Source organism: Rubrivivax albus (assembly GCF_004016515.1).
In the GTDB taxonomy this organism is placed as follows: Bacteria; Pseudomonadota; Gammaproteobacteria; order Burkholderiales; family Burkholderiaceae_C; genus Rubrivivax; species Rubrivivax albus.
The window spans coordinates 111,259-223,101 of sequence record NZ_SACT01000006.1 but is presented as its reverse complement, the minus strand read 5'-3'; the positions used below and the strand labels follow the sequence as shown (position 1 = coordinate 223,101).

The following is a 111,843-nucleotide window of genomic DNA, read 5'->3' as shown; positions in this document are numbered from 1 at the left end:
CACAGCAGGCCCAGGACGGCCGCGGCGGCGACGGCCACGAAGATCAGCCGCTGCAGCACGCACCAGGGGCAGGGCTGCATGCCCCAGACATGCTGGGTGAAATAGGCGGCACCCACCGCGGCCAGGGCCGCCAGCGCCGTCAGCACCAGCACCCCGCGCTTGCGCGACGGGGTCACTTGACCTCGGCGATCAGCTCGATCTCGACGCAGGCCCCGGTGGGGATCTGCGCCACGCCGAAGGCGCTGCGCGCATGGGCACCGACTTCCGGCCCGAACACCTCGCCGAGCAGTTCGGAGCAGCCATTGGTCACCAGGTGCTGCTCGGTGAAGGTGGGCGTGCTGTTGACCAGGCTCATCACCTTGACGATGCGGGCCACGTTCTCCAGGTCGCCGACGGCGGCCTGCAGCGTGCCCATCAGGTCGATCGCGATCGCACGTGCCGCGGCCTTGCCCTCGTCGGTGCCCATGGTGAGGCCCAGCTGGCCGACCCAGGGTTTGCCGTCCCGCTTCGCGATGTGGCCGGAGAGGAAGACGAGGTTGCCGGTGCGCACGAAGGGCACGTAGGCGGCGGCAGGCACGGCCACGGGCGGCAGCACGATGCCGAGGGTTTGCAGGCGGGAGGCGATGGACATGGCGGTCGGGGTCAGGGGATCAAAGCAACATGCTAACGCGCGCCCGCCCGGCGCCCAACGAGCCGGGCGTCAGCCCTTGCCCGTGATGCGCGCCGACCGGGCGATGGCCTCGGCGCTGCCCCGATGGCGGTCGAAGAACGAGAGCCTCGGCGCGGCGTAGGTGATGACGTAGAGCCGACCATCGCGCACGGCGCCCCAGCCGATGCCGCGCAGCGTCACCTCGTCGTGCTTGCGGATGCTGCTGAATTCGAACCGGAAGCCGTCGCCGCCGGCGAAGGGCGCCGGGCTCAGGTTGTCCAGCGTGAAGGTGGAGCCGCCACGCGAATAGTAGGTCTCGAACAGGGCCACGATCTGCGCCGGCCGCATGCCGGCCTTGAAGGCCAGCGGCTGCTGCCCCTTGGGCTCCGACGGCGTCGGCGCGATCAGCTCGCCGTCTGCCAGGCCGACGTAGAAGCGCAGCGCGTCGACCGTGAAGCCGTCCTGGGTCCAGGTGGGGACGTTGTCGCCCAGCGCACTCTCGAACTGGTTCCAGGCCTTGTCGACCGTGACCGTGAGGCGGTCGCGCAGCACCACGTCGCCGGTCTGCACATGGCTCACCTGGGCGCAGCCGGCGGCGAGCAGGACGACGAAGGCGGCGGCCAGGCGCCGGATGGAGCGGGGGGTCATCGGAGTTCCTCCAGGTTCTGACGGATCATGGCGGCGTCCGGCGCGTCGGGCGCGGCCGCCAGGTAGCGTTCGAAGGCGGTGCGCGCAGCGGCCTTGTCGCCGGCATCGCGGTGCAGGGTGGCCAGCGCACGGTGGGCCATCGGCGGGGCCTGCGGGCTGGCCGAGGCCGCCTGCAGGTCGGCCAGGGCCAGGGCAGCGTCGCCGTCCACGCCACGGCGGCGGTAGGCTTCGCCGCGACAGTACAGCAGTTCGGCGTCGCCGGGCTCGCGGCTCAGCAGCCGGGTGGTCAGCGCCACCGTCTCATAGGGGCGGCCACGCTTGATCTCGTCGGCCAGCAGCTCGCGGCGCAGCGGCGCGATGCGGGTGCGCCAGGCGGCCTCGCCCTTTTCGCCGCTGGCCCCGATGGACAGGGCATCGAGCGTGTCGCGCCGCTCGGCCGACGGCGGGTGGGTGGCGAACAGGATGCTCTCCTGTGTGGGGTCGGCCCCGGGCGTGGCCTGCAGTTCGGCCAGCAGGTTGCCCCAGACGGTGGCCGCCTCGCGCGGGTCGTGCCCGGTGCGCCGCATCAGGTCCACCCCGATGCGGTCGGCCTCGCGCTCGTGGTCGCGGGAGAAGGCCAGCGCGCCGGCCATGTTGGCGATCGAGCCGATCAGTCCGACGACGCCGAACAGGCCCAGGAACTGGCCGAAGGCACTGCGCGCGCGGATGTCGCGCAGGCGCTCCAGCGTGTGGCGCTGCAGGTAGTGGCCGATCTCGTGGCCGATCACGGCCGCCAGCTGCGCCTCGTTGTCCACGCGCAGCATCAGCCCGGACCAGACCTGCATCATGCCGTTGGGCGCCATGCTGGCGTTGAAGAAGGGCGCGCGCACGGCGTAGACGCGGATGTCCGGGCAATGGTTGCCGCCCAGGCGGCAGGCCAGGTCGGTCAGGTAGTCCTCGAGGCCAGGTTCCCGCATGCGGAACGGGCTGCGCCGCAGGCGGCGTTCCTCGCGGTCCATCATGGCCCACAGGCCGCCTTCGTCGCTGGCCAGGTCGGGGCGGTCGAAGCGGGGCGGCAGGGCGTAGCCGTCGGCCACTGGCGGTGCCGAAGCCGGCGCAGACGCAGCGCTGCCGCCCGCCTGGGCCCAGGCGGGCCGAAGCTGTGTGAGGCCGGCCAGGGCCAGGCAGTGCGCGCAGCCCTGGTGCAGCCAGGTGCGGCGCTTCATCGGACCGGCGGCAGCCCGGTCAGCAGGCTATCGATGGTCTCGCGGGCGGGTTCGTCCTCGCGCAGGTCGCCAGTGCCGCGGGCGAGGCGGTTGAACCAGACGACCTGGCCGGTCTGCAGGTCCACCAGCGAGGCATAGCCGACCTGCGCGCCCCCGGTCAGGCCGATGCCGGCGAAGGCCAGCAGCACCATGGCCGCCTTGCGTTCGGCGCTGGCGTAGCTGTCGCGCACCCAGACGAACAGACCATAGCGCGCGCCGGATTGGCTGCCCAGGCCCTGCATCGCGTCGCCGAACGTCCAGTTCAGGCCCTCGGCCTTGGTCGGCAGGGCCCAGACGCCGCCGACCGAATGGTGCAGCGAGATCGATGCGGCCACGGCCGCATGCAGGCCGACCTGCTCGGCGAACTCGTCGGCCAGGTCGACGCTGCCCTGCTTGACCGGCAGACCCAGGGCCTTGACCCGGTCGCCGAGGGCGGCGGTCATGTGGCTGCGGGCCGATTCGGTCCAGTCGGCGCGGGGTTCCAGCACCCCGCCAGCGCTCATGGAGAACAGTTCCACGTCCACCGGCATCACGACCACCGTGTCGGCCTTCGCCAGCCCGGCGAAACCCGGCGCGATGAGTTTCGAGGCGGCCTGCGCCAGCACCGCCGGCGCTGCTGCCATCGCCGCGGCGAACACCGCCACGCACACCCCCACGCGCCAGCCGCGGCGCGACATCGAACTGCCCATCTCTTCCAACCTCCCTGGTCTGGTGGCGGCGGATTATGGGGTGGCGTCGGCCCCCTGGATTGCGGGCTTGCCCGCATCGTCCGCCGCCTACACTGCACCGATGCACGGTCGGGGAGGGCTGGACATCGGCTGGCGCCTGGCGGCCCTGGGCGGGGCGGTGCTGGCCGGCACGGGCGTGCAGCTGCAGCAGGCGGCGACCTGGTCCGGCGTCGCCATGGTGCTGGCCCTGGCCGCCGCGCTGCCGATGGCCTGGTGCTGCCGGCACCGCTGGCCGCTGATGGCCCTGGCTGTGGCCGTGATCGCCTTCGCCGCCACCGACCTGCGGGCCACGGCGCGCTTGTCGCACACGCTGCCGCCGGCGCTGGAAGGGCAGGACCTGGCCGTCACCGGCCGCATCGTCGGCCTGCCGCAGGAGACGCTGACCGCCACCCGCTTCGTCTTCGTCGTGGAGCAGGCGCCGCCGGGCGTGCCGCCGAGGCTGTCGCTGAGCTGGTTCCGCGGCCCCGACGGCGACGCGCTGCTGCGCGGCCCGCCGCGGACGCTGCAGCCGGGCCAGCGCTGGACCTTCACCGTGCGCCTGAAGCGTCCGCACGGCGCGATGAACCCGCACGGCTTCGACGTCGAGCTGTGGCTGTTCGAGCGCGGCCTGGGGGCCAGTGGCTACGTGCGGGCTTCACCCGCTGCGGTGCCGCAGCTGTTGGCCGAAGGGCAGGGCGCCTGGGTGGACCGTGCGCGGTTCGCGCTGCGCGAGGCCATCCAGGCGCGCGTGGCCGATCCACGCGCCGCCGGGGTGCTGGCGGCGCTGGTGGTGGGCGACCAGGGGGCCATCGACCGCGACGATTGGGCGCTGTTCCGTGACACCGGGGTGGCCCACCTGATGGCCATCAGCGGCCTGCACGTCACAATGTTCGCTTGGCTGGCCGCGGCACTGGTGGGCCGTGCGTGGCGCTGGTCGCCACGCGCGATGCTGGCGGTGCCGGCGCCGGTGGCCGCGCGCTGGGGCGGGCTGGCCCTGGCCTCGGCCTATGCGCTGCTGGCCGGTTGGGGCGTGCCGGCGCAGCGCACGCTGTGCATGCTGGCGGTGGTGGCCACGGTGCAGCAGATCGGGCTGCGCTGGCCGGGGCCCTTCGTGCTGCTGGCCGCCGCCGTGGCCGTGGCGCTGATGGACCCGTGGGCGCTGCTGCAGCCCGGGTTCTGGCTGTCCTTCGGCGCCGTCGGGCTGCTGATGCTGGGGGGTGGCGACGCACCGCGCCCTGGCCCGGCGTGGCCGCGGCTGCGCCAGGCGCTGGTGTCGGGCCTGCGCACGCAGGCGGTGGCCACCGTGGGCCTGGCGCCGCTGACGCTGCTGTTCTTCCAGCAGGTGTCCCTGGTCGGCTTCGTGGCCAACCTGGTGGCCATCCCCGCGGTCACGCTGCTGATCACGCCGCTGGCCATGCTCGGTGCGCTGTGGGCGCCGTTGTGGTCGGCCGCCGCCGCGGTGCTGCAGGCCCTGGTGGCGGTTCTCCAGCCCTTGGGCGCGCTGCCCGTCTGGCAGGCCGCTGCCGCGCCAGCCTGGGCGGCAGTCGCCGGGCTGCTGGGCGGCGCCTTGCTGGTGCTGCCGCTGCCCTGGCGCGTGCGCTGGCTCGGCGTGCCCCTGCTGTTGCCGTTGCTGCTGCCGCTGCCTGAGCGGCCCGATCCGGGACGATTCGAGCTGGTGGCGGTGGATGTCGGGCAGGGCACGGCCGTGCTGCTGCGCACGCAGGGCCACCTGCTGGTCTACGACACGGGCCCGCGCTGGTCGCCGGAGTCCGATGCCGGCGACCGAATCCTGCGCCCGCTGCTGCGCGCCCGCGGCGAGACGCGGCTGGACGCGCTGGTGCTCAGCCATCGCGACACCGACCACACCGGCGGTGCGGCCAGCCTGCTGGGGCTGCCGGTGGCGCAGGTCTGGAGCTCGCTGGAGCCGGGTCACGGGCTGCTGGCCGACATGGCGGCCCGAAGTGTCCCGCACGCGCCCTGCCGCGCCGGGCAGACGTGGTCCTGGGACGGCGTCAAGTTCACCTGGCTGCACCCGGTCGAGCCGGACCCGGCGGCGCGGCCGAACACGCAGTCCTGCGTGCTGCGCATCGACGATGCCGCCGGCCGCCGCGTGCTGCTCACCGGTGACCTCGAATCCGGCCAGGAGGGTGCCTTGTCGATCGCCGACACCACCGGCATCCTGCGCGCCGACGTGCTGATGGTGCCGCACCACGGCAGCCGTACGTCGTCGAGCGCCGTCTTTCTGGACCGCGTGGCCCCCCGCATCGCCTTCGTGCAGGCGGCCTACCGCAGCCGCTTCGGCCACCCGGCGCCGGACGTGCTGGCGCGTTACGCCGAGCGAGGCATCCCCGTCGTGCGCAGCGACACCTGCGGCGCCTGGATCTGGACCGGTGACGGCCCGGGGGTCTGCACGCGTCAGGCGCGCCGGCGTTACTGGCATCATCGGACGACGGACTGACCGGCGCGTGGCGCGCTCCTTGCAAGCCACGGCCGGCCAAGTCGCCCCGGGAGCCCTGCCTTGTCCATCCATGTCGCGCTGAACCACGTCACCCATTACCGCTACGACCGCCCGGTGACGCTGTCGCCCCAGATCGTGCGGCTGCGGCCGGCGCCGCACTGCCGCACGCGCATCCTCAGCTACTCGATGCGGGTGGAACCGGCGCTGCACTTCATCAACTGGCAGCAGGATCCGTTCGCCAACCATCTGGCGCGGCTGGTGTTTCCCGAGCGCACCACCGAGTTCAAGGTCACGGTCGACGTCGTGGCCGAGATGGCGGTCTACAACCCGTTCGACTTCTTCCTCGAGCCGGCCGCCGAGACCTTTCCGTTCGACTACGAGGCCGGCGTCAAGCACGACCTGGCGCCCTACCTGGCCAAGGGCGAGCTCACCCCGCGCTTCCAGGCCCTGCTGGACAGCGTGCCGCGCACGAAGGTGCGCACCATCGACTTCCTGGTCCAGCTCAACCAGCGGCTGCAGCGCGACATCGCCTACCTGATCCGCATGGAGCCCGGTGTGCAGACGCCGGAGGAAACGCTGGAAAAGGCCTGCGGCTCCTGCCGTGACACCGGCTGGCTGCTGGTGCAACTGCTGCGCCACCTGGGGCTGGCGGCGCGCTTCGTCTCCGGCTACCTGATCCAGCTGAAGCCGGACGTCAAGGCCATCGACGGCCCCAGCGGCACCGAGGTCGACTTCACCGACCTGCACGCCTGGTGCGAGGTCTACCTGCCCGGCGCCGGCTGGATCGGGCTGGACCCGACGTCCGGCCTGCTCGCGGGCGAGGGGCACATCCCGGTGGCCTGCACGCCGGAACCCTCCAGTGCCGCCCCGATCACCGGCGCGGTGGACAAGAGCGAGGTGACGTTCTCGCACCACATGGCCGTCACCCGCATCCACGAGTCGCCGCGCGTGACCTTTCCCTACACCGACGACCAGTGGGCCGGCGTGGTGGCCCTGGGCGCGCAGGTGGACGCCGACCTGCAGGCGCAGGACGTGCGCCTGACCATGGGCGGCGAGCCCACCTTCGTCTCCGCGGTGGACCGCGACGGCGCCGAGTGGAACACCGACGCCCTAGGCCCCACCAAGCGCGGCTACGCCACCGAACTGACGCACCGCCTGCTGCAGAAATATGGCCAGGGCGGCTTCCTGCACTTCGGCCAGGGCAAGTGGTACCCGGGCGAGCAGCTGCCGCGCTGGGCGCTGACGATCTGCTGGCGCGCCGACGGCCAGCCCTGCTGGCACGACCCGAGCCTGTTCGCCGACGAGCGCCAGCCGCACCACTACACCGAGGCCGACGCCGAGGCCTTCATCGTCCGGCTTACCGAGAAGCTCGGCCTGCCCACGCAGTACATCCAGCCCGGCTACGAGGACACCTGGTACTACCTGTGGCGCGAACGCCGGCTGCCGGTGAACGTGGACCCGTTCGACGCCAAGCTCGACGACGAGCTCGAGCGGGCCCGCCTGCGCCGCGTCTTCATGCAGGGCCTGGACAAGACCGTGGGCTACCTGCTGCCGCTGCGGCGCGAATGGCTGACCGGCATGACCGGACCGCAGTGGATCACCGGCCCCTGGTTCGTGCGCGACGAGCGCCTGTATCTGATCCCCGGAGATTCGCCGATGGGCTACCGGCTGCCGCTGGACTCGCTGCCCTGGGCCAAGTCGGCCGACCGCCAGGCCCTGTTCGAGGCCGACCCCTTCGCCGAGCGCGGCCCGTTGCCGGCCACCGTTCGGCCGCAGATCGGCGGCCCCGGCTACGACGCGCATGCCGTCGGCCTGGGCTTCGCCGAGGGCGGCCGGGTGGCCGTGCAGGGCCAGCCGGGTGAGGTGGCGGGCGCAGGCACTGTCGGTCCGCTGCCGGGCGACGTCCCGACGAGCTGGACCGGCCCGCATGCGCCGCGCCACGCGGCGGCCGAGGCGCCGGACGCCTACCCGGCGCGCGGCCAGTCCGCGGGTTGGCTCACGCGCACCGCGCTGTGCGTGGAGGTTCGCGACCCGCAGCGCGCCAACGGTCCCAAGGCCGAAGCGCAGCAGGGCGGCAAGAGCGGCGTGCTCTACATCTTCATGCCGCCGCTGGAACACCTGGAGGACTACCTGGAACTGGTGGCCGCCATCGAGGCCACGGCGGCCGAGTTGGGCGTGAAGATCGTGATGGAGGGCTACCCGCCACCGCGCGATCCCCGGCTGAAGACCCTGGCCGTCACGCCCGACCCCGGCGTGGTGGAGGTCAACATCCACCCGGCCTCGAACTGGGATCAACTCGTCGACCACACCGAGTTCCTGTACGAGGCGGCACACCAGTCGCGCATGTCCACCGAGAAGTTCATGCTCGATGGCCGCCACACCGGCACCGGGGGCGGCAACCACTTCGTGCTGGGTGGCGCCACCCCGTCGGACAGCCCCTTCCTGCGCCGGCCCGACCTGCTGTCCAGCCTGCTGACCTGGTGGCACAACCACCCGAGCCTGAGCTACCTGTTCAGCGGCCTGTTCATCGGCCCCACCAGCCAGGCCCCGCGCATCGACGAGGCGCGCGACGACCAGCCCTACGAGGTGGAGATCGCGCTGCGCGAGATCGAGCGGCAGCTCGCCCAGCATGGTCACGGCGGGGAAGGGCCCCCGCCGGAGGGTGCTGTCCCGCCGTGGCTCGTGGACCGCGCGCTGCGCAACCTGCTGATCGACGTCACCGGCAACACCCACCGCAGCGAGTTCTGCATCGACAAGCTGTACTCGCCCGACGGGCCCACCGGCCGCCTGGGCCTGCTGGAGCTGCGTGCCTTCGAGATGCCGCCGCATGCGCGCATGAGCCTGGCGCAGCAGCTGCTGCTGCGCGCCCTCGTGGCCTGGTTCTGGCGCGAGCCCTACGCCGGCCGTGGCACCACGCGGCTCACGCGCTGGGGCACCGGCCTGCATGACCGATTCCTGCTGCCCACCTTCGTGCAGCAGGACTTCGACGACGTGCTGGCCGAGCTGCGCGAGGCCGGCTACGCCTTCGACCCGGCGTGGTTCGCACCGCACTTCGAATTCCGCTTCCCGCTCATCGGCGAGGTGGCCGCGGCCGGCATCGACCTGACGCTGCGCAGTGCGCTCGAGCCCTGGCACGTGATGGGCGAGGAGGGTGCACCCGGCGGCACCGTGCGCTATGTCGACTCGTCGCTGGAGCGGCTGGAGGTCAAGGTCACGGGTCTCAACGGCAACCGCCACGTCGTCAGCGTCAACGGCCAGGCACTGCCGCTGCAGCCCACCGGGCGCGTGGGCGAGTTCGTCTGCGGCCTGCGCTACCGCGCCTGGCAGCCGCCGTCGGCGCTGCACCCCACCATCGCCAGCCATGCGCCGCTGACCTTCGACATCGTCGACACCTGGATGCAGCGCAGCCTGGGCGGCTGCCGCTACCACGTGGCGCACCCGGGCGGTCGCAACTACGACACCTTCCCGGTCAACGCCTACGAAGCCGAGAGCCGGCGCCTGGCGCGCTTCTTCCGGATGGGCCACACACCGGGGCAACTGCAGGTGACGCCAGCGCAGGCCAGCCTGGAGTTCCCGTTCACGCTGGACCTGCGCCGCCGCTGATCCGGCCACCGACCGAACACACGCACCTTGAGCCAGCAGACCTCGCTCCCGTTCGACCCTGCCGGCGAAGGCAGCGCGGCGCTGGACGCGCTGCTGCGCCACGCGCCGCCGGTGGAAGCCGGGGTCTGGGATGAACTGCGCGGCGCCGACGGCCGGTCGCGACCCGCCTGGGAACGCTTCGCCCGCTGCGTGCCCGACGACGCCGAGGCGCTGGACCGGCGCGTCATGCAGGTGGCGCGCCAGCTGCGACAGGACGGGGTCACGCACAACGTGTTCTCCGACGCCGGCGCCGCGGTGCGGCCCTGGAGCCTGGAGCTGCTGCCGCTGCTGATCGACCCGGTGGACTGGGCCACCATCGAGGCCGGCGTGCTGCAGCGTGCCGCGCTGCTGGAAGCCGTGCTGGCCGACTGCTACGGCCCGCGCCGGCTGCTGCACGACGGCCTGCTGCCGCCGTCGCTGCTGCTGCGCCACCCGGGCTACCTGCGGCCGCTGCACGGCGTGGTGCCGGCCGGCGGCCAGCGGCTGCACATCGTGGCCTTCGACATCGCGCGCGGGGCCGACGGCCAGTGGTGGCTGGTGGCGCAGCGCACGCAGGGCCCGTCGGGCCTGGGTTACGTGATGCACAACCGGCTCACGATCTCGCGCCAGTTCCCCGACGCCTTCCGCGAACTGCGCGTGCAGCACATCGCGTCGAGCTACCGGCGCCTGATCGACGCGCTGGACCAGCGGGCGCAGGACGTGGCTGGCGGGCACGCGCCGCGCATCGTGCTGCTGACCCCCGGGCCGTACAGCGAGACCTGGTTCGAGCAGGCCTACCTGGCGCGCTACCTCGGCCTGCCGCTGGTGGAGGGCAGCGACCTGACGGTGCGCGCCGAGCGCCTGTTCCTGAAGACCGTGGATGGCCTGGAGCCGGTGCACGGTGTGCTGCGCCGCGTGGACGACGCCTGGTGCGACCCGCTGGAGCTGCGCCCCGAATCCGCGCTGGGCGTGCCCGGCCTGCTGCAGGCGGCGCGTGCGGGCAACGTCGTGATGGCCAACGCGCTGGGCAGCGGCTTCCTGGAGACGCCGGCGCTGCAGGGTTTCCTGCCCGGGATCGCGCAGCGCCTGCTCGGCCAGAACCTGCTGATGCCGGCGCTGCCCACCTGGTGGTGCGGCGAAGCCGCCGCCTGGGCCGGCGTGCGCCCCGACGTGGTGGCCCGCACGCCCGACAAGCTGGTGCGCAGCACCTTTCCGCGCAGCGGGCGCACCTCGCAGGTGCACGATGCACCACCGGAGATCATCGACGCCGACCCGGACGCCTGGACGGTGCAGGGCCGGCTGCCGTTCTCGCGCACGCCGATCTGGGCGGCAGGCCGGGCCCTGCCGCGACCGGCGCTGCTGCGCGTCTACGCCATCGCCGACGCCCTGGGCCGCTGGCACGTGCTGCCCGGTGGCATGACGCGTGTGGCACAGCGGGCCGACGGCAGCGTGTCGATGCAGCGCGGCGGCTCGAGCCTGGACACCTGGGTCATGACCAGCGGCCGCGTCGACGAGTTCTCGATGCTGCCCAGCCGCCTGCAGGTGGAGGACATCCTCGGCCGCCGCCGGCCCGTCACCAGCCGCACCGCCGAGAACCTGTTCTGGCTGGGCCGCTACACCGAGCGCACCGAGCAGCTGGTGCGCCTGGCGCGTGTGGTGCTGGACCTGATCGACGCCGACAGCGACGCCGGCGAGCCGGTGCTGGCCACGCTGACCGCGCTGGCGGTGCGCAAGGGCCTGGTGCCGGAGGGCGTGCCGTCGCTGCTGCAGTCGCCGGCGGTGTTCGAGCGCGCACTGCTGTCGGCCATCGGCCAGCCGCAGGGGGGCGGTGCCTGGAGCGTGGCCTTCAACCTGCAGGCGCTGGCACAGGCCTCGCAGGCGCTGCGCGAACGGTTGTCGGCCGAGCAGTGGTCGCTGATCCGGCGCATGGGCGAGGACTTCGCCGCGGCCCTGGAGTTGCCTGGCAGCACCGTGCCTGACCGCACGCAGGCCGGCGAGGCCCTGGAGCGGCTGGCGCTGCAGCTCGGCGCCGTCACCGGCGCGCAGACCGACCGCATGACGCGCGACCACGGCTGGCGCTTTCTGACCATCGGCCGCCTGCTCGACCGCCTGATCGGCGTGGCGGTGCGCTTCGAGGCCTTCCTGGCCGGCGGCGCGCTGGCCAGCGTGGCCGGCATCGACCTGCTGCTGGAGCTCTTCGACAGCGCCATCACCTTTCGCGCCCGCTATCAGCGCCACGAGGACCTGCTGGCCGTGGCCGACCTGCTGGTCATGGACGACACCAACCCGCGCGCCTATGCCGGCGTGCTGCGCCGCCTGCGCACCGAGCTGCGCAAGCTGCCGGGCGGGGAGGCGGGGGCCGAGCCGCTGCTGGCCCTGCTGCCGACAGCCGGTGCAGGGCTGACGCCGGACGAGCTGCGTGGCCTGGACGATGCCGCCATCGCCGCACGGCTGCTGACCCTGTCGCGCGACCTGGCGCGTGCCGGCGAACGGCTGGCCGACGCCATCGGCGAACGCTACTTCGCGCTGGCCACCGAGGACCAGCGCATGCAGGCGGTGTGACGATGACGTGGTCCTGGCTGGAGGTCACCCACGAGACCCGGTACGACTACGCCGCGCTGGTCTCGCCGGCGCTTCACCTGGCGCACCTGATGCCGCTGGCCGATGCGGCGCAGCAGGTGGTCTCTAGCGTGCTGACGGTCGACCCCGCGCCCGACGAGCGCCACGACGAGACCGATGTCTTCGGCAACCGGCGCAGCAGCTTCGCCGTCATCGTGCCGCACCGACGGCTCACGGTGCGGGCCACCAGCGTGGTCGGTGTGGCGCCGCGTTTCGCGCGCCTGCAGGCCGACGCCGGCCCGGCGTGGGACTCGGTGGTGCCTCGCCTGCGCTACGTGGCGCGGGCGCCGTTCGAGCCGGCGGTGGAGTTCACGCTGCCGTCGCCGCGGGTGCCGCGGTTGGAGGTGCTGCGAGCCTGGGCCCAGCCTAGCTTCCCGCCTGGCCGCCCCGTGGCCGCCGGCGCGTTGGACCTCATGCACCGCCTGCACGCCGAGTTCCGCTACGACGGCAACGCCACGCTGGTGGACACGCCGCTGGCCGAGTCCTTCGCCCGGCGACGCGGCGTGTGCCAGGATTTCGCCCACCTGCTGGCCGGCGCGCTGCGCATGCTCGGGCTGCCGGCACGCTACGTCAGCGGCTACCTGCTCACCACGCCGGCCGCCGGCCAGCCCGCGCTGGTGGGCGCCGACGCGTCGCACGCCTGGGTGCAGGTGTGGGCGCCGGACACCGCCGGCGTGCCGGCCGACGGCTGGCTCGACCTGGACCCCACCAACGACCTGGTGCCGGCCACCGACCACGTGCGCCTGGCCGTGGGCCGCGACTACGCCGACGTGGCGCCGCTGCGTGGCGTGATCCGCGGCGGCGGCGCGCACGCGCTGGCCGTGGGCGTGCACACGCGCCGCATCGCTGATCCGGCCGCGCCCGCGCTCGTCACGCAGAATGACCCGACCGACGGCACGGGAGTTGCTGTCGCCCTGGCAGGGCAGGAGCCAAGCAGATGAAACCTTTCGACGAGATGCACACGGCCGACGGCCAGGTGCGAGAACACTACGAAACCTACGCCCGCTGGCTGGCCCAGCAGCCGCCCGAGGTGATGCAGGCGCAACGGGCCGAGGCGGAACTGATCTTCCGCCGCGTGGGCATCACCTTCGCCGTCTACGGCGCCAAGGACGAGGACGGCTCGGGTACGGAACGCCTGATCCCGTTCGACCTGATCCCGCGCGTGATCCCTCGACACGAGTGGAACGAGATGCAGGCCGGCCTGCGCCAGCGCGTGACGGCGCTCAACCGCTTCCTGCACGACATCTACCACGACCAGGAGATCCTGAAGGCCGGCATCGTGCCCGCCGAGCAGGTGCTGGGCAACAGCCAGTACCGGCGCGAGATGGCCGGCGTGGACGTGCCGGGTGGCGTGTATTCGCACATCGCCGGCATCGACATCGTGCGCGCCGCCGACGACAGCGGCAAGGGCCTGTACTACGTGCTGGAAGACAACCTGCGCGTGCCCAGCGGCGTGAGCTACATGCTCGAGAACCGCAAGATGACGATGCGGCTGTTCCCCGAGCTGTTCAGCCTGCACCGAATCGCGCCGGTGGCGCGCTACCCCGACCTGCTGCTGGACACGCTGCGCAGCGTGGCGCCGCCCGGCGTGGCCGAGCCCAACGTGGTGGTGCTCACGCCCGGCATGTACAACAGCGCCTACTTCGAGCACGCCTTCCTGGCCCAGCAGATGGGCGTGGAACTGGTCGAGGGGCAGGACCTGTTCGTGCGCGACGGCTTCGTCTACATGCGCACCACCCAGGGCCCGCGCCGCGTGGACGTGATCTACCGGCGGGTCGACGACGACTTCCTCGACCCGATGGCCTTCCGCCCCGACAGCACGCTCGGCTGCGCCGGTCTGCTGGACGTCTACCGCCGCGGCAACATCACGCTGAGCAACGCCATCGGCACCGGCATCGCCGACGACAAGAGCATCTATCCGTACGTGCCGGCGATGATCGAGTTCTACCTCGGCGAGAAGCCCATCCTCAACAACGTGCCCACCTGGATGTGCCGCAAGACCGAGGACCTGGCCTACGTGCTGGCCCACATGTCGGAGCTCGTCATCAAGGAGGTGCATGGCGCCGGTGGCTACGGCATGCTGGTGGGCCCGGCGGCCACCAAGGCCGAGATCGCCGAGTTCCGCGCCGTGCTGGAGGCCAACCCGGCGAACTACATCGCCCAGCCCACGCTGTCGCTGTCCACCTGCCCCACCTACGTGGAGGCGGGCATCGCGCCGCGCCACATCGATCTGCGGCCCTTCGTGCTGTCGGGCACCAGTGTGCGCATGGTGCCGGGCGGGCTCACGCGGGTGGCGCTGAAGGAAGGCTCGTTGGTCGTCAACTCGTCGCAGGGCGGGGGGACCAAGGACACCTGGGTCCTGGAAGCGTGAAGGAGGACTGAACCCATGCTGTCACGCACTGCCGACCATCTCTTCTGGATGGCGCGCTACATGAAGCGGGCCGGTCTGGCGCGCAGCGCCAGAGGCGAAGTCACAACACCGGCGCGCGCGCCAGCGCGCAGCGGTGTTTTCGGCCTGATGGAGGACCGCCATGCTGTCTAGGACCGCAGACCATCTCTTCTGGATGGCGCGCTACATGGAGCGGGCCGAAAACACCGCCCGCATGCTCAACGTCAGTTACGAGACCTCGCTGCTGCCGCAATCGGCCGACATGGCCGAGTCCGGCTGGCGCGGCCTGCTGTCGATCAGCGAGCTCACACCGTACTTCCACGAGAAGCACGACGAGGTCAATGCGCGCAACGTCATGGACTTCATGGTCCGCGACGAGGCCAACCTCAGCAGCATCTGGAACTGCCTGCGCGCGGCGCGCGAGAACGCGCGTGCCGTGCGCGGCGCGCTGACCACCGAGGTCTGGGAAACGCAGAACCAGACCTGGCTGGAGTTCAACCGCCTGCTCAAGAGCGGTGACTTCGAGCGCGATCCGGCCGAACTGTTCGAGTGGGTCAAGTTCCGTTCCCACCTCAGCCGCGGTGTCACCGTGGGCACGATGCTGATGGACGAGTCGCTGCACTTCCTGCGCATCGGCACCTTCCTGGAACGCGCCGACAACACCGCACGGCTGCTGGACGTGAAGTTCCATGCGCTGACGGCGCAGGCGGACTTCTTCGGGCCGGAATCCACCGGCCAGCAGCCGCTGCACGGCCCGGCCACGCCGCTGGAGCTGGACTTCTACCACTGGGCGGCGGTGCTGCGCTCGGTCTCCGGCTTCGAGATCTACCGCAAGGTCTACCGCAACGTGATCCGGCCCGAGCGCGTGGCGGAACTGCTGATCCTGCGCCCGGACATGCCGCGCTCGCTGGCGGCCTGCATCAACGAGGTGCAGGCCAACCTGCGCCAGGTGGCCAACGACCAGAGCGGCGAAACGCTGCGCAAGGCCGGCCGGCTGAGCGCGGACCTGCAGTTCGGCCGCATCGACGAGATCCTGGCCACCGGCCTGCACGCCTACCTGACGCAGTTCCTCGACCGCGTCAACGACCTGGGTGCCGGCATCGGGCGCGACTTCCTGGTGCCCGTGGCCGCGTGAACACCGCCACCGCCGCTGCCATCGACGCCGTGCTGCGGCGGCATGGCGGGCAGCGCGCGGCGCTGGTGCAGATCCTGCGCGAGGTGCAGGCGCTCACGCACTGGCTGCCGCGCGAGGTGCTGGCCGCCGTGGCCGATGGCGTGGGTCTGACGCCGGCCATCGTCGAGGGCGTGGCCGGCTTCTACCGCTTCTTCCACCTGCAGCCGGTGGGCCGCGTGCACCTGCTCTTCAGCGACAACGTCACCGACCGCCACGCTGGCAGCCGGCACTTGGTGGCGCGGCTGTGCGAAAGGCTGGGTGTGGTGCCCGACCAGGTGTCGGCCGATGGCGCGGTGTCGGTCGGGTTAACCTCCTGCACCGGCCTGGGCGACCAGGGGCCGGCGGCGCTGGTGAACCAGCACCAGGTGCTGACGCGGCTGGACGATGCCCGCATCGACGACCTGGCGATGCGCCTGCTCGCGGGAGAGTTGCCCACGGCCTGGCCCTCGGCGTGGCATCAGGTGATGCCTCAGATCCGGCAGGCCGGGCCGCTGCTCGCCGCGCCGCCGTTGCTCGGTGAATCGCTGCACGCCTTGCTGGCGCGCGGCGCGGACGCCACGCTGGCCGAACTGGCCACCTCCGGCCTGCGCGGCCGCGGTGGGGCCGGCTTCGACACCGCGCGCAAGTGGGCCCTGTGCCGTGCAGCGCCGGTGCCCGAGGGCGGCACGCGCGTGGTGGTGTGCAACGCCGACGAAGGTGAACCCGGCACCTTCAAGGACCGTGTACTGCTCAGCGAACAGGCCGACGCCGTGGTCGAGGGCATGACCGTGGCGGCGCACGTGCTGGGCGCCCGCCATGGCTTCGTCTACCTCCGGGGGGAGTACCGCTTCCTGCTGGAGCACCTGGAATCGGTGCTGGCGCGGCGCCGGGCCGCCGGGCTGCTGGGGCCGGGCATCCTCGGCGTGGAAGGCTTCGACTTCGACATCGCCATCCACCTCGGTGCCGGTGCCTACGTGTGTGGCGAGGAAAGTGCGCTGATCGAGTCGCTGGAAGGCAAGCGCGGCGTGCCGCGCATCCGCCCGCCGTTCCCGGTGGAGCAGGGCTACCAGGGGCAGCCCACGGTGGTCAACAACGTGGAGACCTTTGCCGCGGCAGCGCACATCGCGCGCCAGGGCGGGGTCTGGTGGGCCGGCCTGGGCGTGCCGGGCAGCGCGGGCACCAAGATCCATTCGGTCAGCGGCGACTGTGCCCGACCCGGCGTCTACGAATTCCCGTTCGGCGTCACGGTGGCAGAGATCCTGGCCGCCGCGGGCGCGCGCGACACGCAGATGGTGCAGGTGGGCGGCCCGTCCGGTCTGGCCCTGGGCGTGGGCGAGTTCGACCGCCGCATCGCCTTCGACGACGTGCCCAGCGCCGGCGCTTTCATGGTCTTCGACGCCACCCGCGACCCGTTCGAGGTCGCACACGGTTTTGCCGAGTTCTTCGCCCACGAGAGTTGCGGCTTCTGCACGCCGTGCCGCGTGGGCACCGAACTCGTGAAGCGCCGCTTCGACAAGCTGGCCCGCGGCCATGGCTCGGTTTTCGACGAGCGTGAACTGCGTGCGCTGGAATCGCTGCTGCACGGCACCACGCACTGCGGCCTGGGCGCCACCGCCACCAACCCGCTGCGCGACACGCTGCAGCGCTTTCCGACGGCGTATGCGCGCAGGCTGCAGGGCCCGCGCTTCGTGCCGGGTTTCGACCTCGACGCCGAACTCGCACCTGCCCGCCGCGTGACCGGGCGCGACGACGCCGGCGCGCACCTGCCGCAGGAGGGCTGAGCCATGGACGAGCCTTCCCGCTTCATGCTCGACGGCACCGCGCTGCCGTTCGAAGAGGGCGACACCGTGATGGCCGCCGCGGCCCGGGCCGGCCGCGACATCCCGCACCTGTGCTGGCACTCTGCGCTCGGCCCCAGCGGCGCCTGCCGTCTGTGCACCGTGCGCGTGGACGGCCGGCTGGCGTCGGCCTGCACCACCCGCGTGGCGGCCGGGCAGGTGGTGGAGAGCGAGACCGACGATCTGCACGAACGCCGCCGCCTGCTGGTGCAACTGCTGTTCACCGAAGGCAACCACTTCTGCCCGGGCTGCGAGAAAAGCGGCGACTGCCGACTGCAGGACGCCGGCTATGCGCTGGGCGTCACCGGCCCGGGCTTCGAGGAGTTCTTTCCGCGCCACGCCGTGGACGCCAGCCACCCGGACGTGTGGCTGGACTTCAACCGCTGCATCCTGTGCAAGCTGTGCGTGCGCGCGTCGTGGGAGGTGGACGGCAAGGGCGTGTTCCAGATCGGCGGCCACGGCACCGGCACGCACGTGGTGGTCAACAGCGGCAGCGGCCTGCTCGCCGACAGTGCCCTGGCCGCCAACGACATGGCGGCCGGCATCTGCCCGGTGGGCGCCATCGGGCCCAAGCGACGCGGGTATGCCGTGCCCATCGGCCAGCGTGCGGTGGATCGGCGCGAGCCAGCCGACCGTGAAAGGTCGGGGGAGGGCCCGTGACCGCCAAACCCCGCATCGCCACCGTGTCGCTGGCCGGCTGCTTCGGCTGCCACATGTCGTTCCTGGACCTCGACGAAGCGATGCTGCCGCTGTTCGAGCGCATCGAGCTCGACCGCACCCCGCTCAACGACGTGAAGGAACTGGGGCCCTGCGACGTCGGCCTCGTCGAAGGCGGCCTGTGCAATGCAGAGAACGTGGCCGTGTTGCGCGAGTTCCGCGCCCGCTGCAAGGTGCTCGTGGCCGTGGGCGCCTGCGCCATCAACGGCGGCCTGCCGGCCCAGCGCAACGCGCTGGACGTGGGGCAGATGCTGGTGGACGTCTACCGCAGCCGCCCCGGCCTGGCGCCGGGCAGCGACGTGCCCAACGACCCCGAACTGCCGCTGCCGCTGGCCCAGGTGCACCCCATCCACGAGGTGGTGCACGTGGACCACTTCCTGCCCGGCTGCCCGCCCAGTGCCGAGACCATCGGTGCGCTGCTCACGGCCTTGCTGGTCGGCCGCGAACCCTCACTGCCACCGCTGCGCTACGACTGATGAACACACCGACCGCTCCCGAGGGCCTGAGGCGTGTCGCCATCGACCCGCTTTCGCGCGTCGAAGGCCACGGCAAGGTCACGCTGCTGGTGGACGATGCCGGACAGGTGGTGCAGGCGCGGCTGCACATCGTGGAGTTCCGCGGCTTCGAGCGCTTCATCGTCGGCCGGCCGTACTGGGAGGTGCCGGTGATGGTGCAGCGCCTGTGCGGCATCTGCCCCGTGTCGCACCACCTGGCGGCCAGCAAGGCCATCGACGTGGCGCTGGGCGTGGCCGCTGCCGTGCCGCCGTCAGCGCAGGCGTTGCGCCGGCTGATGCACCACGGGCAGATCCTGCAGTCGCACGCGCTACATTTTTTCCACCTCTCGTCGCCGGAACTGCTGCTGGGCTGGGACACGGCGCCCGCCCAACGCAGCATCGCCGCGGTGGCGCAGGCGTACCCCGATATCGCCCGCCAGGGCGTGCTGCTGCGCAAGTTCGGGCAGGAGGTGATCCGCCTGACGGCCGGCAAGCGCGTGCATGGCACCGGATCCATCCCCGGCGGGGTGAACCGGCGGCTGACCGTCGAGGAACGCGAGGCGCTGCGCGCCGATCTGCCGCAGATCCTCGGCTGGTGCGAATCCGCCATCGATCTCGTCGAGCAGATCCGCGCGCAGGACCCGGCCGGATTCGACGGCTTTGCGACGATGCGGTCCAGCTGGTTGGGCCTGGTCGGGCCCGACGGCGCGCTGGACTTGTACGACGGCGCGCTGCGCTGGCGCACGGCCGACGGTGTGCCGATGGGCCCGGACGTGGACGTGCAGGCCTATGCCGACCACATCGAGGAAACCACGGAACCCTGGACCTACCTGAAGTTCCCCTACCTGAAACGCCTGGGCCGGCAGTCCGGCTGGTACCGCGTGGGGCCGCTGGCGCGGCTGCAGGTGTGCGACCGCCTGTCCACTCCGCGGTCCGAGGCGCGACGCCAGGCCTTAATGGCGGGTGGTCCCGTGCATGGCTCGCTGGCCTACCACGCGGCGCGCATGATCGAGATGCTGCATGCGGCCGAAGTCATCGGCGCGCTGCTGGACGACGAGGCCGTGGTGGCCGGCGATCTGGCCGTACCGCTGCCGAAACACGGTGGTCCCCGTGAAGGTGTGGGCATCATCGAAGCCCCGCGCGGCACGCTGATCCACCACTACCGCATCGGCGACGACGACCTCATCACCGACTGCAACCTCATTGTCAGCACCACGCACAACAACGAGGCCATGAACGAGGCCGTGCGCACCGTGGCGCGCGACGAGCTCAGCGGCCACGAGATCACCGAGCCGCTGCTGGCGCGCATCGAGACTGCCGTGCGCGCCTACGACCCCTGCCTGAGCTGCGCCACGCACGCGCTGGGGCAGATGCCGCTGGTGGTGGCGCTGGAGACGCCGGACGGCGCGCTGATCGACCGCGTGGTGCGCGACGGCGATGGGCGCATGCGGCGCGAGTCGAGCGAGGCGCCGTGACGGCACCGCTGCTGGTGATCGCCGTGGGCAACCCGGCGCGTGGCGACGACGGGCTTGGGCCGGCGCTGGTGGAACGGCTGGAGGCCGAGGGCCTGGCCGGTGTCGAGACCCTGGTGGACTTTCAGCTGCAGGTGGAGCATGCGCTGGACCTGGTGGGGCGCGACGCCGTGCTGTTCGTCGATGCGTCGCGGGTGGCCGTGGGCGCTGCACTGCGCCGTGTGGCGCCCGCCGAGGCGCTGCCGGCGCTGAGCCATGCGCTGACGCCTTCGGGCGTGCTGCACGTGGCGCAGCGGCTGGGGCAGTGGCTGCCCGAGGCGTGGCAGCTGGCGATCGAAGGCGAGTCGTTCGCGTTGGGCGAGGGCCTGAGCGCGACAGCCAGCGCGCGGTTGCCGGGCGCGTTGCGGGCGGCGCGGCAATGGGTCGACCTGCAAAGGGCGTCGGTCAAGCGAAGGGATATGGTCTGCGCTCAGGGGTGATGAGCTGCGCGGATCTGTAGCTGGCGGGTGGGTGTCGGTTCCAGACTGGGTCCTGCCGGTCAGGTTCGACGGATGAGCGGCAGCCCTGAGCGGCCCCGTCGTTCAAGCACTCGCCTGGCGGATGACCGCTGCACCTTCTTCAACGGCCACTTGAGCATGACGGGCCGGATGGTGGCTCGCGAATGACTCCTTCCGCCGTCAGCGGCCGGCAGACTCCGACCCAGAGCAGTCAGCTAACGGTCTCCAAAGCAGACGCCAGACGCTCTCCTTCCCTTCAAACAAGCTCACCACGGCATCGTGAAGGTCTTGCCGTTGCAGAACGACTTCATCGCCTCCTGCACGCCCTCCTTGTAGCCCAACCCCGAATCCTTGATGCCGCCGAAGGGCGTTAGCTCGATCCGGTAGCCTGGAACCTGCCACAGGTTGACGGTGCCGACGTTCAGTTCCTTTGCGAAGCGCGTCGCGTCGTCCATGCGGTTCGTGCAAATGCCGGACGACAGGCCGAAGGCCGTACCGTTGGAGATGGCTATGGCCTCGTCTATGTTCTTGAAGGTGATGATCGGCGAGACGGGCCCGAAGGTCTCCTCGCGCACCACGGTCATCTCCGGGCGCACTCGGTCGAGCACGGTCGGCGAGTACATCGCTCCCTCGCGCTTGTTGCCAGCAAGCAGGCGTGCACCCTGCGCTACAGCTTCCTCGACACGCGCCTCGAACAGTTTGGCGGCCGCCGCGTCGATCACCGTGCCCATCTCGTTGGTCGCATCCATCGGGTCGCCATAGCGCCAGGCCCGAGTCTTCGCGACAACGCGCTCGGTGAACTCGTGCGCCACCTTCTCGTGCACCAGCATGCGTTTGACTGCGGTACAGCGCTGCCCCGAATTCTTGTACGAACCCTGCACTGCGAGATCGCTCGCCTTGTCGAGGTCGGCATCATCCATCACGATCAGCGGGTCGTTGCCGCCGAGCTCGAGAACAATGCGTCGATAGCCCGCCTTGTGCGCAATGTACTTGCCGATCGATACGCCACCGGTGAAGGTGATCAGGTCGACGCTTGGGTTTGTCAGCAGTTCGTCGGCGATCTCACGCGGGTCGCCGGTGAGCACCTGCAGCATTCCAGATGGCAGCCCCGCCTCATAGAGCAGGTCGGCGAAGTACAGCGCCGACAACGGCACCTTCTCCGAAGGCTTGAGCACCATGCGGTTGTTCGTCGCCACCGAAGGCACGACCTTGTGCGCGACTTGGTTCATCGGGTGGTTGAACGGCGTGATCGCTGTGATCACCCCGAGAAGCGGCTCGCGCATAGTGATCACCTTGCGGCGCTTTCCATGCGGCGTCAGGTCGCACGAGAACACCTGGCCATCGTCGCGCAGCGCCTCGGTGGCGCCGAAGCCGAGCACATCGGCGACACGGCCAATCTCGTAGACGCTGTCCCTCTTTGACAACCCCGACTCGGCGGTGATGAGGTTCGAGGCTTCCTCGGTGCGTTCGCGCAGCAGGGCCGCAGCGCGGTTGAGGATCGCGGCACGCTCGTAGCGCGACAGCGTGGGAACACAGGCCTGCGCGACCTCGTAGGCGCGGCGGACGTGCTCAATCGTGGCCAAGCCGACCGTGCCGACACGTTCGCCGGTGTAGGGGTTGACCACATCCAGGTGCCTCTCGGTGCGAATCCTTTCGCCGTCGATCCGCAGCGCTTCGGCACGGAAGCCCGCGCTGTCCTTCCGGGCATTCGTCGTTCCGTCTCTTGCGTTCATGCCGTGACCTCGCTGGGCGCACCTATGAAGTTCTTCCCGCGTGTGCCGGTCAGCGCGTGGGCAACCATCGCCTCGGCCTCCGCTTCCCCGACACCGTAGTCGACAAAACGCGTCTTCACGCCCAGGCCTTCGATAAAGGCAGCAAGACGGCGCGGTGCATCGTCCAGAGGGCCGAGTGCGCCTTCGAGTACGGCGTCGCGGTCGTACCGCTGACCAATCGCACGCTCCAGCACCATCGGCAGCGGGAATGAGCACGCGATCCCGTGCGGCAGCCCGTGTCGCAGGGTCATCTCGTACGAGATCGAGTGGGCCAATGCCGTGCGCGTATTCGAGAACGCCATACCGGCTCTCAGCGCGGCGAGCGCCATTCGGCTTCGCAGGTCCAAGTCATCGAGATGCTTCATCAGCTTTGGGAGCGTCTCGAAGATGTCGTGCACCGCGGCCACGGCATAGGTGTCCGACAGCGGGTTGGCGTTGACGTTCCAGATCGATTCGAGCGCATGCGAGAGAGCATCCAGGCCGCTCTGCAAGGTGACGCCGGCCGGCAGCGAGAGCATCAGCTCGGGGTCGATCAGCGCAACGGCGGGCCAGGTCTGTTCCAGGTGCAGTGAGTACTTCTTCTGCGCACCACGGTCCCAAATCGTCGCCCAGGGCGTGACCTCGCTCCCGGTTCCGGCGGTGGTGGGCACTGCGATGAGCGCTTTCGTCATGGCGGGAATGAAGCCATTGCCGCTTGCAAGACCCGCCACCAAGTCGTCGAAACGGCGGCTGCCGCTGCCAACCATCAGCGCTTTGGCGGTGTCGATCGCACTGCCGCCACCGAGCGCGACGATCACATCGGCGTCGTCCGGACTGGACCAGAATGTCTCGTACTGCGCGCGCAGCTCGGCGACATCGGGGTTCGGCTTGACGTTGTCGATCAGACCGGCCAGCTGACCCTTGAGCAGCTTCTCGACCCGGTCCACCAGGCCCAGACCGCGCGCTTCCGGAAAGGTCACCAGGAACGCGCGTCGGCCCGCGAGCAGATTCGGCAGGGATGACAGGGCCCCGGCTCCGAAGACGCTGCGAATGGGGTTGAAGTACTCATGCGGCATTTCGGAGTCCCTGGCGAGGCGAGGCGACGTGGTTCAACGCAAGGTCGAACACATCGAAGTTGCGCAGCCGACGGGTCGGATCCACGCCCTGCAGAGGCCGGTTGAAGAGCAGGGGCACCTTCTGTTCGGAGATGCCCCCGTGCGAGCGAAGCGGCACCGTCAAGCCGGTCAGGTCGTGGCGGCTGGCGCTGGTTCCGAGCACGGTGAGATGGTCGGAGACGACCACCAGGTCGCCGATGCGGTCGCCGGCCAACTCGAAGCGCTCGACCGCCTGCTCGCGCGTCAGCACAACGTCCACGCCGGGCAGATCTTGCAGCACTCGCGTCGCATGTGCGCAGGCTGCCGCGGGCAGATAGACCGTCGCAAACGAGCCGAGCGCACCGTGGTGTACGACATAGGGGTCGGTGATGGGCAAGATCACCCGTGCCGCGCGCTCGCCGAGGTGCTGGTCCAGCACTTCCTGCAGGTAGATCACGCGCGGCCGGCCTGCGGCGTCGGTCTTCGGGCTCATGCCGTGGTCAGCCGTCAGGCCGATCACGGCGCCCAGCGCATCAAGCTGCTCGAGATAGCCGTCCATCATCGCGTAGAAGTCGTTGGCCTCTTGCGTGCCTGGAGCGGCCTTGTGCTGCACGTAGTCGGTGGTCGAGAGGTAGGTGAGGTCGGGCCGGCGCGTCTCGAGCAGCCTTACGCCGGCAGCGAACACGAACTCGCTCAAATCGGCGCTGTAGACCGAGGGCACGGGCATGCCGACCAACTCGAGCAGCCTGTCGATACCGCACTCCGCGATCGTTGCTTTATCCGCCTTCTCGGCCGAGAAGCAGATCCCTTTCATCCCGTGACCCAGCATCGTGCGCAGCTTGTCCTTGGCCGTCACCGCCGCCACCGACACGCCAGCCTGCGCGAACGCTGCCAGCAGCGTCGGCGCACGCAGATAGGCCGGGTCGTTCATCATCACTTCTCGGTCCGCCTCGACGTCGTAGAAGAAGTTGCCGCAGATGCCGTGCACCGACGGAGGCACGCCAGTGACGATGGAGACGTTGTTCGGGTTGGTGAAGCTGGGCACCACGCAGTCGCCAATCAGCGAGCTGCCGCCGGCCGACAACATCCGTTGCAGATAGGGGGCCGCGCCGGCCTGGATAGCCTGCGTGATGTAGTCCGGCTCGCAGCCATCGACGCAGACCACCACGACCGGCGCACCCGGCCTCAGGTAGCGGCGGCCGTTGACCTCTACCGATTCGCGAGCGGCGTCCATCAGCGGGCTCCCTTCTGGATCCAGGCGCGCAGTCGGGTGGAGACGTAGTCGGCCACCATCACCATCGCAATGATCACGAGAATGCAGGTCGCGGTGTCCTGGTACTGGAACAGCTTCATGCTGCCGACCAGCTCGAAGCCGATGCCGCCGGCACCTACCATGCCGAGTACCGTGGCCTGGCGCAGGTTGGTCTCGAAGCGGTAGAGGACGACTGCGATCCAGGCCGTGATCACCTGCGGCAGCACGCCGAAGATGATGATTTGGATCGGCCCGGCGCCCGTCGAACGCAGCGCCTCGATCGGGCCGTGGTCGATCTCCTCTATCGACTCGGAGAAGAACTTGCCGAGCATGCCCGCACCGTGCACCGCGAGCGCCAGTACACCTGGGAACGGGCCGAGGCCGACCGCGGCGACGAAGATCAGCGCGAGGATGATTTCGTTGATGCCGCGCGTGACGTTGAACACTTGGCGCGTGACGTGGAACACCGCCATGTTCGGCGTCAGGTTGCGCGCCGCAAGGAAACATACCGGCACAGCCAGGAAGATCGCCAGCAGGGTGCCCCAGATCGCGATCTGGATGGTCTCGATCGCCGGGACGACCAGCTTGTCGAGGAACGCCCAGTTGGGCGGGAACATCCGACCGAGGAAGTCACCGATCCACGGCAAGCCCTTGCGCAGTTCGCCAAGGCTGACCTGGCTGCCCATGGCTGCCCACCACAGCGCGCCGAGGATCGCGCCGCCGAGCGCGAGGCGAGGCCACCATCCGAGGCTGCCCTTCGGCCGCGCGACCAACAAGGTATAGGAACCAATGTTCATGATGTTCACGCCTCCTCGAGCGCGAACTGGCGCAGTGCCGGCTCGGCTGTTGCGGCAGCCATGGGGCTGCTACTCGACTCGCCATGGTCCAGGCCGGGGTAGATGCGATGCAGCACGTCGTCGGTCAGGGCGTCCGGTCCGCCCTCGAATACCACGCGACCTGCCGACACGCCGACGATGCGCTCGCCGAACTCTCGCGCGTACTCGATCTGGTGCAGGTTGCAGACCACCGAGATGCCCAGTTCGCGGCTGGCCTGCTGAAGGTAGGTCAGCACGGTGCGCGAGGTCTTCGGGTCCAGGCTCGCAACTGGCTCGTCGGCGAGGATGATCTTGGGCTGCTGTGCAAGCGCACGGGCGATGCCCACCCGCTGCTTCTGTCCGCCCGACAGGGTATCGGTCCGCAACTCGGCCTTCTCGTCGAGTTCGACGCGCTTGAGGCACTCGTGGGCTATTGCGATGTCCTTGCGCGGGAAGACCTGCAGCCACGACAGCAGAGACGGCATCGCGCCGAGGCGGCCGGTCAGCACGTTCTTCTGCACGGACAGGCGCGGCACCACGTTGTAGTGCTGGAAGATCATCGCGACCTGCCGGCGCAGCTTGCGCAGGCTGGCCGAGTCGTCGGTGACGAGTTGGCCGTCGACATGGATGTCGCCGCGCGTCGGCTCGCAGAGCCGGTTGATGCAGCGCAGCAGCGTCGACTTGCCGGCTCCCGAGGGGCCGAGCACGACTAGGAACTCGCCGGGGGCTACGTCGAGGTCGATGCCCTTAAGGGCTTCGAACTCGCCATAACGTTTGGTCAGGCCGCGGATCTTGATCACTTCATCTTCCTCAGATCAAGATTGAGCGACTTGGCGGTTTCGCGGATCACGTCGTATGCCGCGTCGCTGGTCGGGTGGAAGCCGTTGAGCTCGCCCTGGTCGGACCATGGGATGTTCTTGACGTCGAGGAAGGCAGCCTGAATCCGCTTCTTCAGCGCCGGGTCGAGATCCTTGCGCCAGACCGTGGGCGACTCGGGTATCGGGTCCGACTTCCACACCACGACCAGGTCCTCGCGCTTGGCCAAGCCCTTGGCAATGGCCGCGTCGAGGATGCGATCGGCGATCGCCACCGCCTCGACCTTCTTGTTCTGGACGGCGACTGCGTTCGAGTCGTGCGAACCCGAGAAGATGACGCGACCGAAGTCTGTTTCGGTGTTGAAGCCAGCTTTCATCAGGCCGGCCTTCGGGAACAGGTGGCCGGACGTGGAACTCGGGTCGACGAAAGCGAAGGTCTTGCCCCTCAGGTCAGCCACCGTCTTGATGCCGCTGTCCTTGTGCGCGACAACGAGCGAGTGGTAGAAGGTTCTGCCGGCCTTCTTGGTTTCGGCGACAGCAAAGGCTTCGATCGGAGCGACCGTGGCGCCCAGCACGTATGAGAAGGGGCCGAGGTAAGCCACGTCCAGACGCTTAGAACGCAGCGCCTCGATCACGCCGTTGTAGTCGGCCGCGACGAACGGCTTGACCGGCATTCCGAGCGACTTGGACAGCATGTCGATCATTGCCTGGCTGTTGGCAATCATGGCGCGCGAGTCCTCGGACGGAATCAGCCCCACCGTCAGCACGTCGGCTGCATGCGCGGTGGTCGTGGTGGCAAGCCACGCAGTGCCCAGCAGGGCCGGGGTGGACGCCAGTAGAGAACGCCGTGTGAGCTTCATGGGGTTTGTCTCCTGTTGGTTGTCGAACGAGCTTGCTTAGTCGTCGCCCGCTGCAAGCTTGACCTCACTTTCCTCCTACTCAATCCATTTGACCAATCCAAGTTTCCGCACCAAGGTATTGATCGAACCTATAGTTGCGTAGGGATAACACGGAGCCGCCAGTCATGCGTCTGACACAGTTGCGATCCTTCCATGCCGTCGCCACGGCGGGCAGCTTCACCCGGGCTGCAGCAAGCCTGCACGTGAGCCAGCCTACGGTGACCACGCAGGTGCGCCAGCTCGAGGATCTCTACAAGGTGGAGCTCTTCCATCGCACTGGCCGGCGTGTGCGCCCCACGGAAATAGGCGAATGCCTACTCCAGTTGTCACGCCAGATCTTCGGGCTGGAATCTGAGGCGGTGCAACTGCTGCGGGACGCCGGCGGGCTGCGCTCGGGCCGGTTGCGCGTCGCAGCGGTGGGGCCCTCGCACGTGACGAAGATGTTGGTCGCTTTCAACCAGCGCTATCCGGGAGTCAAAGTGTCCGTCAACACTGGCAACTCGCAGGACGTGCTCGACCGCTTGCTCGACTACACAGCCGACGTGGGCGTGCTGGCCCAGGTGTTCCGTGACAAGCGCTTCGTTTCGGTGCCTTACAGCGAACACCCGGTCGTTGTCTTCTGCTCCAGCACACACCGGTTCGCGCATCGCCGCAGCATCCGCACGTCGGAGCTTCAGGGCGAGCGGCTGATCCTGCGCGAGTCTGGGTCTACCACGCGCAAGGCAATCGAGTCGGCCCTCAAGGCGGCCCGGGTGGAGCCAGAGGTCGTCATGGAGGTCGCCAGCCGTGAGATCATCCGCGAGGCGGTCGCACAAGGCGTTGGTGTGGCAGCAGTGTCCGAGGTGGAGTACGTGCCGGGGCCAGGTCTTCACGCCGTGCGCATCAGCGACGCGCAGGTCCGCACCTATGCCCACGTGGTGTGTCTCGCGGAGCGTCGCGACACGCGAATGGTGCGCGCGTTCTTCGACGTCATCGGGATGGAGTCGCGATGAAGCTTCGTTGGCACGGCTGCCTTGCGGGCCGATAACGGATGACTGGTCTTGGCCGTCAACGTAAGTTCGGCATCGTCGCTGGAAGCTGGCCTTGGAAGGCCGAGACCCTTGCGCCGATCGACAGCGTCCTGAGGCGGCGGCGAAGTGGCGGTCTCGGCCACAACCGGTCCTTCATGACGCGCGCCCAGTATCAGTCGAGCAGCGCCAACGGATGACAGGTTTCAGTCGGGCAATCTGAGCCCGACGGTGGCTCTACGCGGCCATGAGCTGGCGGTGTCGGCTGGCGGGTTTCGGGCTTGTCGTCCTGTAGGTTTGGTGGCAGGAGCAACCGCAGGGCCGCCGTCAGCGCAGCCTGATCCACTGGCCGTCACCTCGGCAGCGCCGCTCGGGTCGTGCTGGTCGCGTAGAGCTGACGTGGCGCTTACCTTTCGAGCGCAGTGCCTCGTCCAGAGCACCGGCACGCGCGTGACCACGTTCACGCCGTCTGCCATCGATGGCGGGCCTCGGGTTCATTTGCCCCAACGAATCGCCGATTGCCCACTGCGGATCACACGGCGTCATTGGGGCGGTCGCGCTGTCCGCCAATCACCGTAGGGGCGTGTATGAGGATCGAGCGATTCACGAAGGCCACTGCCGTGGCCACCGTGCTGGCCCTGGCTGCCTGTGGCGGCGGCGGCAACGAAACAGCGTCTTCCGGCGGTGGGTCCAGCGGTGGGTCCAGCGGTGTGTCGGGCGGCGGCTCCGCACTCGTCGACCTGGGCCTGTCGCCGCAGGCGAACGCCGACGCCGGGAGCTCGTACACGAACGCTGCGCCCGACATCCGCATCTCGTACTACTTCCTGCCACATCCGCCGGCGGGCGTGGGCAGCCTGCGCGACGCGGTGGCCTACCTGGATGCCGACGGCGACGGCGACACCGATGTCTTCATGGCCACCGGCGACTACCTGCTGATCGGCGAGACCGGCAGTTTCCTGACCTTCAACACCGGAGCCGACATCTTCGCGTGGCAGACCGCCACGCCGCAGGCCTTTGGCGGCGCGCTGCCACCGGCCGAGCATGCGCGCAAGTCGATCACAGCCGACTTCAACAGCGACGGACTCGCCGACATCTTCGTTTTCGACCACGGCTTCGACGCTCCCCCGTTCCCTGGCGCCGCGCCCAAGCTGATCCTACAGACTGCCCCCGGCACATTCAGCTGGACACGCATGCCCGACGTGGGCTTCCATCATGGCGGCGCGGCTGCCGACATCGACCACGACGGCGACATCGACATCTTCGTCGGTGGCTCCGACCCGTTCTTCTACGTGAACGACGGCGCCGCGGGCTTCACCAAAGCCACCAACCGATTCGACGGCAGCATGGGCAAGGTGTTCAGCGCCGAGCTGATCGACGTCGACCAGGACGGCTTCGTCGACCTGCTGCTGGGCGCGCATGAGCGAGACGGCGACCGCACCGCCATCTACTGGGGCAGTTCGACCGGGGCCTACAGCGTGGCCAGTCGCACGTTGATCCCGGCCGCCGCACCCTACGGCGCGGTGCTGGACTTCGACGCCGAAGACCTCGACGGCGACGGCGACCGCGACCTGGTACTCAACCGCACCCGCGACGGCGACGACGGCCCGGGTCTGGGCTTCTACATGGGCCGCACGGTGCAGGTTCTGCTGAACTCGGGTAACCGGCAGTTCAGCGACGTCACCGCGACCCATGTCGACAAGCCCACCGGAGAACCCGGTTTCGGCGGCACCGACTGGTTCCCGTGGCTGCGCGTGCAGGACATCGACGCCGATGGCGACCTGGACCTGTTCCCCGACAACCTGGCCAGCGGTACCAGCGCTGAAGCCACCGGCCTGGTCTACCGCAACGACGGCAGCGGACACTTCACTCTGGAGTGGGTGGACGTCGGCTTGAGGTGAAGGTGGCGTGCCTGATCGCCAGACGATCGGGGTGGCTGCGTCGGCGCATAGCCTCCAACGGATCCGTACCTCTTCGCGCTTCAGTGCGGCCGACGCTTGGGTTCCCGCGGTTCTGAACTTCAGCCGCGGGCAACGCCAGGCATCTCGTCGTCACGACCTGCCCCGGTGCGCGCGCCGTCAGAACCTTGAGCCAAGCCGCAGTCGCCCAAAGAGCCACCTGCAGATGTGTGCCCGCCACTGCGGGACCTCTCTCGGGACCCACGAACAGGGCCGACGACCGCTTTGCGGCGACGAATTCAGGGCCGCGAATCTCAGGTCAGGGTCGACTGGAGCCCGCCACAGGAAGCGGGACCGGTTGTTCACGGCCACGGCCGCTGAGGTGAAGCCGCGGCCGCCTGCTGTCCTGCGTCTTGCCGACGCTCACGGCAGACCTGGTCGTGGCAGTGAAGGTCAGCTTGGTGGCCGTGACCGTGAGTTCGCATGCTGACCGCCAGAGGCTCCAACCGCTGCCAAGCAGCCCCAGGCCTCATCACCGGGGGCGATGAAGCGTAGCCATGAGCCCAGGAACCTGGCGAAGCGCGTGACGCTCGAGGTGATCGGCGACCGCCGTGGCGCTGAAGGACGTCAGCAAAAGCGCCAGCGGTCGCGCGCCGCGCGAGAATCCGCCGTGATGTTGACGCCACCGCCCGCCCAGCCCCGCAACCCGTTGCACGGAAAGACGCTCGAGGCCATCCTGACCGAGCTGGTGGCGCACTACGGCTGGGATGGACTCGCGCAGCGCGTTGCCCTGCGTTGCTTCAGCAGCGAACCGAGCATCGCGTCCAGCCTGAAAGTGCTGCGCAAGACGCCGTGGGCACGGGAGAAGCTGGAGAGCCTGTACCTGTTCATGCTGCGCGACCTGCGGCGCGCCGGCGCGCCCCGTGCCCCGGGATGAACGCTGATCCGACAACGAAGTACCTGGCGGCCTACCCGCTCGAGCTGCGGGCGCAGGTGCGGGCCCTCATCGCCGACGGTCGGCTGGGCAGCAGCCTGGAACGGCGTTATCCCGAGCGCCACGACATCGCCAGCGATGGCGCGCTTTACGACTACGTGAGTGGGCTCAAGAGCCGCCACATGCGCAGCGCCGGGCCGCTGGCCAAGGTGCTCTACGACAGCCGGCTGCACCTGACACACCAGGCCCTGGGCACCCACACGGCCGTCTCGCGGCAGCAGGGTGCCAATCTCAAGGCCAAGCGCGAGATCCGCATCGCAAGCCTCTTCCGCCAGGCGCCCGCCGCGTTCCTGCGGATGATCGCCGTGCACGAGCTGGCGCATCTGAAGGAGCGATGGCACGACAAGGCGTTCTACGCACTGTGCACGCACATGGAGCCGGACTACCATCAGCTCGAATTCGATGTGCGCCTGTGGCTCACGGGGGTGGAGGCGGGGGTGCTGGGGGCGGGTGCATCGCGTGGGCGATGATGTCGACGGGGCCTTCGGCTTCGGTCTGAACTCAATCGTCCGTGTACTTGAAGCGAACGTCCGCACCAGATGAGGCCGGGCACTTCGCAACCAGATGTCAAGGCCTCCAGTTGCGTGCCCACGACGCTGGCCATTGACGCCACTCCGGGCACCGGGCGATCGTGCAAGCGGTCGATCGCACCGTGCCTGTTCCGGAACTGTCCGGCACAGGGCGGTGCGATCGTCGCTTGTTCGGTCGAACCTCGGAGGTCCGCATGATCGCCAATGCCTTGAATGTTCTCCCGCTACTGCCAGCGCCCACGGTCGCGCAGGTGGCGGAACTCGGTGCCCACTGCACCCGAATCGCGCTCGCGCCACTCGACGGTGGCCAAGGGGCCACCTTGGGGGCCGCCCTGCGGCGGGTCCTGCTGTCGTCGCTGCCAGGCTGTGCGCCCACCCAGGTGACCATCGCCCGGACGGCTCACGAGATGACCACGCCGAGTGGTCTTGGCGAGGATGTGGCGCGTCTGGTGCTCGGCCTCAAGGGCGTGGTCGTTCGGATGGACGGTCGTCAGGAGGGCGTGCTGTCATTGCACGCCAAGGGCCCGGCACGCCTGCGCGCGGGCGACTTGCTCGCCCCGTCGGGTGTGACGGTGGTCAACCCGACCCTGGTGATCGCCGAGCTGTCCGCGGGCGCTGCGCTGGACATGACGATCACGGTCGAGTCGGGACGCGGCTATCGCGCGGTGTCCACGCCCGGCCGCACAGGCCCGGCGTTGCCAGGCTCCGTCATCCGGCTGGATGCCTCGTTCTCTCCGGTGCGCCGGGTCACCTACCACGTCGAGCCGGTACGCGTCGGGGCACAGGCGGGCCTGGACCGTCTCGTCCTGGAGATCGAGACGACAGGCGCCTTGACCCCGTTCGAGGCCCTCCAGCAGGCCGCGAGGGTTCTTCGGCACCAACTCGATCCGTTCATGGATCCGGGTGCGTGCACGCCAGCGGCTGCGGCGGGCGATGACGGCGCTGGACGCGCCCCCACACACCAGCTTGACGGGTTGCTCCGCGGCATCGACGAGCTCGGGCTGAGTGTCCGTGCGTCCAACTGCCTGAGGGCGGAGCACATCCATCGGGTCGGCGATCTCATCCAGCGCACCGAAATCGAACTGCTGAGGACTCCCAACCTCGGCCGCAAGTGCCTCAACGAGATCAAGGCGGCCCTGGCCAGCCACGGCCTGCTGCTGGGAACCCGGGTCAGTGGATGGCCGCCCACCGGACGCCTGGCGCACTAAAGGCCCCGGGCCTCGGAGGCGCCACGACTCAGGCCTGTCCCGGTGTCGGACCCGGTCTGGCGCGCGACGAGTCCCGAGCCTGGTTCACCACGGCCAGGGCCTCGAGGTGGCGGCCGAGCACGTAGGCTTCGACGGCGCCGGTGTCAGGCAGCCTCGGGCGTCGGTAGCCACTGGACTCCGCGATGCCGCCACCGACGCATCCGTCGGCGTCGAAGAGATCGAAGCCGGCCTTCTCGAGGGTCATCGCGGGATGCGCACCGTTCGGGCACGGCGTGAAGCAGGGGAAGCGCGCCGGCCTTACGACAAAGTGCTGTCCGCCGACGCAGATGGTGGCTTCCGAGATCAGGGGGCGAGGTGTCGGTGGCGTCCGTGCGGCGGTCGCCTTCCCCTTGCGCCTGAACGCCTCCCATTGGGCGCGCACCTGGAGGACGTGCGGGCACTCGCCTTCCGGACAGGTCAGTCGAAGCAGCACGGCGTGCTCCACGCGAACGCCATCGCACCAGAACTGCTCGCGCCGTAGGCCGTGCGCATCCATGCGTGCCGCGACGGCGACCTCGTGCGCACGGCCAGACCAGCGGACGATCGCACTGGCCTTGAAGCGCGTCCCCAACGCTGCACCGTCAGGCACCTGGCGGCGGACCTGGTCGATCAACTGTGTGACGGTCATGGGTGGCACGGTCGCGGCATGGAGGGATCGCTACGATGTGGAGGCTCCCCGCTTCAGTCAACGGCATGGCCGAGTCACGGGCAGTGGGCATTGCTTGCTGCGCGAAAGCGAAGGTGATAGACGGTCGGGGCGGTGGAAGCGTCATCCGTGAACCGCGGCAGGCTGTCGTTATGGTGCCTGCCGCCTTGGGCGGTGAGGCACGACAAATCGGATGGGCCGCTGGCACCGCGCCTTCGGATGGACAGCCTCAGGGGTGCGCAGCGCTCGACGACGGCCGCTCGGCGTGAGGCCAGCCACCTCATGGGTCGCGATGCGGCGGTCAGCGTGAGCCCGGCTGTCTTCGTCGGGCGACCGGAAACCCTGCACCGCAGACACCCAGCCCATCGCGGATCCAGCCGTCAACCGGTCGGCGCAGTCACGCCCCCTCATCCCCACCCGCATAGCGCCCAAGCGCCCGTAGCATCCGGCGCAGTGCCTCCGGCCCCACCTCGTCGGCCATTTCCTGCTGCGCCTGCGCCACCGCCACGCCGAAGGCGTCCAGCCAGGCCAGGCCGGCCGGGGTGAAACGCACGATCCGAGCCCGTCGATCGCGAGGATCTGCCAGGCGCTCCACCAGGCCGCAGGCGGTGCACTGGTCGATCAGTTCCGTCATCGCGGCGTTGGTCATCGCGGCGCGGCGGGCCAGTTCGGTGATGCGGGTGCCGTCGGTGTCCAGGTGGCGCGTCAGGTTCACCTGCGACCGCCGGAGCTCGGCATGCCCGGCCTCGCGCATCAGGTCCAGCACGCGCGCCTCGAAGCGGTGCAGCGCACGGCTGAGCACGCGGCCCGCGTTGGCACGGCGCCAGGCGTAGCGGGCAGGATCGTTCGGGTTATCCACGGCGGCCTGGGCAACGGAGGGCCGGCTATGCTTAGGTAACCTAAGTATCCCGCGATCTGCGGCACAGTCCAGCGATGCCCGACCCAGGTGCCCCCGTATCCGGCGCGCTTCCGCCCGCCGCGGAGACGGACGTCCTGATCGTGGGCGGCGGACCCTGCGGCCTGATGCTGGCCATCGAGCTCGGCCGGCGCGGCATCCGTTGCCTGCTGGTCGACGCCAAGCCGGACACGGCCTTCAACCCGCAGGCCAACGCCACGCAGGCGCGCACGATGGAGCACTTCCGCCGCCTGGGTTTCGCGCACGAGGTGCGTGCGCTGGGCCTGCCGCCGGACCATCCCACCGACATCGCCTACTTCACCCACTACGCCCGGCACGAACTGGCCCGCATCCGCCTGCCCACGGCGGCGGAGGCGGTGGTCCGGATCAAGTCGATGACCGGGTCCTGGAGCGCGGCCGAACTGCCGCACCGCGTGTCGCAGAAGTTCGTCGAGCCGGTACTGCGCCGCCACGCGCAGCGGCAGGCCTCGGTCGACGTGCGCTACGGCTGGACGCTGGAGTCGTTCGACGACACCGGCGCGGCGGTGCAGGCCACGATCCGGCCCACCGCCGGCGGGCCGGCGCAGCACGTGCGCGCTGCCTTCCTGGTGGGCGCCGACGGCGCACGCAGCGGGGTACGGCGGCAGTTGGGCATCACCTGGGGCGGCGAGACGGGCATCCAGCGCGAGTTCATGGGCGGCAAGATGTTTGCCGTGTACCTGCGCGCGCACGCCTTCGGATCGGTCATGCGCCATCCCCCGGCGTGGATGGTCGTGGCGGTCAATGCCACGCGGCGGGCCTTCATGGCGTCGGTGGACGGTGTCTCGGAGTACGCCTTCCATGCCGCGCTGCGGCCGGGCGAGGACGCCGACAACTGGGCGGAGGCCGACGCGCGCCGTGTGTTCGCCGAGGCGGTGGGCGCCGAGGTGCCCATCGAGATCCTGTCGATGGGCACCTGGCTGGCGGGCCACGCGCTGGTGGCGCAGCGCTTCCGGCAGGGTCGGGTGTTCCTCGCGGGGGATGCCGCCCACCTGTTCACGCCCACCGGCGGGCTGGGCTACAACACGGCGGTGGAGGACGCGGTGAACCTGGCCTGGAAGCTGGCCGCTGCCGTGCGCGGCGCGGCCGGGCCGGCGCTGCTGGACAGCTACGAGGCCGAACGCCTGCCGCTGGCCGAGCGCAACACGCGCCACGCGCGGCACTTCGCCGACTCCGTGGGCCTGTTCGTGGCCCAACCCGAGCTGGACGAGGACAGCGAACGCGGCGTTCAGGCACGCGCCCTCGCGTCAGAGCACCTGGACCGCCACGCCCGGCTGGAGTTCAACATCCCCGGCGTCACCTTCGGTGGGCGCTACGACACCTCGCCCGTCATCGTGCACGACGGCGCCGTGCTGCCGCCCGACGAGCCGAACACCTACACGCCCACCGCCAGCCCCGGCGGCCGGCCACCGCATGCGTGGCTGGACGACGGGCGCTCGCTGTACGACAGCTTCCACGCCGAGTGGACGCTGCTGGCGCTGGGCCCCGACGCGCCGGATGCGGCGCAGACGTCGGCTTTCGAAGACGCCGCACGGCAGCGCAGCCTCGACCTGCGCGTGGTGCGGCATGCCGCACCGTCGCTGGCGGCGCTGTACGAAGCCCCACTGGCCCTGATCCGGCCGGACCAGGTCGTCGCCTGGCGCGGCACCGCGTGCGACGATGCCGGCGCCGTGCTGGCGCGGGTCACCGGCGACGGCCACACCGCCCCCTGAACCGGCCGCTTCGGGCCGCACACGGAGACGACGATGCGAAACCTGGACGCCGACACCCTCACCACCGCCGTGCTGGCGCGCCACGCGCAGGCGCCCGATGCCCGGCTGCGGCAGATCATGGACAGCCTGGTCCACCACCTGCACGACTTCGCGCGCGAGGTGTCGCTGACCGAGGCGGAGTGGGAACAGGCCATCGCCTTCCTCACGGAGTGCGGCCACATCACCAGCGACCAGCGGCAGGAATTCATCCTGCTGTCGGACGTGCTGGGCCTGTCGATGCTGACGGTGGCACTGAACCACCGCAAGCCCGCGGGCTGCACGGAGGCCACGGTATTCGGCCCCTTCCACGTCGACGGCGCCCCGCGGTACCCGCTCGGCGCCGACATCGCCAACGGGGCGCGGGGCGTGCCGTGTCTGGTGCGGGGCACCGTGCGCGGCGTGGGCGGCGAGCCGGTGCCTGGGGCGCAGTTGGACGTCTGGCAGTCCGACGCCGATGGCCTCTACGACGTGCAGCACCCGGGGCTGGACCACGCGCAGGCCCGCGGCATCTTCACGGCCGATGGCGAAGGCCGCTTCCACTTCCGCTCCATCCTGGCCATGCCCTACGCGATCCCGCACGACGGCCCGGTGGGCCGGCTGCTGCAGGCCCTCGGCCGCCACCCCTGGCGCCCGGCGCACCTGCACTTCCTGATCGAGGCGCCGGGCTATGAGACGCTGACCACCCACGTCTTCCGCCGCGACGACCCCTACCTGGACAGCGACGCCGTCTTCGGCGTGCGCCAGTCGCTGATCGCCGACTGGCGGCCACAGCCCGACGGCAGCTACCTCGTCGAGTTCGACTTCGTGCTCAATCCGGTGCCGGCCGGCTGAACCGCGGCATGCGCCTTGTTCACGCCGAAGCCGATGCCGCCTGGTGTGCCCGCTGGCGACGCCTGGCGTTCAACAGCACGCCCAGGCCCAGGGCCATCAGCGCCCAGCGCCCGGGCTCCGGGATCGGCGCGGCGTAGCCCAGCAGCCGGTTGTCCTCCAAGCCCAGGGCCGCGCTGTGGGCGGTGTAGCCCACCGGCAGTGCGAAAAACGCATTGGGGTCGAAGCGCAGACCGTGCTCGCCGGTGAGAAAGTCGCCGTCGAACCCGCCACCGCCGTAGAAGCCGAAGGCCGAGTCGCCGACCCCACGCAGTTCGAGGTAGGCCGCCAGCCTGAAGGGCACGCCGACCTCGACGGTCAGGCTGCCGGCCATCGGCAGGTTGAATACGTCGGCCGGCGTCGGCAGCGGCTGGCCATCGGCGGTGCGGTCCTTCTGCACCGGCTGGTTGACGTGGACGCCCGCGCTCTGCGCACCCTGCGTCAGCGTCCACCCGGCCAGCAGCGTGCCGTTGGCGTTGCCGGAGCCGCGGTAGTCGACGAGGCCTCGGAGCCAGGGGCTGAAGCCCAGTTCGACGGTGGACGCGGCGCCGCCGGTCGATGCGATCACGATGTCGCCGGCGAGCAGCGAGGTTTCGCCGATGGCGACCGTGCCGCCGAAGAGGCTGTAGGACCGCACCTGCAGCCGGTCCGGTGCTGCCAGCGCGTCGGCGATGTAGCCGTGGCCCGAGCCATTGAAGCCTTCGCTGTGGGCCACGGCCTCGTCGGGCCAGAGCGTGTTGTCGACGTCACCAAAGCCGCTGAGCGTGCCGGTGCGGGCCGAAAAGCCGGCAGCGTGGGCCACACCGTTGCCGGCCAGCAGGCCGCAGGCGAACAGGGCAGCGCCCAGGAGGCGCATCGCTGTGCGTCGGGCAGGGGCAGCGCAGGTGCGGGCCATGGTGAAGTTCCTCGTTCGTTGGGTAGTTCGGCCTCGAGGTTGCCTGAGCACGTGGCGGCCGGCCACCCACGGATGACCCACAATGACGCCGTTCCGCGCCCTGTGATGCCACCGCCCGCACGACCGCCCGACGATCCCGGCGCCGCAGCCGCCCGTCGTCTGGTGCGTGCGCACCTTCAGGCCACCGACTACGGCGCCTGCACGGACGCCGCCCTGCGGCTGCGGTGGCCCACCCGCATCGACGACGACGATGGCCTCTGGCTGGCCGCGGCATGGGCCATCGCGGAGGGCTTCGGACTGCCTCTGCCCTCTGGGGCCGCGGGCATCGTGTCCTGGATCGGCGTACTGCTGGCCGGCGAGGCCGACACGGCGCTCGACCGCGCGTCGCCCGAGGCCGTGCTGGCGTGGTGCACGGCCGCCGGTGAATGGTGCGAGCGCCACGGACTGGACGCGCCGTTCGCGCGCCTGAGTGCACGTGCCGCCGCCGCCGACGCACAGGCACCCGCCTGGGCCCGCGTGCACTGGCGCATCGCGTCGGCATGGCACCACGAGGCCTTCGGTCGCTTCGTCCAGGTCGGCGAACTGCTCGACGAGGCCGCCGCACTGGCGGCGACGGCGGGCGATCCGGGCCTAGTCATCGTCGTCTCGCTCAAGCAGGCGCGGTTGGCACTGTCACGGGCGCGGCCCGCCGAGGCGCTGCTGCAGGCGGAGGCCGTCGCCGCGCGCCTGGTGCCGGGTGGCGCCCCGCTGTGGTGGGCGGATCTGGCCGACATCCGTGCCCGCGCCGCGCTGGCCCAGGGCGATCCGGTCTCTGCGCTGCACCAGGCCCGCCTGTGCGACGGGCTGGCCCGGCAGGCCGGGGCGACACCGGCCTACACCGTCACCTATCGCGTCAACGAGGCCTATGCGCTGCTGGGGCAGGGCGCCGTCGACGACGCCGTGGCGCTGGTGTGTGAGCTGGCCGCGGTGCCGATGCCGCCGCGCCTGCAGCAGCGCGTTGCCCTGCTGGCGCGCCTGTTCACGCTGGCCCGGGACGATCGCGCCGGCCGCTGGGACGCCGACCAGGATGCCGCGCTGGAGACCACGGTGCAGCGCCTGCGTGCACTCGACTGGACCGGCGTGCTGGCCCTGCTGCCCGCCGTCGTGGCCCGACTGTGGGCGCGTGCGCTGGAAGCCGGCATCGAACCCGACTGGGTGCACGCGGCCATCACCTCGCGCGCGCTGCCGCCGCCCGAGCCTTGCTGGCCCGACGCCTGGCCCTGGCCATTGCGGCTGCAGGTGCTCGGGGGCTTCACCTGGCAGCGGGCGGGCGACGGCGACGCTGCAACCCAAGGCGGCCGGGCGGCCCTCAAGCCGATCGAACTGCTGAGCCGCCTGGCCGCCGAGGCCGGGCTGGCGCCAATGCCCGCCGAAACGCTGGCGCAGGCCCTGTGGCCCGGCGAAGGTCGTGAAGGCCGCGACAAGGCCCTGGAGACCACACTCGCGCGCCTGCGGCGGCTGATCGGCGATGCGGCCGCGCTTCGCCTGGCCGAACGGCGGCTGCGGCTGGACCCGCAGCACGTCTGGCTGGACCGGGCGGCGCTGGAGCGACGGCTGTCGCTCATCGACGCTGCGGTGTGCGCGGGCTCGTCGGCCAACGGGCCGCCCGTGGCCGTGCAATGGAACGCCGCGCTGGACCTGTGGCGCGGCCCCCTGCTGGCCGATGCCGGCGACGACGATGCGGTGCCGGACTGGCTGCTGCAGGCCCGCACCCGCCTGCGGCAGCGCATGGCCGCCAGCCTGCTGGGCAGCGCCGGTGTCAGCGGTCACCCGGCGCGCTGCCTGCGCGCGGTGGCGGCCGATCCGGGGCTCGGTCGCTGGCTGGGTCCGCTGCTCGCGGCAGCGTCGGCGTGAACACCGCGCCGCCCTCGGGCGGGTTGGCGGCCGGCAGCGTGCCACTATGCTGCTCGACGATGCCGGGGCCGTCGTCCGCGAACTCGGCGCTCACCTGGCCTGCGGCCGGGTCGTCGCGCAGGGTCACGGTGAGCCGGCCGCCACGTTCGGCGGTGGCATCGGCGGCGTTCTGCACCAAGTTCATCGTCACCTGCATCAGCTGGCCGGGGTCGCCCGGTGACCCGGGGTGCACCAACCCGCACAGCACGCTCGACCATGCCGACTCCGTGATGCGCCGCTTCAGGAGGGGCGCCAGCACCACATCAGGCGGCCAGCGCGCCATCACTTCTTCGGCGACGGCGTCGGCGATGTCCAGCTCCACCGAGACCGCGTGGCCGGCGGCACGCAGCTCGACGAACAGGCGCCGTGCGAGGCCGTTGAAGGCGTGGCACCGCAGGAGCACTCGCAACTCAGCGGCGCCCGGCCGCCCGAAGGCGCTGAGCGCACCCTGGGGGGCCGCGAGCGTGAGCGAGCTGGGGGCCTCATGTCAGCAGATCCGCGGCAGCGGCTCGCCGCTGAGCCAGTCGACGATGCGCTTGCCGCCGAAGCGGGTGTGCATCTGCACGAAACGGTGTTCGTCGGCCTGCACGGTGCCGATCTTCACGGCCTGGCCACCCAGGGGATGCGCGCGCATGGCCGCCAGCACCGCGTCGGCAGCTTCCGGCGCCACCACGGCGACCAGCTTGCCTTCGTTGGCGAGGTACAGCACGTCCAGGCCCAGCAGTTCGCAGGCGGCCTCCACGGCCGGCTGCACCGGGATCGACGCCTCGTCCAGCACGATGCCCACGCCGGACTGCCGCGCGATCTCGTTGAGCGTGGTGCCCAGGCCGCCGCGCGTGGGATCGCGCATCACGCGCACGGTGCCCGGCGGCGCGGCGGCAAGCATCGCCGCCACCAGGCCGTGCAGTGCGGCGGTGTCCGACGCCACCGGCGCGTCGAACGCCAGCGATTCGCGCGTGGACAGCACCGCCACGCCGTGCTCGCCGATGGAGCCCGAGAGCAGCAGCACGTCGCCTGGCCGTGCGTTGGCGCCGCCGACGTCCACGCCGCGCGGCACCACGCCGACGCCGGTGGTGGCCACGAAGCAGCCGTCGCCCTTGCCCTGCTCGACGACCTTGGTGTCGCCGGTGACGATGGCCACGCCGGCCTCGCGCGCGGCGGCAGCCATCGAATCCACCAGGCGCTTCAGGTCGGCCAGCGGGAAGCCTTCCTCGAGGATGAAGCTGGCCGACAGCCACAGCGGGCGCGCGCCCATCATCGCCACGTCGTTGACCGTGCCGTGCACCGCCAGGCAGCCCAGGTCGCCGCCGGCGAAGAACAGCGGCGAGACCACGTGCCCGTCGCAGGCCATCACCAGCCGGCCGCCTTCCAGCAGATCCGGCGGCGGCGCCATCACCGCGCCGTCGTTGCCGGGGCGCAGCAGCGGGTTGTCGAAGGCGCGGGCGAAGACCTCGTCGACCAGCTGCGCCGACGCGCGGCCGCCGGCGCCGTGGTTCATGTCGATGCGGCCGTGCTTCAGGTCCAGCGGGCGGACGTAGTCCTTCTTGATCACGTGGCCTCCGCGACGATGGCCACGTCCCGGAACCGGCCGTACGCGTAGTGCGCCGCGCAGGCACCTTCGCTGGACACCATGCACGAGCCCACCGGGTTCTCCGGCGTGCAGACGTTGCCGAAGAGCTTGCAGTCGCGCGGGTGCTTCACGCCGCGCAGGATGGCGCCGCATTCGCAGGCCTTGTGGTCGGGCACCGGCGTGTAGTGCAGGCCGAAACGGCGCTCGGCGTCGAAGGTGGCGAACGCGCTGCGGATCTTCAGCGCCGAGTACGGCACCTCGCCCAGGCCACGCCACTCGAAGCGCTCGCGCAGTTCGAACACCTGCTGCACCGCGGCCTGCGCGGCGCGGTTGCCCTCGCGCGTGACGGCACGGGCGAACTGGTTTTCCACCTCGGCGCGGCCGTCGTTGACCTGGCGCACCAGCATCAGGATGGCCTGCATCACGTCCAGCGGCTCGAAGCCGGCGATCACCACCGGCTTGCGGTATTCGTCGGCAAAGTGCTCGTAGGGGCCGCTGCCGATGACGATGCTCACGTGCGCCGGGCCGACGAAGCCGTCGATGGGCACGGTGCCGAACTTGCGCACCTCCTCGGACTCCAGGATGTGCGTGATGGCGCTGGGCGTCAGCACGTGGCAGCACAGCACGCTGAAGTTGGCGAGCTCTTCCTTCTCGGCCTGCAGGATCACCAGCGCGGTGGGCGGTGTGGTGGTCTCGAAGCCGATGGCGAAGAAGACCACCTCGCGCTGCGGGTTCGCGCGCGCGATCTTCAGCGCGTCGGCGCCGGAATACACCATGCGGATGTCGCCGCCGCGTGCCTTGGCCTTCATCAGGCTCAACTGGCTGGAGGCCGGCACGCGCATCGTGTCGCCGTAGGTGCAGACGATGGCGTTGCGCTCCAGGGCCATGCCAATGGCCTGGTCGATGCGGCCGATGGGCAGCACGCACACCGGGCAGCCTGGGCCGTGGATCATGCGGATGGCCGGCGGCAGCAGTTCGGCGATGCCGTAGCGCGAGATGGCGTGCGTGTGGCCCCCGCAGAACTCCATGAAGGCGTAGCGGCGGTCGGGCCGAACCTCGGCGGCGATGCGCGCGGCCAGGCCGCGCGCCAGGTCGCCGTCACGGAACTCGTCGACGTATTTCATGCTGGCTTGTCCTCCATCGCGGCCAGCTCGGCGAACAGGGCCAGCGTGCGCTGTGCTTCCTCGGGATCGACCACGCCGATGGCGTGGCCCACGTGCACGATCACGTAGTCGCCCACCGCCACGCCAGGCGTGAGGGCGATGCTGACGCCCTTGCGCACGCCGCCCAGGTCCACGGTGGCGTCATCGCCGTCGAGCGCGACGATGCGCGCGGGCAAGGCTAGGCACATGCGGTGGTCTCCATCGGTTCGGTGTCGTGGCCGGTGGCCATGGCGTGGGCGGCCACCCAGGCCTGGCCCAGGGCCAGGCCGGCATCGCCGCGGTCGGCCTGCGGCAGGTGCACCGCCAGCTCCGCTGCCCGCAGCGCGTCCGTGAGCCGCTGTGTCAGCAGCCGGTTGAAGAAGCAGCCGCCGCCCAGCGCGACCACGCTCACGCCATGCGCGCGTGCGGCCACCACCGTGGCGCGGGCCAGCGTGCGCGCCAAGGTCAGGTGGAAGATCGCGGCCCCTTCGGCCGGGTGGCGCACGTCGGCCAGCGCGTGGCCCAGCGCCGTCAGGTCCAGGCCGGTGTCGGGCAGCGCGGGGTCGGCATGTTCGGCCAGCCACTCGGTGGCCGCGCGTTCGAGCGTGATCGCGGCCTCCGCCTCCTGGGCCTGCCGGTCGCTGAAGCCCAGCAGCCCTGCGGCGGCGTCGAACCAGCGCCCGGCGCCGGTGGTGGCCGGGCAATTCAGGCCGCGCGCCAGCATCGCCTGCACGCCGTGCGCCAGCGGCGCGCCCACGCGCGGGGCCAGGCGCGGCACGATCTCGTCGGAGCGGCCCAGCGCGTGCAGCAGCGCCGCGGCCATGCGCCAGGGTTCACGCGCGGCCAGATCGCCGCCCGGCAGCACCAGCGTGCCCAGGTGCCCGAGCCGCTGCCACCGTGCGCCGTGCACCCACAGCAGTTCTCCACCCCAGGCGGTGCCGTCGGTGCCCAGGCCCACGCCGTCCAGCGCCAGGCCGATCAGCGGTTCGTCCGGCGCCACCTCGGCCTGCACCACCGCCAGGTGCGCGTGGTGGTGCTGCACCGGCACCGCGGGCACGCCGAGTTCGGCGGCCAGGGCCTGGGCCAGGCGGGTGCTCTCGAAGTCCGGGTGCAGGTCGTGCGCGATGGCGTCCAGCGGGCCATCGGCGGCCAGGGCGCGCAGCGAGGCCTGCAGGGCCCGGCAGGCCTCGGGCGTGCCCAGGTCGCCGTGCAGCGGCGACCAGCGCACCGCGTGGCCATCGACCCGGCAGGCCGCGTTCTTCAGCCAGGCGCCGGCGGCGAGCACGCGCGCCGGCGCAGGGCGGGGTAGGGTGGTGGTCATCCGTGGACGTGGTCGTGGGGGTGGCCATGACCGTGCGGATGCCCATGCCCATGCCCATGCGGTTGGTCGTGGTCGTGCGCCGTTGCCGCGGCCCGGTCCTCCAGCAGCCAGTCGATCCAGGCGTCCATGCCCTGGCCGCTGCGTGCCGAGACCAGCAGCACCTCGATGCCCGGGTTCACGCGCTGCGCGTAGGCGATGCAGCGTGCCACGTCGAAGTCCAGGTGCGGCAGCAGGTCCACCTTGTTGAGCACCATCAGCGTGGCGGCAGCGAACATGTCGGGGTACTTCAGCGGCTTGTCCTCGCCCTCGGTGACGGAGAGGATGGCCACCTTGGCGCGTTCGCCCAGGTCCCACATCGCGGGGCAGACCAGATTGCCCACGTTCTCGATGAAGAGCAGGCCGCCGCCCGGGGCGTCGTGCAGCGGCAGGCGCGCGAAGGCGGCGGCCACCATCTCGGCGTCGAGGTGGCAGCCCTTGCCGGTGTTGACCTGGACGGCCGGCGCGCCGGTGGCGCGGATGCGGTCGGCGTCGTGCGTGGTCTGCTGGTCGCCTTCGATCACCGCCAGCGCCGGGGCGTCGGCGCGCTGCTTGAGCGCCTCGATCGTCGCGCACAGCAGCGTGGTCTTGCCCGAGCCGGGGCTGGAGACCAGGTTGTAGGCCGTCACGCCATGGGCCGCGAAATGCGCGCGGTTGTGCGTGGCGATGGCGTTGTTGGCGCCCAGCACGTCGGCCTCGAGCTTGATGGCGCGCTCGGCGCCCATGCCAGGCACCGACACGCGTGCGGCGCCAAGTCCGAAGTGCAGGTCGCCCTTCGACGACGGTTCGGCCGTAGCCCCCGAATTCGAACACCCGCAAACGACGCACATGTCAGTTCTCCGCTTCCTCGTGCACGATCAGCTCGCGCACGGTGAGGTCCAGCCCACCGGTGGGCTGGAGCTTGAAACTGCCGCAGGCGGGGCAGGGGTCGACCCGCGACATGATCTCGACCCGCTGGCCGCAGCTCATGCAGAAGGCCTGACCCGGCGGTTCGTGAACGACGATCTCAGCGCCGTCCAACCGCGTGCCGGGGGCGATGGCCTCCAGCGCGAAGCGCAGCGCGTGCACCTCCACACCGGCCAGCGCACCGCAGTCCAGGACCAGGCACTTGACGCGCGTGAACGGGTCGCGCGCGGCGGCGTCGTCCACCAGCTTCAGGATGCCGCCGGCCAGGCTCATCTCATGCATGGATGCGCCCCGGCGCTTTGTCGTCTGCGCACGGTGTGTCCTTCGGTCGGTGCCACGGCGGGTTGCCCACGGCGCCATCCTAGACGCAACCGTCGATGCTGCGGGAGGGCTCGGTCGCCGGTCAGTCGCGCCCAGCCGCCATGGGGGTTGTTCAGTCGGGCGGCAGCGCCCGGGACACAGCCACGCTAGTCTTTGCTGAACGCCGTCTTGCCGGCACCGTCTGCCTTCGCCGGCTGAGGCTCGAACCATGAAGACCCTGTACGCTGCACTGGCCGCCATCACCCTCTTTGCCCTGCACGCCGTGGCCCATGCGATCGAAGAACCCGCGTACGAGGTACTGCAGCGCCACGACACATTCGAGGTGCGCCAGTACGCGCCCACGGTCGTGGCCGAGGTGGTGGTGGCCGGGCCGGCGGAAGAAGCCGGCAACCAGGGCTTCCGGCTGCTGGCCGACTACATCTTCGGCAACAACCGGGGCGCGCGGAAGATCGAGATGACGGCCCCGGTGACCCAGGCGGCCGAGCCGGTGAAGATCGCGATGACCGCGCCGGTGACGCAGGCGCCCGAGGGTTCGGGCCACGCCGTACGCTTCGTCATGCCGCGCGCCTACGACCTGGACAGCCTGCCCGAGCCGGTGGACCCGCGGGTGCGCCTGCGCGAGGTGCCCGGCGAGCGCTACGCCGTCATCCGCTACAGCGGCCGCTGGACCGACGAGAACTACGAGGCTCACCTGGCCCGGCTGCAGCAGGGGGTGCAGGCGGCGGGGCTGGTCACCGCCGGCAGCCCGGTCTACGCCCGCTACGACCCGCCCTGGGTGCCCTGGTTCATGCGTCGCAACGAGATCTGGTTGCGGCTGGTGGTCTGAGCGTCTGCGGCACTCGCCGGCCTGCGGGCGCAGACTCAGATGAACCGGCGAGCGCGGTGGGCTCGACCGCCGCCTTGCCCGCTCAGGCGGTGACCACCGGAATCTTGCCGATCTTCGCCTGCCACTCCGCAGGACCGGTCTTGTGCACGCTGGTCCCGCTGGCGTCCACCGCCACCGTCACCGGCATGTCCTGCACCGTGAACTCGTAGATGGCTTCCATGCCCAGGTCGCCAAAGCCAGCCACGCGCGAGGCCTTGATGGCCTTGGCCACCAGGTAGGCGGCGCCGCCTACGGCCATCAGGTAGGCGCTCTTGTGCTTCTGGATCGCCTCGATGGCCACCGGGCCGCGCTCGGCCTTGCCCACCATCGCGATCAGGCCGGTCTGCGCCAGCATCATCTCGGTGAACTTGTCCATGCGCGTGGCGGTGGTCGGGCCGGCCGGGCCGACGACCTCGTCGCGCACCGGGTCCACCGGGCCGACGTAGTAGATGACGCGGTTGGTGAAGTCCACCGGCAGCGGCTCGCCCTTGGCCAGCATGTCCTGGATGCGCTTGTGCGCGGCATCGCGGCCGGTGAGCATCCTGCCGCTGAGCAGCAGCGTCTGGCCCGGCTTCCAGCTGGCCACCATCTCGGGCGTCAGCGTGTCGAGGTCGACCTTGGTGCTCTTGTTGTAGTCCGGCGCCCAGTGCACGTCGGGCCACAGGTCCAGGCTCGGCGGGTCCAGCAGGGCGGGGCCGCTGCCGTCCATCGTCACGTGCGCGTGGCGGGTGGCGGCGCAGTTGGGGATCATCGCCACCGGCTTGCTCGCGGCGTGGGTGGGGAAGGTGGCGATCTTGACGTCCAGCACCGTGGTCAGGCCGCCCAGGCCCTGAGCGCCGATGCCCAGCGCGTTGACCTTCTCGTAGAGCTCGATGCGCAGTTCCTCGAGCTTGTTCTGCGGGCCGCGCTGCAGCAGTTCGTACATGTCGATGGGGTCCATCAGGGACTCCTTGGCCAGCAGCATGGCCTTCTCGGCCGTGCCGCCCACGCCGATGCCCAGCATGCCCGGCGGGCACCAGCCGGCGCCCATGGTGGGCACGGTCTTGAGCACCCAGTCGACCAGGTTGTCGCTGGGGTTCATCATCACGAACTTGCTCTTGTTCTCGCTGCCGCCGCCCTTGGCCGCCACCGTGATGTCCAGCTTGTCGCCCGGCACCAGGCTCATGTGGATCACGGCCGGCGTGTTGTCCTTGGTGTTCTTGCGCGCGAAGATCGGGTCGTCCAGCACCGAGGCGCGCAGCACGTTGTCCGGGTTCAGGTAGCCCTGGCGCACGCCCTCGTTGATGGCGTCCTCCAGGCTGCCGGGCAGGCCGTCGAAGCGCACGTCCATGCCCACCTTCAGGAACACGTTGACGATGCCGGTGTCCTGGCAGATGGGCCGCCGGCCCTCGGCGCTCATGCGGCTGTTGGTCAGGATCTGCGCGATGGCGTCCTTCGCCGCCGGGCTTTGCTCGCGCTCATAGGCACGCGCCAGGTGGGCGATGTAGTCGGCCGGGTGGTAGTAGCTGATGTACTGCAGCGCACCGGCGACGGTGTCGACGAGGTCGGCGTAGCGGATCGTGGTGGTCATGGCGGGACGACGGCGTGAGCGGAACCTTCGAGTTTAGCGATCGGCGCCGTCGCGCAGCTGACGCGCCGGGCTAGCGGCAGCGCGGCCCTCCGTCAAGCGAATGTCCGTCAAGGACAGGGCCCGCGCCGGGCTTGAAAGGTCCGTGTCCGCTTGTTGCATACACTCCCGCGCTGACTTTCATGCCAACCACCGCCCCCGGATGAGCCTGCTCGCCGCCATCGTCCTGCTGCCGCTCGTGCTGGGCACCACGCTGAGCCTGTGGTGCGGACGCGCGAACACGCCCGGGCGCCGGGCCGGGGCGGCGCTGATCGCCGGCGCGATGGCGCTGGGTGCCCTGGGCCTGCTGCTGTCGCAGGCGCCGGCGGTGTTCGCCGGCGAGGTGATCCGCACCCAGGCCGAGTGGGTGCCGGCCATCGGCCTGGACGCCGACTTCCGGCTCGACGGCCTGGGCCTGATGTTCGCGATGCTGATCAGCGGCATCGGCGTGCTCATCGTCACCTACGCGGCCTTTTACCTGCACAAGGACGACCCGGCGGGCAAGTTCTTCAGCCAGCTGATGCTGTTCATGGCCGCGATGCTGGGCATCGCGCTGTCGGACAACGTGCTGCTGCTGGTGGTGTTCTGGGAACTGACCAGCATCTCGTCCTTCCTGCTTGTGGGCTACTGGGGCTCGCACCCGAAGAAGGGCGCCGACGCCAGGGCCGGCGCGCGTATGGCGCTGGCCGTCACCGGCGGCGGCGGCCTGGTGATGCTGGCCGGCATGGTGCTGCTGGGCCAGATCGCCGGCACCTACAGCATCAGCGAACTGCTGACGATGGGCCCGCAGATCCAGGCCGACCCGCGCTACCCGCTGGTGCTGGTGCTGGTGCTGATCGGCTGCTTCACCAAGAGCGCGCAGCTGCCGTTCCACTTCTGGCTGCCCGAGGCCATGGCCGCGCCGACGCCGGTGTCGGCCTACCTGCACTCGGCCACCATGGTCAAGGCCGGCTTGTTCCTGATGATGCGGCTGTACCCGGTGCTGGGTGGCAGCGGACTGTTCGAGGGCATCGTCGCCACCATCGGCCTGCTGACCATGGTGTTCGCCGCGAGCGTGGCGATCTTCAAGCACGACCTCAAGGGCCTGCTGGCCTATTCCACCGTCAGCCACCTGGGGCTGGTGACCTTCCTGATCGGGCTGGCCACGCCGATGTCGATGGTCGTGGCGGTGTTCCACATCCTCAACCACGCGGCCTTCAAGGCGGCGCTGTTCATGAGCGCCGGCATCGTCGACCACGAGACCGGCACGCGTGACATGCGCAAGCTTGGCGGCCTGATGGCCATGCTGCCCATCGTCGGCACGCTGGCCACCATCGCCGCGGCGGCGATGGCCGGGGTGCCGCCGTTCAACGGCTTCATCAGCAAGGAGATGATGCTGGACGAGGCGCTGAAGGCCGGTGAACGCATGTGGGGCGGCTTCGGCTGGGCGGTGCCGGTGCTGGCCACGCTGGGCGGCCTGGCATCGATGGCGTATTCGCTGCGCCTGGTGCACGACGTCTTCTTCAACGGCCCGCCGCGCGACCTGCCGGTGGCCCACCCGCACGAGCCGCCCTGGGGCATGAAGGCGCCGGTGCTGCTGCTGGTGATCGTGTGCATCGCCGTGGGCCTGATGCCGATGACGATCGCCGGGCCGCTGGTGAACCTGGCCGCGTCGGCCGTGCTGGGCGCGCCGGCGCCGGGCTTCTCGCTGGCGCTGTGGCACGGCATCAACCTGCCGCTGGCGATGAGCGGCATCGCCGTGGCCGGCGGCGCGGCGCTGTACTTCACGCTGGCCGCCGGCCGCAAGCTGCACCGGCACGAGCCCGGCCCGGTCAGCGGCAAGGGCATCTTCACGGCGCTGACCGATGGCCTGTTCGGCGCCGCCGGCCGCTTCACCGTGCGGCTGGAGAACGGCTCGCTGCAGCGCTACGCCGGCTGGATGGTGGCACTGGCCCTGGTGCTGGGTGCCTGGCCCTTCTTCGGCGGCCCAGTGCCCGGCACCGGCGAACGCGCGCTGCTGCCGGCCACGCCGCTGGCCCTGGTGCTGTGGGTGCTGCTGGGCATCGTCTGCGTGGCCCTGGTGCTGGGCCACCACCTGCGCTTCCGCGCCGTAGTGCTTACCGGCGTGGTGGGCCTGGTCACGGCGCTGACCTTCCTGGGTTTCTCGGCGCCCGACCTGGCGTTGACCCAGCTGTCGGTGGAGGTGGTCTCCACCGTGCTGCTGCTGATGGGCCTGGCGCTGCTGCCGCAGACCACGCCGCGCGAGTCCAGCGCCGGCCGCAAGGCGCGCGACGCCGTGCTGGCCCTGGGTGGCGGTGCCGGCATCGCGTGGCTGGCCTGGGTGGTGATGACGCGCGACCACGATTCCATCGCCTGGTACTTCCTGGCCAACTCGCTGCCGCAGGGCGGCGGCACCAACGCCGTCAACGTGATCCTGGTCGACTTCCGGGGCTACGACACCTTTGGTGAGATCACGGTGCTGGGCATCGCCGGCGTGGGCGTGCTGGCGCTGATGGACCGCTTCCGCGTGCGCCGGCCCACCACCGACCCCGACGGCCGCGCCTGGACCTTCCCGGCCGTGCCGCTGATGCTGCGCCAGGCGGCCAAGGTAGTGTTGCCGCTGGCCCTGGTGGTGTCGGTCTACATCTTCTGGCGCGGCCACAACCTGCCGGGCGGCGGCTTCATCGCCGGCCTGGTGACGGCGGTGGCGCTGGTGCTGCAGTACCTGGCGCTGGGCCAGTCGCAGGCCGACGCGCTGCTGCACGCCGCCGGCGGGCGCCGCTACGTCAAGTGGGTGGGCACGGGGCTGGGCATCGCGCTGCTCACCGGCATCGGCTCGTTCGTGTTCGGCCACCCGTTCCTCAGCAGCGCCTTCGGCCACCCGATCGTGCCGGTGCTGGGTGAACTGCCGCTGGCCACCGCCGCGCTGTTCGACCTGGGCGTGTACATCACCGTCGTCGGCGCCACGCTGCTGACGCTGTCGGTGCTGGGGGCCGCGAGCAAGGAAGGCGCCCGCGCATGATGATCTCGATGGAATTCCTGCTCGCCACCGGCATCGGCATCGTCACCGCCGCCGGGATCTGGCTGCTGCTGCGGGGGCGCAGCTTCCCGGTGGTGCTGGGGCTGTCGCTGCTGGGCTACGCGGTCAACGTGTTCATCTTCGCGATGGGCCGGCTGTGGACCGGCGCCGCGCCCATCGTCGACCGCGGGCCGGACGTGGCCGACCCGCTGCCGCAGGCCCTGGTGCTGACGGCCATCGTGATCGGCTTCGCCACCACCGGCTTCGTGATCGAACTGGCGCTGCGCAGCCGGCATGACAACGGCAGCGACCACGTCGACGGGCAGGAGCCGCGCCGATGAGCGGCCTGTTCTCGTTCCACCTGGCGGACCACCTGCCGGCCCTGCCGGTGCTGCTGCCGGCGCTCACGGCCGTCCTGCTGCTGCTGATCGGCGACAGCGACGCCCGCCGCCCCTGGGTGCGCCGCATCGCGCTGGCCTCGGTGGCGCTGGGGGCCGTGTTCGCCTTCCGCCTGGTGGAGCAGGCGGCCACCGGCACATTGACGGTCTACCGCATGGGCGACTGGCCGGCGCCCTTCGGCATCGTGCTCGTGATCGACCGCCTGTCGGCGCTGATGCTGCTGCTGACCAGCGCGGTCGCCGTGCCGGTGCTGTGGTACGCGCGTGGCGGCTGGGACAGCCACGGCCGGCACTTCCACGCGCTGTTCCAGTTCCAGCTGATGGGCCTGGCCGGGGCCTTTGCCACTGGCGACATCTTCAACCTCTTCGTGTTCTTCGAGGTGCTGCTGATCGCCAGCTACGTGCTGATGACGCACGGCCTGGGCCGCGAGCGGCTGCGCATCGGCCTGCAGTACGTGGTGCTGAACCTCACCGCCTCGGCCTTCTTCCTGATCGGTGTGGCGCTGCTCTACGCCTTTGCCGGCACGCTGAACTTCGCCGACCTGGCGGTGCGCGTGCCGCAGATCATTGCCGCGGGCGGCGGCGAGGGCACGGTGCTCAAGGCCGGCGGGCTGATCCTGCTGGTGGTCTTCGGCTTCAAGGCGGCGATGGTGCCGCTGGCCATGTGGCTGCCGGCCACCTACGCCGCGGCCAGCGCGCCGGTGGCCGCACTCTTCGCCATCATGACCAAGGTCGGCGTCTACGCCATCCTGCGCGTGCACGGCGTGGTCTTCGGGCCGGAACACCTGCCCGCGGTGCTGCTGCCGCTGGCGCTGGCCACCAGCGTGGTCGGCGTGCTCGGCGCGCTGGCCGCGCACACGCTGCCGCGGTTGACGGCCTGGCTCACGGTGGCCTCGGTGGGCACCATCCTGGTGGCGGTGGCGCTGCACGACCCGGCCGCGTGGTCGGCGGGCCTGTACTACCTGCTGAACTCCACCCTGGTGATTGCCGGGCTGTTCCTGCTGGGTGAACTGGTGGCGGCGCAGCGCGGCCCGATGGCCGACCGCCTGGAGCCCTGCAGCCCGGTGGCGCAGCCGGCGCTGCTGGGCCTGATGCTGCTGCTGGCCGCGGCCTCCACCGCCGGGCTGCCACCGCTGCCGGGCTTCATCGGCAAGCTGATGCTGCTGGAGTCGTCGCTGGCGCACCCGATGGCGGGCACGGTGTGGACGGTGGTGCTGGCCGTGGGCTTCCTGACGCTGGTGGGCCTGGCGCGCGCCGGCAGTGTGCTGTTCTGGTCGGTGCGGCCGGAGGTGCCCGGCGGCTCGGCCGGCGCCGCGCCCGGCCTGCTGGCGCCCACGCTGGCGCTGCTGGCGATGAGCGTGGCGCTGTCGGTCTTCGCCGCGCCGGTGCAGCGCTACACGGCGGCGGCCGCCGCACAGATCCTCGACCGCGCCGCCTACGCGCAGGCCGTGCTGGGTGATCCGGCGCCGAACACCGTGCGGCCCTACCGCGTGCCGCAGACGACACCGGAGGTGCGGCCATGAAGCCCGGCTGGTTCGCGCACCCGGTGCAGTCGGGCCTGATCGCCGGCACCTGGCTGTTGCTGCAGCAGAGCGCGGCGGTGCCGCAGCTGATCACCGCCGCGGTGCTGGGCCTGGTGCTGCCACGGCTGCTGCACGGCTTCACCGGCACACCGGTGCCGCCCAAGGCCTGGGGCACGGCCGTGCGCCTGTTCTTCGTGGTGCTGCGCGACATCGTCGTGGCCAACGTCACCGTGGCCAAGCTGGTGCTGCTGCCCTGGGCGCGGCCGGAACCGGCCTGGGTGCCGGTGGACCTGGACATCCGCGACCCGCGCGCCGTCACGCTGCTGGCCACCATCATCACCACCACGCCGGGCACCGTGTCCTGCGTGGTCGACGAGGCGGCCCACCGCATCCTGGTGCATGCGCTGGACGGCAGCCCCGGCGTGGACGCCATCGCCGCCGACATCAAGACGCGCTACGAAGCGCCGCTGAAGGAGATCTTCGAATGATCCTGCAGCTCGCCCTGGATTTCGCCACCGTCTGCGTGGCCCTGGCGCTGGGCCTGTGCGCCTGGCGACTGCTGCGTGGCCCCGAAACCGTGGATCGTGTGCTCGCGCTGGACACCATGGCCGTCAACGCCGTGGCCCTGGTGATCCTGCTGGGCATGCGCTGGGGCACGCCGCTGCTGTTCGAGGCGGCGCTGATCATCGCGATGCTGGGCTTCGTGTCCACCGTCGGGCTGGGGCGCTACCTCAGCCGCGGCGACGTGATGGAGTGAGCGCGATGACGGACCTGCCCGTTTGGATCCAGATCGTCGCCGCCGTGCTGTTGGTGGTGGGCGGCGTGTTCGCGCTCGTCGGCGCCGTGGGTCTGCTGCGATTCCCCGACTTCTACATGCGCCTGCACGCGCCGACCAAGGCCACCACGCTGGGCGTGGGCGGCGTGCTGGTGGCCAGCATGGTGCTGAGCTGGACGCGCGGCGAGGTCGGCCTGCACGAGCTGCTGATCACGCTGTTCCTGTTCGTCACTGCGCCGGTGTCGGCCAACCTGCTGTCGCAGGCGGCGCTGCATGGCCGGGTGCCGTCGAAGGCGCCGGTGCCCGCGGACGTGCCGGTGGCCGAGGCGCGGGACGGAACCGGCCCGTCGGGGTCCTCCTCGGCGACCTCCTGACCCAAACTCGTCGGGCGTCGACGGCGAACGCCTCCGCGCCGTGATCGACGACACCCAACCCGACCCGGCCTGGCGCCAGCGCCTGGCCGAGGCCCTGCGCGAGGCGCTGTCGCTGAGCATCTCCGCCCGGCGCGAACTTCTGGCCCGCTGGCGGCGCGAAGATCCCGCTCTGGCCGACGCCCTGCAGTCGCAGCTCGACGCCATCGGCGATCTGGCCGACGAGGTCGACGACACGCTGGGTCCCGCCACGCAGGCGCCTTTCCCGCCGTCGCGGCCGGCCCAGGGCGACACGCTCTTCGGCACGGGGCCCGGGCAGGAAGCTGCCGACGATCCCGGGCCGCCGGCCGCCGCAACGGGCGACCGCATCGGTGCCTGGCGCCTGCTGCACCGCCTGGGCGCGGGTGGCATGGGCGAGGTGTGGCTGGCCGAGCGCGACGACGGGCTGTACGCGGCGCAGGCCGCCATCAAGCTGCTGCGGGGTGACGTCGCCGGCTCCGGGCTGGTCGCCCGGTTCGAGCGCGAACGTGCGCTGCTGGCCCGTCTGACCCACCCCGGCATCGCCCGCCTGCTGGATGCGGGTGTTGACCAGGGTTGGCCCTTCCTCGTGATCGAGCACGTGCCGGGCCGCACGCTTTCCCGGCATGTGCGCGCGGCCGCGCTCCCGGTGGCCGCACGGGTGCGCCTGCTGCTGGCCGTGGCGCGGGCCGTGGCCTACGCGCATGCGCAGCTGGTGCTGCACCGCGACCTGAAGCCGGCCAACGTGATCGTCACCCCCGAAGCGGAGCCCAAGCTGCTGGATTTCGGCGTGGCAACGCTGCTCGACGATGCCGGACAGGCCGACCAGGCGCTCACCCGGCAGGTGGGGCGCCGCGTGACCGTCGGCTACGCCGCCCCGGAGCAGGTGCTCGGCGGGCCGATGGGCACCGCGGTGGACGTGCACGCACTGGGCGTGATGCTCTACGAACTGCTCAGCGGCGCGTTGCCCTACGCGCGGCCCGGCGACGACCGTGTGGCCATCGAACACGCACTGCTGCACACCGAACCGGTGCGGCCCACGCGCGTGGACCCTCAGGTGGTGCCCGACGACGGACCCGGCGTGCCGCCCGACGTCGAGCGCGCCCGTGGCGACCTCGAGGCGGTGGCGGCCAAGGCGATGCGCAAGCGCCCGGCCGAACGCTACGCCAGCGTGGAGGCGCTGATCGACGACCTCGAGGCCTGGCTGGCGCACCGGCCGGTGAGCGTGCGCCGGGACGACTGGCGCCACCGCGGCCGGCTCTGGCTGCGCCGCAACGCGGTGTTCGCCAGCGCCGGCGCGCTGGTGGTGGCCAGCCTGGTCGGCGGCCTGGCCGTGGCGCTGTGGCAGGCCGGTCGGGCACAGGACGCCGCTCGGCAATCCGATCGCGTCACGCGCTACCTGGGCGAACTGCTGGCCGCGGGGAACCCGGATCGGCACGGCGGCCGCCCGCCGACCGTGCTGCAGCTGCTGGACCGTAGCCGCACCGAGGTCGAGCAGCGTTTCGGCGACGACCCCGGCACCCACGCCCGGCTGCTCGAGGTGCTGGTGGACACCTACCGCGACCTCAACCGCTACGACATCGCGATCCCGTTGGCCGAGCGGCTGATCGCGGTGGCCGACGGCGCCTGGGGCCCCGACGATCCTCGCAGCCTGGAGGCGCGCATGCGGTTGGCCCGCATCTACGTGTCGCAGGGCTCGCCGGACAAGGTGCTGGCCATCGCCGAGCCGCTGCGTGCGCGCTGGGCCGCGCTGCATGGCGCCGAATCCTTCGAGCAGGCCAACCTGCTGTACCTGCTGGGCATCGGGCAGTCGCGCGTGGGCCGGCTGGTGGACGCCGAGGCCACGCTGGCCGAAGCGCAGCGGCTCGTCGACCGGCTGTACCGGCCGGACGAGTTCGAGCACCTGTTCTTCGCCAACTACGTGCACGGTCTGCGCGTCGCCCAGGAGCGGCTGGGCGATGCCGAGGCCGTGCTGCGCTCCAACGAACCGCGCTGGGCGACGGCCGGTCCGACCTACGCCCGCTTCGTGCTGGTGCTGCGCCGCAATCTGCTGGCGGTGCAGGCGATGCGGGCGCACTACGACGGCGTGGAGGCCAGGGCGCAGGCGCTGATGGCCGACATGGACGCACTGCTGGGCCGTGGCAACGACATGACCGCCGGCCTGCGCCTGATGCTCGCGAGCCTGCTGTCGGACCTGGGGCGCGACGCCGATGCGGCCGAGGCGCTGCGACGCAACGAGGCTGAACTCGCCGCGGCCGGCGTCGTGCACGCCGCGCAGCGCGTGCCGGTGGCGGCGCGCCGGCTGTCGGCGCAGGTGCTGGCTGGAGAGCCTCTGCCTGCGCCGGAATTCGACGCCCTGCTGGACACGCTGCAGGGCAGCGATGTGGTCAGCGGCCCGGCGAGGGTGCAGGCGGCGATGGCCTTGATGCGCGCTGCGCTGGTCGCGGGCGACGATGCGCGTGCCGCCCGCGCCCTCGGCTTGGCACGGGCCGACCCGGTGCTCCGCACGGCCGATGCGCTGCACAGCCAGGTCGACCAGCTGGAAGGGCAGCTCCAGCGTGCGCGTGGGCAGCTGGATGCGGCCCTGAGCCTGGTGCAGGCGCGCGTGGACCACCTGGCGCGCGCACCGGACCCGCCACCGTTGGCGCGCTGGACGGCGCAGCTGGACCTGGCCGTGGTGCTGCATGCCCGCGGCGACGCGGGTGCCGGCGCCGCGCTGGCCGCGGCCGATGCCCTGCGGCCGTCGGCTCTGCCGGCCGGTCACTCCTTGAACGCGATGCGGCGTGAGCTGTCGGCGCTGCCGCCCGAGGCGGCTCGGCGCGCGGGCCTGGGGCGGCTGTGACGGGATGGCGGGTCGGTCCGCGGGCGGCCACTTGAGCAAGGTCAAGCCAATCGGGCCAGTCTGACCGGAACATCAGGCCATGTCCCGCCCCTGGCACGCGCTGTCCCCGACCGAAACCCTGGAAAGCCTGCAGACGGATGCCGCGACGGGGCTCGCGGCCGCGCAGGCTCGACGCCGCCTGGCGGACCACGGGCCGAACGCCCTGCCCGAAGCACCGCCCAAGCCCTGGTGGCGCACGCTGCTGCGCCAGTTCGCCAGCCCGCTGATCGTCATCCTGTTCGTGGCCGCCGGCCTGGCGGTGATGCTGGGCCACGTGGGGGATGCCGCGGTGATCCTGGCCGTGGTGTTGGTCAACGCGCTGATCGGCACGGTGCAGGAAGGGCGCGCCGAGAAGTCCATGGGCGCGCTGCGGCGGCTGGCCGAACTGCACGCCCGTGTGCGCCGCGACGGGCGCGAGCTGGACCTGCCGGCGCGCGACCTGGTGCCCGGCGACGTCCTGCTGCTGGCCGCCGGTGACGCCGTGGGTGCCGACGCGCGGCTGCTGACCGTGGCGCAGCTGCAGACCGCCGAAGCGGCGCTGACCGGCGAGTCCGTGCCCGTGACCAAGGCCGTGGCGGCCCAGCCCGAGGCCACCGGCCTGGCCGACCGCCACGGCATGGTCTATGCCGGCACACACGTGGCCGCCGGGCGCGCCGAGGCGGTGGTCGTGGCCACCGGCGTGCACACCGAGGTCGGGCAGATCGCCGGGCTGACCACCCGCGCCCAGGAACCGCCGACCCCGCTGGAGCAGCGCATCGCGCAGTTCGGCCGCTGGCTGGTCGGCGCGGCACTGGTGCTCTTTGCCGGGGTGATGGCCCTGGGCCTGTGGCGTGGGCTGCCGCTGGCCGACGTGCTGATGGTCGCGATCAGCCAGATGGTGTCGATGGTGCCCGAGGGCCTGCCGGTGGCGATGACGATCGCGCTGGCCGTGGGCATGCAGCGCATGGCCGCGCGCGGCGCCATCATCCGTCGCCTGTCGGCGGTGGAGACGCTGGGTTCCACCACCGTGATCTGCAGCGACAAGACCGGCACGCTGACGCGCAACCAGATGACGGCCGTCGCGCTGTGGCTGCCGGGCCAGTGTGGGCCCGGACGCGAGGTGACGGTGGATGGCATCGGCTACGCGCCTTCCGGGGCCCTGCACGGCGCGGCGGCCGACGACCCGGCGCTGCACGCGCTGCTGCGCGCGGCCGCACTGTGCAACGACGCCGAACTGCTGCCGCCCGATGGCGAGCGCACCGACTGGACCGTGCTCGGCGACCCCACCGAAGGCGCGCTGCGCGTGCTGGCCGCCAAGGCCGGGCTGGACCTCGCGGCGCTGGCCGCGGCCGCCCCGCGCGAGGCGGAACTGCCGTTCGACGCCGACAGCAAGCTCATGGCCACCCGCCACCGGCTCACCGACGCACGGGCCGTGGCACCGCGCCGGGTCTGGATCAAGGGCGCGCCCGAGGCCGTGCTGCGACTGACCCTGCCGCGCGACGGGGCCGCAGCCGTGCAGGCTGCGAAGGCGGCTGCCGAAGCGATGGCGCAGCGCGCGCTGCGCGTACTGGCGGTGGCGGAGATCGACGACGACCCCTTGGAACCCGTGGCCGGCTTCGACGCGCTGGCTGGTCGGGCGCAGCTGCTCGGCCTGGTGGGCCAGATCGATCCGCCGCGCGACGAGGTGCGCGACGCCGTGGCCGAGTGTCATGGCGCCGGCATGCGCGTGATCATGGTCACCGGCGACCACAAGCTCACCGGCCTGGCCATCGCGCGCGAACTGGGCATCGCGCGCGAGGGCGACACGGCGCTGGATGGCAGCGAGCTCGAGCGCCTGGGGGAGGCGGAACTGCGCGAGGCCCTGCCGCGCGTGGCCGTCTTTGCCCGCGTGCAGCCCGCGCAGAAGCTGCGCATCGTCGAGGCGCTGCAGGCCGGCGGCGAGGTGGTGGCGATGACCGGCGACGGCGTCAACGACGCGCCGGCACTGGCGCGTGCCGACGTTGGCGTGGCCATGGGCATCACCGGCACCGAGGTGGCCAAGAGCGCGGCCAAGATCGTCATCACCGACGACGACTTCGGCACCATCGTCGATGCGGTGGAGCAGGGCAGGGTGGTCTATGCCAACCTGAAGAAGGTCATCCTGTACCTGTTCGCCACCTCGCTGGCGGAGGTGGTGGTGCTGCTGGGGGCGCTGATCGTGGGCCTGCCGCTGCCGCTGGTGGCGGTGCAGATCCTGTGGATCAACATCGTCACCGAGGGCACGGTGACGGTGAACCTGGTGATGGACCCGCCCGACGGCGACGAGATGAAGCGACGCCCGGTGGACCGGGATGACCGCCTGCTGGATGCCGGCATGCTGCGCCGCGTGGCGCTGATGACGCCGATGATCGCCGCCGTGACCCTGGGCTGGTTCGCCTGGCGCCAGGGCCAGGGCCTGCCGCTGGAGGTGGTGCGCACCGAGACCTTCACGGTGCTGGCCATGTGCCAGTGGTTCAACGTGCTGAGCTGCCAGTCGGCCACGCGCTCGGCACTTCGGCTGGGCCTGCTGCAGAACCCCTGGCTGCTCGGCGGGCTGACGCTCTCGATCGCGCTGCAGGCCCTTGTGGTCTACGCGCCGTTCATGAACGATCTGTTCCACACCGTGCCGCTGGCGCCGTCGGCGCTGCTGCCGCTGGTGGGCCTGGCCAGCATGGTGCTCTGGGCCGAGGAAGCGCGCAAGCTGCTGGCGCGCGCGGTCGGAGCCCGGTCATGACCGGTGCGCTGCTGCAGTTCGGCCTGTGCGCGCTGTTGATCGCGCGTGCCGGCTGGACGCTGAGCCATAGCGCCGACCGGCTGGCGGCCATCCAAGGCTGGGGCCGCGGCTGGGTGGGGCTGGCACTGCTGGGCACGGTGACCTCTCTGCCGGAGCTGGCCTCGGGCATCAGCGCGGTGGCGGTGGTCGGTGCACCCAACCTGGCGGTGGGCAACGCGCTGGGCGCCTGCGTGGTCAACCTCGGCTTCCTGGTGGTGGTGGATGCCTTGCAGCGCGACCAGCCGATGTACCGCGCCGCCGCGGCCACCCATGTGCTGTCGGCAGCCTTCGGCGTGGTGCTGCTGGGCCTCGCGGCACTGGCGATGCTGGCCGGGACCAGCGCGCCGACGGTGATGAACCTGGGCCTGGCCAGCCCGCTGCTGCTAGGTGGCTACCTGCTGGCGCTGCGCAGCGTGCAGGCGCAGGGCGCGGCGACGGACGCGGACGCGGACGCCGCGGCGGGTGCAGCCGACGACCCCGAGCGCCAGCGCGAGATCCGCCGGGAATGGCAGCGCTTTGCCATCGCCGCCGCCGTGGTGCTGGCCGCCGGCAGTGCCTTGCCTTACGCGGCCGACCGCGTGGCCGAGGCCGCCGGCTGGTCGCGCAGCTTTGTCGGCACCGTGTTCATGGCCGTGGCCACCACGCTGCCGGAAATGGCGGTCACGCTGGGCGCGCTGCGCCTGGGCGCGCTGGACCTGGCCATCGGCAACCTGCTGGGCAGCAACCTGTTCAACGTCACCATCCTGGCGGTGGACGATCTGTTCCACCCCGGTGGCCCGCTGCTGGCGGCCGTGGCGCCGGTGCACGTGGGCACCGCGGTGACGGCGATGACGATGGCCGGCGGCGTGCTCGTGGGCCTGGTGATGCGGCCCCAGGGCCGCGTGCTGCGGGTGCTGAGCTGGGTCAGCGTCGGCCTGCTGGCCGGTGTGCTGGTCAACGCGCTGCTGCTGGCGTTGGCCGGGGACAGCGGCTGATCAGGCCTCGGGTGCCAAGGCCAGGCCGATGCCGGTGATGCGGCTCCGGTCCAGTTCGCGCACGAACAGCGTAGCCGTGCCCAGGGCCACGCGGTCGCCGACCACCGGCGGGCGGCCGATGGCGGTGGCCATCCAGTCGTCCAGGCGTGCGTCGGCAGGTTCGGGTGCGGTCAGGCCATAGAACTGGCAGATGGCGTCTACCGGCAGCCGTGGGTCGAGCGCAAAGTCGCCGAAGGCCAGGCGTGCACGGGCCGTGTCGTCGCGGTCGGGCAGGGCCACGCCCAGCCGGCGCGCGACCCAGCCGATGGTCGAACCCTGCAGCAGCAGCGACACCAGCACGACGACGAAGGCGGTGTTGAACAGCAGCTGCGCCTGCGGCACGCCGGCCAGCAGCGGGAACAGCGCCAGCACGATGGGCACGGCGCCACGCAGGCCGACCCAGGCGATGAAGGCGGTCTCGGCCCGCGTGAAGCGGAACGGCCACAGGCAGAGCCACACCGCCGCCGGCCGGGCGACGAAGATCAGCACCGCGGCCAATGCCAGGCTGGGCCCGAGCGCCGGCAGCAGGTCGGTCGGTGTGACCAGCAGGCCCAGCAGCAGGAACATGCCCGCCTGCGCCAGCCAGGCGTAGCCATCCATCGCGGCCAGCGTCGGCGCCGTCTCGTCGGCCGCGCGGTTGGCCACGATCATGCCGAACAGGTAGGCCGCCAGGAAGCCCGAGCCGTCCAGCGTGCCGGTGGCGGCGAACACGCTCAGGCCGCCGGCCATCAGCAGCAGCGCCAGGATGCCGCCACCGGCATCCCGTGCGGCGATGCGGCGCAGCAGCGCCGCCATCAGCCAGCCGCCGGCCAGGCCCATCAGCGCACCCCAGCCGAACTGCGCCACGAAGGTCGTCAGCACCTCGGCGCCCGGTGCCTGCCCCTGGGCCAGCGCGGTGATCAGGCCGATGCAGGCCACCGTGAGGTAGATGGCCATCGGGTCGTTGACGCCGGATTCGATCTCCAGCGTGGTGGCCACGCGTTCGTTGAGCGTGACGCCCGAGCGCGTGAGCAGAGAGAACACCGCCGCGGCGTCGGTGGAGCCGACAATCGCGCCCAGCAGCAGCGCGGTGGCCCAGTCCAGGCCCAGCAGCAGCATCGCCGCCAGCCCGGTGAGCAGGGCGCTGATCACCACCCCCAGCGTGGCCAGCAGCGCTGCCGGCTTCAGGCCGGTGCGGAAGGTGGCGAAGGTGGTGCGCAGGCCACCGTCGAGCAGGATCACCGCCAGCGCCACGTTGCCGACCCAGAACACCAGCACGTAGTTGTCGAAGCGCAGGCCGCCAGGGCCGTCCTCGCCGGCGACGATGCCGGCGAGCAGGAACACGAGCAGGAAAGAGAACCCGATGCGTGCCGAGAACAGCCCCGCCAGCACGCTGGTGAAGACCAGCGCGGCGGCGGCCAGCAGCGGCACGTTGACGAAATCCATGCCCCGAGTATCGGGGCCGACGGCGCGACCCGCGGTGCCGCGGGGCGATCAGGCGGGGGCGCGCCGCCGGCGCCGCCGGCGCTTGAGCCAGACGCCGATCGTCCAGGCCAGGTGCACCAGCGCCCAGGCGGCGATGCCGCCGACCACCGCGAACACCAGCAGGCCCAGGAACAGCGGCTTGCCGATGGCCTTGGCCTTGTCCAGCCAGCCGTGGCCGGGGCCGTCGACGGAGTCGGTGCTGGCCGCGGTGGCCAGCGTTTCAGCGGCTTCCGGCTGGGCTTCCTGGCCGAGGATCCAGCTGCCGGTCTGGTAGGCGGCCACGCCGATGGGCGCGTAGGTCAGCGGGTTGGACACCAGCGTGGAGAAGGCCGCCACCGGCAGGTTGGCCCGCAGGATCAGCGCGAACACCGCCGCGCCGGCGATCTGCAGCACCGGGATCAGGAAGCCGAAAAACACGCCGATGCCGGCGCCCATGGCCACGCGGCGGCGGTTCAGGTGCCACAACCAGGGGCGGCGCAGCAGCGGCCCCATCCAGCGCAGGCCGGGGTGGGCTTTGAGCGTCTCTTCGGTGGGGAGCTTGGCCCGGATCCAGTCGCGCATAAGCAGGCATGATGCCAGCCTGTGATGACCCCGATCGTCGGATGACCGGATGAGTGATCCGGCAGATCAGATTTCCAACGCCCGCCGCCTGGCCGGGGCCCTGGCCAGCGCGGTGGCGGCCGGGGCCGCCGCGGCCCTGGCGCCCGATGGCCTGCGCGGCGCCATGGCCCTGCTGGCCGGCGTGGCCGGGCTGTGGCTGACGCGCGCGCTGCCGCTGCCGGTGACGGCGCTGGTGGTGCCGGTGGCGGCCATCGCCGGCGGACTGGCTACTCCCGCGCAGGCGCTGGCGCCGTTCGCCAACCCGGTGATCTTTCTGTTCCTGGGCGGCTTCGCCCTCGCCGCCGCGCTGCAGCAGCAGGGTCTGGACGTGGCCCTGGCCGCCCGCGTGAAGCGCCTGGCCGGCGGCCGCCGTCTGGGCAGCGTGCTGCTGCTGGCCGGGCTGACCGCGCTGCTGTCGATGTGGATGAGCAACACCGCCACCACGGCGATGGTGCTGCCGCTGGCGCTGGGCCTGCTGGCCGATCAGGGCCGTGACGGTGGCGGTGGGACGATCGGTGAGCGCGAGCGCGTCTTCGTGCTGCTGGCGGTCGCCTACAGCGCCAGCATCGGCGGCATGGCCACGCTGGTGGGCAGCCCGCCGAACGCCATCGCCTCGGCGCAGGCCGGCATCGGCTTCGCGCAGTGGCTGGCCTACGGTCTGCCAGCGGCACTGCTGGCCTGGCCGCTGATGCTGGCGCTGCTGGCCTGGCGGTTGAAGCCGCAGCTGCGCGGCCGGTTGGCCGTGTCGCCGGCGCCGCCAGAGGATCGCGTGACTTGGGTCTGGACACCCGGGCGGCGGGCCACCGTGGCCGTGTTCCTGCTCACCGTGGCCGGATGGCTGCTTGGTGCGCCGCTGGCCGGGGCGCTCGGCCTGAACGCCGACACCGATGCCCTGGTGGCGCTGGCGGCCCTGGTGGCGCTGGTGGCCAGCGGTGCGCTGGACTGGCGCGCGCTGGAGCGCAGCGCGCCCTGGGGCGTGCTGCTGCTGTTCGGCGGCGGGTTGTCGCTGTCGGCGCTGATGCAGGCCAGCGGCGCGAGTGCCCACCTGGCCGCGCTGCTGTTCGACGCCGTGGCGGGCTGGCCGGCGTGGCTGCTGCTGACGGCGGTGATCGCCTTCGTCGTCTTCCTGACTGAAATCGTCAGCAACACCGCCAGCGCGGCCCTGCTGCTGCCGGTGCTGCTGCCGCTGGCGGCGGAACTCGGCCTGCCGGCCGCCGGCACGGCCGCGGCGGTGGCGCTGGCGGCGTCCTGTGCCTTCATGCTGCCCGTGGCCACGCCGCCCAACGCGCTGGTCTACGCCACCGACCAGGTGCCGGCGGCGCAGATGCTGCGCCAGGGCTTGTGGCTCAATGGGCTGGCCATCGGGTTGATCACGGCGATGGCGGGGTGGCTGTGGACCTGACGCTGACCGGGGCGGCCACCGCGCTGGGCGGGCTGGGCCTGTTCCTGCTGGGCATGACCATGATGTCCGACGGCCTGAAGCTGGCCGCCGGTGCGGCGCTGGAGCGCATCCTGGCCGCGGCCACGCGCACGCGCTGGCACGGCCTGGGCTCCGGCGTGCTGGTGACCGCGATGGTGCAGTCGTCCACCGCGGTCACGGTGGCCACCATCGGCTTCGTCAATGCCGGGCTGCTGGCGCTGGGGCCGTCGCTGTGGGTGCTGTTCGGTGCCAACGTGGGCACCACGATGACCGGCTGGATCGTCGCCCTGGTGGGGCTGCGCTTCAAGATCGAGGCGCTGGCGCTGCCGCTGATCGGCGTCGGCGTGCTGCTGCGCATGACCGGCGCGGGCACGCGGCGGGCGCCCGTGGGTGATGCAGTGGCCGGGTTCGGGCTGCTGTTCCTGGGCATCGCGCTGCTGCAGCAGGCCTTCGGCGCGCTGTCGGGCGACACTCTGCTGCCGGCCGGCGACGGTGTGGGCGCGGTGCTGCTGCAGGTGGGCGCGGGACTGCTGATGACGGTGCTGACGCAGTCCTCCAGCGCGGCGATGGCGATCACGCTGACGGCGGCCCAGGGCGGGCTGCTGAGCGCGCAGTCGGCTGCGGCGGTGATCATCGGCGCCAACGTGGGCACCACGGTGACGGCGCTGATGGCCACCGTGGGCGCGACGCCGAATGCGCGCCGCGCGGCGCTGGCGCACGTGGCCTTCAACGTGGTCACGGCGGCGGTGGCGCTGGCGATGCTGCCGTGGATGGTCGACGCGATCGCCGTGCTGCGGGCCTGGTTGGGGTTGCCGCCGGATCCCGCGGCGCGGCTGGCCCTGTTCCACACGGCGTTCAATGTCTTCGGGGTGCTGCTGATGTGGCCCCTGGCCACGCCGCTGACGCACTGGCTGCAGCGGCGCTTCCGCAGCGCCGAGGAGGACGAGTCACGCCCACGGTTCCTGGACGAAAACGTGCTGCCGGTGCCCGAGCTGGCGCTGCAGGCGCTGGCGCAGGAGATCGCCCGTGTCGGTGGCCTGGCCCGGCGGACGGCGGCGTCAGCGCTGGCGGGTGCGCCTGGGTCGGCCGTGGCGCGCGAGCGCGACACCGTGCAGCAGCTCGATGCAGTGGTGGAGCGCTTCATCGAGCGCCTGTCCCGCGCCGCGCTGCCCCCGGCTGCCGCGCGCGACCTGGCGCGCTGGCTGCGCGTGCTGCGCTACCACGAGACCGCGGCCGAGCAGGCGGTGCTGGCGGCGCAGGCGGGTGCCGGCGCAGATGCGGCGCTGCCCGAGGCGCCGCGCGCAGCGGCGGCGGCGTTTGTCGGCCAGGCCCATGCACTGCTCGCGGCCTGCGGCGCCAGCGACGGGGCCGTGGCCGACCGGATCGCCACGGCTGTCGAACGGGCCGAGGTCTCATACCAGGCCTTCAAGGCGGCCCTGCTGGACGCCGGCGCCACCGGCGCGATGCCGATCGATGCGATGGAAGCGGCGCTGGCCCGCGCCAGCGCGCTGCGGCGGGCCCTGGACCAGGCGGCCAAGGCGGCCCGGCTCAGCGCCGCGCCTGCCCCCGCAGCGTCGTGACCACCACGGTGACCACCGTCAGCGGCAGCACGAAGCCGAGCATGGCGCCGTTGAAGGCCTGCAGCAGGTCGGGCGACTGGCGCGCCTGCAGCACCTGGTAGGCCATGTAGGCGGCGTAGTAGGCCAGGAACAGCCCGCCTTCCCAGCGCGCCACCTCGCGCCCGGTGAGGAAGATAGGCAGGCAGGCCACCAGCGCGGCCAGCATGACCCAGAGGTCGAAGTGCATCACCGACGCCGGCACCGGCAGCCCGCCGGCACCGGCAAAGGCCGCGGCCAGCCCGCCCAGGCCGATGACCCCCAGCAGGTTGAACACGCAGCTGCCGACGACGTTGCCCACCGCGATGTCGCGCTCGCCCTTCAGCGCCGCGGCCACCGAGGCCGCGACCTCGGGTAGCGAGGTGCCGATGGCGACGATCGTCAGGCCGATCATCACCTCGCTGACGCCGAAGGCGCGCGCGAAGCTGACCGCGGCGCGCACCATGGCCTCCGACCCCCCGGCCAGCAGCGCCAGGCCGGCCAGCAGCAGCGCCACGTTGAGCAGGCGGGAACCACCGCCGGCACGCTCCGCATCGTGGGCCGCATAGTCGCCGGCCTCCACGCCCTGGGCCCGCGACTGGCGCACCAGAAACACCGTGTAGGCCAGCAGCAGGCCGAACAGCAGCGCCGCATCGAAGGTGCCGATGTTGCCGTCCAGGGCCACCACCATGACCAGCAATGCTGCGCCGATCATGATCGGCACCTCCTGGCGGATGACCTGCAGGTGCACGGCCAGCGGCGCGATCAGCGCGGCCAGCCCGAGGATGAACAGCACGTTGAAGACGTTGCTGCCCACGGCGTTGCCCAGGGCGAGGCCGGTCTGGCCATTGAGCACCGCGCCGACCGACACCGTCATCTCCGGCGCACTGGTGCCGAAGGCGACGATGGTCAGGCCCACCACCAGCGGCGAGATGCCGAAGGACAGGGCGAGCCGCGAGGCCCCGCGCACCAGCAGTTCGGCACCGGCCACCAGGGCCACGAGGCCGCCGATGAAGAGCAGGGCGTTGGTGAGCATCAGGCGGCGCCGTCGCGCGGTGCGCCGGCCAGCGGCAACTGCGCGCGCAGCGCGGCGATCTCGCTGCGCAGCGCCCGCACTTCGCTGTGCAGGTCGGCCTCGATGTGCTGGCGGGCGTCGTCCACGGCGGCGAGGGTCTCGGTCTTGTCGGCCTCGGCAAAGCTCTGCATGGCGCTGACGATAACGCCGATGAACAGGTTCAGCATCGTGAACGTGGCCATCAGGATGAAGGGCACGAAGAAGGTCCAGGCATAGGGGTAGAGCTCCATGACCGGCCGCACGATGCCCATCGACCAGCTCTCCAGCGTCATCACCTGGAACAGCGTGTACAGCGAACGGCCCAGGGTGCCGAACCAGTCCGGGAAGTCGGCGCCGAAGAGCTTGGTGGCGATGACCGCGAAGACGTAGAACAGCAGCCCGAGCACTGCGGCGATGGACGACAGGCCCGGGATGGCCGCCAGCAGCCCGCCGACCACGCGCCGCATCGACGGCACGATGGTGAGGATGCGCAGCACCCGCAGCACGCGCAGCGCCCGCAGCACGGCGAACGGGCCGCTGGCCGGCACCAGCGCGATGGCCACCACGGCGAGGTCGAACAGGCTCCACGGGTCGCGGAAGAAGGCACCACGGTGGGCGACGAGCCGCAGCGCGATCTCGACCACGAAGACGCCGAGGATGGCCTTGTCCAGCGCCAGCAGCACCGGGCCCCAGGCCTGCATGGCTGCCGCCGAGGTCTCGAGCCCGAGGATGACGGCGTTGACGATGATCAGCGCGAGCACGCTGTGCTGCACCCAGGGTTGGCTCAGCCACGCCTGCAGGCGGGTGGGCGGGGGCAGGTCGGGGGTGGTCGGCGGTGGGTTGGGCATGGTCGGCGCAGGCCGGATTCGGGCAGCCGGGGATTCTGCCAACGGCGGGATGGCCGGTGTCGGATCAGGGCTTGGGCAGGGTCTGGACGGCCCGCGGGGGGGGCGCTGGCCAGGCCCCGGTTCAGGGGGAGTAAGGGCTTCGTCAGGCCGTGGACCGACAGTCCCGCCCATCGGCCCAGTTCGGGGTCTCGTGCGGGTTCGCCGCCGCGGGGCACCGACCGCGGCAGCGAACCTGAGCAGGAGACACGATGTCCGACACCGCCGAGACCAAGCTCTACGAACCGCCCGCGGCCCTGGCCGGCCAGGCCCATGTGTCCGGCAGGGCCGCCTACGACAAGCTCGTCGCCGAGGCCGAGGCCGACTACGAAGGCTACTGGGCCCGCCTGGCCCGCGAGCTGGTCACCTGGAAGACGCCGTTCACGCAGGTGCTGGACCAGAGCGATGCGCCGTTCTTCAAGTGGTTCGCCGACGGCACGCTCAACGTGTCCTACAACTGCCTGGACCGCAACATCGAGCGCGGCCTGGGCGACAAGACCGCCATTGTCTTCGAGGCCGACGACGGTGCCGTCACCAAGGTCACCTACAGCGAACTGCTGGCCCGCGTGGGCAAGCTGGCCAACGCGCTGAAGGCGCGTGGCGTGAAGAAGGGCGACCGCGTCGTCATCTACATGCCCATGAGCATCGAGGGCGTGGTGGCGATGCAGGCCTGCGCGCGCATCGGGGCCACGCACTCCGTGGTCTTCGGCGGCTTTTCCGCGCAGAGCCTGCGCGACCGCATCGAGGACGCCGGCGCGGTGATGGTCATCACCGCCGACGAGCAGGCCCGCGGCGGCAAGCACCTGCCGCTGAAGTCCATCGTCGACGAGGCGCTGGCCATGCCCGGCACCGGCAGCATCAAGGACGTCATCGTCTACAAGCGCACCGGCGGCAACATCGCCTGGAAGGACGGCCGCGACCTCTGGCTGCACGAGCTGTCGGCCGCCGCCCCAGAGCACTGCGAGCCGGAGTGGGTGGGTGCCGAGCACCCCCTGTTCCTGCTCTACACCAGCGGCTCCACCGGCAAGCCCAAGGGCGTGCAGCACAGCACCGGCGGCTACCTGCTGCATGCGGCGCTGACCACCAAGTGGACCTTCGACCTCAAGCCCGACGATGTGTTCTGGTGCACCGCCGACATCGGCTGGGTCACCGGCCACACCTACATCACCTACGGCCCGCTGGCCCTGGGCGGCACCGAGATCGTCTTCGAGGGTGTGCCCACGTATCCTGACGCCGGCCGCTTCTGGAAGATGATCGAGCGGCACAAGGTCACCATCTTCTACACCGCGCCCACCGCCATCCGCAGCCTGATCAAGGCCGCCGAGGCCAACGACGCCGTGCACCCGAAGAGCTTCGACCTGAGCAGCCTGCGCATCCTGGGCTCGGTGGGCGAGCCCATCAACCCGGCGGCCTGGGAGTGGTACCACCTGCACGTGGGCGGTGGCCGCTGCCCCATCGTCGACACCTTCTGGCAGACCGAGACTGGCGGCCACATGATCACGCCGCTGCCGGGCGCCACGACGCTGGTGCCGGGGTCGTGCACGCTGCCGTTCCCCGGCATCACCGCTGCCATCGTCGACGAGACCGGCAACGACGTGCCCAACGGGCAGGGCGGCATCCTGGTCGTCAAGAAGCCCTGGCCGAGCATGATCCGCACGATCTACGGCGATCCGGAGCGCTTCAAGAAGAGCTACTACCCGCCGGAGCTCAAGGGCTACTACCTGGCCGGCGACGGTGCCATTCGCGACGAGAAGACCGGCTACTTCACGATCACCGGCCGCATCGACGACGTGCTCAACGTGTCGGGCCACCGCATGGGCACGATGGAGATCGAATCGGCGCTGGTCAGCTGCACCGACCTGGTGGCCGAGGCCGCCGTGGTGGGTCGCCCCGACGAGACCACCGGCGAGGCCATCTGCGCTTTCGTCGTGCTCAAGCGCCCGCGCCCCACGGGCGACGAGGCCAAGGCGATCGCCAAGCAGCTGCGCGACTGGGTCGGCAAGGAGATCGGCCCGATCGCCAAGCCCAAGGACATCCGCTTCGGCGACAACCTGCCCAAGACCCGCAGCGGCAAGATCATGCGCCGCCTGCTGCGCTCGCTGGCCAAGGGCGAGGCGATCACTCAGGACACGTCCACGCTTGAGAACCCGGCGATCCTGGATCAGTTGGCCCAGACCAACTGATCCACGCCGCGCGCGAGCGCGGTGCGCCGCAAGGCGCCGCAGATCGGCGGGGACGGGGTTCACTCGCATCGCAAAGCGATGTGGGTGAACACCGGAATGCGGCCATCCTCGACCCGCTTGCCCAGACGAACCGACGGAAACGGTGGCCGATGGCGTTCCAGGGTCATGCCGCACCCGCAGACGTGATGGTCTGTCGCGCCGGCTGCAGGGGGCGATGCGCAGAGCGTGATAGGCCGAGGCCGAACCACCCGGGTGCCACACACCCGGCGTGGCGTGGTGTCAGGCGTCGCCCTGTGCCACCTTGGCCGCGTAGTCGTCCATCGTGATCAGCCCGCCCAGGGCCGTTGCCTTGCCCTGGTCCTTGGCTGGCAGGGCGTCCTGCACGAGGTCGATCCGCTTCCAGGCCGGCACCGGTGTTTCGCAGTGCGCCTGCGGCACGTACTTCGAGCCCTCCACCTTCACCCGTCGGTGCACGTATCGCGGACAGTTGAGCCAGATGCGTTCGATGTCGGTGCGGACCAGGAACTGGGCCTCGGGGTAGCCGGCCATCAACCCGGGGTCGCGCTCGATCCGGGCCTTGCCCTGCACGCGCAGGCGGTTGGGTGTGTCGAAGTCGATGAACAGGAAGCCGACCTCGGCCGTGGCCGCGAGGTTGCCCATCGAGAAGAACATGCCGTTGCCGTCGTAGGACGGAAACAGAAGCGTGCGGTCGTCCAGCGCGCGGCAGAAGCCCGGCAGCCCACCCTTGTAGGACACGGTCGGCCGGCCCAGGTGGTCCACCGTGGCCAGGAAGAACATGTCCAGACCTTCGATGAAGGCCTTCTCGTGCGGCTCGAGGGCGCCGTGCACGATGCCGCCTTCCATCAGGTCGGCCATGCGCCGGCTGTCGAACTCGTCCTGCAGCGCGCGGTGGTGGTCGGAGTAGATCGCACTCATGGTTGAACCTCGCCGGCGTCGTCCAGCGCGGCGGCGGCCGCAGGCGACACCACGCGGTCGCCGCGCGCCTTGTTCAGCCACAGCCGCGTCACGTCCGGCCGGGCATAGTGGCCGGCCGGGTCGGCGGCGGCCTTGGCCAGCGCGATCATGCCCAGGTCGATGTCGGCGTAGACGATGCCCTCGGTGTTCTCGGGTAGCGGCTCGTGCATCAGCTGGCCGTCGGGTGCGTAGATGGCGCTGAAGCCACCGCCGGCCAGAAGCAACTGGCGCTTGGTGGCGTCGTCGCCGCACAGCTGCTCCACCATCTCGGCACTGACCGTGGCGCAGGGTGCGATCACGAAGCAGCCGCCCTCGACGGCGTAGACGCGGCTCGCGGCGTTGTTCACCTCAGGCCCGAGCGCGTAGGCGCCGCCCCGGTAGAGCGAGAAGCTGGGCCAGGCGGCGATGTGGACCTGCTCGTCCTGCGCGTACATCGCGTACTTGGACAAGGGCTGCAGGTGCTCCCAGCAGCACAGCGCACCGACGCGGCCCAGCGGCGTGTCGCACACCGCCAGGTCGCTGCCATCGCCTTCGCCGAAGACCGTGCGCTCCACGTGCGTGGGCTTGAGCTTGCGGCGCTGCGCAATGGTCTGGCCGTCGGCGCCGATGATCCACTGGCCCATGTAGAGGCTGCCGCCGGCCTTCTCGCTGTGGCCCATGACCACCATGATGCGGTGCTGCCGCGCGGCGTCGGCCAGGCGCTGTGCCGCCGGGCTGCCATAGACCAGGCTGTTGTCGTGGTAGCGCTGCACGAACTGCATGCCCCAGGCCGGCGAATCCAGCCAGATGTGCCACGGGTAGCCAGGCAGCCAGGTTTCCGGGAAGGCGATCAGCTGCGCGCCCTGGCCGGCCGCTTCGGCGATCAGGCCGATGGCCTTGTCGATGCCGGCGTCCAGGTCCAGGAAGGCGGGGGCGGCCTGCACGGCAGCCGCGCGGAATCGGGGATGGGTGGGGGGCATGGGGTTCTCCGTTGAACGAGGCCCGATGCTGGCGCGCGGTGGCCGGCGTGGCTTGACTGAGGGTCGCGCCGGGCTTGATCCACGGGCCCAGCCGGCCAGGCTGGCACTGGTGTGCATTAGCCGGGACCCGTATGCTGCGACGCATGGCGCAGCAACTGCTCACCACCGCCAGCGTGCCCGAGGCCGACCGTACGGCCTACTGGATCGACGCCGTGTGCGACGCCTACGTGCAGCTGGAATGCGAGCCGCTCGGTGGCCACCACGGCATCGACGGCGAGATCCGCCTGGGTCACCTGTCGACGCTGCAGCTCTCCCAGGTGACCGCCAGTGCGCAGCACGTGCGACGGACCCGGGGCCAGATCGCTCGCGCCAGCGAGGACTTCTTCCTCGTCAGCATCCAGACCCAGGGCCGGGGCGAGGTGCACCAGGACGGGCGCCGGGCCGGGCTGGCCCCGGGGGACTTCGCGCTCTACGACAGCACGCGTCCCTACGACCTGGTCTTCGGTGCCGACTTCCAGCAGATCGTGCTGCGGCTGCCGGGGCCTGCGTTGCGTGCCGAACTGCGCGGCACCGAGCGCCTGACGGCGCAGGCGGTGTCGGGCCGGCGCGGCGCCGGGCACCTGATGATCGAGATGATCCGGACGCTGGCGCAGGACATCGACACCCTCGAGCCGGCCTCGGCCGCCGCCGTGGCGCACAGCGTCACGCAGATCCTGGTGGCGGGCTTGCGCACGCTGCCGCAGGCGCAGCCGGCACCGGTGTCGTCGCTCACGGCCTTACACCGGGCGCAGATCAAGGCCTTCGTGCGCGACCACCTGGGCGAGCCCGGGCTCGATGTCCAGCGCATCGCTTCGGCGCTGCGCCTGTCCCCCAGCAGCGTGCACCGGGTCTTCGCCGGCGAGCCCTGCAGCGTCAGCGAGTGGATCTGGGGGCAACGGCTCGACCGGCTGGCCCGCGACCTGTGCGACCCGGCGTTGCGCCAGCGCAGCGTCAGCGCGCTGGGCTTCGCCCTCGGGTTCAACGACGCGGCCCACCTGAGCCGTGCCTTCCGCTTGCGCTTCGGCTGTTCGCCCCGCGAGCACCGGGCGCGCCACCTGCCGCCGGCTTGAACGCCGGCGTGGCGGTGCGCCGGGCCTACTCCAGCACCACCGCCGTGCCGCTGGCCGACACCATCAGCATGCCGTTGCCCTGGCCCAGCACCTCGTAGTCCAGGTCCACGCCGACCACGGCGTTGGCGCCCAGGGCCTGGGCGCGCTCCTGCAGTTCGGTCAGCGCGATGTCGCGCGCCCGTTGCAGTTCCTTCTCATAGGTGGCCGAACGCCCGCCGACCAGGTCGCGGATGCCGGCGAACAGGTCCTTGAACAGGTTGGCGCCGAGGATGGCCTCGCCGGCGACGACGCCGCAGTAGCGGCTGATGCGGCGGCCCTCGATCTGCGGTGTGGTGGTCACGATCATCGGTGTGCTTCCCCTTCGTTTCCGTCGATCGAGCCCGCCCCGCGCCGGCCCGCATCGCGTAGAGTGTGCAGCAGGAGGACACGCATGGCATTCCTGCTGCTCGGGCTCGCCCTGCTGGCCCTGAAGTTTGCCGAGATCGGCCCGGTGGCCCAGTGGTCGTGGTGGGTGGTGCTTGCGCCATTCGGTCTGGCCGTGGCGTGGTGGGCCTACGCCGACAGCACGGGCCTCACCCAGCGCCGTGCCATCGCCAAGATGGACAAGCGCAAGGCCGAGCGCCGTCAACGTGACATGGAAGCGCTCGGCCTCGGCATCCAGCGCGACAAACGTACGCGTCGGGCGCCGGCGGCCTCGGCTGCGTCTACGCGGCCGGCAACGCCACGCCCAGCAGCGGCGCCGTCACCCGCACCGGCGCCACCGTCCCGTTTCGAGGACGAACCCGTGGCCACCCGCCGCGACCCTGAGCTCTGAAGCGTGCCACGCCGGCGGGCCGGCATTGCCCGCCCCCGGTGGCAGTCAGAAGTCCGTCGGTTCGTAGCGGTCGAGCACCGCGCCCACGCTGGCGCTGGCGGCATTGCGCGCGAACTTGCCCAGCACGCCACGCGTGTAGCGCGGGGTCGGGCGCTGCCAGGCGGACCGCCGGCGGGCGATCTCCTCGTCGGCCACGTTCAGCTGCAGCATCAGCTGGTGCGCGTCGATGGTGATCGAATCACCTTCCTGCACCAGCGCGATCAGGCCGCCTTCGTAGGCCTCGGGCGCCACGTGGCCCACGACCATGCCCCAGGTGCCGCCGCTGAAGCGGCCGTCGGTGATCAGGCCCACGCTCTCGCCCAGGCCCTGGCCGATCAGCGCGCCGGTGGGCGCCAGCATCTCCGGCATGCCCGGGCCGCCCTTGGGGCCCAGATAGCGCAGCACCATCACGTCGCCGGCGCTGATCTTGCCGGCCATGATGGCGGCGAGCGCGCTCTGCTCGTCGTCGAACACGCGTGCCGGGCCGGTGATGACCGGGTTCTTCAGCCCGGTGATCTTGGCCACGCAGCCCTCGGTGGCCAGGTTGCCCTTCAGGATCGCCAGGTGGCCCTGGGCGTACATCGGGTTGGTGACCGGGCGGATCACGTCCTGGTCGGCACGCAGCGCGGGCACGTCCTTGAGGTTCTCCGCCACGGTCTTGCCGGTGATCGTCATGCAGTCGCCGTGCATCAAACCGGCGTCCAGCAGCACCTTCATCACCGCCGGGATGCCGCCGGCGCGGTGCAGGTCGATGGCCAGGTACCTGCCGCTGGGCTTGAGGTCGCAGATCACCGGCACCTTTCGGCGCACGCGCTCGAAGTCGTCGATGGTCCAGTCCACCTCGGCCGCGTGGGCGATGGCCAGGAAGTGCAGCACCGCGTTCGTGCTGCCGCCGGTGGCCATGATCACGGCCACCGCGTTCTCGATGGCCTGCTTGGTGACGATGTCGCGCGGCTTCAGGTCGGCCTTCACCGCCTCCACCAGCACGCGTGCCGCTTCCTGCGTGTAGCCGACGATGGGGTCCTCCACGTTGGCCATCGTCGAGCTGAAGGGCAGGCTCATGCCCAGGGCCTCGAAGGCCGAACTCATGGTGTTGGCGGTGTACATGCCGCCGCAGCTGCCGCTGCCGGGGATGGCGCGGCGCTCGATCTGGCAGAAGTCCTCCTCGCTCATCTTGCCGGCGCTGAACTGGCCCACGGCCTCGAAGACGCTGACGATGTTGAGGTCCTGGCCCTTGTAGTGGCCCGGCAGGATGGTGCCGCCGTAGACGTAGATGGCCGGCACGTTGGCGCGCAGCATGCCCATCATGCCGCCGGGCATGTTCTTGTCGCAGCCGCCGATGACGAGCACGCCGTCCATCCACTGGCCGCCGACGCAGGTCTCCACGCAGTCGGCGATGACCTCGCGGCTCACCAGGCTGTACTTCATGCCCTCGGTGCCCATGGACATGCCGTCGCTGATGGTCGGCACGCCGAAGACCTGCGGGTTGGCACCGGCGGCCTTGAGGCCATCCACGGCCGCATCGGCCAGCTTCTGCAGGCCGGAGTTGCAGGGCGTGATGGTGCTGTGGCCGTTGGCCACGCCGATCATCGGCTTGCCGAAGTCGTTCTCGGTGTAGCCCATGCCGTAGTACATGGACCGGTTGGGCGCGCGGGCGACGCCTTCGGTGATGTTCTTCGAGCGGCGGTTGAATCCGGCCATGGCGGGTCTCCTGTCTAGCGTTCGCGTTGCGGGCGTCGGGCCGGCAGTATGGTCCGCGGCCGGGCCTGTGGTCCAATCGATTGACATAAGCCCATTGATAAGCTGCACGGATGATCGAACTCCGCCCCCTGCGCCAGTTCATCGCCGTGGCCGAGGAACTTCACTTCGGCCGCGCCGCCGAGCGCCTGCACATCAGTCAGCCGGCGTTGACGCAGGCCATCCAGCAGCTCGAGCTGCGGATGGGCGCTCCACTGCTCGAGCGCAGCCAGCGTCGCGTGTCGCTCAGCCCCGCCGGGGCGGCGCTCCTGCCCGAGTTGCGCCGGCTCATCGCCGCCGCTGACGCGCTGCCTGCCCAGGCGCAGGCCGCTGCGGCAGGGCAGGCGGGCCGGCTGCGGCTGGCCTTCGTCTCCAGCATCGCCTACGGCCCGCTGCCCGGCTGGCTTCGCAGCTTCCGCGAGGCCCGGCCCGGCGTGCAACTGGCACTGAGGGAGGCGACGCTGGACGTGCAGCTCGATGCCTTCGCCGCCGACCAGATCGACGCCGGCTTCGTGCTGCACGCCGAAGGCGCCGCCCCGCCGGGCCTGGCCGCGCGCCGCGTGCTGCGCGAGCCGCTGATGCTGGCACTGCCCGAGACGCATGCGCTGGCGCGCCAGGCGCGGCCGTCGTGGGCGGCGCTGTCGGCCGAGCCGCTGGTGATCTTTCCGCGGCGCATCGCGCCGTCGCTGTACGACGCCATCCTCGGGCACTACCGGGCGCGTGGCGCCACGCCCGTGATCGGCCAGGAGGCGATCCAGATGCAGACCATCGTCAACCTGGTCTCGGCCGGTATGGGCATCGCCTGGGTGCCGGCGTCGCTGACGCAACTGCAACGGCCAGGGGTGGTGTACCGGGCACCCGCGGGTGCGGTGCTGTCGTGCGAGACCAGCCTCGTGTGGCGCGAGCCGGCGCAGCCGGCGGTGCGCAGATTCGTCGACCACGTGGCGGCGGTGTCGGACACCATGAGCATGGCGCCGGCCGCCACGCCCCAGCGGCGACAATCCGCAGCCGTCACCCCGCAACCCCTGTCCAAGCCGCGACCCGCGTCGCGCCCCAGAAAGCTCGCCTGATGCTCGTGCATCCGCAGTTCGACCCCGTGGCCATCGCGCTCGGCCCGGTCCAGATCCACTGGTACGGCCTGACCTACCTGGTGGCCTTCGGCCTGTTCCTGTTCCTGGCCGTCAAGCGTGCCCAGAAACCCTGGTTCGCGCAGGCCGGCTGGACGCGGCGCGACGTGGAGGACCTGCTGTTCTGGGGTGTGGTCGGTGTCATCGTCGGCGGGCGCCTGGGTTACGCGCTGTTCTACAAGCCGGGCCACTACCTGAGCCACCCGCTGGAGATCCTGATGGTCTGGAAGGGCGGCATGTCCTTCCATGGCGGGTTGCTGGGCGTCATCGTGGCGCTGGCCCTGTTCGCGCGCAAGCTCGACCGGCCCTTCCTGCAGGTGGCCGACCTGGTGGCGCCCTGCGTGCCAACCGGCCTGGCCAGCGGGCGCATCGGCAACTTCATCAACGGCGAGCTCTGGGGCCGCGCCGCCGACCCGTCGCTGCCCTGGGCCATGGTCTTCCCGCAGGCGAACGACGGCATCGCGCGGCACCCGTCGCAGCTCTACCAGTTTGCGCTCGAGGGCCTGCTGCTGTTTGCGCTGCTGTGGTGGTACGGCGCGAAGCCGCGCGCCACGGGGCAGGTGTCCGGTGCCTTCCTGATGGGCTACGGCGTGTTCCGCTTCATCGCGGAATGGTTCCGCGAGCCCGACAGCTTCCTGGGCCTGCTGGCGCTGGGCATGAGCATGGGCCAGTGGCTGTGCCTGCCGATGATCGCGGCCGGCGCCGCGCTGTGGTGGTGGAGCGGGCGGCGCGGCAGCCTGCCGGCGACACAATAGGCCCATGCGACAGATCTTCCTCGACACGGAAACCACGGGCCTTTCCGCCGACAACGGCGACCGCCTGGTCGAGATCGGCCTCATCGAGATGGTGGACCGGCGCCTGACCGGTGACAACCGCCACTGGTACCTGAACCCCGAGCGCAGCAGCCACCCGGACGCGTTGCGTGTGCACGGCCTGACCGACGAGTTCCTGGCCGACAAGCCGAAGTTCGCCGACATCGTGCAGGAACTGCTGGACTACGTGGCCGACGCCGAACTCGTGATCCACAACGCCAGCTTCGACCTGGGGTTCCTGGACGCGGAACTGGCCCGCCTGGACCATCCGCCGCTGGCCAGCCGCTGCGCCGGCGTGGTGGACTCCCTGCAGATGGCGCGCGAGCTCTACCCCGGCCAGCGCGCCAGCCTGGACGCGCTGTGCAAGCGGCTGGAGGTCGACAACAGTTCACGCACGCTGCACGGTGCGCTGCTGGACGCCGGGCTGCTGGCCGAGGTCTACATCCGCATGACGCGCGGGCAGGACTCGCTGGTCATCGACGCCGGCGACGACGCGCCGGGCACACTGGCGGTGGCAGCTATCGACCTGACCCAGTTCGACCTGCCGGTGCTGCGAGCCAGCGATGCCGAGTGCCAGGCGCACGAGGCCGTGCTGGCCGATCTGGACAAGGCCACCGGCGACAAGACGCTGTGGCGTCGCATCGAGCCAAGGCAGGACGCGGAAACCGTGGCATAATCTTGGGCTTACCGGAGCTCCGGTTCGCCGAAAGGCGCCAGATTCCGGGCGGTTAGCTCAGTGGTAGAGCACTGCCTTCACACGGCAGGGGTCGCAGGTTCGAACCCTGCACCGCCCACCAGAAATGCACATCAAATCAAGGGCTTGCGAGTGATCGCAAGCCCTTTGTGCTTCTGGCGCAAGCCCTTCGTGTTTCTGGCGGTTGCAGGCAGGTATTCGCCTGCCATCAGCATGCCCGCTACAGATGGATCTCCGGAGGCCCTGGCGGCATCGGCCGGGCCCAGAAACGAAAAGGGGTCGCAACCCTTCGGCGCGACCCCTTGAAAACCTGTGGTGGAGAGGAGGAGGATCGAACTCCCGACCTTCGCATTGCGAACGCGACGCTCTCCCAGCTGAGCTACCCCCCCACAGAGCCCGTGAGTGTAGCATGAAGGCGCCACACGACAAATGGAGCGCCGATGCCCTCAGTATCCCCGTCAGCCGCGCCGGACAGCGCCTGGCTCGACGCCCAGTATGACAACCGGGCCCGTGTGCCCGACTTCGCCAGCTATTTCGAGCGCTGGCGGGCGGCCTCCGCGTTGGCCCGCCAGGCGCAGGGCACGACGCTGGACCTGTGCTACGGGGATGGCGAGGGCGAGACGTTGGACCTGTTTCCACCTTCCGTGCCGGTGGACGGCCCGGCACCGGTGCTGGTGTTCATCCACGGCGGCTACTGGCGGTCGCTGTCGAAGGCGGACCACAGCTTCGTGGCGCCCGCCTTCAACGCCGCTGGCGCACTGGTGGTGGTGCCGGACTACGCCCTGGCACCGGCCGTGTCGGTGGAGCACATCACGCTGCAGATGGCGCGCGCGCTGGCCTGGGTCTGGCGGCACATCGGCGAACACGGCGGCGACCCGCGGCGCATCGCGGTGGTCGGCCACTCGGCCGGCGGGCACGCGGCGGCCATGATGCTCAGTTGCCGCTGGCCCCAGCTGGCGCCCGACCTGCCAGCCAGCCTGTGCACACGGGCGATGGCCATCTCCGGCCTGTTCGACCTCGAGCCGCTGCGCCACACCTCGATCCTGCAGCCCGACCTGCAGCTCACCCGCGCCTCGGTGGCCCGGCTCAGCCCCGCCTTCTTCCCACGGCCCAAGGGCCGGCTATACGCCGTCGTCGGCGGCGACGAGAGCGACGAGTTCCTGCGCCAGAACGGCCTCATCCGCGATGTCTGGGGCCCGACCAGCGTGCCGGTGTGCGAGACGCTGCCGCGCACCAACCACTTCAGCGTCCTGCACAACCTGGTGGACCCGGCCGGGCGCCTGCACGACCTGGCGCTGCGGCTGCTCGATCTGCGCTGAGCCAGGCAATGGCGGGTCGATTTCCAGGGTTAACCCCAGCACGGATTGAGAATCCTTTTCATCAATTGATCTGATCGAGGAGATTGGTCTGATCTATCGCCCGCATTGATGCATTGCATTGGAGCTTGGGCCGCCGGGTTGGTAAGGTCCGTGGTGATCGGTGCAGCACCGCACCGGTTGAACGAATGACTCAAGGAGCATCACATGCAACTCAAGGGTTCGAAGACCGAGCAGAACCTGAAGGACGCCTTCGCGGGCGAGTCCCAGGCCAACCGCCGTTACCTTTACTTCGCGAACAAGGCCGACGTGGAAGGCCAGAACGACGTCGCGGCGCTGTTCCGTTCGACCGCTGAAGGCGAGACCGGCCACGCCCACGGCCACCTGGAGTTCCTGGAGAACGGTTCCGGCGACCCGGCCACCGGCCTGCCCATCGGCAACAGCCGCCAGAACCTGATGGCCGCCGTGGCCGGCGAAACGCACGAGTACACCGACATGTACCCGGGCATGGCCAAGACGGCGCGCGACGAAGGTTTCGACGAGATCGCCGACTGGTTCGAGACGCTGGCCAAGGCCGAGCGTTCGCACGCCAACCGCTACCAGAAAGCACTGGACGCGCTGGTCGACTGACCATCGTCCGCGATGACGTGCAAGGGGCTTCGTGCCCCTTGTTCGTTTCCGCTCACCGGCAAGCACACCACAAGGCGAACAAGCATGCGTGAAGGCAACCTCGAAGCCCCGACCCGGCACCCGCTGGACTGGAAGAGCGCCGACTTCTGGCACGAAGCCTCCCTGATGACGGAGATGGAGCGCGTCTTCGACATCTGCCACGGCTGCCGCCGTTGCGTGAGCCTGTGCCAGAGCTTCCCCAACCTGTTCGACCTGGTCGACGAGACCGACGACGGCGAGGTGCACGGCGTCAAGAAGCAGGACTACTGGAAGGTCGTCGACCAGTGCTACCTGTGCGACCTGTGCTACATGACCAAGTGCCCGTACACGCCGCCGCATGCGTGGAACCTGGACTTCCCGCACCTGATGCTGCGCGCCAAGGCGCAGAAGTTCAAACGCGGCGAAGTGAAGGCCGGCGAGAAGTTCCTGGCCAGCACGGACACGCACGGCAGCTTCGCCGGCATCCCCATCGTCGTGCAGGTGGTCAACGCCATCAACAAGACCACGTTCGCCCGCAAGCAGATGGACAAGCACCTGGGCGTGCACCCGGACGCCTGGATGCCCGAACTGGCCACGCAGCGTTTCCGCTGGGGCGCGCAGAAGTCGCCGTCCAACGTGGTCACCAACGGCGAGCGCACGCCGGGCAAGGTGGCCATCTTCTCCACCTGCTACGTCAACTACAACGAGCCCGGCATCGGCCATGATCTGCTGAAGATCCTGGCGCACAACGACATCCCCTACGTCATCGTCGACAAGGAGAGCTGCTGCGGCATGCCCAAGCTCGAGCTGGGCGACCTGGACGCGGTGGCCGAACACAAGGCGGCCAACATGCCGGTGCTGGCGAAGTACGCGAAGGAGGGCTACGCCATCCTCAGCGCCGTGCCCAGCTGCACGCTGATGTTCAAGCAGGAGCTGCCGCTCATGTTCCCCGACTGCGCCGAGACGCAGGCGGTGAAGGCGGCGATGTTCGACCCCTTCGAGTACCTGGTGGCGCGCCACAAGGACGGCCTGCTCAAGACCGACTTCAAGAGCGCGCTGGGCAAGGTCAGCTACCACATCCCCTGCCACGGCCGGGTGCAGAACATCGGCCGCAAGACCGAGGACATGTTCAAGCTCATCGGCCAGACGGTGCAGGTGCAGCTCAACACCGTGGAGCGCTGCTCCGGCCACGCCGGCACCTACGGCGTGAAGACCCCCACGCACCCGGTGGCGATGAAGATCGGCAAGCCGGTCTTCCGCGCCATGGCCAAGGACGAGCCGGACGTCATCAGCAGCGACTGCGCGCTGGCCGGCCACCACATCGCCCAGGGCATGGCCCAGGCCGGCACGCCGGCCAAGGCACTGGCCCACCCGTTGACCCTCGTGCGGCAGGCCTACGGCCTGTGATTTCGACCCCAGGACCCATCGACATGACCATCACCCGCGACAGCCTCCTGACGCTGGAGGCCTACTCGAAGATCCGCAAGAGCAGCAAGCCCGAGGCCATCGCGCACCGCAAGCGGCGCAGCGTGGCGCTGGGCGAGCACATGACGCTGCAGTTCGAGGACGAGCAGACCATCCGCCGGCAGATCCAGGAGATGCTGCACATCGAGAAGATCTTCGACGAGGAGGGCATCCAGTCGGAGATCGAGGCCTACGCCCCGCTGGTGCCCGACGGCAGCAACTGGAAGGCCACGATGCTCATCGAGTACCCCGACCCGCACGAGCGCAAGCGCGAGCTGGCGCGGCTGATCGGCGTCGAGGACCGCATGTTCGTCGAGGTCGAGGGTCATGGCCGCGTCTACGCCATCGCCGACGAGGACCTGGACCGCGAGAACGACGAGAAGACCTCGTCGGTGCACTTCGTGCGCTTCGAGTTCACCGCGCCGATGAAGCAGGCCATCCGCGCCGGGGCGGTGGTGAAGCTGGGCTGCGACCACACCAACTATCCGGCGCACGTCGTCATTGCGCCGGAGACGCTGGCCAGCCTGGCGGGCGACCTGCGCTGAGAACAGCGGCACCGGCGTCGCCGATGGCGAGCCGGTGCCCGCATGCCCGGCGGCGATGTCGGGTGATCCGGCCTGCCAAGACAGGCGTCAGCCCGCTTCGCCACAATGCACTGCAGCATGAGCAAGCAGCCTCCTCGTCCTGCCATCGCCACCGCAGAACGTCGGTCCGGCGAGGACCGCCGCCGCCGCGACGGTGCCAATCCCAAGGGCGCCGAGCGCCGGCGCAGCATCGAGCCGCGCGGGCCGGAGGTCAGCGAGGTGGCACTGCCGCCAGAGGAGTGGCAGCGGCTCTACGGCAAGAAGCCCCCGACGCGCTGAGCACGGCGGGGGCTTGTTCGGAACATCACGCCGGCGGGCCTGCAGGCCTGTCGGTGTACGCGTCCGGTCAGTGCCGGATCAGGTGGTCGAACGCGCTGAGCGCGGCCTTCGCCCCTTCACCGGCGGCGATCACGATCTGCTTGTACGGCACCGTCGTCGCATCGCCGGCGGCAAAGATGCCCGGCACGCTGGTGGCGCAGCGCTCGTCGATCATGATTTCGCCGTAGCGGCTCAGCTCCACCGTGCCCTTCAGGAACTCGGTGTTGGGCACGAGGCCGATCTGCACGAACACGCCCGACAGCGCCACGCGGTGGCTCTCGCCGCTGGCGCGGTCGGTGTAGACCAGGCCGTTCACCTTCTGCCCGTCGCCGGTGATCTCGGTGGTCTGGGCGTTCACGTGGATGGTCACGTTGGGCAGGCTCTGCAGCTTCTTGACCAGCACGGCGTCCGCCTTGAGCTGGTCGGCGAATTCGATCAGGGTCACGTGATGCACCACGCCGGCCAGGTCGATGGCCGCCTCGACGCCGGAGTTGCCGCCGCCGATCACCGCCACGTCCTTGCCCTTGAACAACGGGCCGTCGCAGTGCGGGCAGTAGGCCACGCCCTTGTTGGCGTACTCGGCCTCGCCGGGCACGTTCACCTTGCGCCAGCGCGCGCCGGTGGCCACGATCAGGCTCTTCGCACGCAGCGTGGCGCCGTTCTCCAGCTTCACCGCGATCGTGTTGCCGGGCTCCACCGCAGCCACGCGCTGGTGCGGCATCACGTCCACGTCCACCGAGCGCACCTGGGCTTCGAGCGCAGCGGCGAACTTCGGCCCCTGCGTCTCCAGCACCGAGGGGTAGTTCTCGATGCCCATGGTGTCCATGGTCTGCCCGCCCAGGCGCTCGGCCAGGAGGCCGGTGCGGATGCCCTTGCGCGCGGCATACACCGCTGCCGCGGCGCCGGCCGGACCGCCGCCGACGACCAGCACGTCGAAGGCGTCCTTGGCGTCTAGTGCCTTGGCCTCGCGGGCGGCGGCGCCGGTGTCCACCTTGGCCAGGATCTCCGGCAGCTCCATGCGGCCGGAGCCGAAGGGCTGGCCGTTGAGGAAGATGGCGGGCACGGCCATGATCTGGCGCTGCTCCACCTCGTCCTGGAACAGGCCGCCATCGATGGCCACGTGGCGCACGCGCGGGTTCAGCACCGCCATCAGGTTCAGCGCCTGCACCACGTCCGGGCAGTTGTGGCAGGTCAGGCTCATCCAGGTCTCGAAGACGAACTCGCCTTCCAGGGCCTGGATCTGCTCGATCACGGCCTGCTCCACCTTCGGCGGGTGGCCGCCGGCCTGCAGCAGCGCCAGCACCAGCGAGGTGAACTCGTGGCCCATCGGAATCGCGGCGAACTCCACGCCCATGTCCGCGCCGACGCGGCTGATGCGGAACGACGGGCGGCGTGCGGCGTTGCCGTCGAAGCGCGCGGTGACCTTGTCCGACAGCGCGGCGATTTCGGACAGCAGCTCGCGCATCTGCTGCGCCTCTTCGCGGTCGTCCAGCGTGGCGACCAGTTCGATCGGCTGGGTGATGCGTTCGAGGTAGGCGGCGAGCTGGCCCTTGATGGCGTCGTCGAGCATGGCGTTCTCCTGGAAGTTGAGGGACGAGCAAGGCCCGACCCGGTCGCCAGCGCCCGATGGCGGGGTGCGCTGGCGACTGGACCTGGCGGTTCAGTCGAGAGGGGGGAGGAGGGCGGCGCCCTCCTCGCAGGGTGAGGGCTTAGATCTTGCCCACGAGGTCCAGCGACGGGGTCAGCGTCTTGGCACCGTCGTTCCACTTGGCCGGGCAGACCTGGCCGGGGTTCTTGGCGACGTACTGCGCGGCCTTGAGCTTGCGCAGGGTTTCCTTCATGTCGCGGGCGATGCTGTTGTCGTGCACTTCGGCGGTCTTGACCACGCCTTCGGGGTTGATCACGAAGGTGCCGCGCAGCGCCAGGCCTTCTTCCTCGATGTGCACGCCGAACATGCGGGTCAGCGTGTGCGTCGGGTCGCCCACCAGCGGGAACTTGGCCTTGCCGACGGCCGGCGAGGTCTCGTGCCACACCTTGTGCGAGAAGTGCGTGTCGGTGGTGACGATGTAGACCTCGGCGCCCAGCTTCTGGAACTCGGCGTAGCTGTCGGCCGCGTCCTCGACTTCCGTCGGGCAGTTGAAGGTGAAGGCGGCGGGCATGAAGACCAGCACCGACCATTGGCCCTTCAGGCTCTCGTCGCTGACTTCCACGAACTTGCCGTTGTGGAAAGCCTGGGTCTTGAACGGCTGGACGGTGGTGTTGATGATGGACATTCGCTAGCTCCTGGTGAGGTTGAGGGATCAGGGAAAACTCGAATGACCGTTACTTTAGGTGCGCCGCAGCATTTGTGGAATTGATTGAGCCAATACCCTTCATCGAGATGATCAATGATCGGCCTGCCGCTCAGCCGAACTTGAGGAACAGCTGGCTGTACGGCTTCTTCAGCTGACCCAGTGCGACCCGTGCCGCCGCCGCGTCGCCGGCCGTTACCGCCGTCAGCAGCGCGTGCACAGACGCCTGCACGGCCTGCAGGCCGGACTGGAATGCCGGATCCTCACGCCAGGTGGGCGGAGCCTCGTCGGCCAGCCGGCGCGCCAGGTAGGCCAGGGCGCCGGTGGCGGCGGTCAGGTCGGGCAGATCGCCGGGCCGGGCCAGCCAGGCCGGTGCACGCTGCAGCACCAGCTCCATCTGCGCGTGGTAGGCGTTCATCGCGTCGCTGAACACGACGATGTTGTTGCGCCTGCGCAGGTCGGCCAGCAGGTCGCGGATGGCCTCCAGCGTGTCGTGCGCCTCTGCCAGCCCGCCGCCGGCCACCTGCCGGACGGCACGCACGTACACCGCGTCCACCTCGGCCAGCGTGGCGGCGAAGCCGGGGTCCCGGTCGTAGGGTGCCGGCGCGGCCGCGGCAAAGCGCTCGCGCACCGCGGTCCAGGCCTGGCGCGCCTGGGCCACGGCCTGGGCCGACGCGGCCTGGTCGCCACTGTTGGTGCGGAACAGGGCGGCGCGGTAGGGCGCATAGGCCTGCTGCATCGCGTCGGTGAAGGCATCGGCGGCCTGGGCGGTGGAGAGGGACAGCGCCAGCACGGCGGCGCCGCAGAGTCGGGCCAGCAAAGCGGTCATGAGGGAACTCCTTCAATACCCGTGACGGTACATCAGCCCTGCTGCTGCCGCCAGGCGCGGATGGACTCGGCGCTGTACAGCGCCAGTGCCAGCCAGATCAGGACGAAGCCGGTGGCGCGTTCGGCGCTGAAGGGCTCGCCATAGACGAAGACGCCGATCAGGAACTGCAGCGTCGGCCCCAGGTACTGCAGCAGGCCCAGCGTGGCCAGTTTCAGCTGGCGGGCCCCGGCGGCGAACAGCAGCAGCGGGATCGCGGTGAACGGCCCGGCCAGCAGCAGCCAGGCCAGGGTGGGCGTGTCGTGCCCCGCCAGACCGCCGCTGCCCTGCCAGGTCCACCAGGCGATCAGGCCCAGCGCCAGCGGGCCCTGCATCAGCGTTTCCAGCGCCAGGCCCTCGGCCGCGCCCAGCGGCGCGGTCTTGCGCATCAGCCCGTAGAGGCCGAAGGTGCCCGCCAGCACCAGCGCCACCCAGGGCCACTCGCCCGCACCCACGATCAGCCACAGCACCCCGGCGGCGGCGATGGCCACCGCGGCCCACTGGCGCGGCCGCGGGCGTTCGTGCAGCACCAGCACGCCCAGCAGCACGTTGACCAGCGGGTTGATGAAGTAGCCCAGGCTGGCGTCCAGGATGCGCCCGGCGCTGACCGCCCAGACGTAGAGGCCCCAGTTCATCGCCAGCAGAAAGGCGGAGAGGGCGAAGACCTTGAGCACGTGGCGATCGGTCAGCGCCGCCTTCAGCCATGCCGTGCGCCGCCACCAGGCCAGCAGCGCGAACACGAACACCAGTGACCAGGCCGACCGGTGCGCCACCACCTCGGCCGCGCTGACGTGGGCCACCTGCTTGATGTACAGCGGGAACAGCCCCCACAGGATGTAGGCGAGGGCGGCGGCGATCAGACCTTGGGGCATGGGGGCGACGGCAGGCGAACCGCGCATTGTCAAGCCAATGCCGGGCGGCCATCATCGGCGGACATGGTCGAGGTCCGCTTCACGCCGCAGCTGCGCAGGTTCACCGTCACGCCGGAGGTGGCGTGCGAGGCCGCCACGCTGCGCCAGGCGCTGGAGGCGGCCTTCGCGGCCAATCCGCGGCTGCGCGGCTACGTGCTCGACGACCAGGGCCACGTGCGGCCCAACGTGGCGATCTTCGTCGACGGGCGGCGCTGCGCCGATGCCGTCGCGCAGACCGATGTGCTTCAACCCGACAGCCGCATCTACGTGATGCAGGCGCTTTCCGGAGGCTGAGAATGTCCGCAGACCGTGCCTGGGTGGCCACCCGCAAGGGCCTGATCGAACTGCGTCATCATGGGGGCGGCTGGCAGGTCCAGGGCCACCAGTTCCTGGGCGAGCCGGTGAGCGCCGTGCTGCCGCCGGACGGCCGTGGGCGCATGCTGGCGGCGTTGAACCTGGGCCACTTCGGCTGCAAGGTGCACCGCTCCGAAGACGCTGGCGCCACCTGGGCCGAGGTGGCCACGCCCACCTACCCGGCGCAGCCGGCCGACGCCACCGGCCCGGCCTGGAAGCTGGTGCTGATCTGGACGCTGGCGCGGGCCGGCGGTGCCGCCTGGGCCGGCACGCTGCCCGGCGGCCTGTTCCGCAGCGACGACGACGGCACCAGCTGGCAGCTGGTGCGCGGCCTGTGGGACCGGCCCGAGCGCCTGGAGTGGATGGGCGGCGGCTACGACGTTCCCGGGATCCATTCGATCTGCCCGCACCCCAGCAAGGCCGGTGAACTGCTGGTGGCCGTCAGCTGCGGCGGAGCCTGGCGCAGCACCGACGGGGGCGAGACCTGGGCCAGCCGGGCCCAGGGCATGCGCGCCGATTTCATGCCGCCCGAGCGCGCCGAGGACCCGAACATCCAGGACGCGCACTGCGTCGTGCGCTGCGCCGCCGCGCCCGACGTGCTGTGGTGCCAGCACCATGGCGGTATCTGGCGCAGCTCCGACAACGGCGGGTCGTGGCATTCGCTGCAGGCGCCGGTGTCGAGTTTCGGCTTTCCGGTGGCCGTGCACCCGCGGGATCCGGACACCGCCTGGTTCGTGCCCGCCATCGCCGACCAGTGCCGCGTGCCGGTGGACGGCGCCCTGGTGGTCAACCGCACGCGCGACGGCGGCCGCAGCTGGCAGACGCTGCGCGAGGGCCTGCCGCAGCGCCACGCCTACGACCTGGTGTACCGCCACGCGCTGGACGTGTCGGACGACGGGCAACGCCTGATGATGGGCAGCACCACCGGCGGCCTGTGGGCCAGCGACGATGGCGGCGACCACTGGCAGACCGTGTCGCTGAACCTGCCGATGGTGCACGCCGTGCGCTTCGGCTGACGGGAGCCTGGATGATCCGTGCGCTGTGGTGCCACCCGGACAGCGGCCGCGTCCAGGTCGGCGACGAGTCCCTGATCGACGCCTGGCGTGCCGCGCCGGGCACCCGGCTGTGGCTGGACCTGGCGGACGTCGAGCCCGAGCCAGAGCGGCACCTGCTGACCGGCCGTTTCGGCCTGCACCCGCTGGCCGTGTCCGACGCGCAGCACCCGCGCCACCCGCCCAAGCTCGAGGGCTTCGCCGACCACGCCTTCCTGCTGCTCAAGGGCATCGGGCCGACGCAGGAGCGCTTCGACTTCGCGACCATCCAGATCGCGATCTTCATCGGCACGGACTTCCTCGTGACCCGCCATTCGGCGCCGTCGACCAGCGTCGACCGCCTGTGGCAGGAACTGCAGGCCGACCCGGCCGCGCTGGTGCACGGGCCCGATGCGGCGGCGCTGCGCCTGGCGCGCATCTCCATCGACCACTACACCCGTCGCCTGCTGGTGCTGGAGCCCTGGCTGGAGGACCTGGAGGAACAGATCGTCGAGCACCCGCGCGACGAGATGCTGGCCGAGCTGACGCGCACCCGCACCGACCTGCGCCGCTTCCGCCGCGTGCTGCGCTACCACGTGCAGATCTTCGAGGACCTGCTGGACGACGACGAGCGCCCGCCGCAGATCACGGCTGCGCGCCGGCACGAGATCAACGACGTCTACGAGCACCAGGAGCGCGCCGCCAGCCTGGCCACGCTGTACTACGAGGTGGCGACGGACCTGATCGACGGCACGATCTCGCTGGCCTCGCACCGGCTGAACAACATCATGAAGGTGCTGACCATCGTCACCGCGATCTTCGTGCCGCTGAGCTTCCTGGCCGGCATCTACGGCATGAACTTCGAGCAGATGCCGGAGCTGAAAACGCGCTACGGCTACTTCATCCTGCTGGGCGTCATGGCCACGCTGGCGACCGCGCTGCTGGTGATCTTCCGGCGCAAGCGGTGGATCTAGCGCCTCGGTGCGGCGGCCGGGCGAACGCATGAACCGCCGGCGCTGGTTTCGGGTCGGCATCAAGGTGATGCACGAGGTCGGGGCCATCGGCTTCGGCGGCGCGCTGCTGGCCTGCCTGCTCATCAACCAGACGGCCGATCGCGCGTCGGCCGCCGAGTTCCTCGCGGCGCGGCAGGTCTTTGCGGCCATCGCGCAGTACGTCTTGATCCCGTCGATGGGACTCGTCGTCGTGAGTGGCCTGGTCGCGATGGCGGCCACCCAGGCCTACGCGAACGCCGGGTGGGTCTGGCTCAAGGCGCTGCTCGGGCTGAGCGTGTTCGAAGCCACGCTGCTGGTCGTCGGCGCCAGCACGAGGCAGGCCGAAATGGCCGCTGCCGTGCAGACCGCCAACGCGGACCTGATCGCGTCGCTGCTGCGGTCCGAGCGCATCACGCTCTGGCTGCTGGTCGTCATCTGCGTCGTCAACGTGGTGTTGGCGGTGTGGCGGCCCCGGTCGAAGGACAGGCGACGCTGAGGCCGCACGGCCCGCGCGCCGGCCCTGGAGCCACGCCAATGACGCCGGTCCCCCCCGATGCCCCGCCGCCGGAAGACGCCGTCAGTTCAGGTCGCCGCCGACGTACAGCCAGCGCCCGTTTCGCCGCTCGAAACGGCTCGTCTCCTGCAGCCGGTGGGCGCGGCCGCCGAGCTTGCTGCGGGCGACGAAGCGCACCGTGGCATGGTCGGCATCCTGCTGCGCATGCTGCCGGACCTCCAGCCCCAGCCATTTCAGCCCCGGCGGGTTGGGTGCCAGGTCGGCCGGGCAGGTCTCCGGCGCCCAGGTGGCGCGCAGGTAGGCCAGGTCGTCGCGCACGTAGGCGCAGTAGCGGCTGCGCATCAGGACTTCGGCATCGGGCGCCTGAAGGTGATTCGGTCCGGCGTGCCAGCGGCCGCAGCAGGCGGCATAGGCGTGACCACTGCCGCAGGGGCACGGCGTTGCGTTCACAGATCGAGCTCCCAGGTTTCGCCGACCAGGTCGTGGCCGAAGCTGTGGTGTGGTTCGCTCGCCACCAGCGCATAGCCGGCGCGACGGTAGATGGCGCGTGCGGCCAGCAGGTTGGCGTTGGTCCACAGACGGATGCGCGCGTAACCGGCCTGGCGGGCAAAGTCCTCGCACGCGGACGTCAGCCGCGTGCCGATGCCGGCGCCACGCGCGGCCGGCTCCACCAGCAGCAGCCGCAACTGCGCCACGCTGGGCAGCACGGCCCGAGTGGTTTCATCGCGGCCCTGCACCAGACACACACAGCCCAGCGGCCGCCCGGCGCGCTCGGCGATCCAGCAGGCTTCGCGTGCAGGGTCGAAGCGCTCGATGAAGTCAGCGCCGATGCGCGCCACCAGGGCCTCGAAGCCGCTGTCCCAGCCGTACTCCTGCGCGTACAGCGCGCCATGGCGCATCACGATCCAGCCGATGTCGCCCGGCCGGTGCGGCCGCAGCGTCACCGGCGTGTCGTCCATCGAGGCCAGCTGCCGCATCAGCGTGTCGACGGCATCCGCCACGGCCTGCTGTGCCTCATCGTCCAGCGGCGCCAGCAGTTCGGCCATCTGACGTTGCGACGCGCGGTCCAGCGGCGCGAAGGCCCGCCGGCCAGCGGCACTGAGCGACAGCAGCGTCTGCCGCCCGTCGTGCGGCGCACGGCGGGCCTTCACCAGCGCCTGCTCGCGCAGCCGCGCCAGCAGTCGGCTCAGGTAGCCGGCGTCGAGCGCCAGCGTGCGGGCCAGCGCGCTGGCACTCTGCTCGCCCCCATGCGCCAGCTCCCACAGCACGCGCGATTCCGGCAGCGTGAAGCGGCTGCCCAGCAGCTGGGGCCGCAGCACGCCCAGGCGCCGTGTCCAGAAGCGGTTGAACGCGCGCAGCGTGGCAATGCGCTCGGGCGGCGCGACGGTGGATTCCGGCATGACCGCAGCATGCCGCATGAAGCTTGCCTTTGGCAAGGAGTTGCGGCGCTACACTGCGGCGACGCGAACACAACGGAGACGCCCCGATGCTCGACCCGCAGGCCCGCGCGCTGCTCGACCTGATGATCGCCAACGGCGTGCCGCCGATGCACACGCAGTCGCCGGCCGAGGGCCGCGCCGCTTACCGCGACCGCCGGGGTTACTCGCAGCCCGAGCCGCCGCCGGTGGCCAGCGTGCGCGACCTCACGGGCGACGGCATCCCGATGCGCCTGGTCATGCCGCTGCAGCCGTCCACCACGCCGCCGCCGCTGCTGGTGTACTACCACGGCGGTGGCTGGGTGATCGGTGACCTGGACACGCATGACGTGCTGTGCCGCAGCCTGGCCGCCGGCGCCGGCTGCGCCGTGCTGGCGGTGGACTACCGGCTCAGCCCGGAGCACCGCTTCCCGGCCGCGGTGGATGATGCCGTCGCCGCCTTCCGCTTCGCGCAGCGCGAGGCCGCCGCGCTGGGCGTGGACCCGGCGCGCATCGCGGTCGGCGGCGACAGTGCCGGCGGCAATCTGGCCGCCGTGGTCTGCCTGGCGCAGCGCGACGCCGGCGGGGCGATGCCGGCGTTCCAGCTGCTGATCTACCCGGCCACCGACATGCGCTGCATCGCGCCGTCCCACGCCGCCAACGGCGAGGGCCTGCTGCTGACCGCCGATCTGATCGGCTGGTTCACCGGCCACTACATGGCGGACGCGCCGCGCGACGACTGGCGTGCCAGCCCGCTGCTGGCGGCGCGTCACGACGGTCTGCCGCCGGCCCTGGTGCTCACCGCCGGCTTCGACCCGCTGCGCGACGAAGGGCGGCAGTACGCCGACGTGCTGTCCGCCGCCGGCGTGCCGACGCAGTACGTGTGCTTCGAGCGGCAGATCCACGGCTTCGCACCGATGGGCCGCGTGATCGACGAGGCGAACACGGCGGTCGACCTCTGTGTTTCGGCGCTGACGCGGGCCTTCGCGCGCTGAATCCGTGGCGGCGCACCTTCGTGCGCTGACGATCAGCCCTCCGGCTGGCGAAGCCGGTCGCGGAAGAGCGCGAACAGCCACGAGCGCATGCCGATCACGATGGTGTAGGCCTGCCGCTGTTCCGCTGGCAGTGCGCGGTCGGCCAGGTGCTGGTGTGCGAAGTCCTGCGCCAGGCGCTGCAGCCGTTCGTTGAAGGCCTGGGCCTGCGCCGGCTGGATCTGGCCGTGCACCAGCACCAGCATCTCGCCGTCGCCGTCGAAGCCGCCGCTGAAGTAGTCGCCGACGGCATGCTCGCGGAAGTACTGCATCACCGGCCCGTGCGGCCGCCAGCGGAAGGTCTTGTCGATCTTCAGCCGGTAGCGGTTGTTCGCGCGCAGCTCCAGGATGCCCAGCCGGTCCAGCGCCACCAGGGCCGCCACCACCTCGGCCTTGTGCAGCGTGTAGGTGGCCACGATCTCTTCGAAGCGCCACTGGCTGAGCGCGCAGATCGCCACCAGCAGCAGCCGTGGGTCGGCCACCACCGCGCGCTCCTGTTCCAGCGTGAGCTCGTGGCGCTCGGGCTGCAGGTTGGCCACCTGACGCGCCAGGTCGCCGAAATCCATCTTCAGCAGCGCCAGCACCTGGTCGATGCGCGCCAGCGAAAGATCGCCGCGCGAGAAGATGCGCTTGACGCTGGACTCGGCCAGCCCCAGTTCGCGCGCCAGCCGGGCGTAGGTGATGCCGGCGCGGCGCAGTTCGGCCTTCAGGGCCGTCACCAGGGTGTGGGTGCCACTCATCATTGGGCTCCAGAAGTATCGCCTTACGATACCAAACGGCCGACCTGAATCCACGCTCCAGGGGGCGATGGATACCTTTTCGCCGATCCCGCAGCATGAGGCCATGTTCAACACCGAGGCCCGCCTCATGCACCGCTTCCCCGCCCAACCCGTCCGCACCGACACCCGCGCCTGGCGTGCCCAGGTCTGGATCAGCTTCGGCGTCGCACTGACCCTGTGCGCCACCGGCCTGGCCTGGCTGCCGGGGGCCGACCTGGACCGCGCCTTCATGGTCATGGGCTACCTGTTCACGCTGACCAGCGCCTTCACGCTGGCCAAGTTCGTGCGCGACAACGAAGGCCGGCGGCAGGACACGCCGCAATGGGGCGCGCTGGTCTGGGGCGGTTTTTCCGCGGCGATGGCGCTGACCGCCTGGGGCCTGTGGCGCATGGACCTGAGCCCCACCTACAAGGCCTTCCTGGCCGTGAGCTGGCTGTTCATGGTGTCCAGCGCGTTCACGCTGGCCAAGACGCTGCGCGATGCGCAGGAGGCGCGCCTGGCGATGAGCCATGGCCACCGCCAGGAGGATGCGCAATGAGACGCCCCGCATCACGACATCTGGTGGCGCTGGGGTTGGCCCTGGTCCTGGTTCAGCCGACGGGTGCCTGGGCCCACGGCGGCTCAGAGCTGAGCACGCTGTCGGCGCTGCCGGTGGCGCTGTCGGTGGCCGTGCCTGCCGGCCTGCTGGTGTCGGGTGCCGCCTTCACCGTGATCGCCGTGCAGGGGGCCTCGGACGCGAGCGTCTGGGTCCTGGAACGGGCGTCGGACGGCGCGCGCTTCAGCCTGCACCTGTCGGCGGGTGCGTCGGCCGTCGTGGGCGGCACGGTGGTCGTCAGCGCGGTGGCCGCGGGATGGGTGCTCTCGGCCGCGGGCGAGGCGCTGTGCTTCATCCCCAACGAACTCGGCCGTGCGCTGCTGCACGACGAGCGGCTGACATGGTGAGCCGCGTCATTCGCGCGCTGGGGTTGGCGCTGGCGCTGACCTGCGCGGGCGCCCATGCAGGGCAGGGCTGCGAGACCCGGCGGCCCACCACCGCGGCGGTGCAGCGCTCGCTGGACCTGGCACTGGCCACCGCGCAGGCGCTGGACGCCAGCGGTGCCCAGGTCGTGCTGCTCGCGCGCGCCGGGCAGGACCTGTCGCGCTACGGCCTGCGCTGGTCGCACGCCGGCTGGGCCTACCGCGACGCCGCCGGCCATTGGCGCGTGCTGCACAAGCTCAATGCCTGCGGCAGCGCGCGTGGCGATCTCTACCGCCAGGGCCTGGCGCCGTTCTTCATGGACGACCTGCACCGGTACCGCGCCGGCTGGGTGGTGCCCACGCCGGCCCTGCAGGCGAAGTTGCGGCCCCTGCTCATGGACGACCAGCACATCGCCGTCCTGCACCAGCCGCGCTACAGCATGGTGGCCTACCCTTGGGCCACGCGGTTCCAGCAGTCCAACCAATGGGCCATCGAGACCCTGGCGCTGGCGGCCGAACCGCAGGCCGACCGGCGCGACCGCGCGCAGGCCTGGCTTAAGCTGCAGGGCTACACGCCCACGGTGATTCACCTGGGCAGCTTCGAACGGCTGGGCGCCAGCGTGAGCCAGGTGCACATCAGCTTCGACGACCATCCGCCGGCGCAGCGCTTCACGGGCCGCATCGCCACCGTGACCGTCGACTCGATCTTCGGCTGGCTGGAGCAACGCCACCTGGCAGGCCCGGTGCAGGAGATTGCGCGATGAAGCGGCGCCACTGGTTGGCCTGCTGTGGCGGTGCGGCACTCGGTGCCGGGCTGTTCACCAGCCTGGGCGCACGGTCCTGGCGCAATGCGTGCCGCGGGCCGTTGCCGGCCGACCTGGCCGCTGACGAGCTCGTGGCCGCCGCGCTCGACGGGCTGGACCCGGCGCGCCTGGTGGACACGCACGCCCACCTGCTGGGCACCGGCGACGCCGGCAGCGGCTGCCGCATCCACCCGCACCTCACCCAGGCCTGGCATCCGGTGGAACATCTGCGACGGCGCGCCATCCTCAACGGCGCCTGCGTGGCGGAGGATGCGCTGTCGATCGACACCGCCTACGTCGACCGCCTGGTGGCGCTGGCCGCCGAGTTCCCGGCCGGCGCGCGCTGGTGGCTGTTCGCCTTCGACGAGGCGCACGACGACGACGGTCGCATGCGCCACGCCTGGACCACCTTCCACGTGCCCGACCGCTGGGCGGCCACGGTGGCGGCGCGCCACCCGGCGCACTTCGACTGGGTGGCCTCGGTGCACCCGTACCGCGCCGACGCTGCCGAGCGGCTGGACGCCGCCCTGGCCGCCGGCGCGGTGGCGCTGAAGTGGCTGCCCAGCGCGATGAACATCGACCTCGCCGACGCGCGCTGCCGCCCGCTGTACGACCGGCTGGCGCGCGCCGGCCGGCCGCTGATCGTGCACTGCGGTGCCGAACACGCCGTGCCCGGCGCCGGCCGCCAGGGCCTGGGCAACCCGCTCGCGGTGCGCCACCCGTTGGCCCGGGGCACGCCGGTGATCGTGGCGCACTGCGCCTCGCTGGGCCGCATGCCCGATACCGACCGCCGGTCGGCGCCGCAGCGCCCGGCCTTCGAGCTCTTCGCGCGGCTGATGGACGAAGGCCACGACCGGCTCTTCGGCGACATCTCCGCGGTCTTCCAGCGCAACCGCGGCGCCGAGGTCTGGCGCACCCTGCTGCGGCGGGAGGCCTGGCACAGCCGGCTGCTGCACGGCTCGGACCATCCGCTGCCCGGCGTCGTGCCCTTGTTCTCGCTGCCGGCACTGCAGCGCGCCGGCCTGCTGGCCGACGACGACGCGCCGGTGCTCGACCGGCTGCGCCACCACAATCCGCTGCTCTTCGATCTGGTGCTCCAGCGCCGGTTGCGCGACGGCGCGGCCCGGCTGCCGGCCGCCGTGTTCGAAGCGCGTGCCCTCGACCTGCTGAGACTGCCCCGATGAGCCCCTCCACCGAATCCAGCCAGTACGCGCTGCTGCGCCAACGCCGCTTCCTGCCGTTCTTCGGCGTGCAGTTCCTTGGCGCCGCCAACGACAACCTGTTCAAGTTCGCCTTCACCGTGCTCGTCACCTACCAGTTGCAGCTGCAGTGGCTGCCGCCGTCGCAGGCCGGGCTGGTGATCGGCGCGCTGTTCATCCTGCCCTTCCTGCTGTTCTCCGCCACCAGCGGCCAGCTGGCCGACAAGCTGGACAAGGCGCGGCTGATGCGCTGGATCAAGGCCGCCGAGATCGGCATCATGGGCCTGGCCGCGGGCGGCTTCGTGGCCGGGAACGCGGCGCTGCTGCTGGCCTGCGTGTTCCTGATGGGCCTGCACTCCACGCTCTTCGGTCCGGTGAAGTACGCCTACCTGCCGCAGCACCTGCAGCCGCAGGAGCTCACCGGCGGCAACGGCCTGGTGGAGATGGGCACCTTCGTCGCCATCCTGCTGGGCAACCTGGCCGGCGGGCTGCTGATCGCGATGCCCGGCAGCGGCGGCGCGTGGACGGCCATGGCCTGCGTGGCGCTGGCGGTGGCCGGCTGGGCGCTGTCCTGGGCCGTGCCGCCCACGCCGGCCACCGACCCGGGCCTGCGCGTGAACTGGAACCCGTTCACCGAAACCTGGCGCAACCTGCGCTTGGCCTACGGGCAGGTGGCGGTGTTCCGCTCGCTGCTGGGCATCTCGTGGATGTGGTTCTTCGGCGCGGTGTTCCTCTCGCAGTTCCCGGCCTTCGCGCGCGACGTGCTGCATGGCGACGCCCAGGTGGCCTCGCTGCTGCTGGTGGTGTTCTCGCTGGGCATCGGGGCCGGCTCGCTGTGGTGCGAGCGGCTGTCGCGCCATCAGGTGGAGATCGGCCTCGTGCCGCTGGGCGCGATCGGCATGAGCGTGTTCGCGCTCGACCTCTACTTCGCCTCGCGGGCATTGCCGGCGGTGCCGGTGCAGACGCTGGCCCAGTTCGTCGCCGTGCCGGCGCACTGGCGCGTGATGGTCGACCTGGCGCTGATGTCGCTGTGCGCCGGCCTGTTCAGCGTGCCGATGTACGCGCTGATCCAGTTGCGCTGCCCGCCCACGCACCGCAGCCGCATCATCGCGGCGAACAACATCCTCAATGCCTTGTTCATCATCGCCAGCGCGCTGATCGCCGGCAGCCTGCTGGCCGCGGGGCTGAGCATCCCGCAGGTCTTCGGCGTGGTGGCGCTGCTCAACGCGCTGGTGGCCGTGTACATCTTCCTGCTCGTGCCGGAATACCTGCTGCGCTTCCTGGCCTTCGTGCTGACGCGGCTGGTCTACCGCTTCCGCGTGCAGGATGGCGGGCACATTCCGGCCGAAGGCGCGGCGATCCTGGTCTGCAACCACGTGAGCTACGTCGACGCGGTGCTGATGATGGCCGCCAGCCCGCGCCCGATCCGCTTCGTGATGGACCACCGCATCTTCGCCACGCCGGTGCTGGGCACGCTGTTCCGCTGGGTCAAGGCGATCCCGATCGCGCCGCGCGATGAAGATCCGCAGGCCTACGAGGCCGCTTTCGACGCCGCGTGCCGCGTGCTGGACGAGGGCGAGCTGCTGGCCATCTTCCCGGAAGGCGGCATCACGCGGGACGGTACGCTGGGCCCGTTCAAGGGCGGCATCATGAAGATCCTGCAGACCCACCCGGTGCCCGTCGTGCCGCTGGCGCTGCAGAACCTCTGGGGCTCGTTCTTCTCGCGCGTCGAAGGCGGCGCGGCGATGCGCCGGCCCTTCCGCCGCGGGCTGTTCTCGCCGGTGGGGCTGGTGGCCGGGCCGGCGCTGCCGGCGGCGGGGGTCACGCCGGCGGCGCTGCAGGCGCGGGTGGCGGCGTTGCTGGCCGCCTAGGCGCGGCCGGGCACCCGCTGCCTACCCCAGCTTGTACATGTTGCGCCCGCTGTCGAACGGCAGCCCGGCGTCGGCGAACTCGCCGTTGAGCGCCTTGTGGAAGAAGGCCTTGACCTTGGCGTTGCGCAGCGGCCGGCCCTCGAAGTACGCGTGCGAGTCGCTCACGTGCGGCTGGTCGGTGAAGTCCACGTACACCGCCTTGCGGGCGTCCAGGCTGTAGGGGCAGTGGCCCAGGCGCGCCAGCTGCTGCTCGCCGAGCTTCAGGCGTGAGGCGGCCAGCGCACTGTCGCGCTCGTTGATGGTGACGAAGATGCGGCCGCGGCATTGGATGCGGTCCACCCATTCGGCGTGGCCGGCATTGTTGGTGTCGGCCGCCACCATGACCACGTTGTCGAACACCAGAGCGTCGCCGCGGTAGGAGGTGGACTGCAACAGGTGCTTGAAGACGTAGTTGCCCATGCTGTGCAGCATCATGTTCACGGTGAACGGGCACCACTTCTGCGCCTGGGCCGAGAAGAAGCGGTCCCATTTCTCGGCGTCGTTGCCGAATCGCCGGCTGGCCTCGGCCTCGATGTGCGCGACGTGGTCCTTGTGCAGGGCCTGCAGCAGCTCGCTGAGTTTCGCCACGGCGCGGTCGAGCGCGCCGACGGAGGCCATGGCGTCGCGCTTGTCGCTCTTGTAGCTGGCCACGCCCTTGACGCCGCCGCCGTTGGCCGGCCACGAGAAGGGCACGACCTCCACGCCGTAGGTCTGCGCCAGCTGCTCGGCGCGGTCGAGCACCGCGGGCACGTCGTTGTTGAAGCCGTGCACGAAGAACAGCACGTTGCGCCCCGCGCCCTTGGCGCCCTGCGTCGCCGGGTTGACCATGCGCTGGATCTTGCGCGACAGGTAGCGGCTGGCGTAGATGACCTCGCCGCTTGCACTGGGCAGCGGCAGGCCGACCTCGGCGGCCATGGCGTCGGTGATCTGGTCGGGCAGCACCTGCACGTGCCAGCGCCTGCCGCGGCGCTCGGCCCAGGCCATGCGCAGCTCGTTGGGGCCCAGCGGGTTGGGGCGTGAGCCGAAGGCCTTGTCGGGGCTGGTCTGAGTCTCGTCGACTTCGCGGTTGGTGACGATGAACATGGGGCTTCCTCCTCGTGCGTGTCCTCGTGCGTGGTGTGGGTGCCGTGGCCCGGCCTGACCCCGGGCGGACGACGGCCGGAGTGTCGGCCGCCGGCCGGCAGTCCGGCAAGGGCGGGTGGGCTCGGTGCCCTGGGGCGACCTCGTCGTGGCGTCGGTGTGCCGCGCACGACCGGATGCCGGCCCGGCCCGACGGCTTGTCACGGTTCGGTACACCTTGCGCAGGCAGGTTCGGCGCGGTCGTGTAGACTGCAGACATTGGGAAGAAAATCCCAATTAAGCAGAACCCCCGAGTCGGCGTCTGACCGACCCGGCATCCAAGGAGCCGCCCGATGACACCCCTGAAATCCCCCCGAATCGCCCGTCGCACCTGGTGGACCGGCACCACCCTGCTGGCCGCCGGCGTGCTGGCCCTCACCGCCTGCGGTGGCGGTGGCGGCAGTACCGGGCCGCAGGCCGCGGCTTCGGCCTACGCCGTGGGCCCGATCACCGGCTTCGGTTCGATCATCGTCAACGGCGTGCACTACGACGACGACCTCGCCCGTGTCTCCGACGACGACGGGGTCTCGCGCGACCGCAGCGCGCTCAAGCTCGGCATGGTCGTGGAGGTACGCGGCCGCGGTTCGGACGACGGCGTGGCGGCGCAGTCCATCGTCACCCACAGCCTGATGCGCGGGCCGGTGGAGGCCGTGGGCGCCGACAGCCTGGTGGTGCTGGGGCAGACGGTGACGGTGTCTCCGACGACCTTCTTCGACGACCGCCTGGCCGGCGGCCTGGCGGCCGTGCAGGCCGGCGACATCGTCAAGGTCTACGGCCTGCTGGACGTGGCCACCGGCACCTACACCGCCACCCGCATCGAGCGCCACGACAGTGGCGACGATCCCTTCCGCCTGCGCGGCGTGGTGGCCGCCTACGACGCGGCGGCCGCAACGCTGACCATCGGCGGCGCGGTGATCGACGTCGCCGGCCAGGGCCTGCCGGCCGGGCTGCAGGCCGGCAGCCTGGTGCGCGTGAAGCTCCAGCGCGTGCAGGTGGGCGGCCTGTGGGTGGCCACCCAGGTGCGCAGCGGCGAGATCCGCCCGGACGACAGCCGCCACGACCATGCCGAGGTCGAGGGCAGCATCACCGCCTTCACCTCGCCGACGGCCTTCAGCGTCGAGGGCCTGCCGGTGGACGCCAGCCAGGCGCGTTTCGACGACGGCACGGCGGGGCTGGGCCTGGGCGTCCGCGTCGAGGTCGAGGGTGCCATCGTCGACGGGGTGCTCGTGGCCACCAAGGTCGAGATCAAGGACGGCCGCCGGGGTGGCCGTGACGACGACGATGACGGCGACGTCGAGATCAAGGGCCGCATCGACAGCGTCGACGCCACGGCGCAGACCCTGGTGGTGCGCGGCGTGACGGTCAGCTTCGCCGGCGACGTGCAGTACGAGGACGGCACCGCCGCCGACCTGGTGCCCGGCCGCAAGGTGGAGGTGCACGGCGTACTGGCCGCCGACGGCGTGACCGTCAACGCCACCCGCATCGAACTCGACGACTGACCTGGGCGCCGGGCGCGGCGGCCGACCGCCGCTGCCGCTGGGACGAGGGCCGGATGCGGGCACTGCCTGCCTCCGGCCCTGGCCGTTGCGGGGCTGGTGGGGCGGCGTGCGACCCTGCCGGGCTGGGGCACAGGGCTTGCCTGAAAAACTGTATGAAAGTACAGTATTCTGGTGGCAGTTTCCCCTGTGCATCCCACCCGGCCTGCCCGAGGCGGCCCGCCGCCCGAGGCCATCCACCCCGCGCTGTGGCGCGCGGCCGGCTTCGGCCGCAGCCGGGCGCCGGGGCTGGCCACCGGCTTCGCGGCGCTGGATGCCGAACTGCCCGGCGGTGGCTGGCCGGGCGGGCTGCTCACCGAACTGCTGCTGCCGCAGCCCGGCGTGGGCGAATGGCGCCTGCTGGCACCGACCCTGGCGGCGCTGCAGCGCGGCCAGGGGGAACACGGTGCCGGTTCCGAACTGCCCCGCAGCGTGATGCTGTTCGACCCGCCGGCGCGCCCCTGCCCGTGGACGCTGGCGGCGTTGGGGCTCGATGCGATGCAGTTGTTCGTCGTGCAGGGCCGCGGCCAGCCGCGGCGCACGGGGCGCACGGGTCGTTCGGGGCAGGGGGCGCCGCGGGCCCGCCTGCCGCTGCCCGCCGCCGACACGCTGTGGGCACTGGAACAGGCACTGGCCAGCGGCCACCTGGGCGCGGCGCTGGCCTGGCTGCCGCCGCGGTTGCCGGCCGACGCGCTGCGCCGGCTGCAGCTGGCGGCGCAGGCGCACCCGGGGCCGGTGTTCCTGTTCCGCGAGGCCGAGGCGCGCAGCCGGCCCAGCGCGGCACCGCTGCGCCTGCTGCTGACACCCGGCCCGTCCAGCTGTCCCGACGGCCTGCGCGTGCACATCCTCAAGCGCCGCGGCCCGCTGCCGGGCGAGCCGCTGCTGCTGGCGCTGCCGCCGGTGCTGGGCAGTGCAGCCCGCGAGCGGGTGCGCGACGCGGTCGTGCCGCGGCCGACGGCGCAGCCCGGCGCGCTGGCCTCCGTGGCGCAGGGCGCCCCATCGGCTGCTTCGGCGCGGCCGCTGTCCGCATGAGGGCCACCCGGTCATGCACTGGCTGGCCCTGCACCTGCCGCAGCTGTCGCTGGAGGCCTTTGCCGCCACGCTGAGCGAGGCCGAGCGCCACGCGCCGCTGGCGCTGGTGGTGCAGCACCGCATCGTCGCCGTCAATGGCGCGGCGGCCGAGGCCGGCGTGCGCACCGGCCTCAAGCGCGCCACTGCGCTGGCGCTGGCGCCGGCCCTGCGCCTGGCCCAGGCCGAGCCGGCACGCGACGCGGCGGCGCTGCAGGCGGTGGCGCACGTGGCGCTGGCCTTCTCGCCGATGGTGGTGCTGGACGACGGCCCGGCCACCGTGCTGATGGAACTGGCCAGCGTGCTGCGCTACCACGGCGGCCCGGCCCGGCTGCGCACCCGTCTGCACGACGCGCTCGCGCCGCTGGGCCACCGGCTGCAGACCGCCGCCGCGCCGACGGCGGCAGGGGCAGCCTTGCTGGCGCGCTGGGGCCAGGCGGTGGAGGGTGACCGCGCCGGCAATGCACACGGTGGCCTGGCGCATGGCGCGCACGCCGAAGATCTCGACGCCCTGCGCGCACGGCTCGACGCCGCGCCGGTGTGGCTGCTCGGCCCCGGGCGCGAACACTGGGAAGCGCTGCAGGGCATGGGCCTGCACACGCTGGCCGACCTGCGCGCGCTGCCGCGTGCCGGGCTGGCGCGGCGGTTCGGCGAATCGCTGCTGCACGAGCTGGACCGCGCCCGCGGCGACGCGCCCGACCCGCGCCAGCCGCTGCAGCCGCCGGCGGTGTTTGACAGCCACCTCGAGCTCTACGCCCGCGCCGACACCACCGACCAGGTGCTGCACGGCGCCGGCGTGCTGCTGGCGCGGCTGATCGCCTGGGCGCAGGCGCGGCGCGCGCGCATCGCCGCCTTCACGCTGCGCATGCGCCACGAGCGTTCACGCCGTCACGATGCCGACGAAGGCGTTCCCGCACACACCACGCTGACGGTGGAGCTGGCCGAACCCGGCGCCGACGCCGCGCAGTTGCAGTTGCTGCTGCGCGAACGCCTGGCCCGCTGCCCGCTGCCGGCGCCGACGCTGGAACTCGCGCTGCACTGCCGGCGCTGGGTGCAGGCCGAGGCGCCCAGCGGCGAACTCTTCCCCAGCCGCCAGGGCCAGCGCGAAGGCCTGCTGCGGCTGCTGGAGCGCCTGCGCGCGCGCCTGGGCGACGACGGCGTGCTGCGCCTGCAGCCGCTGGCCGACCACCGGCCGGAACACGCGCAGCGCCTGCAGGCCGCGCCGGTGCAGGGGGTGGGCAGCACCCCTGCGCCCGCCGGCGGCGCACTGCCGCTGCACCGCCCGGCCTGGCTGCTGCCGGCGTCGCAGCCGCTGCACGAGCGCAGCGCGCTGCCGCTGCTGGACGGCCGGCCGCTGCAGATCCTCAGCGGCCCGGAACGCATCGAGGCCGGCTGGTGGGATGCCGACCTGGCCGCCCGCGACTACTTCATCGCCCGCGACGACGGCGGTGCGCTGGTGTGGATCTACCGCACGCGGCTGGCCGAGCCGGGGGGCTGGTTCCTGCAGGGTCGGTTCGGTTGATCCGCCCCGGGCCGCAACGGCCTGATCCCGTAGCGCCTCCCCAGGACGGCAGTGTCCATGGCCGCCACGTCGGCCTATGCTCGGCCCACACCAGGAGATCGCGATGTCCCTCATACGCGTGCTGGCCGCCGGCCTCGTGGCGGTGTTCGTCCTCGGCGGCTGTTCCACGCTGCGTGGGACACCGGTGCGCTACCAGTCGGCCGAGGCCGTGGTGGCGCAGATCGACCTCGGCGCCGACGAACTGGCCACGCTGGCGCAGACGGCCGACCCGGTGGAGCGCAACCGCATCCAGAACCGCGCGCTGGCCGTGATCGACCTGCGCTTCCATGAGTTCGTGCGCGACCTCGCCGCCGACCGCGCCGATGCCGACGCTGCGGTGGCCGGCACCACGCTGGGCGCCAGCACCGCCGGCGCCTTCGTCGACAGCGTCAAGGCCAAGACGAACTACGCGCTGTTCGCCGCCGGCGTCGTCGGCGCCTTCGGCATCGTCGACCGCAGCTACTTCTACGAGAAGACGGTGCCGGCCATGGTGGCGGCCATGCGTGCGGCGCGGGCCCAGGTGCTGCTGCGCATCCGCCAGGGGCAGACGGGCGCGCTGGACACCTACGACGGCGTGGCCGCCCTGCAGGACCTGGAGGCCTACTACACCGCCGGCACCATCCTGGCCGCCGTGGCCGAGGTCACGCAGCGGGCCGAGGCCGATACCGCCACCACGATGCAGAAGGTGCGTGCGCTGAGCGTGCCCACCGCCGCGGTGCTGGACCGCAACCAGCAGATCCGGCAGGCCATCCTGGGCATCACCGACGCCGCCGGCATGGCGCAGGGCAACCAGGCCCTGGCCACGCTGGGCCTGCCGCCGGCGGCCACGCCCCAGGCCACGCGCACCGCGCTGGTGGCGGCGCTGCGGCCCCGCACGCCCGAGCGCATCGCCACCGTCGAGCAGGCGCTGCGTGGCGCCGGGCTGCTGAAGTGACCACCACCGGAGACCCCATGGGCCGCTACCACGTCGAACTGCCGGGCCGACTGAGCCTGGCCGAACAGTCGCAGGCCATCGCCGGCGAGGAGACCCTGCTGGCGCGCCTGGTGGGCCTGCGCCTGTGGGTCAACGCGGACAACCAGATGACCAACCTGGCGGAGTTCGAGGAGGTGGACACCGAGCCCGACCCACCGCTGGGCACACCGCGCCTGACCACCACGCTGGCCGGCGGCGAAGTGCCGCAATGGGCCGGCCCGCTGATCGTGCAAGGCCAGGCGGTGGCGCAGGTGTTTCTGGTGCGCGACGCCTGAAGCGCCGCCGCGGCTCCCTGCGGCCGATTCAGCGCGGCCCGAGCAGGAAGGCCACCACCTCGCCGGCGCGCGCCGCCCAGTCGCGCTCGTTGTGGCCCGTGCCCTCGACCACGCGCGAGACAAAGTTCGGCGCGCGCCAGCCCAGGTCGTGCATCAGCTCGTCGACGAAGGCCTGGTGCGGGGCATAGAAGGCCTCCAGGTCGGTCGTGCCGCGGTCCATGTAGACCCGGTGCCGACCAGGCGCCGGCAACGCGGCCTGCAGGTAGCCGAAGGCCGCCAGCGGCGCCGCCGCGTTGCGCAGCCGATCCGGCCCCCAGGCCGTGGGCAGGCCCACCCAGTGCGTGGACAGCGCGGCGGCCGCGCCGAAGACCTGCGGGTGCTCCGCCAGCGCGTACAGCGAGATCAGCCCGCCCATGCTGGAGCCCATCACCGCCGTGCGGGCGGCATCGCGGTGCGTGCTGTAGCGGTGGTCGATCTCCGGCTTGAGCGTCTCGACCAGAAAGCGCAGGTAGGCGTCGGCGTCGCTGCGGCCATCCATCGCGCGGGCCAGGTACTCGGCGCGCAGCGCGTCGGGCAGGCGGTCGAGCATCTTGCGCGGGTAGTACTCGGCGTAGCGCCGCGGGCCGCCGTTCCAGACGCCGACGATGATCGTGTCGGCCATGCGGCCGGCGCGCACCGCGCCGGCCACCGCCTCATGCAGCTGCCAGGCCTGCCGGTTCCAGGTGGTGGACGCGTCGAACAGCATCTGCCCGTCGTGGGCGTAGAGCACCTGGTAGCGCCGGGCCGGGTCGTAGTCGGCCGGCAGCCAGACGTCCACCGGGCGCGGCGGCAGGGACCCGCTGTCGATCGCCAGGCGCTCGATGCGGCCGGTGACCACCTGCGGCAACGGCAGCGGGGTGTCGGAGACCGCCCGGGCGGCCACAGGGAGCGTCAGTGACATGGCAAGCAGGGAACGGCGGCGCATCGTCATCCGGCCAGAGCGTACAGCCCCAGCAGCCCGAAGACGATGGCCGCCACGCGCGCGCCGGCCGTCGGCCAGCGTGTCAGCCGCGGGGCCAAGGCACCTGCGGCCAGCGCATAGCCGCAATCGGTGGCTGCGGCGATGGTCACGAACAGCGCACCCAGGGCGAGGCTCTGCGGCGCCGCCGGCGCGGCCGGGTCCAGGAAAGGCGGCAGCAGAGCGGCGAAGAACAGCGTGGTCTTCGGGTTCAGCAAGGCCACCCAGAAGGCCTGGTGGGCATCCTGGCGCTCGCCGCCGGGCGCCTGCGCGGCAGCTTCGAGGCCGGCGCGCCGCCAGCTCTGCACCGCCATCCACAGCAGCACGCCGCCGCCGGCCCAGCGCACCCCGTTGTAGGCCGGCGGCCAGAGTGCGAACACCGCCGCCAGCCCCAGCGATGCCGCCACGGCGTTGGCCAGATTGCCGGCCGCCACGCCGGCCACGGCCGCCAGCCCAGCCCGCCGGCCCGCGGCCAGCGTGCGGGCGACGATGAACAGCACGCCCGGGCCGGGCGTGAGGGCCAGCACCAGGCTGGCAGTGGCGAAGGCGGCAAGCTGCATCGGGTGCCGGCATCATGCCAGTGCACCGCGGCGCCGCGGTATCGTGCCGGGCATGAAACCGAAACAGCGCCGCGTGCTCCAGGCGGTGCTCTACGAGTTGTTCGCCATCCTCTTCGTCGGCCCGGTGCTGGGCTGGCTGTTCGACGAGCCCATGGGCTCGTCGCTGGCGCTGGCGGTGGTGCTGTCCACCATCGCGCTGAGCTGGAACTACGTGTTCAACGCGCTGTTCGAGCGCTGGGAGGCGCGCCAGCCGGTGCGCGGGCGCAGCTGGCAGCGCCGGCTGGCGCATGGGGCCGGCTTCGAGGGCGGGCTGACGCTGCTGCTGGTGCCGGTGATGGCGGGGTGGCTGGACACCACGGCCTGGCAGGCCTTCCTGGCCAACCTGGGGCTGCTGCTGTTCTTCTTCTTCTACGCGGTGGGTTTCACCTGGGCCTTCGACCGCGTGTTCGGCCTGCCGGCGTCGGCTGCTGCGGCGCGGGAGGGGTGACGCCGATGGGTTGATCGCGGCAGGGCAGAATACTGTATAAAAGAACAGTCTTGTCCTGCGCATCCCCATGCTCCCCGGCTACGCCGAACTGCACTGCCGCAGCAACTACAGCTTCGGCCGCGGTGCCTCGCACCCCGAGGAACTGGTGGGGCGGGCGCACGCGCTGGGGTATGCCGGGCTGGCGGTGACCGATGAGTGTTCGCTCTCGGGCGTGGTGCGCGCGCACGCCGAAGCCAAGCGCCTGGGCCTGCCGCTGATCGTCGGTGCCGAGATGGCGCTGCAGCGCAGCGAAGCCGAACCCGCAGGGCCCCACCTGGTGCTGCTGGCCCTGTCCCGCCGCGGCTACGGCAACCTGGCGCAGTGGATCACCGTGGCGCGCCGGCGGGCGCCCAAGGGCCAGTACCGCGCGCTGATGGGCGACGTGGAGGGCAAGGTGCCCAACACGCCCACGCTGGCCGGCCTGCCGGACTGCCTGGCCCTGCTGCTGGCGCCGGCGGTGCTGGGCGCCGAACAGCCGTTCGAGACCCTGTTCGCCCAGGCCGTGTGGCTGCGCACCTGGTTCGGTGACCGGGCCGCGATCGCGCTGCCGCTGCTGCACCGCGCGCACGATGCGGTGCTGCTGGAGATCGTGCCGCGCGTGGCCGCGCTCACCGGGCTGCCGGTGGTGGCGGTGGGCAGCGTGCTGATGCATGCGCGCTCGCGCAAGCCGCTGCAGGACATGCTCACCGCCACGCGCCTGAAGCGCCCCGTGGCCGACTGCGGCTTCGCGCTGGAACCCAATGCCGAGGCCCACCTGCGCCCGCGCGCGCGGCTGGCGGCGCTGTACCGGCCGGAATGGCTGGAGGCCACGCTGGCGCTGGCCGGGCGCTGCGCCTTCTCGCTGGACGAACTGCGCTACGAGTACCCGCGCGAGATCGTGCCCGATGGCCACACGCCCACCAGCTGGCTGCGCGCGCTGACGGAGCAGGGCGCGCAGCGCCGCTTTCCGCAGGGGATGCCGGCTTCGGTGCGCACCGTCATCGAACACGAACTCGCACTGATCGCACAGCTGAAGTACGAGCCCTACTTCCTCACCGTGGCCGATCTGGTGCACTGGGCGCGCGGCCAGGGCATCCTGTGCCAGGGCCGCGGCAGCGCGGCCAACTCGGCCGTCTGCTACTGCCTGGGCGTGACGGAAGTCGACCCGGCGCGCATGACGCTGCTGTTCGAGCGCTTCATCAGCGCCGAACGCAACGAGCCGCCGGACATCGACATCGACTTCGAGCACCAGCGGCGCGAGGAGGTCATCCAGTACGTCTACCGCAAGTACGGCCGCCACCGAGCAGCGCTGACCGGCGTGGTCATCAGCTACCGCCCCCGCAGCGCGCTGCGCGACGTGGGGCGGGCGCTGGGCATCGACCTGGAACGTATCGACGCCGTCAGCAAATCCCAGCACTGGTTCGACGGCCGCCGCATCGACCCCGAACGCCTGCGCGAGAACGGCTTCGACCCCGAGGCGCCGATCTCGAAGCTGTGGGTGGAGCTCACCAGCACGCTGATCGGTTTCCCGCGCCACCTCAGCCAGCACCCGGGCGGCTTCGTCATCGCACGCGACCAGCTCGCGCGCCTGGTGCCGGTGGAGAACGCCGCGATGGACGGCCGCAGCGTGATCCAGTGGGACAAGGACGACCTCGACGCCCTGGGCCTGCTGAAGGTGGACCTGCTGGCCCTGGGCATGCTCAGCGCCATCCGCCGCGCCCTGCAGATGGTGGGCGACAAGCTTGGCCGGATGCCGCCGCCGCCGGGGCCGGGCGGGGTGACGGGCCTGTCCTTCACGATGCAGGACATCCCCGACGGCGACGACGCCACCTACGCCATGCTGCAGCAGGGTGACAGCATCGGCACCTTCCAGGTGGAAAGCCGGGCGCAGATGAGCATGCTGCCGCGGCTCAAGCCGAAGAACTTCTACGACCTGGTGATCGAGGTCGCCATCGTGCGCCCGGGGCCGATCCAGGGCGGCATGGTCCACCCCTACCTCAAGCGCCGCAACGGCGAGGAGTCGGTGGACTACCCGAGCGACGAGGTCAAGCAGGCGCTGGAGCGCACGCTGGGTGTGCCCATCTTCCAGGAACAGGTGATGCAGCTGGCCATCCTGGCGGCCGACTTCACGCCCGGCGAGGCGGATCAATTGCGCCGCGCGATGGCGGCCTGGAAGCGCAAGGGCGGCCTCGGCCCCTTCCACGAACGCCTGGTGGGCCGCATGGTGGCCAAGGGCTACCCGCGCGAATTCGCCGAGCGGATCTTCAAGCAGATCGAGGGCTTCGGCGAATACGGTTTCCCGGAAAGCCATGCCGCCAGCTTCGCGCTGCTGGTCTACGTCAGCGCCTGGCTCAAGCGCCACCACCCGGACGCCTTTCTGGCCGCGCTGCTCAACAGCCAGCCGATGGGCTTCTACGCGCCGGCGCAGCTGGTGCGCGACGCGCGCGAGCATGGGGTCGAGGTACGGCCGGTGGACATCCGCCACAGCGTCTGGGATTCGACCCTGGAAGGCGAGGGTGCAGGGCTGCGCCCGGTGCGGCTGGGGCTGAGCCGCGTGAGCGGGCTGCCCGAGGACGCGGCCGAACGCATCGTGGCCGCCCGCCGCGAGGGTGACTTCGCCAGCGTGGAGGACCTGGCCCGCCGCGCCAAGCTCGATGCGCACGCGTTGCAGCTGCTGGCCGGCGCCAACGCGCTGCAGGGCCTGGCCGGCCACCGCCATGCCGCGGCCTGGGCCGTGGCCGGCGTGGACACGCGCGCCACCACGATGCTGGCGGCCACGCGCACGCACGAGGTGGCGGCCGAACTCGCCGCGCCCGGTGAGGTGGCCGAGACCCTGGCCGACTACCGCGCCACCGGCCTCACGCTGGGCACGCACCCGGTGGCGCTGCTGCGCCGGCAGCTCGCGGCCTTCAAGGTGCTGCCGGCGGCGGTGCTGGCCGATTTCCCGGCCGGCCGGCTGGCGCGCGCCAGTGGTCTGGTCACCCACCGCCAGCGCCCGGAAACCGCCAAGGGCGTGGTCTTCGTGACGCTGGAGGACGAGACCGGCGCCGTCAACGTCATCGTGTGGCCCGACCTGGTGGAAAAGCAGCGCCGGCCGCTGCTGGCGGCCACGCTGCTCACCGTCTACGGCGTCTGGCAGCGCGAGGGCGCGGTGCGCCACCTCGTGGCGCGTCAGCTCGTCGACCACACTGCGCTGCTGCAGGGGCTGGACGCCCGCAGCCGGAATTTCAGATAGTCCAGCCACCCCCACACACACCACCACGAGGAGCACGCCATGATCCTGGGCCTGAGAACCGCCATCTACCCGGTCGCCCCCGACCAGCTCGACGCCGCCAAGGCCTGGTACACCACGGCCACCGGCACGGCGCCGTACTTCGACCAGCCGTTCTACGTCGGTTTCAACGTCGGCGGCTTCGAGCTCGGCCTGCTGCCGGGCGCCACGCCGTCGGTCGACGGCCCGCAGCCGCTGTGGGGCGTGGCCGACATCCATGCCGCGCATGCGCGAATGCTCGAACTGGGCGCCACCGAACTGGAGCCGCCGAAGGACGTGGGCGACGGCATCCTGGTGGCCGACGTGCGCGATCCCTTCGGCAACCGCCTGGGCCTGATCCAGAACCCGCATTTCGACCCGAAGGCGGTGCGGTGACGGCCCCTGGCGGGCCCGCTGCGTGACGCCATGTCACACAGGCAGCATCGCCCAGGTCCGACAACCATGGAGGCAACCCGATGAAACTGCTGCTGGCCGCGCTGGCCCTGGCGGCCGCGCCCGCCCTGGCCGCACCCTGCGACACCCCGGCGCATCGCCAGTTCGACTTCTGGGTCGGCGTCTGGGACGTGCACAAGCCCGACGGCACCGCCGTGGCCCGCAACACGATCACGCGCGAACACGGCGGCTGTGCGCTGCGCGAGCGCTACGCCACCACCGGGCGCCCGTACGAGGGCGAGAGCCTCAGCGCCTACGATGCCGGCCGCGGCATCTGGCACCAGACCTGGGTGGACACGCAGGGCCTCGTCCTGCTGCTGCAAGGGGGCTGGCGTGACGGGCAGATGGTGCTGGAGGGCACGACCACGGGCGCCGATGGGCGCAGCACGCGGCACCGGGTCAGCTGGCGTCCGCTGGCCGACGGCGCCGTGCGTCAGCACTGGGAATCGTTGGCCGACGGCGACACCTGGAAGACGGTGTTCGACGGCCGCTACACCCGCCGCTGAGCGCACCGCAGCGGCCGCCCGCGGCGACACGCGCAGGTGCTCAGGCCGCAGCAGGCGTGAGCCGCTCGGCGCTGATGTAGTCCTGCCGGTAGGTTTCGAAGTCCACGCTGTCGCGAGCTTCCAGCGCCGCCTGGTCGCGCAGCGAGGCCTCGGCCAGAGCCTCGAAACGCGCCTGCGCCTCGGCCGGCCAGGGCAGGGCGGCCAGTTCGGCGCAGGCGGCCGACGACCGTGCGCGTGCGAAGGGGTTGAAGGCATGCTCGTGGTCGCGCGCCATGTCCGCCAGCATGCGCGCCGACGGCAGCTGCGACGGCGACTCGAGCGCCTCCCGCGCCTGCCGCACGGCGGCGCCGTGCTGGGTGCCGCCGATGGCGGCATCCAGCGCCTGCGCGATCGGCTCGCATTCGGCCACCAGGGCCAGGGCCCATTCCTGAAGGCCGATCACGCCGCCCTCGCAGCACTCCAGCATCAGGCCCGGCTCACGCCCTTGCATCGCCGTGCGTTCCTGGTTGCGCGCCATCGCCGCGATCTCCAGCGGGTGGTCCGGCGGGCTGTCGGCCAGCAGGCAGTGCAGCAGGAAGACGTCGATGAATGCCAGGGTGGGCGCTGCCACGCCGATGGGGGCGTAGGGATCCAGGTCGAGGCAGCGCACCTCGACATACTCGACGCCCCGCTCGCGCAGCGCGTGCAGCGGCCGCTCGCCAGGGCGGATGGAGCGCTTGGGCCGGATCGTGCCGTAGAACTCGTTCTCGATCTGCAGCAGGCTGGTGGCCAGCTGGGCGTACTCGCCGCCCGGGCTGCGCACGCCCATGGCCTCGTAGGGCGGGTGCGGCAGCGTCAGCGCCGTGTGCAGCGAATCGGCATAGCGCTCCAGGCTGTTGTAGCTGACGGCCAGCGCGCCCTGGGCATCGCTCTGGTAGCCCAGGCGCCCCATGCGCAGCGTGGTGGCATGCGGCAGGCCCAGCGTCTGTGGCGCCAGCGGCTGCAGTGCGTGGGGCCGCCCGGCGACGAAGCTGGCCGACACCGCCGGTGACGCGCCGAACAGCGTCAGCAGCAGGAAGGCGCGGCGGCGGAAGTTGCGGATGAGCGCGAAGTGGTCCTCGTTGCTCAGCCCCGGCATCGACCAGTTGTAGTGCACGCCGGAGATCGTCTGCATGCGCTTGCCGTAGCGGTGACCCAGGCCGATGCGGTAGACGCTCTTGGCCCGGCCGACGTTGCTGGTGCCGAAGCGGGCCACTGGAATCGTCTCGTCGGCCGGCAGCGTGCACGGCATGCTGGTGGCCCACAGCAACTCGTCGCCCAGACTGCGCACCACGTACTGGTGCACCTGCGTCAGTTCGGCCAGGCAGCTGTCGATGCCTGCATGCACCCCGGTGATCAGCTCCAACTGCGATTCGCTGAAATCGGTGGTGATGTGCGGGTGCGTCAGCGCCGCACCCAGCGCGGCCGGGTGCGGCGTCAGTGACAGCGTGCCGTCGGGCCGTGCACGCAGCCCTTCGCGTTCGATGCCGCGTCGGATGCCGGCCAGGCGGCTGTCGGGCCAGCGGGCGATGCGATCGCGGAATCGTCGGGGATCGGGGGTCATGGGCAGCCAGGGTCGTGGGCGGCCGGCTGGTGCCGGGCGCGGACCCGATTGTGGTGCGCCCGCGGCTTTCGTGCAGGCGCGGGCTGCGGCGGGCGCTCAGCCGGCCTGCAGCTGGATCCGCTGGCCGTCGATCTCGACCACGTCACCGGCGCGCAGCTTGCGCCCGCGGCGCCGTTCGGTCTCGCCGTTGACGGTGACGTCCCCGGCCGCCACGCGCGCCTTGGCTTCGCCGCCGCTGCCGGCCAGGCCGCAGGCCTTGAGCAGCGC

104 protein-coding genes and 2 tRNA genes (2 of these 106 cut by a window edge) are annotated in these 111,843 nt (G+C 71.2%); 63 read left to right on the top strand and 43 right to left on the bottom strand.

The annotated features are described in order from the left end of the window. The 5 genes from ENE75_RS17710 to ENE75_RS17690 form a co-directional block, all read right to left on the bottom strand. Window positions 1–176, bottom strand: partial view of a disulfide bond formation protein B gene (locus ENE75_RS17710; RefSeq protein ID WP_128199653.1) — the 5' end (the start) only. Its footprint begins 286 nt before the window's first position; only the first 176 of its 462 coding nucleotides appear in the window; it begins with the start codon at window positions 174–176; its stop codon lies off the left edge, out of view. After that, window positions 173–631 carry a RidA family protein gene (locus tag ENE75_RS17705; RefSeq protein WP_128199652.1) on the bottom strand — a complete coding sequence of 153 codons (459 nt, stop codon included), beginning with the start codon at window positions 629–631 and terminating at the stop codon, window positions 173–175. The genes ENE75_RS17710 and ENE75_RS17705 overlap by 4 nt, the downstream gene beginning before the upstream one ends. 69 nt (window positions 632–700) lie before the next feature. Continuing rightward, on the bottom strand, window positions 701–1,297 hold the full coding sequence (locus ENE75_RS17700; protein WP_128199651.1) for a hypothetical protein: 597 nt from the start codon (window positions 1,295–1,297) through the stop codon (window positions 701–703). Continuing rightward, window positions 1,294–2,502 (bottom strand): M48 family metallopeptidase, encoded by a 1,209-nt coding sequence (locus ENE75_RS17695; RefSeq protein WP_128199650.1) that lies wholly within the window; start codon window positions 2,500–2,502, stop codon window positions 1,294–1,296. The genes ENE75_RS17700 and ENE75_RS17695 overlap by 4 nt, the downstream gene beginning before the upstream one ends. Further along, window positions 2,499–3,230 carry a hypothetical protein gene (locus ENE75_RS17690; protein WP_128199649.1) on the bottom strand — a complete coding sequence of 244 codons (732 nt, stop codon included), beginning with the start codon at window positions 3,228–3,230 and terminating at the stop codon, window positions 2,499–2,501. The genes ENE75_RS17695 and ENE75_RS17690 overlap by 4 nt, the downstream gene beginning before the upstream one ends. Before the next feature lie 100 nt (window positions 3,231–3,330). On the opposite strand from ENE75_RS17690, the gene ENE75_RS17685 reads away from it, so the two are divergent. The 12 genes from ENE75_RS17685 to ENE75_RS17630 are packed head-to-tail and all read left to right on the top strand — an operon-like array spanning window position 3,331 to window position 20,488. Next, complete coding sequence (locus ENE75_RS17685; RefSeq protein WP_128199648.1) at window positions 3,331–5,706, top strand: DNA internalization-related competence protein ComEC/Rec2; 2,376 nt, start codon at window positions 3,331–3,333, stop codon at window positions 5,704–5,706. Between the two features lie 60 nt (window positions 5,707–5,766). Continuing rightward, complete coding sequence (locus ENE75_RS17680; protein WP_128199647.1) at window positions 5,767–9,309, top strand: transglutaminase family protein; 3,543 nt, start codon at window positions 5,767–5,769, stop codon at window positions 9,307–9,309. A gap of 27 nt (window positions 9,310–9,336) precedes the next feature. Further along, the gene (locus ENE75_RS17675; RefSeq protein WP_128199646.1) at window positions 9,337–11,889 is read left to right on the top strand and encodes a circularly permuted type 2 ATP-grasp protein; all 2,553 of its coding nucleotides are present in this window, start codon (window positions 9,337–9,339) and stop codon (window positions 11,887–11,889) included. Between the two features lie 2 nt (window positions 11,890–11,891). Then, complete coding sequence (locus ENE75_RS17670; protein ID WP_128199645.1) at window positions 11,892–12,887, top strand: transglutaminase family protein; 996 nt, start codon at window positions 11,892–11,894, stop codon at window positions 12,885–12,887. Next, window positions 12,884–14,317 (top strand): circularly permuted type 2 ATP-grasp protein, encoded by a 1,434-nt coding sequence (locus ENE75_RS17665; protein WP_128199644.1) that lies wholly within the window; start codon window positions 12,884–12,886, stop codon window positions 14,315–14,317. The genes ENE75_RS17670 and ENE75_RS17665 overlap by 4 nt, the downstream gene beginning before the upstream one ends. Window positions 14,318–14,332: 15 nt before the next feature. Then, window positions 14,333–14,488, top strand: a complete 156-nt coding sequence (locus ENE75_RS17660; protein WP_128199643.1) for an alpha-E domain-containing protein — start codon at window positions 14,333–14,335, stop codon at window positions 14,486–14,488. After that, window positions 14,478–15,470, top strand: coding sequence for an alpha-E domain-containing protein (locus ENE75_RS17655; RefSeq protein WP_128199642.1), 993 nt, complete (start codon window positions 14,478–14,480; stop codon window positions 15,468–15,470). The genes ENE75_RS17660 and ENE75_RS17655 overlap by 11 nt, the downstream gene beginning before the upstream one ends. Beyond that, on the top strand, window positions 15,467–17,269 hold the full coding sequence (locus tag ENE75_RS17650) for an NAD(P)H-dependent oxidoreductase subunit E (RefSeq protein ID WP_128199641.1): 1,803 nt from the start codon (window positions 15,467–15,469) through the stop codon (window positions 17,267–17,269). Before ENE75_RS17655 ends, ENE75_RS17650 begins: the two co-directional genes overlap by 4 nt. 3 nt (window positions 17,270–17,272) lie before the next feature. Further along, entirely contained in the window at window positions 17,273–17,986 is a 714-nt protein-coding gene (locus ENE75_RS17645) for a 2Fe-2S iron-sulfur cluster-binding protein (protein ID WP_128199640.1), read from the top strand. Next, window positions 17,983–18,519, top strand: coding sequence for an NADH-quinone oxidoreductase subunit B family protein (locus tag ENE75_RS17640; RefSeq protein ID WP_128199639.1), 537 nt, complete (start codon window positions 17,983–17,985; stop codon window positions 18,517–18,519). Before ENE75_RS17645 ends, ENE75_RS17640 begins: the two co-directional genes overlap by 4 nt. Further along, window positions 18,519–20,012 (top strand): Ni/Fe hydrogenase subunit alpha, encoded by a 1,494-nt coding sequence (locus ENE75_RS17635; RefSeq protein ID WP_128199638.1) that lies wholly within the window; start codon window positions 18,519–18,521, stop codon window positions 20,010–20,012. The genes ENE75_RS17640 and ENE75_RS17635 overlap by 1 nt, the downstream gene beginning before the upstream one ends. Then, the gene (locus ENE75_RS17630; RefSeq protein WP_128199637.1) at window positions 20,009–20,488 is read left to right on the top strand and encodes a hydrogenase maturation protease; all 480 of its coding nucleotides are present in this window, start codon (window positions 20,009–20,011) and stop codon (window positions 20,486–20,488) included. The genes ENE75_RS17635 and ENE75_RS17630 overlap by 4 nt, the downstream gene beginning before the upstream one ends. A 284-nt stretch (window positions 20,489–20,772) precedes the next feature. Here ENE75_RS17630 and phnY read toward each other — a convergent pair whose 3' ends face one another. From phnY to phnD, 6 genes are read right to left on the bottom strand one after another with little or no spacing between them, the layout of a single operon-like run. Then, window positions 20,773–22,239, bottom strand: coding sequence for a phosphonoacetaldehyde dehydrogenase (gene phnY, locus ENE75_RS17625; protein WP_128199636.1), 1,467 nt, complete (start codon window positions 22,237–22,239; stop codon window positions 20,773–20,775). Beyond that, a complete protein-coding gene (psrA, locus tag ENE75_RS17620) occupies window positions 22,236–23,333 on the bottom strand; it encodes an iron-containing alcohol dehydrogenase PsrA (protein WP_128199635.1) in 1,098 nt (365 codons plus the stop codon). Before psrA ends, phnY begins: the two co-directional genes overlap by 4 nt. Continuing rightward, window positions 23,323–24,585, bottom strand: a complete 1,263-nt coding sequence (gene phnA, locus ENE75_RS17615) for a phosphonoacetate hydrolase (protein WP_128199634.1) — start codon at window positions 24,583–24,585, stop codon at window positions 23,323–23,325. The genes psrA and phnA overlap by 11 nt, the downstream gene beginning before the upstream one ends. Then, window positions 24,585–25,400 (bottom strand): phosphonate ABC transporter, permease protein PhnE, encoded by an 816-nt coding sequence (phnE, locus tag ENE75_RS17610; RefSeq protein ID WP_128199740.1) that lies wholly within the window; start codon window positions 25,398–25,400, stop codon window positions 24,585–24,587. Before phnE ends, phnA begins: the two co-directional genes overlap by 1 nt. A 5-nt stretch (window positions 25,401–25,405) precedes the next feature. Next, a complete protein-coding gene (phnC, locus tag ENE75_RS17605; protein ID WP_128199633.1) occupies window positions 25,406–26,218 on the bottom strand; it encodes a phosphonate ABC transporter ATP-binding protein in 813 nt (270 codons plus the stop codon). Further along, window positions 26,215–27,093, bottom strand: a complete 879-nt coding sequence (phnD, locus tag ENE75_RS17600) for a phosphonate ABC transporter substrate-binding protein (RefSeq protein WP_128199632.1) — start codon at window positions 27,091–27,093, stop codon at window positions 26,215–26,217. The genes phnC and phnD overlap by 4 nt, the downstream gene beginning before the upstream one ends. Before the next feature lie 164 nt (window positions 27,094–27,257). Between phnD and ENE75_RS17595 the strand changes: the two genes are divergently transcribed. From ENE75_RS17595 to ENE75_RS17575, 5 genes are all read left to right on the top strand, one after another. Next, complete coding sequence (locus ENE75_RS17595) at window positions 27,258–28,124, top strand: LysR substrate-binding domain-containing protein (RefSeq protein WP_128199631.1); 867 nt, start codon at window positions 27,258–27,260, stop codon at window positions 28,122–28,124. A gap of 602 nt (window positions 28,125–28,726) precedes the next feature. Beyond that, on the top strand, window positions 28,727–30,037 hold the full coding sequence (locus tag ENE75_RS17590; protein WP_128199630.1) for an FG-GAP repeat domain-containing protein: 1,311 nt from the start codon (window positions 28,727–28,729) through the stop codon (window positions 30,035–30,037). 670 nt (window positions 30,038–30,707) lie between these two features. Then, window positions 30,708–30,971: a VF530 family protein gene (locus ENE75_RS17585; RefSeq protein ID WP_128199739.1), complete on the top strand. Its 264-nt coding sequence runs from the start codon at window positions 30,708–30,710 to the stop codon at window positions 30,969–30,971. Then, complete coding sequence (locus ENE75_RS17580) at window positions 30,968–31,498, top strand: YgjP-like metallopeptidase domain-containing protein (protein WP_128199629.1); 531 nt, start codon at window positions 30,968–30,970, stop codon at window positions 31,496–31,498. Before ENE75_RS17585 ends, ENE75_RS17580 begins: the two co-directional genes overlap by 4 nt. 254 nt (window positions 31,499–31,752) lie before the next feature. Further along, window positions 31,753–32,766, top strand: coding sequence for a DNA-directed RNA polymerase subunit alpha (locus tag ENE75_RS17575; RefSeq protein ID WP_128199628.1), 1,014 nt, complete (start codon window positions 31,753–31,755; stop codon window positions 32,764–32,766). 28 nt (window positions 32,767–32,794) lie between these two features. Here the strand turns inward: ENE75_RS17575 and ENE75_RS17570 are convergent, their stop codons facing one another. Continuing rightward, window positions 32,795–33,433 carry a hypothetical protein gene (locus ENE75_RS17570; protein ID WP_128199627.1) on the bottom strand — a complete coding sequence of 213 codons (639 nt, stop codon included), beginning with the start codon at window positions 33,431–33,433 and terminating at the stop codon, window positions 32,795–32,797. A gap of 415 nt (window positions 33,434–33,848) precedes the next feature. Continuing rightward, window positions 33,849–34,310, bottom strand: a complete 462-nt coding sequence (locus ENE75_RS17565) for a MarR family winged helix-turn-helix transcriptional regulator (protein ID WP_233259150.1) — start codon at window positions 34,308–34,310, stop codon at window positions 33,849–33,851. 74 nt (window positions 34,311–34,384) lie between these two features. On the opposite strand from ENE75_RS17565, the gene ENE75_RS17560 reads away from it, so the two are divergent. Both ENE75_RS17560 and ENE75_RS17555 read left to right on the top strand, forming a co-directional pair. Next, window positions 34,385–36,097, top strand: a complete 1,713-nt coding sequence (locus ENE75_RS17560; protein WP_128199626.1) for an FAD-dependent oxidoreductase — start codon at window positions 34,385–34,387, stop codon at window positions 36,095–36,097. Window positions 36,098–36,130: 33 nt separating this feature from the next. After that, on the top strand, window positions 36,131–36,967 hold the full coding sequence (locus tag ENE75_RS17555; protein ID WP_128199625.1) for an intradiol ring-cleavage dioxygenase: 837 nt from the start codon (window positions 36,131–36,133) through the stop codon (window positions 36,965–36,967). A 19-nt stretch (window positions 36,968–36,986) separates the two neighbouring features. On the opposite strand, the gene ENE75_RS17550 is transcribed toward ENE75_RS17555, so the two are convergent. Continuing rightward, entirely contained in the window at window positions 36,987–37,859 is an 873-nt protein-coding gene (locus tag ENE75_RS17550) for a PEP-CTERM sorting domain-containing protein (RefSeq protein WP_158288989.1), read from the bottom strand. Between the two features lie 201 nt (window positions 37,860–38,060). Here ENE75_RS17550 and ENE75_RS17545 point away from each other — a divergent pair, with 201 nt between their 5' ends. Beyond that, window positions 38,061–39,791, top strand: a complete 1,731-nt coding sequence (locus tag ENE75_RS17545) for an AfsR/SARP family transcriptional regulator (protein WP_128199623.1) — start codon at window positions 38,061–38,063, stop codon at window positions 39,789–39,791. On the opposite strand, the gene ENE75_RS17540 is transcribed toward ENE75_RS17545, so the two are convergent. The 7 genes from ENE75_RS17540 to ENE75_RS17510 form a co-directional block, all read right to left on the bottom strand. Further along, on the bottom strand, window positions 39,697–40,233 hold the full coding sequence (locus ENE75_RS17540; protein ID WP_128199622.1) for an ATP-binding protein: 537 nt from the start codon (window positions 40,231–40,233) through the stop codon (window positions 39,697–39,699). The two genes, ENE75_RS17545 and ENE75_RS17540, sit on opposite strands and share 95 nt — an antisense overlap. Before the next feature lie 84 nt (window positions 40,234–40,317). After that, window positions 40,318–41,328, bottom strand: coding sequence for a hydrogenase expression/formation protein HypE (gene hypE / locus ENE75_RS17535; protein ID WP_128199737.1), 1,011 nt, complete (start codon window positions 41,326–41,328; stop codon window positions 40,318–40,320). Between the two features lie 50 nt (window positions 41,329–41,378). Beyond that, window positions 41,379–42,524 carry a hydrogenase formation protein HypD gene (hypD, locus tag ENE75_RS17530; RefSeq protein WP_128199621.1) on the bottom strand — a complete coding sequence of 382 codons (1,146 nt, stop codon included), beginning with the start codon at window positions 42,522–42,524 and terminating at the stop codon, window positions 41,379–41,381. After that, window positions 42,521–42,751 (bottom strand): HypC/HybG/HupF family hydrogenase formation chaperone, encoded by a 231-nt coding sequence (locus ENE75_RS17525; RefSeq protein WP_128199620.1) that lies wholly within the window; start codon window positions 42,749–42,751, stop codon window positions 42,521–42,523. Before ENE75_RS17525 ends, hypD begins: the two co-directional genes overlap by 4 nt. Then, window positions 42,742–43,863 carry a Kae1-like domain-containing protein gene (locus ENE75_RS17520; RefSeq protein WP_128199619.1) on the bottom strand — a complete coding sequence of 374 codons (1,122 nt, stop codon included), beginning with the start codon at window positions 43,861–43,863 and terminating at the stop codon, window positions 42,742–42,744. Before ENE75_RS17520 ends, ENE75_RS17525 begins: the two co-directional genes overlap by 10 nt. Further along, the gene (hypB, locus tag ENE75_RS17515; RefSeq protein WP_128199618.1) at window positions 43,860–44,729 is read right to left on the bottom strand and encodes a hydrogenase nickel incorporation protein HypB; all 870 of its coding nucleotides are present in this window, start codon (window positions 44,727–44,729) and stop codon (window positions 43,860–43,862) included. Before hypB ends, ENE75_RS17520 begins: the two co-directional genes overlap by 4 nt. 1 nt (window position 44,730) lies before the next feature. Beyond that, window positions 44,731–45,087 (bottom strand): hydrogenase maturation nickel metallochaperone HypA/HybF, encoded by a 357-nt coding sequence (locus ENE75_RS17510; RefSeq protein WP_128199617.1) that lies wholly within the window; start codon window positions 45,085–45,087, stop codon window positions 44,731–44,733. A 247-nt stretch (window positions 45,088–45,334) separates the two neighbouring features. On the opposite strand from ENE75_RS17510, the gene ENE75_RS17505 reads away from it, so the two are divergent. Next, entirely contained in the window at window positions 45,335–45,952 is a 618-nt protein-coding gene (locus tag ENE75_RS17505) for an SOUL family heme-binding protein (protein WP_128199616.1), read from the top strand. 82 nt (window positions 45,953–46,034) lie between these two features. On the opposite strand, the gene ENE75_RS17500 is transcribed toward ENE75_RS17505, so the two are convergent. Then, window positions 46,035–47,561, bottom strand: coding sequence for a fumarate hydratase (locus ENE75_RS17500; protein ID WP_128199615.1), 1,527 nt, complete (start codon window positions 47,559–47,561; stop codon window positions 46,035–46,037). Window positions 47,562–47,760: 199 nt separating this feature from the next. On the opposite strand from ENE75_RS17500, the gene ENE75_RS17495 reads away from it, so the two are divergent. The 9 genes from ENE75_RS17495 to ENE75_RS17455 all read left to right on the top strand — a co-directional run bounded on the left by ENE75_RS17495 (window position 47,761) and on the right by ENE75_RS17455 (window position 60,305). Then, entirely contained in the window at window positions 47,761–50,598 is a 2,838-nt protein-coding gene (locus ENE75_RS17495; protein ID WP_128199614.1) for a monovalent cation/H+ antiporter subunit A, read from the top strand. Window positions 50,599–50,606: 8 nt separating this feature from the next. After that, on the top strand, window positions 50,607–50,936 hold the full coding sequence (locus ENE75_RS17490) for a Na+/H+ antiporter subunit C (RefSeq protein ID WP_199232343.1): 330 nt from the start codon (window positions 50,607–50,609) through the stop codon (window positions 50,934–50,936). Then, window positions 50,933–52,516 carry a monovalent cation/H+ antiporter subunit D gene (locus ENE75_RS17485; RefSeq protein WP_128199613.1) on the top strand — a complete coding sequence of 528 codons (1,584 nt, stop codon included), beginning with the start codon at window positions 50,933–50,935 and terminating at the stop codon, window positions 52,514–52,516. The genes ENE75_RS17490 and ENE75_RS17485 overlap by 4 nt, the downstream gene beginning before the upstream one ends. Then, on the top strand, window positions 52,513–53,004 hold the full coding sequence (locus ENE75_RS17480) for a Na+/H+ antiporter subunit E (RefSeq protein ID WP_128199612.1): 492 nt from the start codon (window positions 52,513–52,515) through the stop codon (window positions 53,002–53,004). The genes ENE75_RS17485 and ENE75_RS17480 overlap by 4 nt, the downstream gene beginning before the upstream one ends. Then, window positions 53,001–53,273 carry a K+/H+ antiporter subunit F gene (locus tag ENE75_RS17475; protein WP_128199611.1) on the top strand — a complete coding sequence of 91 codons (273 nt, stop codon included), beginning with the start codon at window positions 53,001–53,003 and terminating at the stop codon, window positions 53,271–53,273. Before ENE75_RS17480 ends, ENE75_RS17475 begins: the two co-directional genes overlap by 4 nt. Before the next feature lie 5 nt (window positions 53,274–53,278). Then, entirely contained in the window at window positions 53,279–53,665 is a 387-nt protein-coding gene (locus ENE75_RS17470) for a Na+/H+ antiporter subunit G (protein WP_199232342.1), read from the top strand. Between the two features lie 40 nt (window positions 53,666–53,705). After that, a complete protein-coding gene (locus tag ENE75_RS17465) occupies window positions 53,706–56,522 on the top strand; it encodes a serine/threonine-protein kinase (protein WP_158288987.1) in 2,817 nt (938 codons plus the stop codon). Between the two features lie 79 nt (window positions 56,523–56,601). Continuing rightward, window positions 56,602–59,292: a cation-translocating P-type ATPase gene (locus ENE75_RS17460; protein WP_128199609.1), complete on the top strand. Its 2,691-nt coding sequence runs from the start codon at window positions 56,602–56,604 to the stop codon at window positions 59,290–59,292. Next, window positions 59,289–60,305, top strand: coding sequence for a sodium:calcium antiporter (locus ENE75_RS17455; protein WP_128199608.1), 1,017 nt, complete (start codon window positions 59,289–59,291; stop codon window positions 60,303–60,305). The genes ENE75_RS17460 and ENE75_RS17455 overlap by 4 nt, the downstream gene beginning before the upstream one ends. Here the strand turns inward: ENE75_RS17455 and ENE75_RS17450 are convergent, their stop codons facing one another. Both ENE75_RS17450 and ENE75_RS17445 read right to left on the bottom strand, forming a co-directional pair. Then, on the bottom strand, window positions 60,306–61,769 hold the full coding sequence (locus ENE75_RS17450; protein WP_128199607.1) for a potassium/proton antiporter: 1,464 nt from the start codon (window positions 61,767–61,769) through the stop codon (window positions 60,306–60,308). Window positions 61,770–61,817: 48 nt separating this feature from the next. Next, window positions 61,818–62,369 (bottom strand): DUF2062 domain-containing protein, encoded by a 552-nt coding sequence (locus ENE75_RS17445; RefSeq protein ID WP_128199606.1) that lies wholly within the window; start codon window positions 62,367–62,369, stop codon window positions 61,818–61,820. A gap of 49 nt (window positions 62,370–62,418) precedes the next feature. Between ENE75_RS17445 and ENE75_RS17440 the strand changes: the two genes are divergently transcribed. Both ENE75_RS17440 and ENE75_RS17435 read left to right on the top strand, forming a co-directional pair. After that, a complete protein-coding gene (locus ENE75_RS17440) occupies window positions 62,419–63,810 on the top strand; it encodes an SLC13 family permease (protein ID WP_199232341.1) in 1,392 nt (463 codons plus the stop codon). After that, window positions 63,795–65,408, top strand: a complete 1,614-nt coding sequence (locus tag ENE75_RS17435) for a Na/Pi cotransporter family protein (RefSeq protein WP_233259149.1) — start codon at window positions 63,795–63,797, stop codon at window positions 65,406–65,408. Before ENE75_RS17440 ends, ENE75_RS17435 begins: the two co-directional genes overlap by 16 nt. Here the strand turns inward: ENE75_RS17435 and ENE75_RS17430 are convergent. After that, on the bottom strand, window positions 65,377–66,459 hold the full coding sequence (locus ENE75_RS17430; protein ID WP_128199605.1) for a calcium/sodium antiporter: 1,083 nt from the start codon (window positions 66,457–66,459) through the stop codon (window positions 65,377–65,379). The genes ENE75_RS17435 and ENE75_RS17430 overlap by 32 nt on opposite strands. Further along, complete coding sequence (locus tag ENE75_RS17425; protein WP_128199604.1) at window positions 66,459–67,325, bottom strand: ion transporter; 867 nt, start codon at window positions 67,323–67,325, stop codon at window positions 66,459–66,461. Before ENE75_RS17425 ends, ENE75_RS17430 begins: the two co-directional genes overlap by 1 nt. Before the next feature lie 248 nt (window positions 67,326–67,573). On the opposite strand from ENE75_RS17425, the gene acs reads away from it, so the two are divergent. Beyond that, window positions 67,574–69,544 carry an acetate--CoA ligase gene (acs, locus tag ENE75_RS17420; RefSeq protein ID WP_128199603.1) on the top strand — a complete coding sequence of 657 codons (1,971 nt, stop codon included), beginning with the start codon at window positions 67,574–67,576 and terminating at the stop codon, window positions 69,542–69,544. A 279-nt stretch (window positions 69,545–69,823) separates the two neighbouring features. Here the strand turns inward: acs and ENE75_RS17415 are convergent, their stop codons facing one another. After that, window positions 69,824–70,480 (bottom strand): pyridoxamine 5'-phosphate oxidase family protein, encoded by a 657-nt coding sequence (locus ENE75_RS17415; protein WP_128199602.1) that lies wholly within the window; start codon window positions 70,478–70,480, stop codon window positions 69,824–69,826. Continuing rightward, window positions 70,477–71,478, bottom strand: a complete 1,002-nt coding sequence (locus tag ENE75_RS17410) for a carbon-nitrogen hydrolase family protein (RefSeq protein WP_128199601.1) — start codon at window positions 71,476–71,478, stop codon at window positions 70,477–70,479. Before ENE75_RS17410 ends, ENE75_RS17415 begins: the two co-directional genes overlap by 4 nt. Window positions 71,479–71,621: 143 nt before the next feature. Between ENE75_RS17410 and ENE75_RS17405 the strand changes: the two genes are divergently transcribed. Further along, window positions 71,622–72,587 (top strand): AraC-like ligand-binding domain-containing protein, encoded by a 966-nt coding sequence (locus tag ENE75_RS17405; protein WP_128199600.1) that lies wholly within the window; start codon window positions 71,622–71,624, stop codon window positions 72,585–72,587. A 25-nt stretch (window positions 72,588–72,612) separates the two neighbouring features. On the opposite strand, the gene ENE75_RS17400 is transcribed toward ENE75_RS17405, so the two are convergent. Further along, window positions 72,613–72,933, bottom strand: a complete 321-nt coding sequence (locus tag ENE75_RS17400; protein WP_128199599.1) for a heavy metal-binding domain-containing protein — start codon at window positions 72,931–72,933, stop codon at window positions 72,613–72,615. Window positions 72,934–73,017: 84 nt separating this feature from the next. Between ENE75_RS17400 and ENE75_RS25810 the strand changes: the two genes are divergently transcribed. Continuing rightward, window positions 73,018–73,401 (top strand): TIGR04438 family Trp-rich protein, encoded by a 384-nt coding sequence (locus ENE75_RS25810; RefSeq protein ID WP_128199598.1) that lies wholly within the window; start codon window positions 73,018–73,020, stop codon window positions 73,399–73,401. A gap of 45 nt (window positions 73,402–73,446) precedes the next feature. On the opposite strand, the gene ilvD is transcribed toward ENE75_RS25810, so the two are convergent. Next, entirely contained in the window at window positions 73,447–75,141 is a 1,695-nt protein-coding gene (ilvD, locus tag ENE75_RS17390; protein ID WP_128199597.1) for a dihydroxy-acid dehydratase, read from the bottom strand. 110 nt (window positions 75,142–75,251) lie between these two features. On the opposite strand from ilvD, the gene ENE75_RS17385 reads away from it, so the two are divergent. The 4 genes from ENE75_RS17385 to ENE75_RS17370 all read left to right on the top strand — a co-directional run bounded on the left by ENE75_RS17385 (window position 75,252) and on the right by ENE75_RS17370 (window position 77,913). Further along, on the top strand, window positions 75,252–76,247 hold the full coding sequence (locus ENE75_RS17385; protein ID WP_128199596.1) for a LysR family transcriptional regulator: 996 nt from the start codon (window positions 75,252–75,254) through the stop codon (window positions 76,245–76,247). Continuing rightward, window positions 76,247–77,059, top strand: a complete 813-nt coding sequence (gene lgt, locus ENE75_RS17380) for a prolipoprotein diacylglyceryl transferase (protein WP_128199595.1) — start codon at window positions 76,247–76,249, stop codon at window positions 77,057–77,059. Before ENE75_RS17385 ends, lgt begins: the two co-directional genes overlap by 1 nt. 4 nt (window positions 77,060–77,063) lie before the next feature. Continuing rightward, complete coding sequence (gene dnaQ, locus ENE75_RS17375) at window positions 77,064–77,792, top strand: DNA polymerase III subunit epsilon (protein ID WP_128199594.1); 729 nt, start codon at window positions 77,064–77,066, stop codon at window positions 77,790–77,792. A 46-nt stretch (window positions 77,793–77,838) separates the two neighbouring features. Beyond that, window positions 77,839–77,913: transfer RNA gene (locus tag ENE75_RS17370), tRNA-Val, on the top strand. Between the two features lie 210 nt (window positions 77,914–78,123). Here the strand turns inward: ENE75_RS17370 and ENE75_RS17365 are convergent. Then, window positions 78,124–78,199: transfer RNA gene (locus ENE75_RS17365), tRNA-Ala, on the bottom strand. A gap of 51 nt (window positions 78,200–78,250) precedes the next feature. Here ENE75_RS17365 and ENE75_RS17360 point away from each other — a divergent pair. From ENE75_RS17360 to ENE75_RS17340, 5 genes are all read left to right on the top strand, one after another. After that, window positions 78,251–79,129 carry an alpha/beta hydrolase gene (locus ENE75_RS17360; protein ID WP_128199593.1) on the top strand — a complete coding sequence of 293 codons (879 nt, stop codon included), beginning with the start codon at window positions 78,251–78,253 and terminating at the stop codon, window positions 79,127–79,129. A 204-nt stretch (window positions 79,130–79,333) separates the two neighbouring features. Next, window positions 79,334–79,756: a rubrerythrin family protein gene (locus tag ENE75_RS17355; protein WP_128199592.1), complete on the top strand. Its 423-nt coding sequence runs from the start codon at window positions 79,334–79,336 to the stop codon at window positions 79,754–79,756. Window positions 79,757–79,840: 84 nt separating this feature from the next. Continuing rightward, a complete protein-coding gene (locus ENE75_RS17350) occupies window positions 79,841–81,181 on the top strand; it encodes a (Fe-S)-binding protein (protein ID WP_128199591.1) in 1,341 nt (446 codons plus the stop codon). Window positions 81,182–81,204: 23 nt separating this feature from the next. Further along, entirely contained in the window at window positions 81,205–81,783 is a 579-nt protein-coding gene (locus ENE75_RS17345) for a DUF3501 family protein (protein WP_199232340.1), read from the top strand. A 117-nt stretch (window positions 81,784–81,900) separates the two neighbouring features. After that, window positions 81,901–82,101 carry a hypothetical protein gene (locus tag ENE75_RS17340; protein ID WP_128199590.1) on the top strand — a complete coding sequence of 67 codons (201 nt, stop codon included), beginning with the start codon at window positions 81,901–81,903 and terminating at the stop codon, window positions 82,099–82,101. Window positions 82,102–82,168: 67 nt separating this feature from the next. Here ENE75_RS17340 and ahpF read toward each other — a convergent pair whose 3' ends face one another. From ahpF to rarD, 4 genes are all read right to left on the bottom strand, one after another. Continuing rightward, window positions 82,169–83,710: an alkyl hydroperoxide reductase subunit F gene (ahpF, locus tag ENE75_RS17335; protein ID WP_128199589.1), complete on the bottom strand. Its 1,542-nt coding sequence runs from the start codon at window positions 83,708–83,710 to the stop codon at window positions 82,169–82,171. Window positions 83,711–83,849: 139 nt separating this feature from the next. Further along, on the bottom strand, window positions 83,850–84,413 hold the full coding sequence (ahpC, locus tag ENE75_RS17330) for an alkyl hydroperoxide reductase subunit C (protein WP_128199588.1): 564 nt from the start codon (window positions 84,411–84,413) through the stop codon (window positions 83,850–83,852). A gap of 130 nt (window positions 84,414–84,543) precedes the next feature. Beyond that, window positions 84,544–85,260, bottom strand: coding sequence for a hypothetical protein (locus ENE75_RS17325; RefSeq protein ID WP_128199587.1), 717 nt, complete (start codon window positions 85,258–85,260; stop codon window positions 84,544–84,546). A gap of 32 nt (window positions 85,261–85,292) precedes the next feature. Beyond that, window positions 85,293–86,168, bottom strand: coding sequence for an EamA family transporter RarD (rarD, locus tag ENE75_RS17320; protein ID WP_128199586.1), 876 nt, complete (start codon window positions 86,166–86,168; stop codon window positions 85,293–85,295). Window positions 86,169–86,231: 63 nt separating this feature from the next. Between rarD and ENE75_RS17315 the strand changes: the two genes are divergently transcribed. Genes ENE75_RS17315 through ENE75_RS17300 form a run of 4 tightly spaced genes read left to right on the top strand, consistent with a single transcriptional unit; the run spans window position 86,232 to window position 89,080 of the window. Beyond that, complete coding sequence (locus ENE75_RS17315; protein WP_128199585.1) at window positions 86,232–86,501, top strand: MoaD/ThiS family protein; 270 nt, start codon at window positions 86,232–86,234, stop codon at window positions 86,499–86,501. A 2-nt stretch (window positions 86,502–86,503) separates the two neighbouring features. Then, on the top strand, window positions 86,504–87,577 hold the full coding sequence (locus ENE75_RS17310) for a WD40/YVTN/BNR-like repeat-containing protein (protein WP_128199584.1): 1,074 nt from the start codon (window positions 86,504–86,506) through the stop codon (window positions 87,575–87,577). An 11-nt stretch (window positions 87,578–87,588) separates the two neighbouring features. Continuing rightward, window positions 87,589–88,566 carry a magnesium/cobalt transporter CorA gene (corA, locus tag ENE75_RS17305; protein ID WP_128199583.1) on the top strand — a complete coding sequence of 326 codons (978 nt, stop codon included), beginning with the start codon at window positions 87,589–87,591 and terminating at the stop codon, window positions 88,564–88,566. Window positions 88,567–88,594: 28 nt separating this feature from the next. Continuing rightward, on the top strand, window positions 88,595–89,080 hold the full coding sequence (locus ENE75_RS17300) for a DUF2269 family protein (RefSeq protein ID WP_128199582.1): 486 nt from the start codon (window positions 88,595–88,597) through the stop codon (window positions 89,078–89,080). Window positions 89,081–89,161: 81 nt separating this feature from the next. On the opposite strand, the gene ENE75_RS17295 is transcribed toward ENE75_RS17300, so the two are convergent. Together ENE75_RS17295 and ENE75_RS17290 are read right to left on the bottom strand one after the other, a co-directional pair. Further along, window positions 89,162–89,548, bottom strand: a complete 387-nt coding sequence (locus ENE75_RS17295) for a YchJ family protein (protein WP_233259148.1) — start codon at window positions 89,546–89,548, stop codon at window positions 89,162–89,164. Then, window positions 89,545–90,498, bottom strand: a complete 954-nt coding sequence (locus tag ENE75_RS17290; protein WP_199232339.1) for a bifunctional helix-turn-helix transcriptional regulator/GNAT family N-acetyltransferase — start codon at window positions 90,496–90,498, stop codon at window positions 89,545–89,547. The genes ENE75_RS17295 and ENE75_RS17290 overlap by 4 nt, the downstream gene beginning before the upstream one ends. An 86-nt stretch (window positions 90,499–90,584) precedes the next feature. On the opposite strand from ENE75_RS17290, the gene ENE75_RS17285 reads away from it, so the two are divergent. Next, window positions 90,585–91,508, top strand: a complete 924-nt coding sequence (locus tag ENE75_RS17285) for an alpha/beta hydrolase (protein WP_128199580.1) — start codon at window positions 90,585–90,587, stop codon at window positions 91,506–91,508. 32 nt (window positions 91,509–91,540) lie between these two features. Here ENE75_RS17285 and ENE75_RS17280 read toward each other — a convergent pair whose 3' ends face one another. Then, window positions 91,541–92,284 (bottom strand): helix-turn-helix domain-containing protein, encoded by a 744-nt coding sequence (locus tag ENE75_RS17280; RefSeq protein ID WP_128199579.1) that lies wholly within the window; start codon window positions 92,282–92,284, stop codon window positions 91,541–91,543. A gap of 127 nt (window positions 92,285–92,411) precedes the next feature. Between ENE75_RS17280 and ENE75_RS17275 the strand changes: the two genes are divergently transcribed. Genes ENE75_RS17275 through ENE75_RS17255 form a run of 5 tightly spaced genes read left to right on the top strand, consistent with a single transcriptional unit; the run spans window position 92,412 to window position 97,153 of the window. After that, the gene (locus tag ENE75_RS17275) at window positions 92,412–92,861 is read left to right on the top strand and encodes a YiaA/YiaB family inner membrane protein (protein ID WP_233259147.1); all 450 of its coding nucleotides are present in this window, start codon (window positions 92,412–92,414) and stop codon (window positions 92,859–92,861) included. Next, entirely contained in the window at window positions 92,858–93,265 is a 408-nt protein-coding gene (locus ENE75_RS17270; RefSeq protein ID WP_128199577.1) for a hypothetical protein, read from the top strand. The genes ENE75_RS17275 and ENE75_RS17270 overlap by 4 nt, the downstream gene beginning before the upstream one ends. Beyond that, window positions 93,259–94,044: a DUF2145 domain-containing protein gene (locus ENE75_RS17265; RefSeq protein WP_128199576.1), complete on the top strand. Its 786-nt coding sequence runs from the start codon at window positions 93,259–93,261 to the stop codon at window positions 94,042–94,044. Before ENE75_RS17270 ends, ENE75_RS17265 begins: the two co-directional genes overlap by 7 nt. Further along, window positions 94,041–95,267, top strand: coding sequence for an amidohydrolase family protein (locus ENE75_RS17260; protein WP_128199575.1), 1,227 nt, complete (start codon window positions 94,041–94,043; stop codon window positions 95,265–95,267). The genes ENE75_RS17265 and ENE75_RS17260 overlap by 4 nt, the downstream gene beginning before the upstream one ends. Next, window positions 95,264–97,153: an MFS transporter gene (locus tag ENE75_RS17255; RefSeq protein WP_128199574.1), complete on the top strand. Its 1,890-nt coding sequence runs from the start codon at window positions 95,264–95,266 to the stop codon at window positions 97,151–97,153. The genes ENE75_RS17260 and ENE75_RS17255 overlap by 4 nt, the downstream gene beginning before the upstream one ends. Before the next feature lie 21 nt (window positions 97,154–97,174). On the opposite strand, the gene ENE75_RS17250 is transcribed toward ENE75_RS17255, so the two are convergent. Beyond that, window positions 97,175–98,275: an alpha/beta hydrolase gene (locus ENE75_RS17250; RefSeq protein ID WP_128199573.1), complete on the bottom strand. Its 1,101-nt coding sequence runs from the start codon at window positions 98,273–98,275 to the stop codon at window positions 97,175–97,177. Window positions 98,276–98,604: 329 nt separating this feature from the next. Here ENE75_RS17250 and ENE75_RS17245 point away from each other — a divergent pair, with 329 nt between their 5' ends. From ENE75_RS17245 to ENE75_RS17225, 5 genes are all read left to right on the top strand, one after another. Beyond that, window positions 98,605–99,810, top strand: a complete 1,206-nt coding sequence (locus ENE75_RS17245) for a DUF5666 domain-containing protein (RefSeq protein WP_128199572.1) — start codon at window positions 98,605–98,607, stop codon at window positions 99,808–99,810. A 171-nt stretch (window positions 99,811–99,981) separates the two neighbouring features. Continuing rightward, window positions 99,982–100,878: a translesion DNA synthesis-associated protein ImuA gene (gene imuA / locus ENE75_RS17240; protein WP_233259145.1), complete on the top strand. Its 897-nt coding sequence runs from the start codon at window positions 99,982–99,984 to the stop codon at window positions 100,876–100,878. 13 nt (window positions 100,879–100,891) lie between these two features. Then, on the top strand, window positions 100,892–102,436 hold the full coding sequence (locus ENE75_RS17235) for a Y-family DNA polymerase (protein ID WP_128199570.1): 1,545 nt from the start codon (window positions 100,892–100,894) through the stop codon (window positions 102,434–102,436). 103 nt (window positions 102,437–102,539) lie between these two features. Next, the gene (locus ENE75_RS17230; protein WP_128199569.1) at window positions 102,540–103,409 is read left to right on the top strand and encodes a hypothetical protein; all 870 of its coding nucleotides are present in this window, start codon (window positions 102,540–102,542) and stop codon (window positions 103,407–103,409) included. Window positions 103,410–103,426: 17 nt separating this feature from the next. After that, on the top strand, window positions 103,427–103,723 hold the full coding sequence (locus ENE75_RS17225; protein ID WP_128199568.1) for a hypothetical protein: 297 nt from the start codon (window positions 103,427–103,429) through the stop codon (window positions 103,721–103,723). Between the two features lie 28 nt (window positions 103,724–103,751). Here the strand turns inward: ENE75_RS17225 and ENE75_RS17220 are convergent, their stop codons facing one another. After that, the gene (locus tag ENE75_RS17220; RefSeq protein ID WP_158288986.1) at window positions 103,752–104,663 is read right to left on the bottom strand and encodes an alpha/beta hydrolase; all 912 of its coding nucleotides are present in this window, start codon (window positions 104,661–104,663) and stop codon (window positions 103,752–103,754) included. Between the two features lie 26 nt (window positions 104,664–104,689). After that, a complete protein-coding gene (locus tag ENE75_RS17215) occupies window positions 104,690–105,280 on the bottom strand; it encodes a LysE family translocator (RefSeq protein ID WP_128199566.1) in 591 nt (196 codons plus the stop codon). Between the two features lie 52 nt (window positions 105,281–105,332). Here ENE75_RS17215 and ENE75_RS17210 point away from each other — a divergent pair, with 52 nt between their 5' ends. The 4 genes from ENE75_RS17210 to ENE75_RS17195 all read left to right on the top strand — a co-directional run bounded on the left by ENE75_RS17210 (window position 105,333) and on the right by ENE75_RS17195 (window position 109,994). Beyond that, complete coding sequence (locus ENE75_RS17210) at window positions 105,333–105,767, top strand: PACE efflux transporter (protein WP_128199565.1); 435 nt, start codon at window positions 105,333–105,335, stop codon at window positions 105,765–105,767. 67 nt (window positions 105,768–105,834) lie between these two features. Then, complete coding sequence (locus ENE75_RS17205) at window positions 105,835–109,020, top strand: error-prone DNA polymerase (RefSeq protein ID WP_128199564.1); 3,186 nt, start codon at window positions 105,835–105,837, stop codon at window positions 109,018–109,020. A gap of 39 nt (window positions 109,021–109,059) precedes the next feature. Beyond that, on the top strand, window positions 109,060–109,431 hold the full coding sequence (locus tag ENE75_RS17200; protein WP_128199563.1) for a VOC family protein: 372 nt from the start codon (window positions 109,060–109,062) through the stop codon (window positions 109,429–109,431). Between the two features lie 80 nt (window positions 109,432–109,511). Beyond that, on the top strand, window positions 109,512–109,994 hold the full coding sequence (locus tag ENE75_RS17195) for a DUF1579 domain-containing protein (RefSeq protein WP_128199562.1): 483 nt from the start codon (window positions 109,512–109,514) through the stop codon (window positions 109,992–109,994). Between the two features lie 40 nt (window positions 109,995–110,034). On the opposite strand, the gene gshA is transcribed toward ENE75_RS17195, so the two are convergent. Next, complete coding sequence (gene gshA, locus ENE75_RS17190) at window positions 110,035–111,576, bottom strand: glutamate--cysteine ligase (RefSeq protein WP_128199561.1); 1,542 nt, start codon at window positions 111,574–111,576, stop codon at window positions 110,035–110,037. Window positions 111,577–111,672: 96 nt separating this feature from the next. Beyond that, window positions 111,673–111,843, bottom strand: partial view of an RNA-binding S4 domain-containing protein gene (locus tag ENE75_RS17185; protein WP_128199730.1) — the 3' portion only. The gene runs 51 nt beyond the window's last position; the window shows 171 of its 222 coding nt (coding positions 52–222); the start codon falls outside the window, past its right edge — the gene reads right to left on this strand; it ends in the stop codon at window positions 111,673–111,675.

Coding starts and splice junctions, on each gene's coding strand:
- phnA (WP_128199634.1), bottom strand. CDS start 24,585: ATGGACGCCGCTCGCGAATCGGTAGAGGTCAACGGCCGCCGCTACCTG.
- ahpF (WP_128199589.1), bottom strand. CDS start 83,710: ATGCTCGACGACGCCATCAAGGGCCAGCTCGCCGCCTACCTCGAACGC.
- phnY (WP_128199636.1), bottom strand. CDS start 22,239: ATGAACGCAAGAGACGGAACGACGAATGCCCGGAAGGACAGCGCGGGC.
- ilvD (WP_128199597.1), bottom strand. CDS start 75,141: ATGGCCGGATTCAACCGCCGCTCGAAGAACATCACCGAAGGCGTCGCC.
- lgt (WP_128199595.1), top strand. CDS start 76,247: ATGCTCGTGCATCCGCAGTTCGACCCCGTGGCCATCGCGCTCGGCCCG.
- ENE75_RS17475 (WP_128199611.1), top strand. CDS start 53,001: ATGATCCTGCAGCTCGCCCTGGATTTCGCCACCGTCTGCGTGGCCCTG.
- ENE75_RS17265 (WP_128199576.1), top strand. CDS start 93,259: ATGGTGAGCCGCGTCATTCGCGCGCTGGGGTTGGCGCTGGCGCTGACC.
- ENE75_RS17460 (WP_128199609.1), top strand. CDS start 56,602: ATGTCCCGCCCCTGGCACGCGCTGTCCCCGACCGAAACCCTGGAAAGC.
- hypE (WP_128199737.1), bottom strand. CDS start 41,328: ATGAACCACGGCGCCGGCGGCCGCGCGTCGGCGCAGCTGGTCGACGAG.
- ENE75_RS17470 (WP_199232342.1), top strand. CDS start 53,279: ATGACGGACCTGCCCGTTTGGATCCAGATCGTCGCCGCCGTGCTGTTG.
- ENE75_RS17360 (WP_128199593.1), top strand. CDS start 78,251: ATGCCCTCAGTATCCCCGTCAGCCGCGCCGGACAGCGCCTGGCTCGAC.
- ENE75_RS17430 (WP_128199605.1), bottom strand. CDS start 66,459: ATGCTCACCAACGCCCTGCTCTTCATCGGCGGCCTCGTGGCCCTGGTG.
- ENE75_RS17520 (WP_128199619.1), bottom strand. CDS start 43,863: ATGACCACCACCCTACCCCGCCCTGCGCCGGCGCGCGTGCTCGCCGCC.
- ENE75_RS17410 (WP_128199601.1), bottom strand. CDS start 71,478: ATGCCCCCCACCCATCCCCGATTCCGCGCGGCTGCCGTGCAGGCCGCC.
- psrA (WP_128199635.1), bottom strand. CDS start 23,333: ATGCCGCATGAGTACTTCAACCCCATTCGCAGCGTCTTCGGAGCCGGG.
- dnaQ (WP_128199594.1), top strand. CDS start 77,064: ATGCGACAGATCTTCCTCGACACGGAAACCACGGGCCTTTCCGCCGAC.
- ENE75_RS17485 (WP_128199613.1), top strand. CDS start 50,933: ATGAGCGGCCTGTTCTCGTTCCACCTGGCGGACCACCTGCCGGCCCTG.
- ENE75_RS17510 (WP_128199617.1), bottom strand. CDS start 45,087: ATGCATGAGATGAGCCTGGCCGGCGGCATCCTGAAGCTGGTGGACGAC.
- ENE75_RS17425 (WP_128199604.1), bottom strand. CDS start 67,325: ATGCCCAACCCACCGCCGACCACCCCCGACCTGCCCCCGCCCACCCGC.
- ahpC (WP_128199588.1), bottom strand. CDS start 84,413: ATGTCCATCATCAACACCACCGTCCAGCCGTTCAAGACCCAGGCTTTC.
- ENE75_RS17415 (WP_128199602.1), bottom strand. CDS start 70,480: ATGAGTGCGATCTACTCCGACCACCACCGCGCGCTGCAGGACGAGTTC.
- ENE75_RS17685 (WP_128199648.1), top strand. CDS start 3,331: ATGCACGGTCGGGGAGGGCTGGACATCGGCTGGCGCCTGGCGGCCCTG.
- ENE75_RS17455 (WP_128199608.1), top strand. CDS start 59,289: ATGACCGGTGCGCTGCTGCAGTTCGGCCTGTGCGCGCTGTTGATCGCG.
- ENE75_RS17595 (WP_128199631.1), top strand. CDS start 27,258: ATGCGTCTGACACAGTTGCGATCCTTCCATGCCGTCGCCACGGCGGGC.
- ENE75_RS17245 (WP_128199572.1), top strand. CDS start 98,605: ATGACACCCCTGAAATCCCCCCGAATCGCCCGTCGCACCTGGTGGACC.
- ENE75_RS17285 (WP_128199580.1), top strand. CDS start 90,585: ATGCTCGACCCGCAGGCCCGCGCGCTGCTCGACCTGATGATCGCCAAC.
- phnE (WP_128199740.1), bottom strand. CDS start 25,400: ATGAACATTGGTTCCTATACCTTGTTGGTCGCGCGGCCGAAGGGCAGC.
- ENE75_RS17445 (WP_128199606.1), bottom strand. CDS start 62,369: ATGCGCGACTGGATCCGGGCCAAGCTCCCCACCGAAGAGACGCTCAAA.
- ENE75_RS17340 (WP_128199590.1), top strand. CDS start 81,901: ATGAGCAAGCAGCCTCCTCGTCCTGCCATCGCCACCGCAGAACGTCGG.
- ENE75_RS17525 (WP_128199620.1), bottom strand. CDS start 42,751: ATGTGCCTAGCCTTGCCCGCGCGCATCGTCGCGCTCGACGGCGATGAC.
- ENE75_RS17385 (WP_128199596.1), top strand. CDS start 75,252: ATGATCGAACTCCGCCCCCTGCGCCAGTTCATCGCCGTGGCCGAGGAA.
- ENE75_RS17555 (WP_128199625.1), top strand. CDS start 36,131: ATGCGAAACCTGGACGCCGACACCCTCACCACCGCCGTGCTGGCGCGC.
- ENE75_RS17585 (WP_128199739.1), top strand. CDS start 30,708: ATGTTGACGCCACCGCCCGCCCAGCCCCGCAACCCGTTGCACGGAAAG.
- ENE75_RS17220 (WP_158288986.1), bottom strand. CDS start 104,663: ATGTCACTGACGCTCCCTGTGGCCGCCCGGGCGGTCTCCGACACCCCG.
- phnD (WP_128199632.1), bottom strand. CDS start 27,093: ATGAAGCTCACACGGCGTTCTCTACTGGCGTCCACCCCGGCCCTGCTG.
- ENE75_RS17400 (WP_128199599.1), bottom strand. CDS start 72,933: ATGATCGTGACCACCACACCGCAGATCGAGGGCCGCCGCATCAGCCGC.
- corA (WP_128199583.1), top strand. CDS start 87,589: ATGATCCGTGCGCTGTGGTGCCACCCGGACAGCGGCCGCGTCCAGGTC.
- acs (WP_128199603.1), top strand. CDS start 67,574: ATGTCCGACACCGCCGAGACCAAGCTCTACGAACCGCCCGCGGCCCTG.
- ENE75_RS17575 (WP_128199628.1), top strand. CDS start 31,753: ATGATCGCCAATGCCTTGAATGTTCTCCCGCTACTGCCAGCGCCCACG.
- ENE75_RS17405 (WP_128199600.1), top strand. CDS start 71,622: ATGGCGCAGCAACTGCTCACCACCGCCAGCGTGCCCGAGGCCGACCGT.
- ENE75_RS17280 (WP_128199579.1), bottom strand. CDS start 92,284: ATGAGTGGCACCCACACCCTGGTGACGGCCCTGAAGGCCGAACTGCGC.
- ENE75_RS17480 (WP_128199612.1), top strand. CDS start 52,513: ATGAAGCCCGGCTGGTTCGCGCACCCGGTGCAGTCGGGCCTGATCGCC.
- ENE75_RS17570 (WP_128199627.1), bottom strand. CDS start 33,433: ATGACCGTCACACAGTTGATCGACCAGGTCCGCCGCCAGGTGCCTGAC.
- ENE75_RS17705 (WP_128199652.1), bottom strand. CDS start 631: ATGTCCATCGCCTCCCGCCTGCAAACCCTCGGCATCGTGCTGCCGCCC.
- ENE75_RS17700 (WP_128199651.1), bottom strand. CDS start 1,297: ATGACCCCCCGCTCCATCCGGCGCCTGGCCGCCGCCTTCGTCGTCCTG.
- ENE75_RS17495 (WP_128199614.1), top strand. CDS start 47,761: ATGAGCCTGCTCGCCGCCATCGTCCTGCTGCCGCTCGTGCTGGGCACC.
- ENE75_RS17250 (WP_128199573.1), bottom strand. CDS start 98,275: ATGTTCATCGTCACCAACCGCGAAGTCGACGAGACTCAGACCAGCCCC.
- ENE75_RS17505 (WP_128199616.1), top strand. CDS start 45,335: ATGAAGACCCTGTACGCTGCACTGGCCGCCATCACCCTCTTTGCCCTG.
- ENE75_RS17550 (WP_158288989.1), bottom strand. CDS start 37,859: ATGCGCCTCCTGGGCGCTGCCCTGTTCGCCTGCGGCCTGCTGGCCGGC.
- ENE75_RS17235 (WP_128199570.1), top strand. CDS start 100,892: ATGCACTGGCTGGCCCTGCACCTGCCGCAGCTGTCGCTGGAGGCCTTT.
- ENE75_RS17325 (WP_128199587.1), bottom strand. CDS start 85,260: ATGACCGCTTTGCTGGCCCGACTCTGCGGCGCCGCCGTGCTGGCGCTG.
- ENE75_RS17300 (WP_128199582.1), top strand. CDS start 88,595: ATGAACCGCCGGCGCTGGTTTCGGGTCGGCATCAAGGTGATGCACGAG.
- ENE75_RS17345 (WP_199232340.1), top strand. CDS start 81,205: ATGACCATCACCCGCGACAGCCTCCTGACGCTGGAGGCCTACTCGAAG.
- ENE75_RS17355 (WP_128199592.1), top strand. CDS start 79,334: ATGCAACTCAAGGGTTCGAAGACCGAGCAGAACCTGAAGGACGCCTTC.
- ENE75_RS17215 (WP_128199566.1), bottom strand. CDS start 105,280: ATGCAGCTTGCCGCCTTCGCCACTGCCAGCCTGGTGCTGGCCCTCACG.
- ENE75_RS17490 (WP_199232343.1), top strand. CDS start 50,607: ATGGAATTCCTGCTCGCCACCGGCATCGGCATCGTCACCGCCGCCGGG.
- ENE75_RS17690 (WP_128199649.1), bottom strand. CDS start 3,230: ATGGGCAGTTCGATGTCGCGCCGCGGCTGGCGCGTGGGGGTGTGCGTG.
- rarD (WP_128199586.1), bottom strand. CDS start 86,168: ATGCCCCAAGGTCTGATCGCCGCCGCCCTCGCCTACATCCTGTGGGGG.
- ENE75_RS17310 (WP_128199584.1), top strand. CDS start 86,504: ATGTCCGCAGACCGTGCCTGGGTGGCCACCCGCAAGGGCCTGATCGAA.
- ENE75_RS17500 (WP_128199615.1), bottom strand. CDS start 47,561: ATGACCACCACGATCCGCTACGCCGACCTCGTCGACACCGTCGCCGGT.
- ENE75_RS17225 (WP_128199568.1), top strand. CDS start 103,427: ATGGGCCGCTACCACGTCGAACTGCCGGGCCGACTGAGCCTGGCCGAA.
- ENE75_RS17670 (WP_128199645.1), top strand. CDS start 11,892: ATGACGTGGTCCTGGCTGGAGGTCACCCACGAGACCCGGTACGACTAC.
- ENE75_RS17210 (WP_128199565.1), top strand. CDS start 105,333: ATGAAACCGAAACAGCGCCGCGTGCTCCAGGCGGTGCTCTACGAGTTG.
- ENE75_RS17195 (WP_128199562.1), top strand. CDS start 109,512: ATGAAACTGCTGCTGGCCGCGCTGGCCCTGGCGGCCGCGCCCGCCCTG.
- ENE75_RS17200 (WP_128199563.1), top strand. CDS start 109,060: ATGATCCTGGGCCTGAGAACCGCCATCTACCCGGTCGCCCCCGACCAG.
- ENE75_RS17580 (WP_128199629.1), top strand. CDS start 30,968: ATGAACGCTGATCCGACAACGAAGTACCTGGCGGCCTACCCGCTCGAG.
- ENE75_RS17230 (WP_128199569.1), top strand. CDS start 102,540: ATGTCCCTCATACGCGTGCTGGCCGCCGGCCTCGTGGCGGTGTTCGTC.
- ENE75_RS17635 (WP_128199638.1), top strand. CDS start 18,519: ATGAACACACCGACCGCTCCCGAGGGCCTGAGGCGTGTCGCCATCGAC.
- ENE75_RS17665 (WP_128199644.1), top strand. CDS start 12,884: ATGAAACCTTTCGACGAGATGCACACGGCCGACGGCCAGGTGCGAGAA.
- ENE75_RS17255 (WP_128199574.1), top strand. CDS start 95,264: ATGAGCCCCTCCACCGAATCCAGCCAGTACGCGCTGCTGCGCCAACGC.
- ENE75_RS17315 (WP_128199585.1), top strand. CDS start 86,232: ATGGTCGAGGTCCGCTTCACGCCGCAGCTGCGCAGGTTCACCGTCACG.
- ENE75_RS17275 (WP_233259147.1), top strand. CDS start 92,412: ATGCACCGCTTCCCCGCCCAACCCGTCCGCACCGACACCCGCGCCTGG.
- ENE75_RS17590 (WP_128199630.1), top strand. CDS start 28,727: ATGAGGATCGAGCGATTCACGAAGGCCACTGCCGTGGCCACCGTGCTG.
- ENE75_RS17560 (WP_128199626.1), top strand. CDS start 34,385: ATGCCCGACCCAGGTGCCCCCGTATCCGGCGCGCTTCCGCCCGCCGCG.
- ENE75_RS17450 (WP_128199607.1), bottom strand. CDS start 61,769: ATGGATTTCGTCAACGTGCCGCTGCTGGCCGCCGCCGCGCTGGTCTTC.
- ENE75_RS17270 (WP_128199577.1), top strand. CDS start 92,858: ATGAGACGCCCCGCATCACGACATCTGGTGGCGCTGGGGTTGGCCCTG.
- ENE75_RS17260 (WP_128199575.1), top strand. CDS start 94,041: ATGAAGCGGCGCCACTGGTTGGCCTGCTGTGGCGGTGCGGCACTCGGT.
- ENE75_RS17440 (WP_199232341.1), top strand. CDS start 62,419: ATGAGTGATCCGGCAGATCAGATTTCCAACGCCCGCCGCCTGGCCGGG.
- ENE75_RS17660 (WP_128199643.1), top strand. CDS start 14,333: ATGCTGTCACGCACTGCCGACCATCTCTTCTGGATGGCGCGCTACATG.
- ENE75_RS17695 (WP_128199650.1), bottom strand. CDS start 2,502: ATGAAGCGCCGCACCTGGCTGCACCAGGGCTGCGCGCACTGCCTGGCC.
- ENE75_RS17350 (WP_128199591.1), top strand. CDS start 79,841: ATGCGTGAAGGCAACCTCGAAGCCCCGACCCGGCACCCGCTGGACTGG.
- ENE75_RS17290 (WP_199232339.1), bottom strand. CDS start 90,498: ATGCCGGAATCCACCGTCGCGCCGCCCGAGCGCATTGCCACGCTGCGC.
- hypD (WP_128199621.1), bottom strand. CDS start 42,524: ATGAAATACGTCGACGAGTTCCGTGACGGCGACCTGGCGCGCGGCCTG.
- ENE75_RS17655 (WP_128199642.1), top strand. CDS start 14,478: ATGCTGTCTAGGACCGCAGACCATCTCTTCTGGATGGCGCGCTACATG.
- ENE75_RS25810 (WP_128199598.1), top strand. CDS start 73,018: ATGGCATTCCTGCTGCTCGGGCTCGCCCTGCTGGCCCTGAAGTTTGCC.
- ENE75_RS17205 (WP_128199564.1), top strand. CDS start 105,835: ATGCTCCCCGGCTACGCCGAACTGCACTGCCGCAGCAACTACAGCTTC.
- ENE75_RS17645 (WP_128199640.1), top strand. CDS start 17,273: ATGGACGAGCCTTCCCGCTTCATGCTCGACGGCACCGCGCTGCCGTTC.
- gshA (WP_128199561.1), bottom strand. CDS start 111,576: ATGACCCCCGATCCCCGACGATTCCGCGATCGCATCGCCCGCTGGCCC.
- hypB (WP_128199618.1), bottom strand. CDS start 44,729: ATGTGCGTCGTTTGCGGGTGTTCGAATTCGGGGGCTACGGCCGAACCG.